Origin of the sequence: Sporosarcina sp. P17b (assembly GCF_002743115.1) — a bacterium.
Taxonomy (GTDB): domain Bacteria; phylum Bacillota; class Bacilli; order Bacillales_A; family Planococcaceae; genus Sporosarcina; species Sporosarcina ureae_C.
This window is the reverse complement of the sequence record NZ_PDYP01000001.1, coordinates 57,672-173,014: the sequence shown is the minus strand read 5'-3', so window position 1 is coordinate 173,014 and position 115,343 is coordinate 57,672. Positions and strand designations below refer to the sequence as shown.

General features: G+C 41.2%; 117 protein-coding genes, 1 pseudogene and 1 other annotated feature (2 of these 119 cut by a window edge). Of the genes and pseudogenes, 14 read left to right on the top strand and 104 right to left on the bottom strand.

What is annotated here, in order from left to right; all coding sequences use genetic code 11:
* The 22 genes from CSV76_RS00875 to CSV76_RS00770 all read right to left on the bottom strand — a co-directional run.
* Positions 1–1,947, bottom strand: partial view of a hypothetical protein gene (locus tag CSV76_RS00875; protein ID WP_099624491.1) — the 5' portion only. It extends 285 nt beyond the left edge of the window; the window shows 1,947 of its 2,232 coding nt (coding positions 1–1,947); its start codon is at positions 1,945–1,947; its stop codon lies off the left edge, out of view.
* Complete coding sequence (locus CSV76_RS00870) at positions 1,944–2,717, bottom strand: ribonuclease HII (protein ID WP_099624490.1); 774 nt, start codon at positions 2,715–2,717, stop codon at positions 1,944–1,946. The genes CSV76_RS00875 and CSV76_RS00870 overlap by 4 nt, the downstream gene beginning before the upstream one ends.
* 115 nt (positions 2,718–2,832) lie before the next feature.
* A complete protein-coding gene (gene ylqF, locus CSV76_RS00865; protein WP_099624489.1) occupies positions 2,833–3,687 on the bottom strand; it encodes a ribosome biogenesis GTPase YlqF in 855 nt (284 codons plus the stop codon).
* Positions 3,688–3,705: 18 nt separating this feature from the next.
* Entirely contained in the window at positions 3,706–4,269 is a 564-nt protein-coding gene (gene lepB / locus CSV76_RS00860) for a signal peptidase I (protein WP_085428621.1), read from the bottom strand.
* 106 nt (positions 4,270–4,375) lie between these two features.
* Positions 4,376–4,720, bottom strand: a complete 345-nt coding sequence (gene rplS / locus CSV76_RS00855) for a 50S ribosomal protein L19 (RefSeq protein WP_085133217.1) — start codon at positions 4,718–4,720, stop codon at positions 4,376–4,378.
* Positions 4,721–4,846: 126 nt separating this feature from the next.
* The gene (gene trmD, locus CSV76_RS00850; RefSeq protein ID WP_099624601.1) at positions 4,847–5,584 is read right to left on the bottom strand and encodes a tRNA (guanosine(37)-N1)-methyltransferase TrmD; all 738 of its coding nucleotides are present in this window, start codon (positions 5,582–5,584) and stop codon (positions 4,847–4,849) included.
* A complete protein-coding gene (gene rimM, locus CSV76_RS00845) occupies positions 5,584–6,099 on the bottom strand; it encodes a ribosome maturation factor RimM (protein ID WP_085428620.1) in 516 nt (171 codons plus the stop codon). Before rimM ends, trmD begins: the two co-directional genes overlap by 1 nt.
* Positions 6,100–6,175: 76 nt before the next feature.
* Positions 6,176–6,409 carry a KH domain-containing protein gene (locus CSV76_RS00840; protein ID WP_081244337.1) on the bottom strand — a complete coding sequence of 78 codons (234 nt, stop codon included), beginning with the start codon at positions 6,407–6,409 and terminating at the stop codon, positions 6,176–6,178.
* A gap of 15 nt (positions 6,410–6,424) precedes the next feature.
* On the bottom strand, positions 6,425–6,697 hold the full coding sequence (rpsP, locus tag CSV76_RS00835; protein ID WP_085428619.1) for a 30S ribosomal protein S16: 273 nt from the start codon (positions 6,695–6,697) through the stop codon (positions 6,425–6,427).
* Positions 6,698–6,789: 92 nt separating this feature from the next.
* Positions 6,790–8,145, bottom strand: coding sequence for a signal recognition particle protein (gene ffh, locus CSV76_RS00830; RefSeq protein WP_099624488.1), 1,356 nt, complete (start codon positions 8,143–8,145; stop codon positions 6,790–6,792).
* A gap of 12 nt (positions 8,146–8,157) precedes the next feature.
* On the bottom strand, positions 8,158–8,484 hold the full coding sequence (locus CSV76_RS00825) for a putative DNA-binding protein (RefSeq protein ID WP_085428617.1): 327 nt from the start codon (positions 8,482–8,484) through the stop codon (positions 8,158–8,160).
* 63 nt (positions 8,485–8,547) lie between these two features.
* Positions 8,548–9,570, bottom strand: a complete 1,023-nt coding sequence (ftsY, locus tag CSV76_RS00820; protein WP_085428616.1) for a signal recognition particle-docking protein FtsY — start codon at positions 9,568–9,570, stop codon at positions 8,548–8,550.
* Positions 9,571–9,581: 11 nt separating this feature from the next.
* Entirely contained in the window at positions 9,582–13,139 is a 3,558-nt protein-coding gene (gene smc, locus CSV76_RS00815; RefSeq protein ID WP_158232723.1) for a chromosome segregation protein SMC, read from the bottom strand.
* A gap of 2 nt (positions 13,140–13,141) precedes the next feature.
* The gene (rnc, locus tag CSV76_RS00810) at positions 13,142–13,909 is read right to left on the bottom strand and encodes a ribonuclease III (protein ID WP_085428614.1); all 768 of its coding nucleotides are present in this window, start codon (positions 13,907–13,909) and stop codon (positions 13,142–13,144) included.
* Between the two features lie 105 nt (positions 13,910–14,014).
* Positions 14,015–14,254 carry an acyl carrier protein gene (locus CSV76_RS00805; RefSeq protein WP_085133672.1) on the bottom strand — a complete coding sequence of 80 codons (240 nt, stop codon included), beginning with the start codon at positions 14,252–14,254 and terminating at the stop codon, positions 14,015–14,017.
* Between the two features lie 111 nt (positions 14,255–14,365).
* Entirely contained in the window at positions 14,366–15,112 is a 747-nt protein-coding gene (gene fabG, locus CSV76_RS00800) for a 3-oxoacyl-[acyl-carrier-protein] reductase (RefSeq protein ID WP_085428613.1), read from the bottom strand.
* Positions 15,112–16,056 (bottom strand): ACP S-malonyltransferase, encoded by a 945-nt coding sequence (gene fabD, locus CSV76_RS00795; protein ID WP_085428612.1) that lies wholly within the window; start codon positions 16,054–16,056, stop codon positions 15,112–15,114. The genes fabG and fabD overlap by 1 nt, the downstream gene beginning before the upstream one ends.
* Positions 16,053–17,045, bottom strand: a complete 993-nt coding sequence (gene plsX, locus CSV76_RS00790; protein WP_085428611.1) for a phosphate acyltransferase PlsX — start codon at positions 17,043–17,045, stop codon at positions 16,053–16,055. Before plsX ends, fabD begins: the two co-directional genes overlap by 4 nt.
* A 6-nt stretch (positions 17,046–17,051) precedes the next feature.
* The gene (fapR, locus tag CSV76_RS00785) at positions 17,052–17,624 is read right to left on the bottom strand and encodes a transcription factor FapR (RefSeq protein WP_085428610.1); all 573 of its coding nucleotides are present in this window, start codon (positions 17,622–17,624) and stop codon (positions 17,052–17,054) included.
* A 99-nt stretch (positions 17,625–17,723) separates the two neighbouring features.
* A complete protein-coding gene (gene recG, locus CSV76_RS00780) occupies positions 17,724–19,763 on the bottom strand; it encodes an ATP-dependent DNA helicase RecG (RefSeq protein WP_085428609.1) in 2,040 nt (679 codons plus the stop codon).
* Between the two features lie 116 nt (positions 19,764–19,879).
* Positions 19,880–21,535, bottom strand: a complete 1,656-nt coding sequence (locus CSV76_RS00775; RefSeq protein ID WP_085428608.1) for a DAK2 domain-containing protein — start codon at positions 21,533–21,535, stop codon at positions 19,880–19,882.
* 18 nt (positions 21,536–21,553) lie between these two features.
* Entirely contained in the window at positions 21,554–21,916 is a 363-nt protein-coding gene (locus CSV76_RS00770) for an Asp23/Gls24 family envelope stress response protein (protein ID WP_085428607.1), read from the bottom strand.
* Between the two features lie 214 nt (positions 21,917–22,130).
* Between CSV76_RS00770 and rpmB the strand changes: the two genes are divergently transcribed.
* Positions 22,131–22,319, top strand: coding sequence for a 50S ribosomal protein L28 (rpmB, locus tag CSV76_RS00765; RefSeq protein WP_085428606.1), 189 nt, complete (start codon positions 22,131–22,133; stop codon positions 22,317–22,319).
* A gap of 352 nt (positions 22,320–22,671) precedes the next feature.
* Here rpmB and spoVM read toward each other — a convergent pair whose 3' ends face one another.
* The 13 genes from spoVM to gmk form a co-directional block, all read right to left on the bottom strand.
* Positions 22,672–22,833 carry a stage V sporulation protein SpoVM gene (gene spoVM / locus CSV76_RS17105; RefSeq protein ID WP_099638033.1) on the bottom strand — a complete coding sequence of 54 codons (162 nt, stop codon included), beginning with the start codon at positions 22,831–22,833 and terminating at the stop codon, positions 22,672–22,674.
* Between the two features lie 14 nt (positions 22,834–22,847).
* Positions 22,848–23,501: a thiamine diphosphokinase gene (locus CSV76_RS00755; RefSeq protein WP_085428605.1), complete on the bottom strand. Its 654-nt coding sequence runs from the start codon at positions 23,499–23,501 to the stop codon at positions 22,848–22,850.
* Positions 23,498–24,166, bottom strand: coding sequence for a ribulose-phosphate 3-epimerase (gene rpe / locus CSV76_RS00750; protein ID WP_085428604.1), 669 nt, complete (start codon positions 24,164–24,166; stop codon positions 23,498–23,500). Before rpe ends, CSV76_RS00755 begins: the two co-directional genes overlap by 4 nt.
* 2 nt (positions 24,167–24,168) lie before the next feature.
* Positions 24,169–25,050, bottom strand: coding sequence for a ribosome small subunit-dependent GTPase A (gene rsgA, locus CSV76_RS00745; RefSeq protein WP_085428603.1), 882 nt, complete (start codon positions 25,048–25,050; stop codon positions 24,169–24,171).
* Between the two features lie 12 nt (positions 25,051–25,062).
* Positions 25,063–27,066, bottom strand: a complete 2,004-nt coding sequence (gene pknB, locus CSV76_RS00740; RefSeq protein ID WP_099624486.1) for a Stk1 family PASTA domain-containing Ser/Thr kinase — start codon at positions 27,064–27,066, stop codon at positions 25,063–25,065.
* Positions 27,063–27,821, bottom strand: a complete 759-nt coding sequence (locus tag CSV76_RS00735; RefSeq protein WP_099624485.1) for a Stp1/IreP family PP2C-type Ser/Thr phosphatase — start codon at positions 27,819–27,821, stop codon at positions 27,063–27,065. Before CSV76_RS00735 ends, pknB begins: the two co-directional genes overlap by 4 nt.
* Before the next feature lie 28 nt (positions 27,822–27,849).
* On the bottom strand, positions 27,850–29,190 hold the full coding sequence (gene rsmB, locus CSV76_RS00730; RefSeq protein WP_085428600.1) for a 16S rRNA (cytosine(967)-C(5))-methyltransferase RsmB: 1,341 nt from the start codon (positions 29,188–29,190) through the stop codon (positions 27,850–27,852).
* Positions 29,187–30,125, bottom strand: a complete 939-nt coding sequence (gene fmt, locus CSV76_RS00725; RefSeq protein ID WP_099624484.1) for a methionyl-tRNA formyltransferase — start codon at positions 30,123–30,125, stop codon at positions 29,187–29,189. The genes rsmB and fmt overlap by 4 nt, the downstream gene beginning before the upstream one ends.
* Positions 30,122–30,619, bottom strand: coding sequence for a peptide deformylase (gene def / locus CSV76_RS00720; RefSeq protein ID WP_099624483.1), 498 nt, complete (start codon positions 30,617–30,619; stop codon positions 30,122–30,124). The genes fmt and def overlap by 4 nt, the downstream gene beginning before the upstream one ends.
* 29 nt (positions 30,620–30,648) lie before the next feature.
* On the bottom strand, positions 30,649–33,057 hold the full coding sequence (gene priA / locus CSV76_RS00715) for a primosomal protein N' (RefSeq protein ID WP_099624482.1): 2,409 nt from the start codon (positions 33,055–33,057) through the stop codon (positions 30,649–30,651).
* Positions 33,047–34,267: a bifunctional phosphopantothenoylcysteine decarboxylase/phosphopantothenate--cysteine ligase CoaBC gene (gene coaBC / locus CSV76_RS00710; protein WP_099624481.1), complete on the bottom strand. Its 1,221-nt coding sequence runs from the start codon at positions 34,265–34,267 to the stop codon at positions 33,047–33,049. Before coaBC ends, priA begins: the two co-directional genes overlap by 11 nt.
* A gap of 77 nt (positions 34,268–34,344) precedes the next feature.
* A complete protein-coding gene (rpoZ, locus tag CSV76_RS00705; RefSeq protein ID WP_085428595.1) occupies positions 34,345–34,569 on the bottom strand; it encodes a DNA-directed RNA polymerase subunit omega in 225 nt (74 codons plus the stop codon).
* 3 nt (positions 34,570–34,572) lie between these two features.
* A complete protein-coding gene (gmk, locus tag CSV76_RS00700; protein WP_085428594.1) occupies positions 34,573–35,190 on the bottom strand; it encodes a guanylate kinase in 618 nt (205 codons plus the stop codon).
* 281 nt (positions 35,191–35,471) lie between these two features.
* Between gmk and CSV76_RS00695 the strand changes: the two genes are divergently transcribed.
* Complete coding sequence (locus CSV76_RS00695; protein WP_099624480.1) at positions 35,472–37,157, top strand: Rqc2 family fibronectin-binding protein; 1,686 nt, start codon at positions 35,472–35,474, stop codon at positions 37,155–37,157.
* 252 nt (positions 37,158–37,409) lie between these two features.
* Here the strand turns inward: CSV76_RS00695 and CSV76_RS17180 are convergent, their stop codons facing one another.
* The 45 genes from CSV76_RS17180 to CSV76_RS00475 all read right to left on the bottom strand — a co-directional run bounded on the left by CSV76_RS17180 (position 37,410) and on the right by CSV76_RS00475 (position 81,874).
* Positions 37,410–37,550 (bottom strand): hypothetical protein, encoded by a 141-nt coding sequence (locus CSV76_RS17180; protein WP_158232722.1) that lies wholly within the window; start codon positions 37,548–37,550, stop codon positions 37,410–37,412.
* On the bottom strand, positions 37,517–38,146 hold the full coding sequence (pyrE, locus tag CSV76_RS00690; RefSeq protein WP_085428592.1) for an orotate phosphoribosyltransferase: 630 nt from the start codon (positions 38,144–38,146) through the stop codon (positions 37,517–37,519). The genes CSV76_RS17180 and pyrE overlap by 34 nt, the downstream gene beginning before the upstream one ends.
* Positions 38,143–38,856, bottom strand: coding sequence for an orotidine-5'-phosphate decarboxylase (gene pyrF, locus CSV76_RS00685; protein ID WP_099624479.1), 714 nt, complete (start codon positions 38,854–38,856; stop codon positions 38,143–38,145). Before pyrF ends, pyrE begins: the two co-directional genes overlap by 4 nt.
* On the bottom strand, positions 38,853–39,767 hold the full coding sequence (locus CSV76_RS00680; protein WP_099624478.1) for a dihydroorotate dehydrogenase: 915 nt from the start codon (positions 39,765–39,767) through the stop codon (positions 38,853–38,855). Before CSV76_RS00680 ends, pyrF begins: the two co-directional genes overlap by 4 nt.
* The gene (locus CSV76_RS00675; protein ID WP_099624477.1) at positions 39,764–40,543 is read right to left on the bottom strand and encodes a dihydroorotate dehydrogenase electron transfer subunit; all 780 of its coding nucleotides are present in this window, start codon (positions 40,541–40,543) and stop codon (positions 39,764–39,766) included. The genes CSV76_RS00680 and CSV76_RS00675 overlap by 4 nt, the downstream gene beginning before the upstream one ends.
* A complete protein-coding gene (gene carB, locus CSV76_RS00670; protein ID WP_099624476.1) occupies positions 40,540–43,737 on the bottom strand; it encodes a carbamoyl-phosphate synthase large subunit in 3,198 nt (1,065 codons plus the stop codon). The genes CSV76_RS00675 and carB overlap by 4 nt, the downstream gene beginning before the upstream one ends.
* Positions 43,730–44,830 carry a carbamoyl phosphate synthase small subunit gene (locus CSV76_RS00665; protein ID WP_085428587.1) on the bottom strand — a complete coding sequence of 367 codons (1,101 nt, stop codon included), beginning with the start codon at positions 44,828–44,830 and terminating at the stop codon, positions 43,730–43,732. Before CSV76_RS00665 ends, carB begins: the two co-directional genes overlap by 8 nt.
* Entirely contained in the window at positions 44,830–46,107 is a 1,278-nt protein-coding gene (locus CSV76_RS00660) for a dihydroorotase (RefSeq protein ID WP_099624475.1), read from the bottom strand. Before CSV76_RS00660 ends, CSV76_RS00665 begins: the two co-directional genes overlap by 1 nt.
* Position 46,108: 1 nt before the next feature.
* Positions 46,109–46,987: an aspartate carbamoyltransferase catalytic subunit gene (locus tag CSV76_RS00655; RefSeq protein WP_085428585.1), complete on the bottom strand. Its 879-nt coding sequence runs from the start codon at positions 46,985–46,987 to the stop codon at positions 46,109–46,111.
* Positions 46,988–47,030: 43 nt separating this feature from the next.
* Positions 47,031–48,317, bottom strand: a complete 1,287-nt coding sequence (locus tag CSV76_RS00650; protein ID WP_099624474.1) for a uracil-xanthine permease family protein — start codon at positions 48,315–48,317, stop codon at positions 47,031–47,033.
* Between the two features lie 20 nt (positions 48,318–48,337).
* Complete coding sequence (gene pyrR / locus CSV76_RS00645; RefSeq protein WP_085428583.1) at positions 48,338–48,886, bottom strand: bifunctional pyr operon transcriptional regulator/uracil phosphoribosyltransferase PyrR; 549 nt, start codon at positions 48,884–48,886, stop codon at positions 48,338–48,340.
* A 227-nt stretch (positions 48,887–49,113) separates the two neighbouring features.
* Positions 49,114–50,019 carry an RluA family pseudouridine synthase gene (locus CSV76_RS00640; protein ID WP_099624473.1) on the bottom strand — a complete coding sequence of 302 codons (906 nt, stop codon included), beginning with the start codon at positions 50,017–50,019 and terminating at the stop codon, positions 49,114–49,116.
* Positions 50,019–50,501 carry a signal peptidase II gene (gene lspA, locus CSV76_RS00635; protein ID WP_085428581.1) on the bottom strand — a complete coding sequence of 161 codons (483 nt, stop codon included), beginning with the start codon at positions 50,499–50,501 and terminating at the stop codon, positions 50,019–50,021. The genes CSV76_RS00640 and lspA overlap by 1 nt, the downstream gene beginning before the upstream one ends.
* Before the next feature lie 138 nt (positions 50,502–50,639).
* Positions 50,640–53,399, bottom strand: a complete 2,760-nt coding sequence (gene ileS / locus CSV76_RS00630) for an isoleucine--tRNA ligase (protein WP_099624472.1) — start codon at positions 53,397–53,399, stop codon at positions 50,640–50,642.
* A gap of 227 nt (positions 53,400–53,626) precedes the next feature.
* Positions 53,627–53,847 (bottom strand) — a binding site (T-box leader).
* Positions 53,848–53,889: 42 nt separating this feature from the next.
* Positions 53,890–54,456 (bottom strand): DivIVA domain-containing protein, encoded by a 567-nt coding sequence (locus CSV76_RS00625; RefSeq protein ID WP_085428578.1) that lies wholly within the window; start codon positions 54,454–54,456, stop codon positions 53,890–53,892.
* Positions 54,457–54,555: 99 nt separating this feature from the next.
* A complete protein-coding gene (locus CSV76_RS00620; RefSeq protein ID WP_085428577.1) occupies positions 54,556–55,332 on the bottom strand; it encodes a YlmH family RNA-binding protein in 777 nt (258 codons plus the stop codon).
* Between the two features lie 69 nt (positions 55,333–55,401).
* Positions 55,402–55,692, bottom strand: coding sequence for a YggT family protein (locus tag CSV76_RS00615; protein WP_085428576.1), 291 nt, complete (start codon positions 55,690–55,692; stop codon positions 55,402–55,404).
* 65 nt (positions 55,693–55,757) lie between these two features.
* Positions 55,758–56,279: a cell division protein SepF gene (locus tag CSV76_RS00610; protein WP_143560339.1), complete on the bottom strand. Its 522-nt coding sequence runs from the start codon at positions 56,277–56,279 to the stop codon at positions 55,758–55,760.
* Positions 56,276–56,968, bottom strand: coding sequence for a YggS family pyridoxal phosphate-dependent enzyme (locus tag CSV76_RS00605; RefSeq protein WP_199173021.1), 693 nt, complete (start codon positions 56,966–56,968; stop codon positions 56,276–56,278). The genes CSV76_RS00610 and CSV76_RS00605 overlap by 4 nt, the downstream gene beginning before the upstream one ends.
* Before the next feature lie 66 nt (positions 56,969–57,034).
* Positions 57,035–57,280 carry a PRC-barrel domain-containing protein gene (locus CSV76_RS00600; protein ID WP_158232594.1) on the bottom strand — a complete coding sequence of 82 codons (246 nt, stop codon included), beginning with the start codon at positions 57,278–57,280 and terminating at the stop codon, positions 57,035–57,037.
* 238 nt (positions 57,281–57,518) lie between these two features.
* Entirely contained in the window at positions 57,519–58,304 is a 786-nt protein-coding gene (sigG, locus tag CSV76_RS00595) for an RNA polymerase sporulation sigma factor SigG (protein ID WP_085428573.1), read from the bottom strand.
* Positions 58,305–58,408: 104 nt separating this feature from the next.
* Complete coding sequence (sigE, locus tag CSV76_RS00590; RefSeq protein ID WP_099624470.1) at positions 58,409–59,119, bottom strand: RNA polymerase sporulation sigma factor SigE; 711 nt, start codon at positions 59,117–59,119, stop codon at positions 58,409–58,411.
* Positions 59,113–59,961 (bottom strand): sigma-E processing peptidase SpoIIGA, encoded by an 849-nt coding sequence (locus CSV76_RS00585; RefSeq protein ID WP_099624469.1) that lies wholly within the window; start codon positions 59,959–59,961, stop codon positions 59,113–59,115. Before CSV76_RS00585 ends, sigE begins: the two co-directional genes overlap by 7 nt.
* A 179-nt stretch (positions 59,962–60,140) precedes the next feature.
* The gene (gene ftsZ / locus CSV76_RS00580) at positions 60,141–61,313 is read right to left on the bottom strand and encodes a cell division protein FtsZ (RefSeq protein ID WP_085428570.1); all 1,173 of its coding nucleotides are present in this window, start codon (positions 61,311–61,313) and stop codon (positions 60,141–60,143) included.
* Between the two features lie 49 nt (positions 61,314–61,362).
* A complete protein-coding gene (gene ftsA, locus CSV76_RS00575; protein ID WP_085428569.1) occupies positions 61,363–62,649 on the bottom strand; it encodes a cell division protein FtsA in 1,287 nt (428 codons plus the stop codon).
* Between the two features lie 100 nt (positions 62,650–62,749).
* A complete protein-coding gene (locus CSV76_RS00570; RefSeq protein WP_085428568.1) occupies positions 62,750–63,115 on the bottom strand; it encodes a small basic family protein in 366 nt (121 codons plus the stop codon).
* A gap of 7 nt (positions 63,116–63,122) precedes the next feature.
* Positions 63,123–63,761, bottom strand: coding sequence for a DUF881 domain-containing protein (locus tag CSV76_RS00565; protein WP_143560792.1), 639 nt, complete (start codon positions 63,759–63,761; stop codon positions 63,123–63,125).
* A 97-nt stretch (positions 63,762–63,858) separates the two neighbouring features.
* Positions 63,859–64,584 carry a DUF881 domain-containing protein gene (locus CSV76_RS00560; protein ID WP_233204376.1) on the bottom strand — a complete coding sequence of 242 codons (726 nt, stop codon included), beginning with the start codon at positions 64,582–64,584 and terminating at the stop codon, positions 63,859–63,861.
* The gene (locus tag CSV76_RS00555) at positions 64,559–65,419 is read right to left on the bottom strand and encodes a cell division protein FtsQ/DivIB (RefSeq protein ID WP_158232721.1); all 861 of its coding nucleotides are present in this window, start codon (positions 65,417–65,419) and stop codon (positions 64,559–64,561) included. The genes CSV76_RS00560 and CSV76_RS00555 overlap by 26 nt, the downstream gene beginning before the upstream one ends.
* Before the next feature lie 14 nt (positions 65,420–65,433).
* Complete coding sequence (ftsW, locus tag CSV76_RS00550; RefSeq protein WP_335696112.1) at positions 65,434–66,486, bottom strand: putative lipid II flippase FtsW; 1,053 nt, start codon at positions 66,484–66,486, stop codon at positions 65,434–65,436.
* Positions 66,487–66,579: 93 nt separating this feature from the next.
* A complete protein-coding gene (gene murD / locus CSV76_RS00545; RefSeq protein ID WP_085428564.1) occupies positions 66,580–67,929 on the bottom strand; it encodes a UDP-N-acetylmuramoyl-L-alanine--D-glutamate ligase in 1,350 nt (449 codons plus the stop codon).
* Positions 67,930–68,901 (bottom strand): phospho-N-acetylmuramoyl-pentapeptide-transferase, encoded by a 972-nt coding sequence (gene mraY, locus CSV76_RS00540; protein ID WP_085428563.1) that lies wholly within the window; start codon positions 68,899–68,901, stop codon positions 67,930–67,932. It lies immediately after the preceding gene.
* A gap of 46 nt (positions 68,902–68,947) precedes the next feature.
* Entirely contained in the window at positions 68,948–70,843 is a 1,896-nt protein-coding gene (locus CSV76_RS00535; RefSeq protein WP_099624598.1) for a penicillin-binding transpeptidase domain-containing protein, read from the bottom strand.
* Between the two features lie 72 nt (positions 70,844–70,915).
* Entirely contained in the window at positions 70,916–73,105 is a 2,190-nt protein-coding gene (locus CSV76_RS00530; RefSeq protein ID WP_233204375.1) for a penicillin-binding protein, read from the bottom strand.
* A 32-nt stretch (positions 73,106–73,137) separates the two neighbouring features.
* Complete coding sequence (gene ftsL / locus CSV76_RS00525) at positions 73,138–73,509, bottom strand: cell division protein FtsL (protein WP_085428561.1); 372 nt, start codon at positions 73,507–73,509, stop codon at positions 73,138–73,140.
* 17 nt (positions 73,510–73,526) lie between these two features.
* Positions 73,527–74,459: a 16S rRNA (cytosine(1402)-N(4))-methyltransferase RsmH gene (rsmH, locus tag CSV76_RS00520; RefSeq protein ID WP_099624466.1), complete on the bottom strand. Its 933-nt coding sequence runs from the start codon at positions 74,457–74,459 to the stop codon at positions 73,527–73,529.
* 17 nt (positions 74,460–74,476) lie between these two features.
* A complete protein-coding gene (gene mraZ / locus CSV76_RS00515) occupies positions 74,477–74,908 on the bottom strand; it encodes a division/cell wall cluster transcriptional repressor MraZ (protein WP_085429104.1) in 432 nt (143 codons plus the stop codon).
* Positions 74,909–75,330: 422 nt separating this feature from the next.
* The gene (gene bshC, locus CSV76_RS00510; protein ID WP_158232592.1) at positions 75,331–76,947 is read right to left on the bottom strand and encodes a bacillithiol biosynthesis cysteine-adding enzyme BshC; all 1,617 of its coding nucleotides are present in this window, start codon (positions 76,945–76,947) and stop codon (positions 75,331–75,333) included.
* An 85-nt stretch (positions 76,948–77,032) separates the two neighbouring features.
* On the bottom strand, positions 77,033–77,413 hold the full coding sequence (locus CSV76_RS00505) for a DUF3397 family protein (protein WP_085428559.1): 381 nt from the start codon (positions 77,411–77,413) through the stop codon (positions 77,033–77,035).
* Complete coding sequence (locus CSV76_RS00500) at positions 77,407–78,300, bottom strand: ketopantoate reductase family protein (protein WP_158232720.1); 894 nt, start codon at positions 78,298–78,300, stop codon at positions 77,407–77,409. The genes CSV76_RS00505 and CSV76_RS00500 overlap by 7 nt, the downstream gene beginning before the upstream one ends.
* 55 nt (positions 78,301–78,355) lie before the next feature.
* The gene (locus CSV76_RS00495; RefSeq protein ID WP_099624597.1) at positions 78,356–79,843 is read right to left on the bottom strand and encodes an acyl-CoA carboxylase subunit beta; all 1,488 of its coding nucleotides are present in this window, start codon (positions 79,841–79,843) and stop codon (positions 78,356–78,358) included.
* An 81-nt stretch (positions 79,844–79,924) separates the two neighbouring features.
* Positions 79,925–80,140: an acetyl-CoA carboxylase biotin carboxyl carrier protein subunit gene (locus tag CSV76_RS00490; protein WP_085428557.1), complete on the bottom strand. Its 216-nt coding sequence runs from the start codon at positions 80,138–80,140 to the stop codon at positions 79,925–79,927.
* A 136-nt stretch (positions 80,141–80,276) separates the two neighbouring features.
* Positions 80,277–81,038, bottom strand: a complete 762-nt coding sequence (locus CSV76_RS00485) for an enoyl-CoA hydratase/isomerase family protein (protein WP_099624465.1) — start codon at positions 81,036–81,038, stop codon at positions 80,277–80,279.
* 107 nt (positions 81,039–81,145) lie between these two features.
* Complete coding sequence (gene rpmF, locus CSV76_RS00480; protein WP_085428555.1) at positions 81,146–81,319, bottom strand: 50S ribosomal protein L32; 174 nt, start codon at positions 81,317–81,319, stop codon at positions 81,146–81,148.
* Positions 81,320–81,343: 24 nt separating this feature from the next.
* On the bottom strand, positions 81,344–81,874 hold the full coding sequence (locus CSV76_RS00475; RefSeq protein WP_085428554.1) for a YceD family protein: 531 nt from the start codon (positions 81,872–81,874) through the stop codon (positions 81,344–81,346).
* 126 nt (positions 81,875–82,000) lie between these two features.
* Here CSV76_RS00475 and CSV76_RS00470 point away from each other — a divergent pair, with 126 nt between their 5' ends.
* Positions 82,001–83,179, top strand: coding sequence for a nucleotidyltransferase (locus CSV76_RS00470; RefSeq protein ID WP_099624464.1), 1,179 nt, complete (start codon positions 82,001–82,003; stop codon positions 83,177–83,179).
* A 4-nt stretch (positions 83,180–83,183) separates the two neighbouring features.
* Here CSV76_RS00470 and CSV76_RS00465 read toward each other — a convergent pair whose 3' ends face one another.
* Entirely contained in the window at positions 83,184–84,230 is a 1,047-nt protein-coding gene (locus CSV76_RS00465; RefSeq protein ID WP_085428552.1) for a SepM family pheromone-processing serine protease, read from the bottom strand.
* Between the two features lie 128 nt (positions 84,231–84,358).
* On the opposite strand from CSV76_RS00465, the gene CSV76_RS00460 reads away from it, so the two are divergent.
* Positions 84,359–85,240 (top strand): hypothetical protein, encoded by an 882-nt coding sequence (locus tag CSV76_RS00460; protein ID WP_099624463.1) that lies wholly within the window; start codon positions 84,359–84,361, stop codon positions 85,238–85,240.
* A gap of 588 nt (positions 85,241–85,828) precedes the next feature.
* On the opposite strand, the gene coaD is transcribed toward CSV76_RS00460, so the two are convergent.
* The 3 genes from coaD to CSV76_RS00445 are packed head-to-tail and all read right to left on the bottom strand — an operon-like array spanning position 85,829 to position 88,309.
* Positions 85,829–86,311, bottom strand: a complete 483-nt coding sequence (gene coaD / locus CSV76_RS00455; RefSeq protein WP_099624462.1) for a pantetheine-phosphate adenylyltransferase — start codon at positions 86,309–86,311, stop codon at positions 85,829–85,831.
* 4 nt (positions 86,312–86,315) lie between these two features.
* Positions 86,316–86,870 (bottom strand): 16S rRNA (guanine(966)-N(2))-methyltransferase RsmD, encoded by a 555-nt coding sequence (rsmD, locus tag CSV76_RS00450; protein ID WP_085428549.1) that lies wholly within the window; start codon positions 86,868–86,870, stop codon positions 86,316–86,318.
* A complete protein-coding gene (locus CSV76_RS00445; RefSeq protein ID WP_099624461.1) occupies positions 86,867–88,309 on the bottom strand; it encodes a hypothetical protein in 1,443 nt (480 codons plus the stop codon). Before CSV76_RS00445 ends, rsmD begins: the two co-directional genes overlap by 4 nt.
* Positions 88,310–88,380: 71 nt before the next feature.
* On the opposite strand from CSV76_RS00445, the gene CSV76_RS00440 reads away from it, so the two are divergent.
* A complete protein-coding gene (locus CSV76_RS00440; protein ID WP_085428547.1) occupies positions 88,381–88,776 on the top strand; it encodes a DUF7147 family protein in 396 nt (131 codons plus the stop codon).
* Positions 88,777–88,791: 15 nt separating this feature from the next.
* Here CSV76_RS00440 and CSV76_RS00435 read toward each other — a convergent pair whose 3' ends face one another.
* On the bottom strand, positions 88,792–89,064 hold the full coding sequence (locus CSV76_RS00435; RefSeq protein ID WP_085428546.1) for a YlbG family protein: 273 nt from the start codon (positions 89,062–89,064) through the stop codon (positions 88,792–88,794).
* Between the two features lie 282 nt (positions 89,065–89,346).
* Between CSV76_RS00435 and CSV76_RS00425 the strand changes: the two genes are divergently transcribed.
* Entirely contained in the window at positions 89,347–90,216 is an 870-nt protein-coding gene (locus tag CSV76_RS00425) for a glycerophosphodiester phosphodiesterase (protein ID WP_085428544.1), read from the top strand.
* A 160-nt stretch (positions 90,217–90,376) separates the two neighbouring features.
* Here the strand turns inward: CSV76_RS00425 and CSV76_RS00420 are convergent, their stop codons facing one another.
* Positions 90,377–90,817 carry a YlbF/YmcA family competence regulator gene (locus CSV76_RS00420; RefSeq protein ID WP_085429102.1) on the bottom strand — a complete coding sequence of 147 codons (441 nt, stop codon included), beginning with the start codon at positions 90,815–90,817 and terminating at the stop codon, positions 90,377–90,379.
* 77 nt (positions 90,818–90,894) lie between these two features.
* Positions 90,895–92,325, bottom strand: coding sequence for a UDP-N-acetylmuramoyl-L-alanyl-D-glutamate--2,6-diaminopimelate ligase (locus CSV76_RS00415; RefSeq protein WP_085428543.1), 1,431 nt, complete (start codon positions 92,323–92,325; stop codon positions 90,895–90,897).
* Positions 92,326–92,412: 87 nt separating this feature from the next.
* Between CSV76_RS00415 and CSV76_RS00410 the strand changes: the two genes are divergently transcribed.
* Entirely contained in the window at positions 92,413–93,144 is a 732-nt protein-coding gene (locus tag CSV76_RS00410; protein WP_085428542.1) for an amino acid kinase family protein, read from the top strand.
* On the opposite strand, the gene CSV76_RS00405 is transcribed toward CSV76_RS00410, so the two are convergent.
* Positions 93,141–94,157 (bottom strand): CAP domain-containing protein, encoded by a 1,017-nt coding sequence (locus CSV76_RS00405; protein ID WP_158232589.1) that lies wholly within the window; start codon positions 94,155–94,157, stop codon positions 93,141–93,143. The genes CSV76_RS00410 and CSV76_RS00405 overlap by 4 nt on opposite strands.
* Positions 94,158–94,468: 311 nt before the next feature.
* On the opposite strand from CSV76_RS00405, the gene CSV76_RS00400 reads away from it, so the two are divergent.
* Both CSV76_RS00400 and ytvI read left to right on the top strand, forming a co-directional pair.
* On the top strand, positions 94,469–94,828 hold the full coding sequence (locus CSV76_RS00400; protein WP_099624459.1) for a YugN family protein: 360 nt from the start codon (positions 94,469–94,471) through the stop codon (positions 94,826–94,828).
* Positions 94,829–94,932: 104 nt separating this feature from the next.
* On the top strand, positions 94,933–95,988 hold the full coding sequence (gene ytvI / locus CSV76_RS00395; protein WP_099624458.1) for a sporulation integral membrane protein YtvI: 1,056 nt from the start codon (positions 94,933–94,935) through the stop codon (positions 95,986–95,988).
* 122 nt (positions 95,989–96,110) lie between these two features.
* On the opposite strand, the gene CSV76_RS00390 is transcribed toward ytvI, so the two are convergent.
* The 7 genes from CSV76_RS00390 to cyoE all read right to left on the bottom strand — a co-directional run bounded on the left by CSV76_RS00390 (position 96,111) and on the right by cyoE (position 102,716).
* Entirely contained in the window at positions 96,111–96,572 is a 462-nt protein-coding gene (locus CSV76_RS00390; RefSeq protein WP_099624457.1) for a DUF420 domain-containing protein, read from the bottom strand.
* Between the two features lie 25 nt (positions 96,573–96,597).
* Positions 96,598–97,521 (bottom strand): cytochrome c oxidase assembly factor CtaG, encoded by a 924-nt coding sequence (gene ctaG / locus CSV76_RS00385; protein ID WP_085428538.1) that lies wholly within the window; start codon positions 97,519–97,521, stop codon positions 96,598–96,600.
* A 223-nt stretch (positions 97,522–97,744) separates the two neighbouring features.
* Positions 97,745–98,092: a cytochrome C oxidase subunit IV family protein gene (locus CSV76_RS00380; protein WP_085428536.1), complete on the bottom strand. Its 348-nt coding sequence runs from the start codon at positions 98,090–98,092 to the stop codon at positions 97,745–97,747.
* A complete protein-coding gene (locus CSV76_RS00375; RefSeq protein WP_085428535.1) occupies positions 98,092–98,718 on the bottom strand; it encodes a cytochrome (ubi)quinol oxidase subunit III in 627 nt (208 codons plus the stop codon). Before CSV76_RS00375 ends, CSV76_RS00380 begins: the two co-directional genes overlap by 1 nt.
* Entirely contained in the window at positions 98,718–100,595 is a 1,878-nt protein-coding gene (locus tag CSV76_RS00370; RefSeq protein ID WP_085428534.1) for a cytochrome c oxidase subunit I, read from the bottom strand. Before CSV76_RS00370 ends, CSV76_RS00375 begins: the two co-directional genes overlap by 1 nt.
* Positions 100,596–100,628: 33 nt before the next feature.
* Positions 100,629–101,696, bottom strand: a complete 1,068-nt coding sequence (coxB, locus tag CSV76_RS00365) for a cytochrome c oxidase subunit II (RefSeq protein WP_099624456.1) — start codon at positions 101,694–101,696, stop codon at positions 100,629–100,631.
* Positions 101,697–101,798: 102 nt separating this feature from the next.
* Positions 101,799–102,716, bottom strand: coding sequence for a heme o synthase (cyoE, locus tag CSV76_RS00360; RefSeq protein WP_099624455.1), 918 nt, complete (start codon positions 102,714–102,716; stop codon positions 101,799–101,801).
* Between the two features lie 375 nt (positions 102,717–103,091).
* Between cyoE and CSV76_RS00355 the strand changes: the two genes are divergently transcribed.
* A complete protein-coding gene (locus CSV76_RS00355) occupies positions 103,092–104,036 on the top strand; it encodes a COX15/CtaA family protein (RefSeq protein ID WP_085428531.1) in 945 nt (314 codons plus the stop codon).
* A 102-nt stretch (positions 104,037–104,138) separates the two neighbouring features.
* Here CSV76_RS00355 and CSV76_RS00350 read toward each other — a convergent pair.
* The 3 genes and pseudogenes from CSV76_RS00350 to CSV76_RS00340 all read right to left on the bottom strand — a co-directional run bounded on the left by CSV76_RS00350 (position 104,139) and on the right by CSV76_RS00340 (position 109,118).
* A pseudogene (locus CSV76_RS00350) lies at positions 104,139–107,586 on the bottom strand (pyruvate carboxylase).
* A 14-nt stretch (positions 107,587–107,600) separates the two neighbouring features.
* Positions 107,601–108,761 carry an FtsW/RodA/SpoVE family cell cycle protein gene (locus CSV76_RS00345; RefSeq protein WP_335696130.1) on the bottom strand — a complete coding sequence of 387 codons (1,161 nt, stop codon included), beginning with the start codon at positions 108,759–108,761 and terminating at the stop codon, positions 107,601–107,603.
* Between the two features lie 75 nt (positions 108,762–108,836).
* Complete coding sequence (locus CSV76_RS00340) at positions 108,837–109,118, bottom strand: Fpa/YlaN family protein (protein WP_085428528.1); 282 nt, start codon at positions 109,116–109,118, stop codon at positions 108,837–108,839.
* Between the two features lie 177 nt (positions 109,119–109,295).
* Here CSV76_RS00340 and CSV76_RS00335 point away from each other — a divergent pair, with 177 nt between their 5' ends.
* Together CSV76_RS00335 and CSV76_RS00330 are read left to right on the top strand one after the other, a co-directional pair.
* Positions 109,296–109,793 carry a hypothetical protein gene (locus CSV76_RS00335; protein ID WP_085428527.1) on the top strand — a complete coding sequence of 166 codons (498 nt, stop codon included), beginning with the start codon at positions 109,296–109,298 and terminating at the stop codon, positions 109,791–109,793.
* 13 nt (positions 109,794–109,806) lie between these two features.
* Positions 109,807–110,010 (top strand): YlaI family protein, encoded by a 204-nt coding sequence (locus CSV76_RS00330; protein ID WP_085428526.1) that lies wholly within the window; start codon positions 109,807–109,809, stop codon positions 110,008–110,010.
* Between the two features lie 18 nt (positions 110,011–110,028).
* On the opposite strand, the gene CSV76_RS00325 is transcribed toward CSV76_RS00330, so the two are convergent.
* Both CSV76_RS00325 and typA read right to left on the bottom strand, forming a co-directional pair.
* Entirely contained in the window at positions 110,029–110,364 is a 336-nt protein-coding gene (locus CSV76_RS00325) for a YlaH-like family protein (RefSeq protein WP_335696111.1), read from the bottom strand.
* A 24-nt stretch (positions 110,365–110,388) separates the two neighbouring features.
* Positions 110,389–112,230, bottom strand: coding sequence for a translational GTPase TypA (gene typA / locus CSV76_RS00320; RefSeq protein ID WP_085428524.1), 1,842 nt, complete (start codon positions 112,228–112,230; stop codon positions 110,389–110,391).
* A gap of 100 nt (positions 112,231–112,330) precedes the next feature.
* Between typA and CSV76_RS00315 the strand changes: the two genes are divergently transcribed.
* Positions 112,331–112,516, top strand: coding sequence for a YlaF family protein (locus tag CSV76_RS00315; protein ID WP_085428523.1), 186 nt, complete (start codon positions 112,331–112,333; stop codon positions 112,514–112,516).
* A 55-nt stretch (positions 112,517–112,571) separates the two neighbouring features.
* On the opposite strand, the gene CSV76_RS00310 is transcribed toward CSV76_RS00315, so the two are convergent.
* Both CSV76_RS00310 and CSV76_RS00305 read right to left on the bottom strand, forming a co-directional pair.
* Positions 112,572–113,363 (bottom strand): inositol monophosphatase family protein, encoded by a 792-nt coding sequence (locus tag CSV76_RS00310; RefSeq protein WP_085428522.1) that lies wholly within the window; start codon positions 113,361–113,363, stop codon positions 112,572–112,574.
* Between the two features lie 153 nt (positions 113,364–113,516).
* Positions 113,517–113,717, bottom strand: a complete 201-nt coding sequence (locus CSV76_RS00305) for a hypothetical protein (protein ID WP_085428521.1) — start codon at positions 113,715–113,717, stop codon at positions 113,517–113,519.
* Positions 113,718–113,877: 160 nt separating this feature from the next.
* Here CSV76_RS00305 and CSV76_RS00300 point away from each other — a divergent pair, with 160 nt between their 5' ends.
* A complete protein-coding gene (locus CSV76_RS00300; protein ID WP_099624596.1) occupies positions 113,878–114,507 on the top strand; it encodes a YktB family protein in 630 nt (209 codons plus the stop codon).
* 444 nt (positions 114,508–114,951) lie between these two features.
* Here CSV76_RS00300 and CSV76_RS00295 read toward each other — a convergent pair whose 3' ends face one another.
* Positions 114,952–115,230, bottom strand: coding sequence for a UPF0223 family protein (locus tag CSV76_RS00295; protein ID WP_085428520.1), 279 nt, complete (start codon positions 115,228–115,230; stop codon positions 114,952–114,954).
* A gap of 12 nt (positions 115,231–115,242) precedes the next feature.
* On the bottom strand, positions 115,243–115,343 hold the 3' portion of the coding sequence (locus CSV76_RS00290) for an NAD(P)H-dependent flavin oxidoreductase (RefSeq protein WP_085428519.1). It continues 859 nt past the right edge of the window; the window shows 101 of its 960 coding nt (coding positions 860–960); its start codon lies beyond the right edge, outside the window — the gene reads right to left on this strand; the stop codon is at positions 115,243–115,245.

The window sequence follows — 115,343 nt, the reverse complement described above, 5'->3', positions numbered from 1 at the left end:
AGGATCGATTTTGCCATTTTCTTTCATACGACCATTCCATTGCAGAGTGGCATCGATTTTTTTTCCGAACATTTCAAGTGGTACTTGCATAATTAGTTGTTGTTGTAAGCCTGTATCTCCTGATTGGAGTACTGTGCCGTTCATACGCAACACCATGGTCTCTGCTGCATCACGTAGCGGCGGTGATAACGTAGGATCTTGTAGCATGGCCAGTAATTGCGGTTTTAACGTACTTGCCAAATTAGCTAAGTCAGGTTCTTTACCACCAAGCACGGCTTCATAATTCATACCTAATGTACTCAATACATGTTGCAGGGCTTCTTTCATGATAGGTCCGTTCATCGTTTGCGATACGCGTACTTCAGCTGCTTGAATCATTTGTTTCACTTGAGCATTTTCCGACTTTTCAGCGGACTGCATTAATGCACGAATGGCTTCATCAACTTTTTCAGTGGGTACCATAAGCGATGGGATGGATTGTTGTACTTCCTTTATAGCAGCTTGTTGCTGTAGGGGCACAGCAGTTGTTTCTTGTTTGCTTGCTTGTTGTACTACTGTCTGGCTAAGCTGTTCGACTAATACTGTTTTAGCCCCTTCTGTCATCGGTTGTTGCGCAAATTGATCCAAGACGTTCTGCAATGCCGTTTTCATCGATTCCGGCATAACAGGATTAGAATGCAATTGTTGCGTTAAATTCTGTACAATTGCTTTGACCGCTTGGTGATCTGCTGCAGGTGCTTGGCTTAATTGCCCAATAGCCGCTTGTACAGTTTGTACGGTAGCGGGGGCATTTGTAGCTTGTTGCGCTACGTTATTTGTTGCTGCAAGTGGAGTGGTTGCCGATGTGTTAGCTTGAGTAAATACTTTATTAAATTGCTCCACGACAGCTGCTTTAGAACTGTCTGTCATCGGTTGTTGCGTTAACTGATTAATCACCGTCTGCAATGCATTTTTCACAGGTTCAGGAAGTACGGTAGTAGTTAATTGCTGCGTGATATTTTGCACAAGAGTTTTTACTGTTTGTTGATTTGATATAGGTGTTTGACTCAGCTGATTCATTAGGGACTGTATAGTTTTACCCGTTTCCATTTGATTCGCCATGGCGCTTGCTGAGTTGGGAGATTGCATACTCGCTTTCGTTACTAATTCAGCCAACACTTGTGGTAAGTTAGCCAATGAAGTTCGTGCTGGCAGTATGTCGGCATTTTTTAATAGTTGTAACGCAGCAAATCGATCTGTTTTCCCCGCTTGTGGATCCAGCAGCTGAGCTAAACTTTGATTAAGCAGTTCTTTTCCTACCGTTTGATTAAGAGGAGATGATAAAGCTTGCATCGTCGTTAAAAGCTCCTGACGCATCGCTGGAGGTAGATTAGGCTCGCTTTGGATAGCTGCAAGCAAAGTCGTGAGTTGTTGCGCAATCGTGCCTGTCTGCGTTTGTAGAAGTGATTGAAACACAGCGGGTGTGAAAGGCAGTCGCGCTTCAGCAATTTTCCCAAGCGTCGCGAGTGCGTTGGCTTTCATTTCAGCGGGTACGGATTTTAGAAGATTGACGGCTTCAAGCATATTCTCTTTCGTCATAGGAATTTTTTGCTTGATGATCGTAGCAAGAATATCTTTCATTTCTTGTGTTTTAGGTAAATTTAACGATTCCATTAATTGAGTCAGTTGAGCAGATTGACCTTCTCCACCGCGCATCGGCCCCGAAATAACCTGTAATTGTAATTCAGGTTCTGTACCGTTGACCTTGAAGTAATAATTGTCTCCTGCCTGCATAGGCACTTCCAGTTTTGCATACAACTGATGATTTCCTACTTGTACTTGTGCCATTTGACCAGGAAATAATTGTGTGATCTTTCCGTGTATCATTTGTCCTTCTTTCAGAGAAAGCGTTTGAGTTTCCGTAGCCGTGGCCCTGGCAGATGAGGCGGATAAAGAACTTAAATTCATTGTCGATTCCTCCACATCGTTTTGATCGGTTCAAATGTTTTACGATGATGTTCGCAATACCCATGTGTTTCAAGCCCTTGTAAATGTTTTGCTGTTCCATATCCTGCATTTTCATTAAATGCATACCAGGGAAACTCTTCGTGTAATTCATTCATCAGGGCATCACGGGTTGTTTTAGCTAATATAGAAGCGGCTGCGATAGTTAAGCTTTTTTCGTCACCTTTGACGACGGAGTAACATGGACACGCAGTGTGTAAATTCATTGCGTCAGCCACTACTGCGTGCGGAGCTATGTCTAGTTGACTTATAGCTGTCTCCATTGATTGTTTTGTTGCTTGATAAATATTCAAATCATCTATCGCTTTTGCCGATTGAACGTGTATGGAGTATGCTACAGCCTTTTCTTTAATTAGCTGAGCGAATTCCTGTCGCTTCTCTTTAGAAATCTTCTTCGAATCATCTACTCCAATGAGAGCAGAGCAATCTTCCGGTAGAATAACAGCTGCCGTGACTACCGGTCCTGCTAGAGGTCCCCTTCCGGCTTCATCAATTCCTGCCAATAACAATACTCGTGTAGATTTATACGAATCATCAAAGTCCTTTTTCTTTTGAAATTCTTGAATGAGCGCTTGCTTTTTATTATATCGAGCGCGCCATTGAATAATTGCTTGTTGGACACCTTTTCTAGTGTCGGTTTCTAGCTCTGTAAGCCACTCATTCGGTTCTTGTAATTCTATCAATTGATCTTTTATTTGCTGTATCGTTGTCATTTACTTCACCTGTCCATCTCAAATATGTTTGTCTATATAGTATATCGGTTTCTAAATGATTTTTTCGACAAAAAAGCAACGGTTCGGAAACAGAGTTCCTAGCCGTTGCTTCTAATTATTCGAATTCCTCAGGAAAATCGAATGTTAATTTGCCTACTTGCTGGTCGCGGATATCCTGTACGATCATTTCTGCTACTTTATCATAATCAATTTCTCCGCCAACCCCGTATACTTTTCTACGTTCACCAATTTTATCAAACAATGTTTGAATATTATCCCCCACTGTTGTCATTTCGTAGCGCTGTGCCAATCTATCAGGGTAATAGGATTCTAAAAACTTAAGTGCATAGACCGCTAGCTCTTCCATATTTAATACGGAATCCTTGATCGCACCTGTTAATGCCAGTTTATAACCTACTTGTTGATCTTCAAACTTCGGCCACAATACACCTGGTGTATCGAGAAGTTCTAATTCTTTTTCGAATTTAATCCATTGTTGCGCTTTTGTTACACCTGGTTTATTGCCAGTTTTTGCGATGTTTTTCTTCGCTAATCGATTAATTAAAGTAGATTTCCCAACGTTCGGTATACCGACAATCATTGCACGGATTGCGCCAGGACGTATGCCACGTTGCTTCATACGGTCATACTTCGGTTGCAAGATTTCTTTTGCCGCTTTTGTAACCGTTTGTAGGCCTTTGCCTTCAAATGAATTGATCGCGACTGTACGTAAGCCTTGCTTTTCAAAGTATGTAATCCAACGCTTCGTTTGCATTTCATCAGCCAAGTCCATTTTATTCAAAATAAGCAGTCTTGGTTTATGCTGAGTTACTTCGTCTATCATGGGATTACGTGAAGAAAGTGGCAGTCTCGCATCTATTAATTCAAATACTATATCGACTAACTTCAGTTTTTCTGTGACTTCCCGTCTCGCTTTCGCCATATGGCCTGGAAACCATTGAATAGTCATTCGAATCGTCCCCTTTCGTTATTTCACAAGACCGAAATCTTTAATCGGCCAGAACACTACACTCGTACTACCGATTACTTCATCGATTGATACGGCTCCAATATGTCTAGAGTCTTTACTCTTCCGACGGTTATCGCCCATTACAAATATGTGATCTTCAGGCACAGTTTGGGCATCGATTTGCGGCACGTCTTGCAGAGTGAAATCTTCCGTCAGCGTTCCATCTTGAACCTCTGATTTGTATTGATCCAGATATGGTTCTTCATATGCTTTATCATTTACATATAGTACATCATCTTTATACTCTACTGTATCTCCTGGCAGACCGATTACACGTTTAATATAATCCTTCTGCTCGGGTGCGTGGAATACTACGATATCAAAGCGATGTGGTTCACCAATCGTGTAACCGATTTTATTGACGATCATACGATCTCCATGTTCCAATGTCGGCATCATGGAAATACCGTCAACAACGATTGGTGTGAATAAAAAGATACGAATAATGGCGGCTAATCCAAACGCTATTAACAGTGCTTTAATCCATTCTAGTCCTTCACTTCTCGTTTTTTTCTCTTCCATTAATCTAGCCTCCTGCCTTGTCTGTTATTATTGTACAGTCAATTGTCTTTCTGAGCAAAAAGAAAGGAGGCCAAGTGCAAGGCCCCCTTCGTTTCTGTTTATCTTATTAGCGTAGTTCTTTGATACGAGCTGCTTTACCACGTAACTTACGTAGGTAGTACAACTTCGCACGACGAACTTTACCGCGACGAGTTACTTCAATTTGAGCTAGCTTAGGTGTGTGTAATGGGAATGTACGCTCCACTCCAACACCGTTTGAAATTTTACGTACTGTGAAAGTTTCGCTAATTCCGCCACCACGACGCTTAATAACGATTCCTTCGAATAACTGGATACGCTCACGAGTTCCCTCGATGATCTTCACGTGCAAGCGAAGTGTGTCGCCAGGACGGAATGAAGGGTGTTCAGTGCGTAACTGATCTTTTGTAATATCTGCAATTAGTTTTTGCATGTTTTTCTCTCCTTCTTTTCTGATGTTCTTGCACGTCTTGAATTGCAGCGGAACAACAGTAAAATAGGCGCTCTTAAAAAGCGCTTAGTAAATCATAGCATATGCCTGTTAACGAATCAAGCAAATTCAGCCTCTTTTATGCTTCCATTGTTGAAAGAGTTTTTGTTGATGTTTCGTTAACGGCGCTTCTTCAAGAAGTTCAGGACGACGCTCTGCAGTGCGGAGGAAAGCTTGCTCTTCTCTCCACTTCTCAATCTCTGCGTGATTGCCCGATAACAGCACAGTAGGCACTTCAAGGCCGTTGAATGTAGCAGGTCGAGTATATTGCGGATGTTCTAGCATCCCCGTCGAAAAAGAGTCGTGGACAGCCGACTGGTCGTTCCCAAGAACATCAGGGAGCAATCGTACTACACTATCAATGATTGCCATGGAGGCAACTTCTCCGCCTGTCAGTACAAAGTCACCAAGTGATATCTCATCAGTCACTAAATGTTCACGGATTCTCTCATCATATCCTTCATAGTGACCACAGATAAACACGAGATGCTGTTCTTTGGCAAGTTCTTCTGCCTTCTTTTGCGTAAACCGCTCACCTTGTGGACACATTAAGATCACACGTGGCTTACTGTCGCTTGTGCGAGTGACGGCTTCTACAGCAGCAAAGAGAGGTTCAGGTTTTAACACCATCCCCGCACCGCCACCATAAGGATAGTCATCCACTTTTCTATGTTTGTTTGTTGCGTAGTCACGAAAATCCGTCACTTGAAAGGATGCGGCCTGTTGTTCTTGCGCTTTTTTCATGATAGAGGAATGAAGTACACCTTCAAACATTTCAGGGAACAAAGACAGTACATCAATTTTCATCATGAAAGTAATCCGTCCATTAGTTCAATTTTGATGACCTGTTCATCGATATCGATGTCTTTTACAACATCTTCGATATACGGGATATAATGCGGCTTACCTTCAGCTGGTGTTACTTCCCACACATCGTTTGCACCCGTTTCAATAATTTCAGAAACCGTACCGATCTCTTCTCCTGTTTCTGTAATCACACGACATCCAATGATTTCATGATAGTAAAACTCGTTTTCCTCAAGTTCTGTTAATTCTTTCTCAGATACTTTAATTACGCCGTCACGAAACTTTTCGACGTCATTGATGTTCGGATAACCTTCGAACGTAAGCAAATCAAAGTTTTTATGCTTGCGGTGACTTGTTACCTTCACAAAAGTAGGTGCTTTTACTTTTGGCATAAAGATCGCGAGCTCACTTCCCACTTGATATCGCTCATCCGGAAAATCTGTTTTGGACATTACACGGACTTCACCTTTGATACCATGAGTATTAACGATCGTGCCTACATTAAACCATTCCATTATTTCGCCTCCAATGTATGAATAAAAGTATTTATACGTGCAAAAAAGGAAGGAACCGGGGCTCCTTCCTTTTGGATCAATCCAAGATATCCAAATACACTTTTTTGCCGTGGTGGCTGCCTGCTGCTGAGTAAACAATCGTACGGATCGCTTTTGCCACACGACCTTGCTTCCCGATCACTTTACCCATGTCTTCCGCATTCACTGATAACTGATAAACGACTCGTTGAGATTGTTCTTCAGATACCACTTTCACGTCATCTGGGTAATCGACTAACGGTTTTACAATTGTTTCAATCAGCTGCTTCATGTCCACCCCTCCAAATTACTTGCTGTATTTAGCGTTATGGAATTTTTCCATGATACCTTGTTCTGAGAACAAGTTACGAACTGTATCAGATGGTTTAGCACCATCTTGAAGCCATTTCAAAGCCAATTCCTCATCGATCTTAACTGTTGCTGGTTTTGTAAGTGGGTTGTATGTACCAACCTGATCGATTTGACGGCCGTCACGTGGTGCACGTGCATCAGCTACTACAATACGATAAAAAGGAGATCTCTTAGCTCCCATACGTTTTAGACGAATTTTAACTGCCATTATTATCTACACCTCCGAATAGTTTCACACAAGATAGTATATTACCAAGGTTTTATTTGTTTGTAAAGGTTTTTTTCTTAACACCCTCTATTTTATTTAAAAAACGCATCAAAACCAGGCATTTTACCCTTCTTCTTACCTTTTTGTTGCATATTGGTCATTTGCTTAACCATTTTTTTCATTTCTTCAAACTGCTTTAGCAAACGGTTCACTTCCTGAGTGGAAGTTCCAGATCCTACAGCAATTCTTTTTTTACGGCTCGCGTTGATAATTTCCGGGTTTTCCCGTTCTGCAAGTGTCATGGAATAAATGACCGCTTCTACGCGACCCATCTGACTCTCATCCACTTTGGCATTATCGAGGCCTTTGATTTTATTTGCACCCGGCATCATTTTTAAAATTTCGTCGAGTGGCCCCATTTTTTTCACTTGTTGCATCTGATCAAGAAAATCATCGAGCGTGAAGCTTTGCGTGCGCAACTTCTGCTCAAGCTCTTTCGCTTTATCTTCATCCACATTTTCTTGTGCTTTTTCAATCAATGACATGACATCGCCCATACCAAGGATTCGTGATGCCATACGCTCGGGATGAAATGCCTCAAGCGCGTCCATCTTCTCACCCATACCGACAAACTTAATTGGTTTTTCAGTGACAGTACGAATTGATAAAGCAGCACCACCACGTGTATCTCCATCAAGTTTTGTCAGGATGACGCCAGTGATTCCAATTGTATCGTCGAAACTTTTCGCAACATTGACTGCATCTTGACCTGTCATCGCATCCACTACAAGGAACACTTCATCTGGATTCGTTAACTCACGAATATCTTTCAATTCCTGCATTAACGCTTCATCTACATGAAGTCGACCCGCAGTATCAATAATTACCACGTCATTATGCTCACGTTCCGCCTCTTCCATTGCTTTACGTGCAATTTCAACAGGTGACTGGTCCGTTCCCATAGAGAATACAGGAACTGTGATTTGCTTGCCTAATGTTTCAAGTTGTTGGATCGCTGCCGGCCGATAAATGTCCGCTGCAACAAGCAAAGGTTTTTTATTATGCTTTTTGCGTAAAACCGTGGCCAACTTACCGGTCGTTGTGGTTTTACCGGCACCTTGCAACCCCACCATCATGATAACGGTAGGTGATTTACGTGCGAACTGGATGGGATTTTGTTCTCCGCCCATCAGATTCGTCAATTCATCTTTAACAATTTTTACAACTTGCTGGCCAGGTGTCAAACTCTTCATAACGTCCTGTCCCACTGAGCGTTCGCTGACCGTCTTGACAAACTGTTTAACGACTTTCAAGTTGACGTCTGCTTCAATTAGCGCAAAACGAACTTCACGCATCATTTCTTTTACGTCAGCTTCGTTGATTTTACCTTTGCCTGTGATTTTATTCATCGTTCCTTGCAGGCGTTCGGCTAGACCTTCAAATGCCATAGACAATCCCCCCTATTCAAAATCCTTTAAGGTATGTAGCAACTCCATGAAGCGATCTGGATTTACAGTAGGAACCATTTCCTCTAGCTTCTCTACGGTTTCCAGACGACCTTCATGCTTTTCGAACAGATTGAGTTTCTTCTCGTAATCCTCGAGCATAGCCTCAGTCCGCTTGACATTGTCATACACAGCCTGTCTCGATACGCCGTACTGCTCTGCGATTTCACCGAGAGAAAGATCATCTAAATAATATAATTGCATATATAAACGTTGTTTGTCAGTTAATAATGATTGATAAAAATCAAAGAGGAAGTTCACTCTTGTCGTTTTTTCAAGCATGATCACGACCTCCTTCAGTCACCATTATATATTATCTTGCACAGACACTACTGTCAAGTATATTTACTTGTCTTCTTTAATTTCCTCTTCATCTTCTTTAGATTCTTCCATTTCCAATCCATCCGCAAATAATCCATAGACATATTTCTCTGGATCGAAGGGTTGTAAATCATCAATACCTTCACCAAGACCGACAAATTTCACTGGTATGTCCAGCTTATTACGGATCGCTAACACGATACCGCCTTTTGCCGTGCCATCTAGTTTTGTCAATACAATACCTGTGACATTCGTTACTTCGTTAAATGTCTGGGCTTGAATCAATGCATTTTGTCCAGTCGTCGCATCCAATGCTAATAATACTTCATGAGGAGCACCTTCAATTTCACGACCAATGATACGATGGACTTTTTCCAATTCATTCATCAAGTTCACTTTATTTTGTAAGCGACCTGCGGTATCACAAATAAGAACATCGACATTGCGCTTCTTTGCTGCTTTAACTGCATCAAATATAACTGCAGCTGGATCTGAACCTTCAGCCTGGCGAACGACCTCTACACCCGTTCGCTCTCCCCAGACGACAAGCTGTTCTATCGCCCCTGCGCGGAACGTATCCCCAGCAGCGAGCATGACCGTTTTGCCTTCCTTTTTCAACCGTGAGGCCATTTTACCGATCGTTGTCGTTTTACCGACACCGTTCACTCCAACCATCAAAATTACATTCAGTCGACCTTCTTCCAAATTCAAATCATTGGAAACTTCTTCACCTGAATTGTAGATTTCTACAAGTTTTTCAGAAATCAGTGACTGCATACCAGTTGTATCTTTAATGTTCTTACGCTGTACTTCTTCTTTCAGTAAATCAATTAATTCCATAACTGTTTCAAATCCAACATCCGCTTGAAGCAATACTTCTTCGAGCTCTTCAAAGAATTCTTCATCAACCACACGGAATCGGAATACTAAATCATTCACTTTCGATGTAAATGAATCTCGAGTCTTTGTCAGACCATCTTTAAACTTCTCCGTTACTGCTTCGTTTGTACCTGAAATCTTATCTTTTATTTTCTTAAAGAAAGACATTCCTTCACTCCTTAGCTACTGATTTCTTCTGCTACTTCAGACAATTTCACGGAAAGTAATTTGGAGACGCCTGATTCCTGCATCGTGATGCCATAGAGGACGTCAGCGCCTTCCATCGTACCTTTTCGATGCGTAATTACAATGAACTGGGTTTGCTCCGAGACTTTCTTCAAATAATTACTATACCGCACTACGTTCGCTTCATCCAGCGCTGCTTCCACTTCATCTAGAATACAGAATGGCACAGGACGGACTTCCAATATGGAAAACAGCAAGGAAATCACAGTGAGCGCGCGTTCCCCACCAGATAATAGGCGTAAGTTCTGTAATTTCTTCCCTGGAGGTCGTGCTACGATATCAATTCCTGTTGTCAGTAAGTTAGTAGGATCTGTTAAGACTAGGTCCGCTTCTCCGCCACCAAACATGTCTTTAAACACACGCCGGAAATGACTTCGGATCGATTCAAATGTTGTTTCGAAGCGACTTTTCATTTCTTGATCCATTTCTGCCATTGCCTCTTGCAGCGTATTTTTCGCTTCGACCAAATCATTACGCTGTGACTGTAAAAATTCATGGCGCTCTGATACTTCCTCGAATTCCTGAATCGCATTGGGATTGACAGGCCCGATCTTTGCAAGTTGTTGCTTACAATCTTCTACCGTTTTGCGAAGTAATGGAATGTCCGACGACTCAATCTGCAACTCGTTTGGTCTTAAACCATATTCTTCTTCTAGGCGATCTTTGACTGTTTCATATTGCGTATCTAATCTGGACAACTGGATCTTCATCGTATTCAAGCGCTCAGAAATAGAGTCCACTTGTTGCCTAACTTGTTTCATATGCTGTTCGTGCTCCTGAACACGTTTAGCTTGCTGAAGACGTTTAGTTTTTTCTACCTCTATCGTTTTCAGCAATTTTTGTTTCGCTTCAGTTGCTTGATGACTTTGTTTTTCGATTTCCTTCGGTGTTAATTCTTTACCAATTACAAACTCTTGCACGTATTGCTGTTCTTCTTGCAGTCGGCTGATTGTCAGTTCCATTTCCTCTAATTGCGTGACGGTCTCCAACATACCCGTTGAATGATAGGCATCTTGTTCTTTCAATACAGCACTTTTTTGTTGCAAATCATGTAATCTCGTTTGCAAGGACTGCTGTTCTTCCCGTCTGTTCTCTACTAGTCTTTCCAAACTCTCCAACTTTTCTAGCATCTGTTGCAGTTCATTTTTTAATGCTTTATGACGAGTTTGCAAATCTTGTTTTTTGGTCGTTAATTGTTTTTCAGCAGAGACGGTATCAGTACGTCCAACTTCAATTGTAGATATTTCCATTTCTACAGAACGCATTTCCATTTCAGTTTCCTGAATAGACGAATGAATTGAGGACTTTTTCTGTTGCACATCTTCTAGCTTTACACGTAATTGATCACGCAAATGTAGACTATTACCGACCTGATTGCGAGTTTCAGACGTTTGGGCAGTAGCTTGCTGAATAGATTCATCCATTTGATGCAATTGATTGGAAAGCGTCTCCAGCTCTGCCTTTCGGGAAAATAGCGTGGATTGGCCTTTTGCACCACCACCTGTCAATGAGCCCCCTGCATTGATAATATCCCCGTCAAGCGTGACGATCCGATAGCGGTGTCCGATTATTTTTGCTAAACCTGACGCGGCTTGTAAATCACTGGCAATGATCGTTTGGCCTAATAAATTTTTAGCGACCGACTCATATTCCATAGAGGTTTGAATAAGTTCAAACGCTGTACCGATGAAACCTTGTTGTTGAGTGAGTACTTGTCTGCTATTCATTGGCAATTCACGCGGTTTCAAGATATCCAACGGAAGAAACGTAGCGCGACCGAAATTTCTTGATTTCAAGTATCCGATAGCCTGTCTGGCATCACGCTCAGTCGTAGTAATGATATGCTGCATGGCAGCGCCAAGAGCTGTTTCAATTGCCTTTGTATAAGCCGGTTCCGTTGTGATAAGTTCAACTACAGCGCCTTCGATTCCCTGTATACGTTGTTTCTGCTTTGCATGAAGTACTTCTTTGACACCTGAATAGAACCCCGAAAAATCTTTTTCAAGACTTTCTAGGGCGCGCAGTCTTCCTTGCATTTCAGACTGTTTGCGTAATGCTTTTTGAAGAAATTGCTGTTGAGTCGATAAACGTTGCTCTTCCTCTGACAATTGTTGCTGACAGGTTCTCGCTGACTTCTCCAAATCGTCCAACTGTTGCTGAACAGCCTCTTTTTGCTTGATCTTCTCCTGCTGTTCTTTGGTGAGTTGTTGTTTTCTCTCGGAAAGCAGGGCTGTCTGAACCGTAATCTTTTCTGTAGAGGACTTTTCACCTTGTAGCCGTTCTTCTACATGCTTAATTTCATTTCTCACAGTAGCTTCTTCATTGAGCCGCTCAATATAATTAGATTTCAACTGTTCAATTTGTTGTTCTGTTTCTTTTAGTGAACTGTTTAACAGAGCCATGACTTGTTTACTTTCTTTCGTCACTTCTTCAAGTTCATTTCGAATCACTTTCTGTTTATTCTGCATGGAACTCAGTTTTTCTTTTGCTATATGTTGCGTTTGTTCAGCAATTTGTAACTCTGACTTAATTCGTTTTACTTGTTGCTCTGTATTGCGGGTCTTTTCTAGGGACAATAATCTTCTACCATCCCACTTCTCCGCTTCTGCTGTTTTATTAATCAATTCGCTTTGAAATTCATCCAGTTGAAACTCTATTTTCTGAAGAACTTGTTTATCGTGATCTAGTTCCTCTTCACTTTGTGCAAGTTGAACCGAAAACTTTTGCCGTTCTGCTTCATCACTTTTCACAACTACCGTTTTTTCGGAAATCTGCTGTTGTAATGCAGACGCGTCATGATGAAGCAATTGAACGTCAGCCTCACGAAGAGTCGAACGCAAATCAGAAGATTTACGTGCCAAAACCGCTTCTTTTTCTAGCGGCACAAGTCGATCATCGATTTCCTTTAATATATCCAGTACACGATCCAAATTATCGGTCGTCTCAAATAGTTTATGTTCAGCCTGAAGTTTATGGGTTTTGTATTTCAATACACCCGCCGCTTCATCGAAAACATTGCGTCTCTCATCTGCACGACTGTTCAAGATCTCGTCTACACGACCTTGTGAAATAATAGAAAAGGCTTCTTTGCCTAATCCTGAATCCATAAACAGCGTCGTGATATCTTTTAACCTACAAGTCTGTCCGTTTAATAAATACGCACTGTCACCAGATCGAAAAACCCTTCTAGTTACACTGATTTCGGTGTAATCGAGCGGGAATAAGTTTTGTGCATTATCTAAAATAAGGGTGACTTCTGCAAAATTTACCGCCCTTCGCGAATCGCTGCCTGCAAAAATGACATCTTCCATTTTACTTCCGCGCAATGATTTTGCAGACTGTTCACCAAGTACCCAACGAATTGCATCGATAATATTACTTTTCCCGCTTCCGTTAGGTCCAACGATGGCCGTTACCCCTGGCACAAAATCTATATGGATTTTTTCCGCAAAAGATTTAAAGCCTGCAATTTCCAGCCTTTTCAAAAACACGATTAGTTCTCCCCTTCGTTTGTCTGCATCGATAAATGTTCAATCGCACGACGGGCAGCTTCCTGTTCCGCTTCTTTCTTGGATTTACCTATTCCTTTTCCAAGTTGTTGATCATTGAGATTGACTACGGTAACAAACTTTTTCGCATGTGCAGGACCTTTTTCTTCTATGACTTCGTACTGAAGAGGTCCGTTATTTTTTTGCTGCACTAACTCTTGCAGGCGACTTTTATAATCTGTCACATGCGAAAAAGCTCCGATACTAATTTTCGGAAAAATGATTCGTTTTAGAAACTCTTCAACGACTTCCATGCTCTGATCCAAGTAGAGCGCACCGATATATGCTTCAAATACATCCGCAAGTAATGCTGGACGCATTCTTCCGCCAGTCAATTCTTCCCCCTTGCCAAGAAGAATATAATCACCGAAGTTTAATTCATTCGAAAACTTAACAAGTGATGGCTCACATACAATCGCTGCACGAAGTTTCGTAAGTTCCCCTTCGCTTTTTGCAGGTTCTGTGCGGAATAAAAACTTTGATACTCCAAGCTCCAAAACAGCATCTCCAAGGAATTCCAATCGTTCATTATCGGAAAACTTCTTGCGACGGTGTTCATTGACATAGGATGAGTGGGTAAATGCATTGTACAATAGATTCTCATCTTCAAATTGAACGCCTAGTTCTTGCTGTAGCATGGTGAATTTTTCGCGTACAGCTTGTGGCAATGTAGGATGGGATGCTTGATCTTTCGATGTTCTTTTATTTTTCATAAACTACTCTGCCTCTCATCTATTAATTTTATATATGCGCTTTAAAGCGAAAAGAGACGCTTTCTTCTTTTCAGATGAAAGGAAGAAAGTGTCTCACCTAAAAGATCATTCGCCTACTTTTGCTGTAATGTACGTTACTGCATCTCCGACAGTTGCAATTTTCTCTGCATCATCATCAGAAATTTCAGTTTCAAACTCATCTTCAAATTCCATAACAAGTTCTACTACATCTAGTGAATCAGCTCCAAGATCCTCACGGAAAGAAGCTTCAGGTTTTACTTCGCTTTCATCGACACCTAGACGGTCGACAACTACTTTTGTTACGCGCTCAAGTACTGTTGACAACATAGTCACCTCCTCTCAAGGCCAAAGTCGGCACATTAGCTACTATTGAATTATAGGGGTTAGTCCCCTTGTTACGCAACCATAAATAGCGCTTTCAAAGAAGTAGGTCAATTACATCACCATACCGCCATCTACATTGATGGTCTGACCGGTAATATATTTTGCCTCATCGGATAGTAAGAAAGCGACAGTGCCCGCTACATCTTCAGCACTTCCAAGCTTACCTAAAGGAATCGTTGACAATAGTTGTTCTTTCATGTCATCGCCCAATTCATCTGTCATATCTGTTGTGATGAATCCTGGTGCTACGGCATTCACTAAAATATTACGTGCCGCCAATTCTCTTGCTGTCGTTTTGGTCAAACCAATGACGCCTGCTTTTGCCGCCACATAATTTGCTTGTCCTACATTTCCAACAACGCCTACAACAGAAGCGAGGTTGACGATTCTTCCTGAACGCTGACGCATCATTTGACGTGTGACAGCTTTAGTACATAAGAATACGCCTTTTAGATTAATGGATAACACATCATCCCACTCATCTTCCTTCATGCGCATTAATAAGTTATCTCGCGTAATGCCAGCATTATTGACAAGGATATCAATACTACCAAAGTGTTTGATCGTCTCGTCCATCATAGCTTTCACTTGATCAGCATCCGATACGTTTGCTTGAATGACTAGTGCTTCTCCACCTGCCGAACGTATTTCTGCCGCTACGGTTTCTGCTTTGTCTTGACTACCGCTATAATTGACAACTACTTTTGCGCCTTCAGAAGCCAAGCGTAAAGCAACAGTGCGTCCAATCCCTCTAGAAGCTCCTGTGACAACTGCTGTTTTCCCATCAAACCTTCCCATCATGACCACCCTTTCGCTTCTTCTAGCAACTTCTCAAGCGTTTCTTCATCATAAACCGGGTACACTTTAGCTGTACGATCTATTTTACGGATCAAGCCGCTCAATACTTTTCCTGGACCACACTCTACGAAACGAGTAACCCCAAGTTCAAGTAGTTTTTCAATAGACTCTTCCCAACGTACAGGAGAGTAAAGTTGCTCTACCAATAATTTTTTTATTTCATCCTGCTTCGTTACTTCGTCTGCAGTAACGTTTGCAATAACCGGAATTTCTGCATCCTTCATGTCAATATCTTCAAGCGTTTTTTGTAATTCCTCGGCAGCTGGTTCCATGAGTATGGAGTGGAATGGTCCACTGACATTCAATGGCAATGCACGTTTTGCACCAGCCTCTTTTAAAGCTGTACATGCTTTATCCACGCCAACTTTTGCACCTGAAATAACAATTTGTCCAGGGCAGTTTAAGTTTGCTGCTTGTACTGGATGTCCTGACTCTGTGATATTGGCCGTAATCGATTCCAAGACTTCACGATCCATTCCAAGAATGGCAGCCATTGCACCTTTGCCTGCAGGTACTGCTTCATTCATATATAGACCACGCTTATGCACAGCGACTACTGCATCTTCGAACGAAAGCACCTTGGATTCAACAAGCGCTGTATACTCACCTAGACTGTGGCCTGCTGAATAATCAGGTATAATGCCTTCTTGTTCCAAACGTGCCGCGATCATCGCACCCACAGTTAGTAAAGCGGGTTGCGCATTATAAGTCAACGTCAACTCGTCTTGTGGACCTTCAAGTATTAATTTACTCAGTTCGAAACCAAGGGCTTCATCCGCTTTCTGCATGAATTGCTTAGACGACTCGTTCTTCTCTATGAATTCTTTACCCATCCCCACGGCTTGAGAGCCTTGTCCTGGGAAAACAAATGCCAGTTTACTCAAGATTCCTCTTCCTCTCCGATTGTTTCTTTAATCTTTTCACATACTTGGTATTGTACCATGGTTCTCGCTTGGCGAACTGCATTGAAAAGTGCATTGGCGTTGGATGAACCATGCGCTTTGATGACGGGTTGATTCAGACCAAACAATCCTGCTCCACCGTATTCCGAGTAATCCATTTTCTTTTTTAATCCTTTGAGATCATCTTTAACCAATCCTGCCGCAAGCTTGGTTTTCAATGATGACATAAATACGTCTTTAATCATGGAAAACACATTCATTGCAGTTCCTTCAATCGTTTTCAGCACCATATTCCCTGTAAAGCCATCCGTGACTACGACATCAGCCACACCATTTAACAAGTCACGTGATTCCACGTTACCGATGAAGTTGACTGGTGCAGCTTGCAACTCGGCATAAGCAAGTTTCGTTAGCTCATTCCCTTTTCCAGCCTCTGTGCCGATATTTAATAATCCGACACGGGGTTTTTCAATACCCCGCACTTTTTCTGCATAGATGCTGCCCATAATCGCAAACTGCGCTAGCTGTGATGGTTTACTATCTGAATTCGCTCCTACATCTAGCAAAACAAAACCACTACCATCAATCGTAGGTAAGGTCGGTGCCAGTGCCGGTCTTTGGATTCCATCCAAGCGTCCCACGATAAATAGTCCTGCTGACATGAGTGCGCCAGTATTGCCCGCTGACACACACGCCTGTGCCTCACCATCTTTTACCGCCTGCGCCATACGTACCATGGAAGCATCTTTTTTCTTTCTAATTGCGCGCACAGGTTCATCATCCGGTTCAATGATTTCCGAGCAGTGCACAACTTGAAGGCGTGGATGCGGTTCGAGGAATGGTGCCATTTTTTGCTCATCACCAAATATATGTATCTTGATGTCATCAAATGCATGAAGGCTCTGTATTACTCCTTTGACAATCTCTCCAGGGGCATTATCTCCACCCATTGCGTCTACTGCAATAATCATCTGTAATTACCTGCCTTTTTTTGTCGTACGATACATCTGGAACTCTCCTGAGAAAACAGGCTCACTCTCTACAGTTGACAGAACATCGACGATCGTACTTTTATTTTTCAAGGTTTCCTTACGCACTATGGCACGAGATACCACACGATCTCCTGCTCTCACTGGTTTTTGGAAATGAAGCGAAGAACGGACAGTCAAAGCCAAATCATCATCCAAAACCGCAACAGCCAATGAATTCGCCTGTGCAAATAAATGATGTCCTCTCGCAATACCATTTCTCTTGAAGACATGTGCTTCCGTGACGTCAAAGATCGAAAGTGCTTTATTATCTAATTCCACATCGATAATTTCACCAAAGATTTCTTCTGTTTGCATGGATTTTACTGTACCTAATATTTGTTGTGACGCTACCGATTTCAGCCGCTCTCTCAACTCTGGAATACGGCATTCCATTCGATCCAGTCGGACGGTTTGGATACTCACGGAGAAATGCTGGGCAATGTCCTCATCCGTTAGAAATGGATCTTCTTCAAGTAGCGTTACGAGTAATTGTTGCCTCTCATGTTTAGGAACTTTCAATTACTACACCCCTCCAGATTAGCACTTGGTATTAACACTAAGTATATAAAGAGCTAAAACAGATTGCAAGAGGAATAGAATATAGTAGTTGCACAGCTATCAATCTATCCTCTTATCAGTGAGTGCACCTGACTGCTCAAGTCGTTTGCGTAAAGTAGCATACTCGTCGCCTGTCCAAAATGCATCCGAATTCAATAAACGTTCTGCATCATCACGTGCTATAGTGAGCACTTTAATATCATGGACCAAATCAGCCATTTTAAATTCTGGCATCCCGCTTTGTTTCTTGCCGAAAATATCGCCTGAACCCCGTAACTCCAAATCCTTCTCAGCCAGAATAAATCCATCGTTCGTTTCCGTCATCGACTGCATACGCATCTTGCCTTCTTCTGAAGATGGATTCGCAAGCAATACACAGTATGATTGATCAGAACCACGTCCTACACGTCCTCTAAGTTGATGTAGCTGGGCAAGACCGAATCTAGTCGCATCGTAAATTAGCATGAAGGTTGCGTTCGGCACATTGACGCCAACTTCTACAACAGTCGTTGAAACGAGTATGTTCAACTGTCCTTCACTGAACTCCCGCATGACTTGTTCTTTTTCAGTCGAAGGCAAACGACCATGCATTAAGCCTACCGTATAGCGACCACCAAAATAATTACTTAGTTCCGCGTGTACCTCAACTGCATTTTGGACATCCAATTTATCTGATTCCTCGATCAAAGGACAAATGACATAGGCTTGTCTTCCTGCCCTCAACTCTTTTTCCATCTTTTGTAGCACAGGTATTAAGGAATCTTCTTTCAGCCAATGTGTTTCAATTTCTTTCCGACCGGCCGGCAATTCATCTAAGATAGACACATCCATTTCACCGAATACCGTAATTGCCAGTGTTCTAGGAATAGGTGTGGCTGTCATGAATAGCACATCAGGATTTAGACCTTTATCACGCAAGACACGACGTTGTTGCACGCCAAAACGGTGCTGCTCGTCTGTCACAACAAAGCCTAGTTTATGAAACTGCACTTCAGGTTGGATGAGTGCGTGCGTTCCAATCAGCAAGTCAATCTCTCCGACCTCCAAACGTTCCAGCAACTCTTTTCTCGCTTTCGCTTTAGTAGATCCAGCTAGAAAAGCGACAGTAACACCGAAAGGTTCGAACCAATTGGCCAATAATTCGGCATGCTGCTCAGCCAAAATTTCTGTTGGTGCCATCAATGCCCCTTGAAAACCTGCCGTAACCGCTGCATACAAGGCTATAGCTGCTACAGCCGTCTTACCTGAGCCCACATCTCCTTGCAGTAAACGATTCATTCGGAGTGGTGATTTCAGTTCCGCACATAATTCATTCACTACACGTTTTTGTGCATTTGTAAGTTCAAATGGCAACGTACTGATGAACTTTTTCAGCAAATCTAGATCGTATTGAATAACAAGTCCTTTTTCCTGCTCTTTACGTAATTTTTTCATGCCTTGAATCTTTAATTGAAATAGTAATAGCTCTTCATAAACAAAGCGTCTACGAGCATGCTTGACGTCTTCAGGCGTAGTCGGGAAATGGACCATTTCTAAAGCTTGTGAAATAGAAGGTAATTTGTACGCACTGAGTATCTCTTGCGGCAACGTTTCTGTTACATATTGCGCTGTTAGATCGATTACAGTTCGCATGTAGCGCCTAAATGTTTTTTGGTGCATAATTCCTTTTAAACTATACACCGGCTCGAAGTCAGTTTGCTCACCAGTATGTAAACGATTGACCGTAATCACCTGACGTCCTCGGTCCCATGCTCCAGTTACATTAATTTGCATCCCTGGAAGTAGACGATCCTTTAAATAATGCTGATTGAAAAACACAGCTTTTATCAAATGATGACCGACTAATAAACGGACCTGCATTCTTGAACGGTTCTTTCCAGAATAAAAAACTGCTGGTTCGGACTCGATTCGTCCTTCCACAGTAACGCGTTCGCCATGCGGTGTTTCAGTCAAGTCTTTCATACGAAAATCTTCATGACGGTATGGGAATGTATACAGCAAGTCTTCGATCGTCAAAATCCCTAATTTTCCAAATTGCTCTGTCGTTGCTTTACCTATTCCTTTTACAGTTCCGACACTATTATTCAAAATATTTTCCATACGAAATCTACCCCCTCCCCATATCAAGTTAGAAAACGGATGTTCTTCTTTTAAGTTTACCATGAAAAGATAGGAAAATAAAAACGTTGCCCTACTTACAGGACAACGTGATGTGTTTATTCTACAGATATAATGTATGGATAAAGCGGTTGTTTTCCAGCATATAATTCTATATCGATATGATCAAATTGTTCTTCAATATAGCTACTGACTTTTTCCACTTCTTCAGTCGTCACGTCTTCACCATAAATAATCGTGACAATTTCATCTTCCTCATCAATCATGGAAGATATTAAGTTCTTCGCCACATCTTCCAATGAAGGATTAGAGCTAGTAATTTTCCCTTGAGCGAGTCCCATGAAATCATCTTTATGGATAGTTATGCCATCAATCGATGTGTCACGAACCGCGTAAGTAACTTGTCCGGTTTTAATAGAAGAAGATGCTTGTAACATCGTTTGAGCATTCTTTTCTACTGTCGCTTCCGGGTTGAATGCCAAAATAGCTGCTAGGCCTTCTGGTACGGATGTCGTCGGCACAACCGCCGCTTGAATATCCAATACTTCAGCCGCTTGTTCAGCCGCCATTATAATATTTTTATTGTTTGGCAAGATCAATACTTTCTCAGCACCAATTTCTTGAATGGCTTTGACTATATCCTCCGTAGAAGGATTCATCGTCTGACCACCTTCAATCACTGCAGATGCTCCGATACTCTTTAGAAGCTCAGCAATTCCTTTACCCATCGAAACCGTTACAATTGCATATTTGTGTTGAGCCGGTCTCTGTGTTGACACTTCATCTCGATCCATAATATCGCTATGTTGTTCACGCATATTATCGATTTTCATCTTCGTTAACGAACCATATTTCTGTCCGTAAGACAAAGCATCTCCTGGTTCCTCTGTGTGGATATGTACTTTTACTACTTCATCATCTGAAATAACAAGTAGTGAATCACCCAGTTCGCTTAAGTCTTGTCGGAATACAGCTTCGTCAAAAGGTTGATCTAGAAGCTTATCTGAATCCAGTTTGACCATGAATTCTGTACAATAGCCAAACTCGATGTCCTCTGAGTTCATAAAGCCCTGAATACTACGATGATGCTCGGTATTCACTAAGTCATCCATTGAATGCATAACTACCTTTTCAGGTAATTCTTCACCTTTTAGACATGCCAAAAATCCTTCATAAACATATACAAGACCTTGTCCACCACTGTCTACTACGCCAACTTCTTTCAAAACAGGCAATAGATCAGGTGTACGTTTCAAAGAAGCTTTTGCCTCTTCCACAATGATTTCCAGCAATGCAATTAAATCAGACGCATCTTCAATATGTTCCACTGCCGCATTGGCAGCATCTTTGGCAACCGTCAAAATAGTTCCTTCTACAGGCTTCATCACAGCTTTATAAGCTGTATCGACACCGTACTTCAGCGCCTCTGCAAATTGTTTAACGTTTACTTCCGCTTCTTTTTCAATTTGCTTACTAAATCCTCTGAATAACTGGGATAAAATCACACCTGAATTTCCGCGTGCACCCATAAGCAATCCTTTTGAGAATGCCTGTGCAGTCAAACCAATATGTTCTTGTGCATTTCTTTCTGTTTCTTTCGCGCCGGATGTCATGGATAAATTCATATTCGTTCCCGTATCACCATCTGGCACCGGGAATACATTTAAAGAATCCACATAATCCGCATTTTGATGAAGATGATGCGAACCCATTTCTACCATCTTCGCAAATTGCAATCCATTAATTGAAGTCATTGACTTGAAGGCCTCCTTTTACACGTTCGTTACACGAACACCCTGAACAAAAATATTTATAGAACTCACTGATAGTCCCAACGTCGTTTTCACTATATATTGCACTTTTGATTGTACTTGATAGGCTACTTCAGTAATTTTTGTGCCATAGCTCATAATGACGTAGATATCAATATGGAATGCATCACCTTCGTTACGCACAATCACGCCACGAGAAAAGTTTTCTTTGCGGAGGATTTCCGTAAGCCCATCGCGAATTTGGTGTTGGGAAGCCATTCCCACAATTCCATAACACTCGACCGCAGCCTCACCGACTACTTGTGCAATTACATCATTCGTAATATCTATCGTCCCATGCTCATTTTTAAGTTCGATTGACATTCCTCTTCTCCTCCCCATCCCTAGACACATCATACGTACATTATACGGTAATTCATCAAGAATGAAAGTATTGAAACCATTAAAAGATAGTGTAAAGGAAAAAACCTTGAAAGTATCAAAATAAATTGTTGCATCGATTCAACGCTTATGATAAAGTACTATGGTATGCGAATTGTAACGTGAATCGCTAAATAATTCACGAGGAGGAACTAAAATGGCTAAACAATGTGTTATAACTGGACGAAAAGCTCGTGCTGGTAACTCTCGTTCACACGCTCTGAACTCTAGCAAGCGCACTTGGGGCGCTAACCTTCAAAAAGTTAGAATCCTAATAGACGGCAAACCTAAACGCGTTTGGGTCTCTGCAAGAGCTCTTAAATCAGGCAAAGTACAACGAGTATAATTTAAAGCTGAAAGCGCCTTGGTAGCCTCGACAGATGTTGGAGGAATTGCCATAAAGGCGCTTTTTTGCCTTTATGGCAATTTCGAAACATTCCGAGAGGCTGGCGCTTGAAGCTGGATATAATTAAAAGCTGAAGACGGCGTTTAGCCGCGACAGGCACTGGAGGGCTAGAAAATAAAGGCGGGTTTTGCCTTTATCTTCTAGCCTGAAGTGTCCCGAGCGGTTGCCGTCTGAAGCTAGATATGATTTAAAGCTGAAAGCGCCTTGGTAGCCTCGACAGATGTTGGAGGAATTGCCATAAAGGCGCTTTTTTGCCTTTACAAAAAAAAAAAAAAAAAACACAAAGCACCACTTAGGCGCTTTGTGATTTTTCTTTTTTGCGTTTTTTTGTCTTGGCGGCTTTTGGATTGGCAGCAACGGTTGATTTAGTACGGCTGTCCTTTTGGAAAGCTACTGCGCACTTTCTCACAATGTTACTGACAAACTTCGGCAATGTGAATGTATATACTCGCAAATCCCCAACTCCTTTCAGGAATCTGAACTCCTTACCATTAAGCATATGCCCTCACGGAAAGAGATAGTACAAACATCCGCCACTGTTTCATTACTCGTAAAGCGAGTAACACCGATTTCCAATCGTTCATTCACCGTTTCATATTTGAATCCTGTCAACGTCAGCCCTGTCACGACGGGGCCGAACGAGAAAAAGGATGTATAAGGATAGCGTAAATCCTTCTTTACACGTCTCACGCCAGGAAGCATGACACGAATATCATTTGTGGTATTGTGTATTTTGAATTTCACTTTACGATTTTCCGATTGCATGCGATACAATAAATGCAATGCGGACTGTAAGTGATCCAAACGACCACCCGTCACGCCTGTTAAAATAATATAATCTGGTTCATATGAAAGCGCTCGTTGCACAGCAAGTTCCGTATCTGTCTCATCTTTATCTTCATTAGCACGATGGACAATTTCTACATTCGAATTGATCTTTTCAAACTGTTCTTCTGTTACAGAGTCAAAATCACCAACCGCTTCAGTGGGCTGAATCCCTTTTTCCAATAAATACAATGCACCACGGTCTACACCGATATATACCGTATCTTCTTGATCGTATTCAGCTAAGTCGACCACTTCTTCTATAGGACCTGCTGCACACACGATGGCGTATTTCATTTTGCCATCACACTCTCGCCTGCAGACTTAATAGCTTGAAGCGCTTTAGCACGATCTTCTTTACTATAAATTGCAGATCCCGCTACAAATATTGTTGCACCAGCCTCTACGCAAGGCTTAATAGTTTCTTCGTTAATTCCACCATCGATCTCAATTTCAATGGAGAGATTGCGCTCTTTAATGAGTTCAGCGAGTTGCTTCACTTTGGGTAGAACGGAATGGATAAACGACTGACCGCCAAAACCTGGATTAACCGTCATGAACAATACCATGTCAATATCTTCTAGGACATGCATGATTTGCTCAATTGGCGTATGCGGATTCAATACGACACCTGGTTTCACACCCGTCGATTTGATCAACTGCAAAGTTCTATGCAAGTGAGGGCAAGCTTCTACGTGTACCGTAATATAATCAGCACCTGCTTTCGCAAAATCCTCGATATAGGCGTCAGGATTCTCGATCATCAAATGGACATCAAGCGGTAATTCAGTCAATGGACGCAACGCTTCAACCACAATCGGTCCCATTGTAATATTCGGAACAAAATGTCCATCCATTACATCGATGTGAATCAGTTCTGCTCCTGCTTTCTCTACTTCCTTCACTTCTTCTCCAAGTTTTGCAAAGTTTGCTGCTAAAATAGACGGTGCAATTTTTATCATACTTAGTACCTCGGCTTTCTATCCATTATTTCTTGCAAAAATAACATGTAATTTTTATACCGACCTTCAGAAATTATTCCTTGCTCTACCTGCGCTTTCACTGCGCAGCCAGGTTCTTTCATATGAAGGCAGCCTCTGAATTTACAGCTTTCACCGGCTTCTGAAATCTCCACAAAATAGTCTCTCAGCTCTTCTTTTTCGATATGTTCAAAATCTAACGAACTGAATCCGGGCGTATCGGCGACCAACCCATCGGCTACTTCAAGTAACTCTACGTGGCGCGTAGTATGTTTACCACGGCCAAGCGCATCAGATATCACACCTGTTTTTAATTGCAATTCGGGTAAAATCGTATTTAATAATGTAGATTTCCCCACTCCTGACTGGCCGGCGAGTACAGTAGTTTTGCCACTAAAATACGGGCGAAGCGTTTCAAGTAAAGAATCTTCATGATCGATATTACGCAAGATGGTATACCCTATTTTTTGATAATAAGCTAGATTCACTTCATTGTCTTCCAGCTTTTTCGTGGTCGCGATATCTTCTTTGGAAATATACAAAATTGGTTCCAACTGATGAGATTCAATAACTGTCAAGAAACGATCAAGTAAACGGAGACTCATATCGGGTTCAACAACTGAAAAAACAAGAAGAGCTTGATCTACGTTCGCAATTGGTGGTCTGACTAATTCGCTTTTTCTCGGATGAACTTCCGTAATCGTCGCATCATTGTCTCCATCCGGTACATACGTAACAAAATCTCCTACCAACGGATTAATTTTCTTCAGTCGAAAAACTCCGCGACTTTTACATTGAATCAATTCACCATTATGCTCTACATAATAAAAACCACTGATAGCTTTTCGAATCTGGCCTTCTGCCATCGAACTCCTCCTCTATTCTAAATCTTTATAGTCATACTTATTTTCTTCAATAACTGTTTGATCTCGCATGATTTTATATCCACCACGATCACCTTCTTGAAGTTCAATGGTAACCTTGCGCGTTGTATCTTCCGTAATTTCAAATTCTTCTATTGGATCATTCATTGTGTGTGTACGATCTTGTATATATATTTGAATTTTTTGCGGAATTATTTCGGGCTCAGGTTTTGTTTGGGGATTGTTATCGGTATCTATTTCACCGTCTGTACTATCCTCTTCTATTGGTTCTTCAGGGGACTCATATGGGATGGTAATAGTTTTCACCAATAATTTGACAGGCTTAGAAGCAGGTCCTTTTGACACCACGACATCCACTCTTTGTCCCTTTTCCATTTTTTCACCTTTAGAAGGTTTTTGAGAAACTACATGTCCTTTTGGCACTTTTTCCGAGGATTCTTCACTAACGATATGAATTTTCAATCCAGTTCTCTTAGCATAATCCTCCAACTGTTTTGCAGACATGCCCGATAGATCGTCCAATGATTGGAGTTCTTTTCCTTTGCTTACTGTGAAGATTAATTCTGTTTCTTCAGGAATGACAGGTTGATCAGCTTCAGGTTGCTGACTAATGATTGTACCTTTTGGTTCATCAGCATAAACTTCGACTAATTCAATTGGCAAAAATCCATAACCTTCTAAAAAACGTTTAGTCGCTTCAAAGTTACGTCCTGTATAATCACTCAGAATCATCGTATCTTTTCCTGTACTGACAAATATTTTGACACCATCGCCCTCTTTGCGCTTCTTCCCCGCTTCAGGTACTGTTTTCGTTACTTGGCCTATAGTATATTCATCTGACGTCTCTTCGAAGCGTTCATCTATAACAAAGCCTTCTTTTTCAAGTATCTCTGTAGCTGCAAGTTCTTCTTCCCCTACTACTTTAGGTACGATAATTTCTTTAGGTTTCATCAACATAAACATTACGAATACTAGTAAAGAAATCAATAGAATACCACCGAGTAAAATAAATGGCCATTTCTTCTTTTTCTTTTTAACAGGACTTACTGGCTCAGGTTGTACTGGATTGATTTTCATAGTATCTTCTGCAACGACAGATTTCGGGATGTCTTTAATTACAGGAATAGCCATGGTTTTATCATCATCAAAAGGCAAGGCGAATTTACTTTCATCCAATCGATCAGCAGATAAAACGGTTAGTAAGTCATCATACATATCATCTGCGGTAGCGTATCGATAGATTGCATCTTTAGCAGTAGCTTTTAAAATAACGTTTTCTACGCTCTGAGGGATGTCAGGAAATTGATCACGAACAGATGGCGTTTCTTCCTGTAAATGCTTCAATGCAATTGCCACCGCAGTCTCTGCAGAAAAAGGTAGCTCCCCTGTAAGTAATTCATAAAATACGATACCGAGTGAATATATATCAGATCGTTTCGTAGCCATACCGCCTCTGGCTTGTTCAGGAGACAAATAATGGACCGTTCCAATTACAGAGTTCGTCTTCGTATGAGCTGTGGAATTTAAAGCCATCGCAATTCCGAAATCTGTTATTTTTACATCGTCCTCACCATTCATTAACACGTTTTGAGGTTTAATATCACGATGCACAATGCCATTATGGTGCGCATGTGATATGGCGGAGACAAGCTGTTGCATAATTGACACTGCATGTTCTGCCGACAATGCACCGTGAGTATGAATATAGTCTTTCAGTGTTTTGCCGGCTATGTATTCCATCACCAAGTAATGGAGTTCATCTTCTTGGCCGACATCAAAGATATTTACAATATGTGAATGTGTCAGGCTCGTCGCGGATAGCGCTTCCCGCTGAAATCGTTTTTTCAACTCTTCTTCATTGGCAAAATCATAATGCAGTACTTTGATCGCTACATCGCGGTCCAGTATTACATCATGCGCCAAATACACTCTGGACATTCCCCCATCACCGATGACCCGAATAATTTCGTAACGTTTACCAATTCGTTTTCCAATCATACGTGAGTCACCTCGATTTCAGGAATTGCCAGTAGTATAACTGTAATATTATCTTCACCACCGCGATGATTCGCTAGCTCTATAAATTTATCTGCTTTTTCTGCCAACGAACTTTCGTGCAACATAATATCAAGCATTGTTTCCTTTTCGATTTTATTGCTTAAACCGTCTGTGCAAAGTAGCAAAAAGGAGTGGGCTAGTAATGGAAACGAATAACGGTCAGGTACGATAGACTTCTCAGAGCCCACAGCTTTCATAATCCAATTCCGTTGCGGATGTACTTCAGCTTCCTGTTCCGTAATTTCTCCACTATCAATCAGCACATTAACAAAAGAATGATCCTTTGTTATTTGACGAATCGCTTTACCCGTTACTTGATAAATCCGGCTGTCTCCTACGTGAAAGACGATGCATTGATTGTCCAAGATCAATGCAAGATCTAGTGTAGTTCCCATGCCTTTATAGGTGACATCTTCTTGAGCAGTTGTGAATAAAAATTGATTAATATCCACCACTGTGTCATACAGCAAGTCAACCCAGTCCTGCTCCGATACTACGTCTCTATCAGCGGACATGAATTGCTCGCCTATCATCCGTACAGCTGTGGCACTGGCGTAATCTCCACCTTTGTGACCACCCATTCCGTCTGCAACCACTGCGAGTATCGTCTGTTTTTCAGAATGAACGAATACCGCAGCTTCATCTTCATTTACTGTTCGTTTCCGTCCTGTATCAGAGCGTATTTCATACTCCATGGGCTACCCTCCATTCCAATTGGTCTGGTTAGTTGATTCTTTGTAACGTCGCGACAAAGAAACCGTCACTTTGATGATCGTGAGGTAAAATCTGTAAGTAGCCATTCTTCGTTTCATTCTCTAGAATATGAAGTGGAACTAGTACAAAGTCTGGTTGCTCTTTCAAGAACCATTTTACAATCTCTTCGTTTTCGGACTTATCGATTGTGCATGTACTATAAACTAAAAGACCATCCTTCTTCACTAGTTGACTAGCAACTTCAAGTAGTTCTTTTTGAATGACTGTAAGATTTTCAATATCTTTAATGGTTTTTTTGTATTTGATTTCAGGCTTTCTACGAATAACCCCTAATCCACTACATGGCGCATCTACTAATACGCGGTCAAAAGATTGAGGTTCGTATGTTTTCAATAATTCCCTGCTATCTCCACTATTTGTATGAATGGAACTCAACCCAAGTCGTTCTGCATTTTGCTCAATTAAACGTAATTTATGTGCATGCAGATCATGTGCCTGAATTTCCCCTTCATCTTTCATACGCTCTGCTATATGAGTAGTTTTACCTCCTGGAGCAGCACACATATCCAATACGCGCATACCCGGTTCTACTTGCAATGCAATGGCAGGAAGCATAGAGCTCTCATCTTGAATCGTCAACAACCCTTGTTTGAATACTTCTGTAGAAGCCAAATTTCCTGACTCCACTTGGATACTACTATCTGAAAGAGTACCCGCTATTGCAGTAATGCCTTCTTTTTTTAGTAGGCCGATGACTTCACCAATATTCGTTTTGGTTCTATTGATTCGAGCTGTTGTAATAGGTGGTTGATTATTGACTACTGCCGCTGCGGTAGCTTCTTCCATACCGTATTGCTCAATCCATCTTCGGATCAACCACTCCGGGTGACTAGTCTCGATTGACAAACGAGTAATAGGATCTTCAATTTCATCTAATGAAGGTACACCTTCACGGTAGATTGAGCGAAGAATACCGTTCACCATGGACGAAACTCCTTTATGGCCTCGCTTATTGGCAATTTTTACTGCCTCGTTAACAATCGCGTGCTCAGGTATTTTGGAGAGATAAATGATTTGATAGACAGACAGACGAAGTAACTGCCGAACCCATGGCTGTAATTTCCCTCTCACAAACGGTGCTAAATAATAATCAAGCGTCATTTGCTGCTGTAACGTACCATATGTTAACTCTGTCAATAATGCACGGTCTTTTGATTGAAGATCATAGATTTCAATCGTTTTATGGAGCAATAAATTACTGTAAGCTTGCTCTTCTTCAATTTGCATTAACATCGATAATGCTGCATCGCGTACATTGCCTCGCCAAATCTTCTTTTTATAATTTGTCATTCAAATTTGTCTCCCACTTGCCATTTTGATCCGATTCCATTTAAGAACACGGTGGCTGTCATTCGTTTTTTACCTGCTGGTTGTAAGTCTGTAATGGCTATAGTGCCTTCACCTGTTTGTACTATAATACGATCTTTTTCCAGACCGACGATTTCTCCAGGCGTTGCATCAGATAATTGTTCCTCCAGCTGAGTCCACCAAATCTTCACTTGATCACCGGCAAACTTTGTATAAGCGACTGGCCACGGATGTAACCCGCGTACTTGGTTATATATCGAACGTGCTGAACTTGTCCAATCAATTCGCTCTTGTTCTCTTGAGATATTTCTTGCAAATGTCACTTGCGTCTCATCCTGTACTATACGCTCATTTGTACCAGCAAGGATGGAAGGTAATGTTTCTTTTAATAATGAAGTACCTGCTTTAGAAAGCTTTGTAAACATCGTCCCTGTATCGTCGGTCTCTTCAATTGGTGTAATGACTTGCGAAATGATATCCCCCGCATCCAATTTCTCCGCCATATACATGATCGTAACGCCTGTTTCTTTCTGACCATCCATGACTGCCTGATGAATGGGTGCACCACCACGATAGTTAGGTAATAAAGAAGCATGAACATTTATACAACCAAGTTTTGGTGCTTCGAGCAGTTCAATCGGAAGCAATTGACCGAATGCAGCCGTCACAATCAAATCTGGTTGGAGTTCGAGAATTTCCTGTAACTCCGCAGAACCTTTTAGCTTTTCTGGCTGAATAACAGGCAATCCTAAGCGTACTGCTTCTTCCTTTACGGGAGGTGGTGTCAATACGCGCTTGCGACCTACTGGACGATCTGGTTGTGTCACGACAGCGAGAATTTCATATTCTTCATTATGTAGCATCGTCAACACACCTACAGAAAATTCAGGAGTTCCCATGAAAATGATTTTCGTCATTCGTCACCCTCCTCTTCATCTTCGTCTTCAAATTCAGATGGATCCACTACGCGTGTAATCTTTTTATCGAATAGAATGCCATTCAAATGGTCGATTTCATGTAAGATTGCTCGCGCTTCGTAGCCTTCTGCTTCTAATTCATATAAACTGCCGTCCCGTTCTTGTGCTTCAATTTTCACATGGAAAGGACGCTCTACTTCTCCGAATAGTCCTGGGAAACTTAAGCACCCCTCGACTTCTACTTCAGATCCTCCAATTGCCGTAACGACAGGATTGATCATTTCGATAATTTCTTGTTCTTCATCGAAGTCTACAATGGCTACACGAATAGACTTACCCACTTGTGGAGCTGCTATTCCCACACCGTCATGCTCTACCATTGTTTCATACATATCATCTAGTAAAACACCCAGTTTTTCATCAAATACAGTAACTTCCTCGCATGGAGTCGTCAGGATAGGTGATGGATGCCTAACGATTTCTAATATAGTCAAAATAATTTCCTCATTTCTTCATCGAAAGGTTAAAAGATCGATGTTGGTTCACGGTTAATCGACATAACCAAGCCGTCTTTTGCCCAACTTGTTTTGTAGTGTTTCAAAAGTTGTTGCAGAACCGGAATTAAAGCAGGTTCTTGTTTGTATTTTATCAAACTTTGGTAACGATATCTATTGTTGAGGCGACTGATCGCCGCAGCTGTCGGTCCAATGATGACCGTTCCTTGTGATAGACGCTCCGCCATAAATGCAGTGCCTTTATGTGCATAGTCTGCAGCTTTTAATACATCTTCATGACTGAACTGTACAACCGTCACATAATAGTAGGGTGGATAGCCAAGCAATCGTCTTCTATCCATCTCCATATCATAAAAAGGCACGTAATTCTGTGTCTTAGATAACTCAATCGCATAATGCTCAGGGTCATATGTCTGAATGACCACTTCACCCGGTAACTGATCACGTCCTGCCCTACCACTCACTTGTGTTAAAAGCTGGAATGTCTTCTCAGCAGCCCGAAAGTCGGCTAAATGGAGAGATGTATCCGCAGCCAATACACCTACAAGAGTGATGCGTGGAAAATCAAGCCCTTTGGCAATCATTTGAGTACCAAGTAAAATGTCTGCTTTTCCTTCACCAAAATCATGCAACAAACGCTCATGAGCACCTTTAGTATTTGTCGTATCAATATCCATCCGAATAACGCGTGCTTCAGGTACTAATTTATATAGTTCCTCTTGTGCTTTTTGCGTTCCCGTCCCAAAGAATCGAATATGCTCGCTTGTGCATTCAGGACATTCAAGAGGTACCCGTTCTTCATGACCACAATAGTGACATTTCAGACTTTCACTTGCACGATGGTAGGTTAATGAAATGTCGCAGTTTGGGCATTCAACAACCGTTCCGCAATCACGACAGAGAACAAAACTCGAAAAGCCACGTTTATTTAACAGCAGAACAATTTGTTCTTTGCGTGCCAATCGTTCGCGAATGCCTTCAGCGAGTGCAATAGAAAACATAGAGCGATTTCCTGTTTTAAGCTCTTCACGCATATCTACCACTTCAACACTCGGCAACGCTTGATTCTTCGCACGTTTTGAAAGGGTCAATAATGAATACACCCCTTTGGAAGCCCGGGCATAAGACTCCAGTGAAGGTGTCGCACTACCTAAGATAACAGGACATTGATAATATTCTGCTCGCCAAATAGCTACATCTCGTGCATGATACCTTGGCGATTCTTCTTGTTTGTACGTAGACTCATGTTCTTCATCCAGAATCAACAATCCCAAATTCGTGAAAGGAGCAAATACCGCTGAACGTGCGCCAATCGCAACTTTTACTTCGCCGCGATGAATCCGACGCCATTCATCATACTTTTCACCAGCGGATAAACCACTGTGTAAGACAGCTACTAGTTCTCCAAATCGTCCTTTAAACCGGGCCGTCATTTGAGGAGTTAATGCAATTTCAGGTACTAACACAATCGCTTCTTTACCTTGTTTTAACACATGGTCGATGGCCTGCAAATACACTTCCGTCTTTCCACTTCCTGTAATACCATGAAGTAAAAACGTCTCTTGAATATGCTTATCACTCGAAAGTTCAATAGCAGAAAGCGCAACTTGTTGCTCATCTGTTAGCTGTTCCGGTTTACCGCTATCCTTCATTTTTGGTGATTCTAACTCACGATACACCTCGACCTGTGATTGCTCGACTATCTCTTTGTCTACAAGTGATTTCAGTACACTCGATGCTACACCGGATTCATTGAGGAGCTTACTCGCCTCTACTGATTCTGTCGGATGAAGCAATAACCAACTGAGTAGTTCACGTTGTTTTTTAGCATTTGGATGCGTTTCTTCCAATGCAATTTCTAGTCGAGTGGCATCCGGTATATGAATCATACGTACTTTTTTCATCTTAGTTTTCTGTTGGATCGCTGTATCGATTTCAACAATTCCCTGTTCGTTATACTTCTTTACTTCATTTAATAAATTAGCATCTTGAATTGCTTTTAACGTCACTTGCTGGCGGTTACCTAAAAATGTGCGAAATGATTCGTTGAGTTCATCCGGTTTGATGACGGTCATAATCTTTTCATATTTAGCACGCATAGCAGCGGGTAACATTACTTGCAGTGCATCGATTTCATAAGCGATCGTTTCCGTTGCCATCCACTTCGACAGTGCCAATAACTCTGCAGATAACACCGGTTCTAAATCTATAATTTCGGCTAGTGGTTTTATCTTGTTACTATCCAGCTCGCTTTCTTCTTTGATCGCTGTAACATAGCCCGCAACTTTCCGCGGACCAAAAGGAACTTTAACCCGTAAGCCTGGTTCCATCACATGTTCCCACTCAACAGGAACTGCGTAATCAAATGGACGGTCGATTGGATAGGCTGCTACATCCACAATGACTTCAGCGATCATGCAGCTTACTACTTTCTTGCTGAATAATCGTTTCAAATAACCGTTCGGCTAATTGATCTTTTGGCATGGCTGAAAAAGGGATTGCTTCTCCTTCTCTAGAAAGTAATGTCACAACATTCGTGTCACTACCGAAACCGCCGTCTGGGTCAGTCACATCATTGACAATAATGTAATCCAGATTTTTAGACTCCAATTTCTTTTGACCGTAGGCTACCACATCTGTAGTTTCAGCAGCAAAGCCGACTAATAATTGATTTTCTTTCCGCTGTCCTAACGTTTTCAGAATATCGGTTGTCCGCTCCAATTCGAGTACATCATCGCCATCTTTTTTCTTCATTTTCTGACCATGTATATTTTTCGGACGATAATCTGCAACGGCTGCCGACTTCACTACAATGGAAGCATCATCATACTGACTCATTACAGCATCAAACATTTCTGCAGCACTTTCTACATATATCACTTGAACGCCAGTCGGAACCGGTAGCTCGACTGGTCCTGAAATCAGCACAGTCGTAGCACCTAGTTTTTGTGCAGCTTCCGCCATTGCGTAGCCCATCTTGCCACTTGAAAAATTGGATACATAGCGGACGGGATCTATACGTTCACGAGTCGGTCCAGCTGTAATGACCACTTTTTTGCCGTGCAAAGGCTGATAAGTAACTCCATTAAAGTGATTGCGAATTAATTCAGTAATTTTTTCAGGTTCTTCTAAGCGACCCTTGCCTACATAACCGCAAGCTAAAAAACCTTCTGAAGGTTCGATAAATTGATAGCCATCCGCATGTAATTGGTCAATATTACGCATAACAGCAGGGTGGGCATACATATGTACATTCATAGCAGGTGCAATCCACACGTCTGCTTCTGTTGCTAGTAAAATAGTCGTTACCATATCGTCTGCAATTCCGTTTGCAAGCTTACCAATTACGTTAGCGGTGGCAGGTGCTACAACTACTAAATCGGCCCAGTCCGCTAAATCGATATGTGCAATGACACGAGAGTCTTTTTCATCAAATGTATCAAAATATACATCATTGCGTGACATCACTTGAAAGGATAATGGTTGAACAAATTCTTTTGCTGAATCCGTCATGACGACTTTTACATTAGCTCCAGCTTGGGATAATTTACTGACTAGCGCAACGGCTTTATATACTGCAATACCACCTGTTACGCAGAGTAAAATATTTTTATTATCTATCTTCATGAAACTCATTTCCTTTCCGAAAATAATAAACTCCCTGAGAACGATTGAATTCTTAGGGAGTTGTTTTTTATTTCAAATCAAACTTCATCTTCATAAATGATTGATTCATCTGCTGCTTCATTGATCAAAACGCCTGCGGCTACTTCTTCAAGTGCTCTGCCCACACTTTTCACCGAACGGTATGAGTGAAGTAATTCATTTTCTTTTTCCTGTAGTTCACGTGCTCGCTTAGCTGCAAGTGTGACTAGCGTGTATTTAGAATCTACTTTTCCCTTTAGTGAATCAACTGATGGATATAACATAGTTTATTCTCCCTCCAACATCTGTAAGTATCTCTGTTCCACACGTTCTCTTCTACAATGCTCTGCCGTAACAATCGCATTGACCCGATCACATGCTTTGGAGACCTCGTCGTTCTCTACTACATAATCGTACAGGTGCATCATTTCGAGTTCTTCCCTTGCTTTTAATACACGGTCTGCAATAATATCGGATGCTTCTGTACCTCTACCAATCAAACGACTTTCTAGGTCACTTAAACTTGGAGGTGCCAAGAAAATAAACAGACCGTTCGGTACTTTTTCACGTACTTGTGCTGCGCCGACTACTTCAATTTCTAGGAAAACGTCACGACCAGCGTCTAATGTTGCGTTGACATAGTCGAGTGGTGTTCCGTAGTAGTTCCCTACATATTCTGCGTATTCGAGAAGTTTTCCTTCTTCAATCATTTTTTCAAAGACTTCTTTTGAACGGAAGAAGTAGTCGACACCGTCGACCTCCCCTTCACGCGGGTTTCTTGTGGTCATGGAGATGGAATATTCGTAATTGGTGTCCGGGCTTGAGAATAGTTCTTTCCGAACAGTTCCTTTTCCGACGCCGGATGGACCAGAAAGGACAATTAGTAGTCCACGATGTTTGTACATGTAATCCCTCTTTGTTATGTATTCATTAGCACGCCATTCCTAATTATAACCTATACATACGATAATTAAAGTAGATAGCCCCGTTGATTTCCCTTCCAGGTGGGACGCTTTCCACTACAATCAACTAGATATCATATACATACATTTAGAATCGAAAGAACAATTCATAAAGATTTGTCTAGTTAGACTACGTAGGCCCATGTGTGCAATCTGTTCATATTATACCATAATCATACGATGAGTGCTAAAATGGAACAAAACGAAATGAAAGAGGAATCCGTATGGCATTTGATGGTTTATTTACGAAAGCAATAGTAAGCGAACTGCAACAACTGAAAACTGGTCGGATTTCGAAGATTCATCAGCCGAATTCGCAGGAGATTATTTTTCAAATCCGAGCCAATAATAAAAATCATAAATTATTAGTATCTTTGCATCCTTCTTTCTCACGGTTGCAGTTGACTGAAGAAGTGTTGACGAATCCCCCTGAGCCACCGTTATTTTGTATGGTGTTGCGAAAGCAGCTTGAAGGCGGGATGATTACGTCAATTGAACAACATGAGAATGACCGAATTGTGAATATAAGTGTGCAAGCGAGAAATGAATTAGGTGACCAGATCGAGCGAAAGTTAGTTATTGAGATTATGGGGCGACATAGTAATCTAATTTTACTTGATGCTTCACGCGATATGATTATCGACAGTATGAAGCACTTGCCGCCTTCTGTTAATAGTTATCGTACAGTTTTACCTGGACAGCCCTATATTCCTGCACCTCCACAAGATAAACTAGATCCGTTTGAAGTAACAGAAACAGAATTTAATACACTTGTTGGAGCGTTTCACGAACCAAAAGACATCGTGAAACAATTTGCGGGCTTCTCTCCTTTAACTGCGGCTGAATTATTGTACCGCGTAAAGCAAAACGAGCCTTCCTTTACCATTTGGCGCGAGTTTCTCAATAGCTTCCATGTAGATACTATGAAGCCGACAGTCGTGGAAAACGACAAAAAAACTTTATTCTCAGCCATTGAATTAACACATACAGAAGGAACAACGCAAACATTCTCTACACTGGGCGATTTGCTGGATAAAGTATATTTTGCCAGAGCCGAACGCGAACGTGTGAAGTCACAAGCTATTGACCTCGAACGCTGGTTATCGAATGAAATTGCAAAGCTAGAAAACAAAACAAAGAAGCTTCAAAAAGAGCAAGAAACGGCACAAGATTTGGACACGTTAAAACTATACGGTGAGTTGTTAACTGCAAACAGCTATAAGTTGCATAAAGGTGATAAAGAAGTGACGGTAGAAAATTACTACGAACAAGGTACAACTGTCACAATTCCGCTAGATCCAAGAAAATCACCAATCGATAACGCACAACGCTTTTTCTCCCGTTATGCCAAAGCAAAAACTGCACTAATTCGGATTGCGGAACAACTTGAAAAGACTAAAGACGATATTGAATACTTTGAAATGGTAAAACAGCAAGTTTACCAAGCTTCCCCAATCGATATAGAAGAAATACGTCAAGAACTAATAGAACTCGGATTTATGCGTGCCCGTAGAAGCAAAAAGAAAGCAAAACTGAAAAAACCAAAACCAGAAGCTTTCATTTCTTCCACAGGCATTCCAATCTCAGTCGGAAAAAACAATAAACAAAATGACTACCTAACATTTAAACTAGCAGCACGCGATCACATATGGCTACACACAAAAGACATACCTGGCTCTCACGTCGTCATACACGACACCGACCCAGATGCTCAAACAATCGAAGAAGCAGCCGCACTATCCGCTTACTTCAGTAAAGCACGCGAGTCGTCATCTGTTCCAGTAGACTACACAGGAATCCGGCACGTCAAAAAACCATCCGGCGCAAAACCCGGATTCGTCATCTACTTCGAACAAAAAACCGTATTCGTTACACCGGATGAAGACTTGGTCCGTAAACTAAGAAAATAAAGTATTGTCTAGATATAAATTTCAAACTAATTAAGATAGAAGAGAATTCCTGCTATTACAGGTTTCTTTTCTATCTTTTTTCAAAAAATAATGCATCATAGTTCTACGTTTTGAAAAAGACACCAGTTGATCGTAAGTGGAAGGCGGCGACTCCCGGAGGATCAGCGTGCGCCTTGAGACCCTGTCAGGTGCCTTAATTTCTGCAAAGTACACAGAAATACAGCAAAGCGAACCCTTCGCTGTTCGCCTGGCTCAAGCCACGCCCTCGGGAAAGCGTCCGCCTGGAACGTCGATCAACGTTGCCTCCCCGTACCCTTCTCTAAATGAAAAACGGCTCCCATTACGGGAACCGTCTTTCATTACAGCGTACCAAGCTTCAACTTCGAATGCCATTCCATCAATTCATTCATAGACTCTTCCTTAACCGCGCCCTCTTCTTTCGCAACTTCAGCAAGCGCTGCAAAATTCGTCAAGCTGTGATATGAAAGATTCGCCTCAGCGAACTTCTCATCCGCCTTCTGTAATTCATATGTAAAGATCGAAACAATTCCGCATACTTCCACGTCCTCTGCAATCAATGCATTCGCTGCATTCAAGCTGCTTCCACCTGTCGAAATCAAATCTTCAATAATAACGGCTTTCGCATTCGGCTCGATTCTTCCTTCAATTTGACGACTCTTACCATGTGCTTTTGCAGTAGAGCGTATATATACCATCGGCAACTTTAGAATATCCGCAACCCATGCTGCGTGAGGAATACCCGCAGTTGCTGTCCCTGCAATGACTGTCGTTTCAGGGTAATGAACACGAATCAATGCCGCAAGCCCTTCTGCGATTTCTTTACGTCCTACCGGATCTGCCATCGTTAGGCGGTTGTCACAATAGATAGGTGACTTAATACCTGAAGCCCATGTAAATGGCTCTTCAGGATTGATCGCCACAGCTCCTACATTTAACAGGATTTGCGCAACTTCTTTTTCTCTAGTCATGATGTAATCCCCTCCCACAATGTTTTCACTTCCAGATATGCTTCTAGCGGATCATTGGCACCTGTAATGGCACGCCCTACTACGATATGTGTTGAGCCTTCCTGCCTAGCTTTTGCTGGTGTCGCCACACGCTTTTGATCGTGAACATCGCCTTCTGCTAAGCGAATGCCAGGTGTCACTTTGAAGAAATCCTTGCCGCATACTTCTTCAATAATTTTTGCTTCCTGCACTGAACAAACTACGCCATCTAAATGTGCCGATGAAGCTAGTTTCGCGTAATGCTCCACTGATTCACGAAGTGGTACACTGGTCAGTTGTTCTTCTTTTACTTGACGTTCGTCCGTTGAGGTCAGTTGAGTCACTGCAAGTAACGCAGGACGCTGAACACCGGAAGCTGTACCCGCATCAAGACCTTCTAACGCCGCTTCCATCATCGACTTACCGCCAGCCGCATGCACATTGACCATATCGACTTCCAGCGAAGCCAATACTTTCATTGCGGATTTAACCGTATTGGGGATATCATGTAATTTCAAATCTAAAAAGATAGAGTATCCCTCTTCCTTTAGTTTTGCAATCAGGGCCGGTCCTTCTTTATAATACAATTCCATTCCTACTTTGACATTGACCGACTGGTCGAATGCTTTCAGGAAATCGAATGTTCTTTCAGCTGAATCAAAGTCTAGTGCAATTATTGGAGAACGATTCATACACGATGACTCCTTCCCACTAATTCTGAAATATGATCTATTCCTAGTTCATCTAACTTTGCAGGTAACTGCTCGATAATCGTAGGACAGACGAATGGATCGACAAAGTTTGCTGTACCAACTGCTACGGCACTTGCACCGGCAGACAAAAAGTCCACCACATCTTGTACACATGTAACGCCACCCATTCCAATGATTGGAATATTAACAACTTGACTTACTTCATAGACCATGCGAATCGCGACTGGTTTAATTGCTGGGCCTGATAATCCGCCTGTTTTATTCGCAATAACCGGTTTACCTGTCTTTTCATCCAAGCGCATACCGACTAAAGTATTGATCATCGTAATACCATCTGCACCACCTGCTTCTACCGCCAATGCCATCGCTCTAATATCCGTGACATTTGGTGACAGCTTTACATACACAGGCACAGAAGATACAGCTTTTACTGCTGCTGTTAGTTCTTTCGCAATTTCAGGATCTGTTCCAAAAAGAATCCCGCCACATTTAACGTTTGGGCAAGAAATATTTAGTTCAAGTGCATGAACATTTGGCGCTTTTGAAATTTGTTTTGCCACTTCTACATAGTCCGCAGTCTCAGATCCTGCAACGTTCGCAATGATCGGAACATCAAATTTCTCTAACCATGGTAATTCATTTTTCAAAACACCTTGCAGTCCCGGATTTTGAAGTCCGATAGCGTTCAACATACCTGAAGATGTTTCCGCCACACGTGGTGTCGGGTTACCATAACGCATTTCTTCTGTTGTCGCTTTGATCATGATGGCCCCGAGCTTTGACAAATCGTACAGATTACCATACTCCTTACCAAAACCAAAACAGCCGGATGCAGGCATGATTGGATTTTTTAATTCGAGTCCTGGCAATGTAACCATTAATCTATTCATATCTGCACCACCCCTGCTGGAAATACTGGACCGTCTGAGCATACTTTGACATACGGTTGATCTGTTGCATTTTCATTCGTATGGCAAACACAAGCGAAACAAGCCCCTATACCGCAACCCATTCGTTGTTCAAAAGATAAGAATCCTTTTTTATTCACATACGCTTTTTGAACTGCATCAAGCATCGGCATAGGTCCACAGCTGTAATACGTTTCGAATTCATTGGATAACTCACTCATAACGTTCGTAACGAAACCTTGTGTACCATTACTTCCATCCACTGTCGCGATATGCGTTTCGCCTAAGGCGGCAAATTCTTCTTCATAGAACACTACTTGATCTGATTCAAAGCCAAGTATATGGATACAGTTAACACCTTTAGCCGTAAGTTGTTTAGACAACTCATACAATGGCGGCACACCAATTCCCCCACCAATTAAAACAGCCGTTTGGCCAGTCGCTGTTTCTTCAACTGGAAAGCCGTTTCCTAAAGGTCCGAGTACATTCACTGTATCTCCCTCACGTTTTTCAGACAACAGCGATGTGCCTCGTCCTTCTGCACGGTAGATGATTGTCATTTCATTTTTCTCAGGATTGATTTCAGCAATGGAAATCGGGCGCCGTAATAATGGTTCAAATGAATCCGATACACGGATATGGACAAACTGGCCCGGAGAAGTAATTTCTCCGACCAATTTGCCTGTTAATTTCATTTCGAAAATATCTTTCGCGATTTCCTGTTGCGATCCGACGGTCATCAAATCTTGGATGATCATTTAACCACCTGCGGTTTTGGCATGGCATCCGTCTGGAATGTCATGGATTCAATGACGGATAACATAGCTGCCGCTGTATCAATTGAAGTTAAGCAAGGAATGCCATTTTCGACAGTTTCACGACGGATTCTAAAGCCATCACGTGCCGGTTGTTTTCCTTTAGTCAAAGTATTGATGACCAATTGCGCTTGTCCTTTTTGTATCACGTCGATCAAAGTCGGACCTTCCGTGCCAATCTTTCCTACTGTTTTCACTTCGATATTTTCTGCTTCAAGAGCTTTTGCCGTTCCTTCTGTTGCTACAATACGATATCCAGTTTCAATGAAACGTTTCGCGATATCGACAATTTCTTCTTTATCTTTATCAGATACTGTCATCAAGACTGTTCCGTATTCTTTTACTTCCATTCCAGCCGCTACTAAGCCTTTGTACAATGCTTTTTCCAGTGTAACGTCTTTACCCATAACTTCGCCCGTCGATTTCATTTCTGGTCCGAGTGTAATGTCTACACGACGAAGCTTTGCGAAAGAGAAGACTGGCACTTTGACGTAGACGCCTGCTGGAGCTTCTGCAAGACCGTCAGTATAGCCTTGTTCTAGAATTGATCTACCCAAGATCGCCTGTGTTGCCACATTTGCCATCGGTATATTCGTGATTTTACTCAAGAACGGTACTGTACGGCTTGAACGTGGGTTCACTTCGATTACATAAACTTGTCCTTCTGAAATAACGAACTGGATGTTCATTAATCCACGGATCTTGAGACCGAGTGCTAAACGTTTCGTATAATCAGCGATCGTTTCGATCATGGACTGAGAAAGGTTTTGTGGCGGATAGACTGCAATCGAGTCACCCGAGTGAACACCTGCACGCTCGATATGCTCCATGATTCCCGGTATTAATACCGTTTCACCATCACAAATTGCATCCACTTCGATTTCCGTTCCTGTTAAGTAGCGGTCGATCAATACCGGATGTTCTGGGCTAGCTTTTACCGCATTCTCCATGTATTGAAGTAATTCTTCTTCGTAGTAAACGATTTCCATTGCGCGTCCACCTAATACATACGAAGGTCGTACTAATACTGGATAGCCAATTTCTGATGCGATAACAACTGCTTCAGGTACTGATAAAGCTGTCTTACCAAGTGGTTGTGGTACCCCAATGTCATGTAATGAACTTTCAAACTTATCACGGTTTTCTGCACGGTCGATATCTTCAAGTGATGTACCAAGAATCTTCACTCCGCGCGCTTCCAATTCATCTGCCAAGTTGATCGCTGTCTGACCACCGAACTGTACGATGACACCTTCTGGTTGCTCGAGATCTACGATATGCATAACATCTTCAATTGTTAACGGTTCGAAGTACAACTTATCAGAGATAGAGAAATCAGTCGAAACGGTTTCAGGATTATTGTTGACGATAATCGCTTCGTAACCCGATTCTTGGATCGCCCATACACAGTGTACTGTCGCATAATCGAATTCCACACCCTGCCCAATACGGATTGGACCTGACCCTAATACGATTACACTTTTCTTATCTGTTCTTACAGACTCATTTTCATCTTCATACGTACCGTAGAAGTACGGTGTATCAGACTCATATTCTCCTGCACATGTATCAACTTTCTTATAAACCGGAACCAACCCTTGTTCTTGTCTCCAGTCGTATACTTCACGTTCTGTTGTCTTCCATAATTGTGCAATCGTCACGTCAGGGAACCCAAGACGTTTTGCTTTATAACCAATTGCTTTATCGTATGGATTGTCTTTTAATATTTCTTCATAACGAACGATGTTTTCGAATTTACGCAAGAAGAATAAATCGATTGCGCTCCATTCATGTATGGTTTCAATTGTTACACCGCGACGCAATGCTTCTCCGATGAAGAATAAACGCTCATCGCCCGCTTTGCGAATACGTTGTTCGATCCATTCGTCGGACATTTCACTACCACCCGGAAGTGACAAATCAAATTGGCCAGTTTCCAATGAACGAACAGCTTTCATGATGGATTCTTCGAATGTACGGCCCATCGCCATTACTTCGCCCGTTGCTTTCATCTGTGTTCCTAAATTACGCTTTGCTGATTCGAACTTATCAAAAGGCCAACGTGGAATCTTCGTTACTACATAGTCTAATGTCGGCTCGAAGCAAGCATACGTGTTGCCTGTTACCGGATTCATCATTTCATCTAGCGTTAAACCGACAGCAATTTTCGCCGCAAGTTTTGCGATTGGATAACCTGTCGCTTTAGATGCTAATGCAGACGAACGGCTGACGCGTGGGTTAACCTCGATAATGTAGTAATCAAAGCTATGCGGATCCAGAGCAAGCTGAACGTTACAGCCACCTTCGATTTTCAACTCGCGAATGATGTTCAATGAAACATTACGAAGCATCTGGTTCTCACGGTCGGTCAATGTCTGACATGGCGCCGCTACGATAGAATCTCCTGTATGGATTCCAACTGCGTCGACGTTCTCCATGTTACATACGACAATTGCATTATCTGCGGAGTCACGCATGACTTCATATTCTATTTCTTTAAATCCTGCGATGGATTTCTCAAGCAGACACTGTGTAACTGGGCTATATTTCAAACCGCTTGCTACGATTTCTTCTAAGTCTTCGTCGTCATGACAAATCCCGCCACCTGTTCCACCTAGCGTGAACGCAGGGCGAACGATAACTGGATAACCGATTTCATTTACAAATGCATAAGCTTCATCAATGTTATGGATGATTTCACTGTCTGGAACAGGTTCGCCCATTTCATTCATTAATGTCCGGAACAAATCGCGGTCTTCAGCTTTATGGATCGCATCAAGCTTTGTACCCAAAATCTCAATTCCTAGTTCATCTAAGATGCCTGATTCATGTAATTCAATTGCCATGTTCAAACCAGTTTGTCCGCCTAGAGTTGCCAGTAGTGCATCCGGACGTTCTTTACGAATAATGCGACTAACGAATTCAAGTGTGATCGGCTCGATATACACTTTATCTGCCATTTCAGTATCCGTCATTATAGTTGCAGGGTTTGAGTTGATCAGAATAACTCGATAACCTTCTTCTTTAAGAGATAAACAGGCTTGTGTACCTGCATAGTCAAATTCTGCTGCTTGTCCAATTACAATAGGACCTGAACCAATCACGAGGATGGATTTTATGTCAGTACGTTTAGGCATTAGTATTCTCCTTTCGGTTGCTTGCAGTCATCAATTGAATGAAACGTTCGAATATATAGTTAGAATCTTGTGGTCCTGGTGATGCTTCTGGGTGGAACTGAACAGTGAATGCTTCCAACTTTTCACTTCGAAGCCCTTCAATACAATTGTCGTTCAACGCTCTATGTGTTATTTCAAGACCTGTTCCTGCTAAAGATTCTTCAAGCACTTCATAGCCGTGACTTTGTGATGTCAGATCAGTACGATTCGTATTCAAGTCTTTAACTGGATAGTTCCCTCCAATATGGCTGTTCTTCATCTTCGCCGTTTTAGCACCGCATGCGAGTGCGAATAATTGATGACCCAATCCGATACCGAAGATAGGCTTTTTACCAATTAATTCTTTTATTGTTTCAACTGCACCTTCTACGTCCTCAGGATTTCCTGGTCCGTTTGACAGCAAAATGCCGTCTGGGAATAGCGCTAAAATTTCTTTTGCTGATGTATCATGAGGAACGACTATTACGTCGCAGTCCTTTTTATTTAATTCACGCAAAATGCCATGTTTAATGCCGTAGTCGATGACGACGACACGCTTGCCTAAGCCTGGACTTGGATATGGGCGCTTAGTAGATACTTTCGCTACTAAATCGGTTGGCAATTCATATTGTTGAAGTTCTGCAACTGTTGCATCCGGATCGATCTCTTCCCCAGCAGCCGTTAATTTACCTCGCAGTGAACCTTTATCACGTAAAAGACGTGTTAGTTTACGTGTATCTATTTCTTGAATACCTGGGATCCCTTTTAAAATTAGCAAGTCTCCTAGTGACATGCCGCTACGGAAATTTGAAGGTTCTTCTGTTAGCTCTCTAACGACTAAACCGTTAATTGCTAAATCGATGGACTCATAATCGTCTCGGTTAATACCGTAGTTACCGATTAGCGGATAGGTCATAACGACAATTTGTCCACAACCTGATGGATTTGAAATCGTCTCCTGATATCCTGTCATGCCTGTTGCAAATACAGCTTCTCCTACTGAAGCGCTGTCTGCTCCAAATGCTTTCCCTTCAAAAATAGAGCCGTCTTCTAATACTAAGTATCTTTTTGTCATCATTGACCATCCTTCCATACGATGTTTCCACCGAAAATTGTCATTACAGGCCATCCAGCACATTCTACGCCGTCAAATGGTGTGTTCTTTCCTTTTGATACAAATGTCGTACGGTCAATCTTTTGTTGTTTTTCCAGATCAAGTAACACTAAATCTGCTTCAGCACCTACTTCAAGTTTGCCGTATGGCAAGTTGAACACTTCCGCTGGTTTCACTGTCATCCAGTCAAGAAGCTGTTTGAGTGTCCAGTGTCCTGGCTTAACGAAGTTTGTGTACAGTAAAGGAAATGCCGTTTCAAATCCTGTAATTCCAAATGGTGCTTTTGCGAATCCAACTGCTTTTTCATCTGCCGTATGTGGTGCGTGATCTGTTGCGATACAATCCAATGTGCCATCCATCAAACCTTCACGTAATGCATCTCGATCTTCCGTTGAACGAAGTGGCGGATTCATTTTCCAATCTGCATCATCGTTAGGTATATCATCTTCAGTCAACAACAAGTGGTGCGGGCTAACTTCTCCTGTGACATGAATACCGGCTTTTTTTGCGTCTCGGATAATGCGAACAGATTCTTTTGTGCTGACGTGACATACGTGGTAATGTGCACCAGCTGCTTCCGCGAGTAAAACATCCCGCGCGATATGTACAGATTCTGCAATAGAAGGAATTCCTGGCAAGCCCAGTTCTTTATTACGTTTTCCTTCGTGCATTGCGCCACCATAGATCAATGTGTTGTCTTCGCAGTGCGCAACAATCGCCATATCGATCTTCGCCGCATCCTGCATCGCTTCGTACATCATCCCTGCTTCTTGTACACCTACACCGTCGTCCGTAAACGCGAAGGCGCCGTGTTCTTTTAATTCAGATAGATTAGTGCGTTCTTTTCCCGCTTCTCTGATCGTGATCGACGCATAAGGAAGTACACGAATTTTTGCATTGTCTTTAATTAATGTATTGATTTTTTCAAGATTTTCTTTCGTGTCGGGTACTGGGCGTGTATTTGGCATTGGACAAATGGTTGTATATCCGCCTTTAGCTGCTGAATATGTACCTGTTTTAATTGTTTCTTTATGTTCGCCACCCGGTTCACGTAAATGGACGTGCACGTCGATGAAACCAGGAGATACAAGTAATCCTTCCCCTTCAACAATTTCACATCCGTCTACTGCTAATTGATTGCCAATTTCCGCAATCTTTCCATCTACAATTTTGATGTCTGTTACGATGATCTTGCCCTCTTCGTTTACCATTTGTACTTGTTGAATTAACGTGTTCATATTACTTCCGCCCCTTCAATATAAGTTCTAGAACAGCAGCCCGAATATAGACGCCGTTTTCTACCTGTTTAAAAATTCTCGACTGTGGACTTTCTATTAAACAGTCTGCTATTTCTACATCTCGGTTCACTGGAGCAGGATGCATGATGATCGCACCTTTTTTCATTCTGGCCGCCCGTTCGATCGTAAGACCATATTGTTCATGATAAGCGGCTTTCGTATAAGCCATCTCTGTATTATGACGTTCGTGCTGTACTCGGAGAAGCATGACCACATCACTTGTTTCAATAACCTCATCCCAGTTGTCGACGCTATCGAATTCTCCTGCCCATTCCGGCGGGCAAAGGAACGTGACGTCGGCTCCTAACTTGCGCAAAGCTTCTGCGTTCGAACGTGCTACTCGACTATGGGCGATGTCTCCTGCAATCAATACTTTTAACCCTTCAAATTGACCGAACTCTTCTTGAATCGTGAAGATGTCGAGCAAGGATTGTGTGGGATGTTGACCGGATCCATCTCCTGCATTAATGATTGCGACATTCGTTCGTTTTATTAGCTCTTCATAGAAACCATCGGCTGGATGTCGTATAACTAGTGCATCCAAACCTATTGCTTCCAACGTCCTAATCGTATCATATAGTGTTTCTCCCTTTAACGTACTAGAGAAACTCGTCTCAAAGGGGATAATTTGCGCGCCTACTTTACGCTCTGCCATTTCAAAACTCGTTTTTGTTCTTGTACTAGGTTCAAAAAACAAGTTGCAGACGGTATAAGTTCCAGGCAATTCCCGGAAGCCCAGCCGCTTGAAAATCGCTGCCCTATCGAGTATGAGCATGATTTCTTCCACTGTCAGGTCTTTCATTGAAACTAAATGTTCCATCACATATTCCCCCTTCACGAAGTGCACGTACTACTTTTGTTTTCTATTCTTCTTCATCCATCAAGGTATCATTCATTTTACCTGGCAATACTAGATTCAGCAGCACTCCGACAATTGCTGCCAGTGCCATACCTCCGACTTGGAATGTCTCGCTTATATTGATAGTCGCTCCACCTATTCCGATGACCAAAATGATGGATGCGATGACTAGATTTCGTTGATTATCAAAGTCGATTTTGTGGTCGATGAGCATCCGCATCCCTGATGAAGCGATGATACCGAACAATAGAATCGATATACCACCAAGTACCGCTGTAGGAATCGTAGCAATTAACGCCATTATTTTACCTATGAAAGAGAAGAGTATCGCAAATACGGCGGCTCCCATGATGACATACACACTGTAAACGCGTGTAATGGCTAGTACACCGATATTCTCTCCGTATGTAGTTTTAGGTGGTCCTCCGACCAATCCACTCAGTAAAGTACCTAGTCCATCACCAAGCAATGACCTATGCAATCCTGGACTTTCGATGTAATTCCGATCTACTACTTTGCCGAGTACAAGCTGGTGACCAATATGCTCAGAGATCGTTACAATCGCGATTGGCACCATGATGATCAGTAGCGTTGGCGTTACGACAAATTCATAGTCAATACCTGGAATGAGCATCTCCGGTACCGCAAACCATTTTGCTTCTACTACTTTGCTGAAATCCAGTATGCCGATGAAGGCAGAGTAGATATACCCGACCATAATACCGATTAGTACTGGCATCAAGCTGATAATTCCTTTAAAGAACATCAGGCAGAACACTGCAGAAGCAAGTGTGACTAGAGCTGCTGAAAAGTGCAAACCACTATAAACGTCTACTCCATCCACATTAATCGTGCTTGCCATACTAATAGCTGTTGGTGCAATTGCCAATCCAATTACCATGATGACTGGACCAACTACGATTGGCGGTAATAACTTCATAATCCAGTTATAACCTGTCTTGTAAATCAGTAACGATATAATGGCATAGACTAGCGCAACGAACATGCTACCAATCATCGCACTGCCTATACCGCCTGATTGAGTCGCCATCTGTATCGGAACAATAAAGGCAAATGAAGAGCCTAGATATGCGGGCACTTGAAACTTCGTTACGATAATAAATACGATAGTTGCAATTCCACTAGTTAATAGTGCAATAGCAGGACTTAAACCTACTAGTTGCGGTACTAAGATTGTCGCGCCAAACATTGCGAACATATGCTGTAAACTTAATGCAAGCCAGCGCACCGGTTGCGGCTTTTCATGTACATCCAATACTTTTACGCTCATCCGTCATTTCCCCCAGCTGCTTATAATGTACGTGTGTGAATAGTGACTCCATCCGTTGCATCTGTTTCGATCATACTGACTACGACTCGTTCTTCATTTGAAGTTGGAATGTTTTTTCCGACAAAGTCCGGTCGAATCGGTAGTTCCCGATGACCACGGTCTACTAGTACCGCCAGCTGTATGGAAGAAGGTCTTCCTAAGTCCATTATCGCATCTAATGCTGCTCGGACTGTTCTTCCTGTGTAGAGAACATCATCAACTAGGATGACTTTTTGATTGGCCACATCGTGCTCTATATTTACTTGTTGAACAAATGCTTCTCCTTGGGCATTCTTCAATTGAAGATCATCTCTATACAATGTGATATCCAATTCACCCTTTTTAATTGGTTTTCCTTCAATTAATTCAATTTTATCGGCTAAGCGCTTAGCCAAGATGGCACCTCTTGTCTTAATGCCTACTAATATACATTGATCAATGCCACGGTTCTTTTCAATAATTTCATGTGCAATACGTGTGATCGCCCGAGTCATGGCTTGCTCATCGAGTATTGCTGCTTTTTCCGCCATATCATAAATCCCCTTCCTTTTTTACCTATAGTCTACAAAAAAAGCCCTCCAGTCAGAGTAGACTGGAGGGCGGACGTGCAGAAAAAAGCATACATCGATACTTACCGCAGTAAGCTATCATGTAATTCCGTGCAACCTTCCCAGCCTCACAGGACTGACATTAAAGGTATCGCTATTCAATTGCTTAATAGAGTATACATCTCACCACAAGCGTTTGTCAACGACTATCAAGGACGTAATTCATTGAGTAATTGTTTATAATTTTCAGGCAATGGAGCGGTGAATTCCATATATTCACCCGTTTCGGGATGATCAAATCCTACCGTTCCAGCATGGAGTACTTGTCCTCCAAAATCGATTGTTTTTCTTTGGCCATATTTCGGATCTCCTACAAGTGGATAGCCGATATATTTCATATGCACGCGGATTTGATGAGTTCTTCCTGTTTCCAAACGGCATTCAACCAATGTATAGTCTCCAAAACGTTCAAGAACCTTAAAATGTGTAACAGCATGTTTTCCATCATCCACAACGGCCATTCTTTGACGATCTCGTTTATCTCGTCCAATTGGTGCATCGATCGTACCGTTATCATGTGGAATATGTCCGTGAACTAATGCTGTATAAACACGATTTACTGATTTATCCACTAGCTGATTCACTAATGAAACATGCGCTTTATCATTTTTAGCTACCATCAATAACCCTGAAGTATCTTTATCGATACGGTGCACGATACCCGGTCTCATAATACCGTTAATACCTGACAAGTCTTTCACTTGGTACATCAACCCGTTAACTAATGTCCCACTTACATGGCCAGCTGATGGATGGACAACCATCCCAACTGGTTTGTTGACAACCAACACGTCTTGATCTTCATAGACGATTTCTAGGTTTAAGTTTTCTGCTTCTACATCATATTCTTCCACGTCTGGTTGCTCTAAAGCGATTTTATCATCTGTTTTGACCTTATAGTTTGGTTTAACTGAACTATCATTTACTTTAACATGCTCATCTTTCACCCATTGCTGGATTTGCGTACGTGACCAGTCTGGCTGAAGAGTCGCCAATGCTTTATCTATTCTATTACCTGTAAGTTCTTCTGTTATTACATATTCAAATCTTTCCATTACGACACCTTTTTCTTTTTCTTTTTCTTTTTCTCATCAAGTAGCACATGTAACAAAATCAGTATGACAGCAATTGTCAGTGCAGCATCCGCCACATTAAATATCGGAAAATCATAGTTAATCACAGGAATCAGGACGCTAATAAAATCTACTACTTCTCCCCTTACTAGTCGATCGATGAAGTTGCCGATCGCACCGCCGAGCAATAGCATCAGACTCACACCTAGTAGTCGATCCTTTTTACCTTCTGTATGGAAGAAATAAATTATAGCCACCACTACTACAATAGTTACAATGAAAAACAGCCACATTTTCCCTTCTAGCATTCCCCACGCAGCACCACGATTACGGTGGGACAGCAATGCGATATAAGGATCCAGAACAGATATATGTTCACCTAGTTCCATATTTTTTACGATTAGCCACTTCGTCAGCTGATCCAAGCCGATGACCAGTACAGCAATAGCATAATAAACGATCACTTCATTACCCTCCGTCCAGCTAATTTCTTCTTTAGTTTACCACAAATTTTGTCTTGCAATATGATTGTCGGTCCTACTGTGTAAAAAAAGCCATCATCATCCACGAATGAATGATGATGGCTGAGACATCAAGATTGCTTACGCATAGTTTTCTTTCACAACAGTTGCGCATCGTGTACATAGTGTCGGATGGTCAGTGTCTTCTCCAACTGTCTTGGAGATAGTCCAGCATCGTTCACATTTTTCACCTTCTGCAGGTTCAACCAAGACCGTTGCGTGATCTAGTTTCATTGCATTTGGCAGTTCTGCATTTGTACTTTCTTCAAATGCGGATACGATAAAGAATTGCGCAAAATCAATATCCTCTGCTTGCAGAATACCACGTTGATCTTCAGGCAATACAACTGTCACTTTAGCTTCCAAAGATTTACCGATTACTTTCGCGTTACGGGCTTCTTCTAGTGCCTTCAAGACATCATCACGGATATCCATCAAGTCATCGAAGCGCTCACGTAGCTTGTCCGCTTCTTCGCCTTTATGATCCGCTTTCGGCATATCCGTCAATTGGACACTGTCTTCTTCAACATGCTGAATATATTTCCACATTTCATCTGCTGTGTGTGGCAAGATCGGTGTGATGAGCTTGACTAGTGTAATCAATGTATCATGCATCACCGACTGCATTGCACGTCGATCTGGATGATTCGCAGCTTCAATATAGACTACATCTTTCGCAATATCCAAGTAGAGCGAGCTGAGCACGCCTGTACAGAAATTATTGATTGCGTGGTAGACGGTAGGGAACGCATACTGCTCGTAAGCTGTAAGCACTTCCTCAGTCAAATCTTGCAACTTCACATAGACATACTGATCAACTGCACGCATATCATCAAATGCTACGCGATCTGTAGCTGGATTAAAGTCGGCTACGTTACCATGCAAGAAACGGATCGTATTACGGATCTTACGGTAAACTTCTGAAACTTGCTTAAAGTTCGAATCAGATACACGAACATCAGCTGTATAATCTACAGATGATACCCATAGACGCACGATGTCTGCGCCAAGTTGATTGATGACTTTTGAAGGGACGATTACATTCCCTAGAGATTTACTCATCTTACGACCATTTTTGTCCAATGTGAAACCATGGCTCAAGATACCTTTATACGGTGCAATACCATTGATCGCTACGCTAGTTGTCAATGATGAGTTAAACCAACCGCGGTATTGATCCGAACCTTCAAGGTATAAATCTGCCGGATAACGAAGATCATCACGCTCATCAAGTACACCTTGATGTGTTGTTCCTGAGTCGAACCAGACATCCATAATGTCCGTTTCTTTCGTGAACTCGCCATTCGGACTTCCTTCGTGGGTGTAGCCTTCTGGCAATAGTTCTTTTGCAGAACGCTCGAACCAAATATTCGATCCGTTCTCACGGAATAAATCTGCTACATGACTGACCGTTTCGTCTGTCAGAATTACTTCTCCATTTTCCGCATAAAATACTGGAATCGGAACACCCCATACACGCTGACGAGAAATACACCAGTCTCCACGGTCACGGACCATATTGAATAAACGTGTTTCACCCCAAGATGGCGTGAATGTAGTAGTACGGATCGCTTCGAGTAAATCACTTCTGAACGATTCAATAGAAGCGAACCATTGTGAAGTCGCACGGTAGATGACCGGCTTCTTCGTACGCCAATCATGCGGATACGAGTGAGTGAAAAATGACAACTTTTGAAGTGCGCCGACTTCTTCCAACTTTTCAGTTACGGCTTTATTCGCATCCTCATAGAACATACCAGCGAAAAATGGTGCTTCTTCCGTCATGACACCGCGGTCATCAATTGGAGATAATGCATCGATTCCGTATTGCTTACTCACGTAGAAGTCGTCTTCACCATGACCTGGTGCTGTATGAACACAGCCTGTACCAGCATCTGCTGTAACATGCTCACCTAGCATAACTAATGAATCACGATCATAGAATGGATGTCTGGCAACAATCCGGTCAAGGTCTGAACCTTGAACTTCTTTTTCGATCGAGTACTCTTCCCATTCCAGTTCTTTCGCCAAATACTCCACTAAATCTTTTGCTACTACAAATTTCTCATTCTGCACTTTTACTACTGCATACGTAAATTTAGGATGAACGGAAATTCCTAAGTTTGCAGGAATTGTCCATGGTGTCGTTGTCCAGATCAGGAACTTCACATCTTCATCTAGTACACCTTTTCCATCTTGGATCGGGAAGCTTACATAAATAGACGCAGACTTTTTATCTTGATATTCAATTTCTGCTTCCGCCAATGCCGTTTCACTTGAAGGTGACCAGTAAACAGGCTTTAATCCTTTATAGATATATCCTTTTTTAGCCATTTCACCGAATACTTGAATTTGACGAGATTCAAATTCAGGCTTCAGCGTGATATATGGATTGTCCCAATCTCCGCGAACACCGAGACGCTTAAATTGCGTACGCTGATTGTCGATTTGTTGAAGTGCATACTCCTCACACATTTTGCGGAATTCAGCCGTGCTCATTTTCTTGCGATCGACTTTTTTATTTACAAGTGCTTGCTCAATTGGCAAACCATGTGTATCCCATCCCGGTACATACGGAGCGCGGAAGCCAGACATTGATTTATAACGAATGATAAAATCTTTTAGTACTTTGTTAAGTGCGTGGCCCATGTGTAAGTCACCGTTCGCATAGGGAGGTCCATCATGCAATATGAAGGACGGACGATCTGCAGTACGTTCCTGCACTTGCTGATAGATATTCTTTTCATTCCATTCTTCCTGCATTTTCGGCTCATTATTTGGCAGATTGCCACGCATAGGGAAATCGGTTTTCGGCATAAGCAATGTATCTTTATATTCCATTATAATTCCTCCTTAAAATATGTGTGAATCATTTTTTTGATTGGTATGAACGTTTTTCGAGCCTAAACGGCGCTTTCCACTTTTGATTTCGGCTAGTTGCAAGCGCCAGGCTCTCGGGTCGTTTCAGATCATCCAGAAAGGCAAAGAACGCCTTTTTGGATGATCTTCCAACGCCTGTCGAGCCTAAACGGCGCTTTCCACTTTTGAATATAAAAAACCCCATCCCAAAAAGGGACGAGGTTCATTCTCGCGGTACCACCCTACTTGCAATTGCATAAAGCAATTGCCGCTTAGACACTAATAACGGCAGTGTGATACCGAGAACCCAGATCTATATAAAGGTTCTAGCTCAGGAGTGATTTTCGTTTCTAATGTACCGCCGGGCTTACACCGCCCCCGGCTCGCTATGGGTATAATTAGAAAGTACTCTTTCCGTCAACGCTTCTTCATTTTAATTTACATTTCATTATAAAAATGTGTTCGGAAGTTGTCAAGCTTCTTCCGTCTTCTTAACTAGTTCTTCGCCTAGACTGTCTACATTTGGAAGATCTAGCTCTTGCTCTGCTACACTTTCTACGCTCGTTGTATCCAATTCATACTTCAACAAGTCGTCCCAGTCTTCCGTATTGATCATATCAAGCTGCGCTTCTACCATCATTTTGAAGCGGCTTTTGAATACTTTTGACTGTTTCTTCAACACTTCCACTTCGAGTGCAATTTTTCTTGCTTGCGCGAGTGCGTCATTCACAAGACGATCTGCATTTTTTTCGGCTTCAGAGATAATTAATTTTGATTCTTGAATCGCATTTTTTCGTACATCTTCTGCAGCCTCTTGTGCAATCAAAATAGATTTCTGCATTGTTTCTTCAATTAAATTAAAATGAGTAATCTTTACCTCATTATCAGAAACCGTTTTTTCAAGATCTTCATTTTTCTTTAAGACGTTTTCATAGTCTTTCATAAGTTGTTCTAAAAACCCATTAACTTCATCTTCATCATAGCCACGAAATTTCGTATTAAACGTTTTGTTATGTATATCCGTAGGGGTTAAAGCCATAATACGCTTTCTCCTTTCAGTATGCTTACATAGTTTACAATGTGATTGTGTTTACTACTTGATTAAACACTACTTTTCTTAATTTATCAAGGATTCTCTCTATACTAGCGATCCAATCATTACACGGATTTTGTCTTTTTTCGTGCGTCCTTCGATACTCATGATTCTAAACCGTCCATATCCTCTAATTGAAAGAACATCGTATTCTTCTATTTCAAATGCCTGTTGATCAATCATAGCCCAATTTACTTTTACTTTTTCTCCTTTAATTAAAGAGGAAGCTTTGGCTCTTGAACTGTTCGTTAATGCGGCTACGACAGTATCTAGACGCAATGAGCTTATAATATATAGATCTTCTGTCCATTCTTCTTTTATATCAATAAAATCTTCAGCATTTAGTACCGGCTCTACGGATACTTTCACTTTACCAACTTGTGTGAAATTGACATGAATATACTCTGAGACTTCTTGTGCAACTGCGAATTGGACCGCTTCTTCTGTTAGTTGAATATCACCAAATCGGGAACGTTCAATACCTATAGACATTAGGGATCCGAGCAATTGAGAATGTTTCATTGTAACAAATTTTTGTGGGTAGTTCACTTGATAAATACTGATTTGAAAATCATCTTTAGTCGGCATATAGTAATCTGGATAAATGAGTACTCTCTGGCGCTCTGCATCTAAAAAACCACCGTCAGCTGTCAGTGTAAGATCTGAGTTCCTGACGATCGACTCAGTAATAAAGCGCTGTCGAGGATCTAGAAATTCTGTTAACTTGGGTGCGTATGTGTCTTCTACTTCCTTCACCCAACTATTTACTTTCTCAATAAAAGGTTGTTCATCTTTACGAAAATGTTGAAATATCGAATCCATTTTATTTCTTCTCCTTATATAAAAAAATCCTCACCTTGTGAGGATTTCCATTTTCAATTAAGGTTATACTTAATATACCAATGCTTGGAAGATCATTAAGTAAATTTGGCCGATTCCTCTACTGATTAATTGTAATGCCAACAGTGCGACAATCGGTGAAAAATCAATCATTCCGAATGGTGGAATGAATTTACGGAAAAATCCTAAATACGGTTCCGCTATTTTCCCTATAAGTTTACCGAATTTTGTTTCTCTAGTGGAGGGAACCCATGACATCAAGATATAAATGACTAACAGGATTGAAAATAATTGTAACGCTCCAGAGATCAAAAGATATGAATTATTTAATAATGCGATCATAATAACATGTACACCTCATTCAAATTGTTCAACCTTCATTTAATGAAAGTCCTAAGTTGTGTAGCCTATCGATCTTGTTGCTCTGATAGAAATTCTGTGATTTTACCGGCTACTTCTACGTTGTCAGGTGCACACAGAAAAATATCTGCGCCAATCCGCTGAATATCGCCACCGAGTGCATATACTGTCCCACTCAAGAAATCAATGATACGAAACCCTTGATCTCGTTCTATCTGTTGCAAGTTAACTACGACGGAACGACGATTCTTTAAATGTTCTGCAATGTCTTCTACTTCTGCATAAGAACGTGGTTCGAGCAAAATAACTTTTGATGATTTTTGAAGACTTTGTAAGCTAATCACTGGAGCTTGAGCAGGCGAAGACTGTTGTTGTCCACTTTGAAGACGGCTATTGACAGCTCTTTTCTTACCTCCAAGTTTCTTCATCTCTTTGCGAGCAATAGCCTGTTCACTTTTTGAAGGCTTGCTTTGAGGTTTAGGTTGAGGTTGAGGTTGAGGTTGAGGTTGTTGAACTAAGTCTTCTTCTTGTACCCAAAACATTTTTTCTAATCGTTTTTTGAGGCTCATTCAGTTTCCTCGCTTTCTGATCCGGCCAATGCAGTGCCGATGCGTATATGGGTTGCACCTTCTTCTATTGCGATTGTAAAGTCATTGGACATCCCCATAGACAGCTTTGTACAGGGAGCGTAGGAGTACTTTTTCGCTGCAATTCGGTCACGCAGTTCACGTAAAGAACGGAATGTATTGCGAATTATAGATTCATCTTCCGTATTTTGCGCCATCGTCATGAGTCCAATAACATGAACATTCTCATAAGTTGCTAATTGCTCAAAAAATTCATCTACTTCATCAGGAGTAATACCCGATTTAGATTCTTCACCCGAAACATTGACTTGTACAAAACAATCCAGCGGCTGACTTGCCCGCTTATTCACTTCTTTCGCAAGACTCATACGGTCTAGCGAATGAAGACAGTCAATTGTATGGACTAATTCTTTTACTTTTCGTGTCTGTAAGTTACCAATGAAATGCCAATGTACCGAATCCTTAATCGCTTCTTGCTTTTCAAGCAAGCCTTCAAGACGATTTTCTCCTAAGTCCTGTATACCAACATCCAAAAGAGACTGTGCCCGAGCTGAAGAAACTTGCTTCGTGACAGCTATCAACGTGATGTCTTCAACTGAACGATTTGACGTTTCACATGCTTCATTTATTTGTTTTTGTATAGTTGCTAGTCGTTGTTCTACTTGTTCCATATTATCACTACTTTTCATCATCTTTATTTCATTGTATCAATTAGAGCACTATATATCAACGATAAGTCACTTATTAAGCTGTTTATTATCTATCAAGATAATATCTTTTCCAATCGTCATGACATCTTTATAATCGATTTTCTGCACACCTTTTGACTTGCTATCCGTGAAGAATGAGCGTTCAAGTTCCCCAATGTGAAGTTGTGCTATTTCACCTTTTTCGATGTCTATTGTGGCGTCTTGAACAAAACCGAGGAATGATCCTTTTTTTAATTCAATCACTTCTTTTTTCTGCAAGCTGGAAAAACGCATAGTTTCCCCTCCTTCTTTCATACTATGCATAGTGAGTTTTAATGAGAACGTGAAAAACTGCTTCTCAAATCAGGAAGTGTATAGAGAACTAAGACATTGGATAGTGGTTTGGGATCTCCGTTGCAGAAATGGACGCTTTCCACGGGGCATGATTTTGGGCGCTTCGCTATCCAAAAACAAAAACTGCCCTAACCACACTTAAGTGGCAAGGACAGTCTCTGTATATTAATAGCTATTACTATTTCTTCTGCTCAATTCCAAGCCGAATCTGCTCCATCGCATGCTTTTCAATTCTAGAAATTTGCGCTTGCGATATTCCAAGTTCCTTGGCAATTTCAGTTTGCGTCTGACCGAGGTAAAATCGTTTGGAGACGATAAGCTGTTGACGTTCATCTAAATCGCCCATTTTATCTTTTATGGACACATAGTTCATCCAGCGGTCTTCAGACACTCTCTGATCATGCAGCTGATCCATCATATAAATCGGATCGCCGCCATCACTGTTCATCGGCTCATGCAACGACATGGGATCTTGTATAGCATCTAAAGCAAAGAGTATATCTTCTTCCGGTATTCCCGTAATCTTCTCCAGATCAGAGATTCTTGGTTCGTGTTGATGCTCGTTGACATATTGTTCTTTTGCCCTAATGGCTTTATAAGCTATATCACGTAACGATCTGGATACACGGACAGCATGATGATCACGAAGATGCCGTTTAATTTCTCCAATAATCATCGGCACGGCATAGGTGGAAAACCTGACATTATGTTTTAAATCAAAATTGTCTATGGCTTTCAACAACCCAATACAACCAACTTGGAATAAATCATCAGCCTGTTCTCCACGATAGTTAAAGCGTTGAACTAGGCTGAGTACTAGACGCAAATTCGCAAACACCAATTCATCTCTGGCAAATTCGTCACCGCTTTGCAAACGAATGAATGTTTCTTTCATCACAGTTGGCGTCAATAATGGCAGCTCGGACGTATTGATTCCACAAATTTCTACTCTTGTACGTACCATTGGCTTTTCCTCCGCATTCTATAGGTGAGTGTACAGAGTAGTCTGTCCTCAACTCTTTAGAATATGCGAATTCAGGAATCGCCAATTTCTGCCGATAAGTCCATTTAGGAAATTGTTTGATTTAGTCGATCACGGAGTTCGGAAATGATTTTCTTTTCCAATCTCGATATATAGGATTGTGAAATGCCTAGTAGATCCGCTACTTCTTTTTGTGTCATTTCGTTTGTACCCATCAAGCCGAATCGCTGTTCCATAATGTAACGTTCTCTTTCATCTAAAATGGAAATGGCATCAATCATATATTGACGCTCCAACTTTTTCTCTACATCGTCTGTAATAATATCTTCATCTGTACCTAAAATATCTGATAGTAGCAACTCATTGCCATCTGCATCTGAATTTAAAGGTTCATCAAATGAAATCTCTGAGCGAATACGATTAGTTTTACGCAAGTGCATTAAAATTTCATTTTCAATGCAACGTGAAGCGTATGTTGCAAGCTTAATATTCTTATCCGCTTTAAATGTTTCGATTGCTTTAATCAATCCTATCGTCCCTATGCTGATAAGATCTTCAATATTCGTATTGGTATTATCAAAACGTCTTGCGATATAGACGACTAGACGTAAATTCTTTTCAATTAATGTGTCACGTGCAGCAGGATCTCCATTCATTAATGCTGCAATGGTTTTTGCTTCTTGTTCTTTATTGAGGGGTTTTGGAAGAGATTCATGACCCCCGATATAAAATATGCCACCTTTTCGTCTGAAGAATCCTGCAATATATGAAACCCACTTTTTTACTTCTATCAACATGTAGCTGTTCTCCCTTCTTCTTTTAGTACATCCATTGCGCTCACTTGCAAAATAGCTGCAGCACCTTGTGGATATTTACGCTGTTCTTTCGTCAAGACAATATATCCAGTAGGTAATAACTCTCCATCGAGAAGCCAACTATCATACTTGATTCCTACAGCCCACGAAGCACCTTGAACAGTTTGCAATCGTATCAATCGAAGACTTCTTTGATAAGGGGCGGGGAAACAGGCCAAGTCTGGAGATTCTGCAGGATTCCAGGACTCCAGTGCTAAAGCAAAATCTACGGGTAGTTGTTCTTTAACTGCCCGATAGCCAATAAAATGTACAGGATCCCCTGATAACGGTTCTACGCAATGATTACCCGTATCGATGAATACTTTAAGTGGAATGGATTGTCCCCATAACATCAATTCCGAATCGAGCGTAAAGCTCATTAACTTATTCATCATGCGTGTGTCAATCCATTTATGCTTCACAATATACAAAGATAGATACGTGAGGCCAATGGCTACGAATAAAAAGCTCTGATTTGCGCTGATACTGATTTGTGCATAGATGAGTGTCAGCAATCCTCCTGCAAAAAATGTTGCAATTAATACAGCAAGGATAGAACTTTTCCAACTACCAAATGTTTGTCCAAATGCAATATACGTCATTCCTAAGAAAGTGAAGATCATCGCTGGCACAGAATACGGGAACAATGTAACAAAGAAGGCACCGATAAATGCTGCGCTCCATAACCTCCTTCTGCTCGTGTGATGATTTCCAACTTTATTAGTAAATGATAGGATGGCGTAGTTAAAGAGCATGTTGATCCCTATCATCAGTTCACCATACATATGCCGGCCTCCTTACAAACAGATTATCATGGCTGTAATGAAAAACCTGTCAGGCTTTGGATGCTTTAAGATAAAAGCTTCGACATATTTTTAAATATGACGGAACGAGCGATTATTATGAAAGCAAAAAAGCTCCCCACTTGAGAATTTCTTCTCAAGTGGGGAGCTCGTTCTATTTATTATTTACGACGCGTACGATTACGTAAGAACGTTGGAATATCCAGTTGTTCATCGTGCTGATGCTGATTAGCTTGTGGCTGTCTCGGCTCAGATTGTTGCTCGTAACGTGGTTGCTCTTCATATCTGCTTTGTTGTGTTGGTGGCTGCTGTTGTACAGGACGTTGTGGACGAATGCCCCCTGTTACACCAGGACCTCTTTGTCTTGAAGGAGCTAGTTGTTCTTCGTTAAATCCTGTAGCGATAACCGTTACGATGATTTCATCTTTCAAGTCGTCGTTGATCACAGAACCGAAGATCATATTGACGTTTTCGTCTGATGCAGTTGCAACAATGTCCGCTGCTTCCTGTACTTCAAACAAGCTTAAGTTCGAACCGCCTGTAATGTTCATCAAGACACCTTTTGCTCCATCGATTGATGTTTCAAGCAATGGACTAGAAATCGCTTTTTTCGCAGCTTCTGCAGCACGATTTTCACCAGTGGACATACCGATACCCATCAATGCAGAACCTTTGTTGTACATGATTGTTTTCACGTCAGCAAAGTCGAGGTTAATCAATCCAGGTACTGCGATCAAATCAGAGATACCTTGGACACCTTGGCGCAATACATTGTCAGCTTCTCTAAATGCTTCAAGCATTGGCGTGTTTTTGTCTACAATCTCAAGCAGTTTATCATTTGGAATAACGATTAGTGTATCAATTGCTTCTTTCATGCTTGCGATACCGCCAGCTGCTGAAGTAGATCTCTTTCTACCTTCGAATGTAAATGGACGTGTAACTACACCTACAGTCAATGCGCCAATATCTTTAGCGATTTGAGCAATAACTGGTGCTGCACCCGTACCTGTTCCGCCGCCCATTCCAGCTGTAACGAACACCATATCTGCTCCACGTAGTGCTTCTTCGATCTGTTCTTTACTTTCTTCAGCCGCTTTTTTGCCTACTTCAGGGTTAGCGCCTGCGCCTAGTCCTCTAGTAAGCTTCTCACCAATTTGTAGTTTGATTTCAGCTGATGATAATTGCAATGCTTGTGCATCTGTGTTGACCGCGATAAACTCTACGCCCTGCACCCCATGTTCGATCATACGATTGACCGCATTGTTTCCGCCGCCGCCTACTCCAATAACCTTAATTACTGCTAATGCATCTATGTTCGTCTCAAATTCAAGCATTGATTTTCCTCCTCTAAATTATCTGCAATTCCCCATCTAAAGCAATATATTACTCAAAGAAATTGTCGAATACTTTTTTAGCGCGTTTCATGAATCCTTGACTTTTTTCTTTTTTCGGTTTAACCGGTTTAGCTGAAGGTTCCGCGACTTCATATATGGAGTCTGGTGATTGAGGTGAACCAACTGGCTCTTCTTCATAACCAAAGAATACATCTTCCATGTACGCATAGCGAATCAAGCCAACCGCTGTGGAATACATCGGCTCACGGACACCAATATACTCTGGTGTGTATAATCTTGCTCTAGTTTTAAAGACATCACGAGCTAACTGTAAAATACCGTCCAATTTAGCTGTTCCGCCTGTGATGACGATACCACCAGGCAAATCACGGATACCTGTTGCATATAAATCTTCAAGAATCAATTCGAACAATTCTTCTAGACGTGAACCGATAACATCAGAGATATAACGCTGACTGTATTGATCTTTAGCATCTGAACCTACTACCGGCACTTCAAATAATTCTTCATCGGAAGCGTCATCATAATAGGCATGTCCATACTGATGCTTAATCATTCTTGCTTGTTCTGTAGGTGTTTTTAAGACAATTGATAAGTCTTTTGTAATATGATCCCCACCGACTGGTAATACAGACGTACTGATCAAACGATTTTCAGCAAATACCGATACCGTAGTTGACCCTCCGCCAATATCGATGAAGGCAGTTCCATGATACATTTCATCTTCAGATAATGCGAATGTACCTGCCGCCAATGGTTGCAAATAAATTTCACGAATCTGTAAACCTGCTTTTTCTACACAGCGTAAAATGTTATGTAGTTGAGTTTTGGACGTCGTAATCAACGTTGCGTCCATTTCCAATCTTACTCCCATCATACCACGGGGATCTGTTATTTCATCATAATCATCGACAATAAATTGCTTAGGCACTAAATTGACGAATTCTCTTTCAGGTGGAACATTCATTACTTGTGATGATTTCATAACTCTTTCCAAATCATCATCTGTAATTTCACGATTTTCAGAGTTTACTGCTACTACACCTTTAACGTTTTGGAACTGGACACCATTTGCAGGTATACCAAGAACCACCTCTTCAATTTTCAAGCCTGTCATTCGTTCAGCCTGCTCAATCGCTTTACGGATTGACTGGACAGTGGCATCAATATCAATAATTGTTCCTTTTCGAATTCCAGCAGATTGCACATTCCCCACGCCAATTACATGCAGGGCATTTTGATCCATCTCCCCAATTAAGACTTTAATTGTGGATGATCCTATATCAAGTGATACGTAATGATTTGATTTACTCAATTATTGACACCTCCTTAATGTAACTAGTAACTTCCATTCTATTGTATTATGACTGCTTTGTCTAAATATTTTCAACACCCTCTTCTAAAAACATTTAATATCACGCATTTGTATTGGGATTTTTGTTTCTTCCTGTCCATTTTGCAAGCAGGATTCTTCGGATGACCGCGATGTTTTGAAACAATCTCACACCAAACGCAAAGACCGCTGCCAAGTACAGATCTACACCAAGGTGCACACCGATAAAAGCAAGTGCTGCTGCTAAAAGAATATTGAAGAAAAATCCGCTGACGAATATTTTGTCGTCATACACTTGCTGAAGATAGGCTCTGATTCCACCAAATAGTGTATCAAATGCAGCGAGAATCGCAATAGTTAAATAGTTATTATATACTTGCGGGATCTGTATATCCGAGAGCAAACCTAGTGAAACGCCAAGGAGGAGCCCAAGTAAGGGTAGCCACATATTGTCATTACTCCTTTGTTTGTTCTTTTAAAAACCGATTTTCAAAACCACCCGTCCAGCCTTGTAAAGTAATGCGGTTCGCTGGTTCACTAATTGTTAAAACTAAGTCGTCTAAATAAAATTCATCCTGTATGGTAGTCGTCAATAATTGATTATACAATTTTTCACTGGCTTCCTTTGTAGGAGAAACGACTTTAATATCGAACGGTGGTGTGGAAACTACTTCCCCACTAACAGTCAGGTTACCGTTAATATCCCGGATCCAACTTAACGTGGTGAAGCGCTTTCCATCAATCTCCAACTCATTACCTTGTTGTTGATTAACCACATTAATAAACCAAGCCAGTAGTTCAGATGATACTGGCACTACTTCATAACCGAACGCAATACTTTCTGGGGATGGAGCAACCTCTATTACAAATCCTGGACCAGTGGTCGGCATGAATCCCGCTTGTTTGTACAGTTTGTCCAATGTGTCTTGTAGTACGCCAGTTGCATTTGCTTCAGGTGATGCATTGTATGAAGCAAGGGTCTGGTCAATTTCCCTAAGTTCTTCTAAAAGTTCAGAGTGTATTTTCTTTTCATTCGACAACTCTTTACGAATAGCCCATAAATCTCGTGTATCACGTGGAGATGTAGTATTCATTGAGTTATATTGTAAAGCTAATACAAATCCTACTATACCCAGAATCAATGTGAACTTCCAGTGTATTTTTTGCTTCACTCTACCCCCCCACAATCCATCATACTTCGTCACGAATCGCAGGCAGTTGAACTTCCTTCATGTCTTCTAATGTGACGACAATATTATCTCGCAACAATCCATCAATGACACTGCCCTTTAAATGCAGAGCTGGAGACAGCACTTTCGGGTCCCCTACTGCTTCTATAATAAAAGGTGCCGGAAACGTTCTACCATCAACCATAATAACAGGGCCTGTACATTTAATATACGAATTCGAATTAATTCGTTGCCCGTTTATAGTCATTCCTTGCGCACCTGCGATTTTCAATTCATTAATTACACGTAAGACATGACTTTCATGAACAATGTAATCATTGGGATTCTGTACTGAGGGATCATAATCCGCGTCTTCCAGTGTCACTTTAATCCCCGGACCTTTCGACGGAATATCACCTAGTAATAATCTTAAATCCCGCGCTTTTTCTACAAGAACTGCATGGTTTTTTTCTTTATCGGAGAAATCTTGTTCAAACGAATGCACTTCTTTTTGTTTCTCCAGCAATTCATTTGTCAATTCTTTGTTTCTTTCTTGCTGTTCAATTAGATCTGCACGGTACTGTTCTTCCTGCTGAAATAAATTGGTTTGCTCCGGACTCAATGCTTGTTGCTTACTGCCAATTGTTCGATAGGAAAATGCAAGCATGAAGCCCAGTACTAAAAAGACAATTGACAACACAAGTTGTTTGCCGCGCTTCTCTCTAGTTTTCTTCAGTTTCTTGCTCACTTTCTTCCTCCTTTTCAATTTCTACATCCACCGGTTTTCCTTTTGTTACGTCCGGCTTTCCATCTAGTAGTGGGATTTCCACATCTACCGGTACCGGTTCTTTGTAGAAATCTGTATATGTTTTAAAGTACACGCCAATTTCAATATCAAGTACACCTTTTTCTTCTTTAGGCAATTGTGCAATTATATCTGGATAGTAGGACATTTTTTCAGCAAAACCTGAAATTACAGCATGAACTTCATATCCATCACTCATATATACGTCGACTTTGTCTTCCCCTTCATAACGAAGCTCCGAGAGAAGTTCAAAGACTGAACTATCCAGCTCTTGTAGTTGTTCAATCATTCGATCTGTCGCTTCGGGTTCGTTAAAACCAGAAAGTATCGGTGCGTGTGAGAGGATGTCAGGATCTGCTGTTACCAACCGTTCACCATTTTCTAATAGAAGATCATATTGAGATTGATTTTCTACATAGGCAATAGGTTCCCATTCCGTCACGTTGATGGAAACATCATTATAAAAATCTCTTTTAACGTTCGCATCTTTTACGCCAGGAATTTTCTCAATGTTTTTTTCTATATCTTTAGCACGGAATCCCCATAGTGATTGTCCCTTGTACAACCCGCTTTGATCTATATACTCCTCGCTTTCGTGTAAAACAGTCTCATTAATAGATATTTTCGAAACATCACTTAATGAAGATTGGAAATACAACAAGGCAAGAAGAACAAGGACGAATATTACGACGAGCAGAAGAAAGCTCATATTAGCTCTTCTTCTGCGTTTTTTACGCATGGATGGAATTCGATCTTCAATATCTATTATTTTCTCCACATCCTGTTCTCCTTTCATCCTGCCCTTTTATTCGCAGAGTAATGTAGAATCGTTCCGATAGCCAGCCACGTAGTCAACAACGAGGACCCTCCATAACTAATGAAAGGCAATGTCACGCCTGTTACAGGCAGCAAACCGGAGACGACTCCCATATTTAAAAACGTTTGGAAAGTGATCATGGACACCATACCGGTGACAATTAAAAAAGAATTCCAGTTATTTAATCGAATTGCTATACCGAATGCAGAAGCGAATAACAAGATAAACAGCAACACGATAGATGCTGCACCGATAAACCCAATTTCTTCTGCAATAATGGAAAAGATAAAATCATTTTGAGGTTCAGGCAAGTACAAAAACTTTTGACGACTATTCCCGAAACCATGGCCGAATAAACCACCAGGGGCAATCGCGAATAACGATTGAATACTTTGAAACCCCGTACCGAGAGGATCGTTCCATGGATCAATATAGGATTTAATTCGATCCAGACGATAGGGTGCAGCTAGGATAAGTGCGATAAAAGCACCGAGACCTGAGACGAAAAGAAAGATAAAGAATGACAATGGATAGCCCGCTAAGAAAAGAATGACAAAAGCAGATACTATCATGATGACGGCAGAGCCAAGGTCAGGTTGCAACATGATCAACGTTGCGGGTAATAAAATCCAAGCGAAATGTTGCCATTGCCAAGACTTGTCTTTATGTTTCTTCATACCGCTTGCTAATTTTCCAAGCAAAGCTACCTTTACGAATTCTGCCGGTTGCAAACTGATTGGACCAAACGCGATCCAGCTTTGAGAACCGTTTCGCACAGCTCCAATACCCGGTATTAATACCGCAACCAACATGAGAATTGATCCAATATAACAATACGTCCAGAATTTAGGATGTGATGTCAACGGGCTTTTGACCAGCACATAAGCGACAGCCAAGGAAATAATCATATAGATGCCTTGCTTGACGATAAATGGAGAAGAATCTTGATAATGAACTTCTCCCCAATAAGATCCTGCCGATTGCACAAATACTAATCCAATCAGCGACAATAGTAAGGCGGTTGTCAAAAAGATTATTCGGTAGGTTCTCTCCAGCGTTCGCATCCTTCCTCAAATTAATCAGTCAGTTTTTCATTTTACTCTCCAACTATTACAAAGGATTTACAACTTCATTACTGCATCAATAAATTCGTTGCCCCGAATTTCAAAGCTCTTGTATTGATCCCAACTTGCACAGCTCGGCGACAATAGAATCACATCATCTTCACAGCTACACTTATATGCCTTCTGGACTGCGTCCTGCATAGTTGTTGCCTGAACTGTCTCAGTGATGCCACAAGACATAGCAAAGTCTGCAAAACGCTTTGCCGTCTCCCCTATCGTGACGACAGCACGAACATTTTTCATATAAGGTCGTAATTCTTCAAATGAATGGCCTCTGTCTAGTCCCCCAGCAATCAAAACGATTGGCTTTTTAAATGAGGAAAGTGCACTTTTTGTTGCCAATGTATTCGTCGCTTTTGAGTCATTGTATATTGTACGGCTATTTGCTTCACGTACAAATTGCATGCGATGGCGAACACCGGTGAAAGAACTCAAAACATTTTCTATCGCTGTTTTTTCACACCCTGACAATATGGCTGCCGCCGTTGCGGATAAAACATTTTCTAAATTGTGACGACCCGGTAATTTAATATGCTTAATTTCTATGAAAGGTTCACCAAGCCAATAAATCCATTCTTCATCTGCTGAAATACCTTCTCTAGTTTTTCCAAGTACTGAAAAGGGTACTTTGTGAGATTCGAATGATTCTATTGCTTCTTTTATTAACTGTTGATCCGCATTAAAAATTAAGTATTCTTCCGAAGTTTGGTTGCGGGCTACTTGCAACTTCGCATCGAGATATTCATTCATCGATCCATGATAATCCAAATGCGCTTCATACAAATTCGTAAAAATTGCAATGCGTGGAGTAAAGCTTTCTGTCCCAGCTAACTGAAACGACGAAGCTTCAAGTACAATTACTTCATTCGCTTTCGCCTTTTCAGCGACCGTACAAGAGACCGTTCCAATATTACCCGCTATTAGTGGATGTTTCTTACCCAAATTTAGCATGTGATACAACAATGTAGTGGTTGTCGTTTTACCGTTCGATCCAGTAATCGCAATAATTGGTGCCTCGCTGAGAATACTAGCCAATTCAACTTCAGTCCAAATCGGAATATTCTGCTCAACTGCCTTCGCTAGTAGCGAATTAGTGTAAGGGATACCCGGATTTTTTACGATGAAGTCGAAATTTCGCTCTAGTAAATCACTCGGGTGCCCCCCTCCAATAACTTCAATTCCTCGCGCTTGAAGTTCCATTGCTTCTTCATTACCTTCTACAGGCTTTGAATCATTGACTACAACTTCCGCACCAAGACGCTGAAGCAAACCTGCCGTTGCCACTCCGCTCTTCGCAAGTCCGACTACAAGTACCCGTTTCCCTATGAATTGTTCTGTATTCTTCATTTACATAACCTCCAAGAAGACCGGTACGAGGGCAGCAAGCAATGCCACACCCCAGAACACAATCACTACTTTCCATTCTGACCAGCCAGATAATTCAAAGTGATGATGAATGGGACTCATTTTAAATACGCGTTTTCCAGTCATTTTAAAACTGATAACTTGAATAATGACAGAAAGCGTTTCTACTACGAATACAATTCCGATGACCAACAGCAACAACTCCTGTTTGATCAATACTGAAATCATAGCGAGTGCCCCTCCTAATGCCAGTGAACCTGTGTCACCCATAAATACTTTCGCTGGTTTGATGTTGAATAATAAAAATCCAAGCATTGCACCCGCTACTACAAATGCAAATAACGCAATATCATTTTGCTCATACGCTAACGCAAATACACCGAAGGCAGAGAATGCAATAGTCGATGTTCCGCCTACTAGACCATCTAAGCCATCCGTTAAATTGACTGCGTTAGAAAAACCTACAAGCCAAAACACTAAAAACGCCACATAAAACACACCGAGATCTATCCCAAGATCCGTGAAAGGAATCGTTACGGTCGTTTCGAATGGTCCGAGTTTCAGTAAGAAAAAGGCAACGATCGCAATAATGATCTGACCGATTAATTTCTGAAGTGATGTCAATCCTAAGTTGCGCTTCGCTACGATAATAATAAAATCATCGAGGAAGCCGATGATTCCGAAACCGATCAGCACGATCAATAACACAATCGTATGAGTAGTTAGTGTGTCGTTTATGTAAGATAAAGTTAGTGTTGAAATCAATATAGAAAGAAGGAAGATGAGCCCTCCCATAGTGGGAGTACCCGCTTTTTTCATATGCGCTTGTGGGCCCTCTTCTCGTATACTTTGACCAAATTTCAACCTTCTAAGTAATGGGATGATGATCACCCCGATAATCGCTGATACAAAAAATGAAACAGCGATTATCGTGACTGTGGTGCCGAGTGTCATGTTAAGTTCTCCTTCTACTATCAATTGCGTGTCAGTGAAGCACTGCTTATTCTGTGTACAAATGAATTGTGTCTTCCACGGTCATCAAAGTATTAGGAGCTGGTAACTGTCGAATAACCTTCTTACCTTTTCCATGCCACTTAACTTTGAATGTGTAATTTTGAGACAACAATTCTTTTTCATTCATTCCAAGTAAATCAGGTGAACGGAATGTGATCGCGTCTCCCCATCGGTACTCTTTTTCTAACTGTTCTTTCCTTCGTTCTATGTTAGCGATTGGAGCAATTTCTTCAATGATTCGTCCGACGATCGGTGCAGCGATAACTCCTCCGAATTGAATCGAGTTTTTCGGACTATCGATCGCTAGATATACGAGTAGTTCAGGATCATCTGCAGGCGCGAAACCAATGAAGGAGACAATATAATCACCATCTTTATAGCGACCATTCTCTACTTTCTGTGCCGTCCCTGTTTTACCACCTATTCGAAGACCATCTGCAAAAGCATTACGACCTGATCCATTCGCTACAACTGATTCAAGAGCGTGACGCACTTTAGCTGATGTTTCTTCGCTGATTACTTGTCTTTTCAATTCAGGTTTGAATTCTTTAATCGTCTTACCGTCAGAGTCTTTTATGGATTTAACAATATAGGGCTTATAAAGTTTACCACCATTAATAGCTGCGGCAACAGCTTGCACTTGTTGAATCGGGGTGACAGAGATTCCTTGCCCGAACGAAGTGGTTGCCTGTTCAACAGGTCCAAATGCTTCCTTGGAAAACAAAATACCTTTCGATTCTCCAGCGATGCCTGATTCTGTTGAGCTACCGAAGCCAAATTCACGTATATAGCGATCTAACCTTTCACTACCGAGTCGCTGCCCCATCGTAATGAAACCCGGGTTACATGAATTCTCTACTACTTCCAAAAATGTTTGATCTTTATGACCTTCTCGTTTCCAGCATCGTAATCTGGCATTTGCAACGATTTTGTAACCAGGATCATAAAAGTTTTCATTTTCCAAATCGATGACGTCTTCTTCCAAGCTGGCTGCCAAGGTAAGAATTTTGAATGTGGAGCCTGGCTCGTATGTCATCCATACAGGCAAGTTGCGGTTATAGATAGTGGAATCCGCTGATTGATATTCGCGTGGATCAAAACCTGGCACGGATGCTAGTGACAATAATTCACCCGTTTTCGGATTCATAATGATAGCTAACGCCTGTGTTGCATCATACTTCTCCATCGCTTGAAACAGTTCGCGTTCCACGATTTGATGCATTTTAAGATCAATCGTCAGTTCCAAAGTCGAGCCATCTTTGCCATGTTCGAAGCTATCCTCTACATGAGGCAAGGCAATTCCTTTGGCATCAGTGAACAGTCGTACTTTGTCCCCTGTTCCGTTCAGAATTTCATCGTACGCATACTCAATTCCCGCTAAGCCATTGCCATCATATCCAGTAAAACCAAGCAAACGAGCTAACAGATCATCATATGGATAGTAACGGATAAAATCTACACCTACATACAAGCCGGCGACTTGCAGTTTCGAGATCTCATCCCCTTGCTCTTTGGTGATGTTTTTTCCTTCGGGAGCTAGTTTCACCATATAGGTTTTTTTCTTCAGTTTCTCCTCCAATGTTTTTGGAGGCATTTGAAGAATTTTTGCAATCGCAGGTATATCACTGGAAATGTCAGGATTTTGTGCTGGCATGAAATATAACGTGGGCGCTAGTTTGTTTCCAACAATTAACTTCCCACTTCGATCCGTAATATTCCCACGCATAGCTCCAAAAGGTACTTCAATATCCCAGTTTTCTTCCGCTTTTTCTTTCAGCCACTCATGTTTAATGATCTGCACATGAAATAGTTTCCCTATAACGAGTAGTAGACCGAGGAGAAAACAAATGAAGGCTACACGTAAACGTTTTTTTGACTGCATATCAATAAATGACCGCAAAGACTCACTACCTTTTTTTCTATTAAGGTATGCTGTGAAATTGCGTGCTATACATTAGCCACCCATGATTTGCTCCTCTTCGCTCTCTTCTTTATTATCATTACTTTTCTTTTTATTATATTGTTGCTCCGGCGTTCGAAGTTCTACGACAATTGGATCTTTCTTGTTTACTGACGTCCCTTCTGTGATGCTTTGTCCAACAACATAACCTTCGCCATTGATTCGAATATCCAACTTTGAAAGATGCGTAAATGAAAGTACCATCTTTTTAGACCAACCTGTCATATCAGGGAATGTCGTGTCTCCTTTTGTTTCCAACAAGACTATCGAATCCTCCGTTAACTTCGTGTCTGCTTTTGGTATTTGTTTGGATACCTTGCCACCCTCTCCGATCAACACGGTTTGGAAGCCATCCTCAACAGCCAAAGAAGCTGCCGTTTCTGCATCTTCTCCTTCGTAATCCCCAACCTTTTTCACTGGAACTACTTGTTCATCATCAGGTGCGATGTTCAAATACTTTAAGCTGTTTTCCATAATTGGATTAAACACTTTCGATACAGGATCTGAACCTAGCTCTCCCGCTTTTAATTTCGGTTGCTGAACTGTTACATAAATCAGGAGTTGAGGGTCATCTATCGGTGCCATTCCAAGGAATGAGTACAAATAGTTCCCAGCCCCCGTCATATAATCCTTACTACCTTTTTGGGGGAGTTGGGCAGTACCAGTTTTACCACCTACTGCGTAATTTTCTAAATGATATTTTTTTGCAGTACCATTTTCTGAAGTAACAGTTGTCGCTAAAATTTCCCGCACTTCTTTAGCGGTCGCTGCAGAGATTGGTGATCCGCTCTCTTCAGGCTCATGATTCTCCAATACTTCTTCCGTATTCGGATCAATAATTTGATCAATTACATACGGCTTCATCATTACCCCGTTATTTGCAATTGCAGAAGCCGCCTGAATCATCTGTAATGGCGTGACCGTTGACCCTTGTCCGTAAGAAGTCGTCAATCTTTCAGATGGATAATTATCTAGTACAACACCGGGCGCTTCATTTGGCAAATCTATCCCAGTTCGTTTTCCAAAACCGAACTTATGAACGTACTCGATAAATTTCTGATCTCCGATTCTTTCCAGCAAGTACGCCATCCCTACGTTAGAGGAACGTTGCAATCCTTCAAGGAAGGTGATCGTGCCCCAGCCATCTACATTGACATCACGAATTGTTTGATCGTAGATTTGATAAGATCCAGATCGGAAATATTCGTCCGGTTCCCATTTACCCTCTTCCACGGCAGTTGCCAACGTGAACATCTTCATTGGAGAACCTGGTTCAATCGTCTGCTCAACTGCATCATTCAGCCAGTTTTCTGTCAGACCTTCCCTAGTCATAGGATTAAACGTTGGCCGCTGGCTCATCGCTAAAATTTCTCCTGTTTTAGGATTAGATACGAGCACTAGCATTTTTTTAGGCGAGTATTCCTCTTCTACTTTATCCATCGCTTCTTCCACGAAATTACTGATTGTCTTATCCAATGTCAGTTTAATCGTCTGACCGTCTTGTGGTTCTTCAATTTGTTTGCTAGCAGTAGGTAATAAAGTACCCCAGACATCCGCTTGGTAATTTACTTTTCCATCGACACCGGTTAGTTGCTTGTCATACGTTTTTTCAAGCCCCATTTTTCCTTTGGTGACTGTTTGGTTATTTTCCGTTTCTTCTTTTTGAGCAAAGCCCACTAAGTACGAAGCGAATCGACCATTAGGATAGAATCGTTTTTTACCCTCTACAAACAAAATACCCGATAATTTTTTTCTATCGAGTTCTTCTTTCATTTTCAATACCGTTTCTCGGTTTAGATCTTTACCGGCACGACCAAACTCAATTTGCCATGCGCCCTCTCTAGCATTTTTCATTTTATCGTAAATTTCACGTTCTTTTAGCGGTAAGTACTTGGCCAGTACTTTAGCTGTTTCTTTATAATCAATCACATGATATTTTCTCTTACTATTTTTACTTGCAGCTTCATTAAGTACAGCGACTACATGATAACTTAATGTATCCGATGCAATTGCCACGTCGTTTCGGTCTACGATAGCGCCGCGGCTAGCTTGTAAGACTGCATTTCTTTCATATTGGTTAGAAGCGATCTTCGCTAATTCTTTACCGTCTACTTGGCCCGTCATCTGAATAAAAAGAATTCTGCCGAATAATATGAAAAAGAGCCCTCCGAATACTACAAACATTAGAAAGGCTCCCCATTGAAAGCGAAACTTCTTCATCGTCCTGGTACGACCTTTACGTTACTTTCGTTAAGGTTCAAACCATTCTCTTGTGCTTTTTTCCAAATACGTTCGTAGGTGGATTTGTCACTCACTTGAATGGACAATTCATTATTCTGTTTTGTAGTATTTTCAATTTCCGTATTCATCAACTGCACTTCTTTATTGACAGCGTTTATATCTGAATGTGTCTGTAAAAGCATAGATGAAGTACCGATTGTAAATGCTGCAAATAAAGTGAACAATACCTTTTCGCCCTTAGAAAAACGTTTTTTTACACGGCGGACAACCTGTTGCTGATTTTGATCAGTATGTTGTTCTACCTCCGGTGTCTGTGGCGTATTAAGGTTCCGTTGTTCTAGTCCCATGGCTTGATTCCCCTTTTCTATTTTTTCTCAATGATTCGTAATTTTGCTGATCTAGCACGTTTGTTATGCTCTATTTCTTCATCTGTCGGAATGATCGGCTTGCGAGTAATTAGTCGGAAGTCCGGATCCATTCCCTCAGGTATAATAGGTAAGTTCGGCGGCAACTCTGGCATAGAAGATGCTTCCTTAAATATGGTTTTACATAAGCGATCTTCAAGTGAATGGAAAGTAATGACGCTGATTCGACCTCCTTCACGTAATAACGTGAGGGCGTCAGTTAAAGATTGCTCAGCTGCTCCCAACTCATCATTTACCGCAATTCGGATAGCCTGGAAAACACGTTTCGCAGGATGGCCACCGGTTCTTCTGGCAGCTGCTGGAATACCCGTTTTAATAAGTTCGGCGAGTTCCCCTGTTGTACGTATAGGCGCATCAGCGCGTGCTTCTTCAATTTTACGGACGATTTGCTTTGAGAACTTCTCTTCACCGTAGCGGAAAAATATCCTAACCAAGTCGGAATACGACCATTCATTGACTACTTCGTAAGCTGTCAATGGCGCAGACGTATCCATGCGCATATCCAATGGTGCATCAAGATGGTAACTGAATCCTCGCTCGGCTGTATCCAATTGTGGAGAAGAAACTCCTAGGTCATATAAAATGCCATCTACATGAGATATTCCCAATTTCGCTAATTCATTTTTCAAGTCCTTAAAGTTTGCATGGACAAATTGTACTTGTGCTGTATAGTGCGCTAGTTTTTGTTGTGCTGCTTCAATGGCCGTCATATCTTGGTCAAAGCAGATTAGTTGTCCTTTAGATGAAAGAAGTTTGACTATTTCTTCACTGTGACCTGCACCACCAAGTGTGCAATCCACGTAAATGCCATCTTCTTTTACATGCAAGCCATCGACGGCTTCATGCAGTAATACTGTTGTGTGGTTAAACATGTTTATTCCGCCTGCTTTCAAAATTCAAAATCAATAAGGTTTTCTGCAATGTCATTAAATGATTCCTCAGATTCCTCGTAGTACGCTTCCCAAAGTTCTGCAGACCAAATTTCAATACGGCTGGATACACCGATAATCATACAGTCCTTTTCAATCTTTGCGAACTCTCGCAAATTGGCAGGTATATTGACTCTCCCCTGCTTATCAAGACTTGCTTCGCATGCTCCCGAGAAGAAGAAGCGAGTGAATGCACGAGCATCTTTTTTTGTGACCGGCAACGCTTTCAACTTTTCTTCAAGCTTTTGCCATTCGTCCAGTGGGTATCCAAACAAGCAATTATCAAGTCCGCGGGTTAAAATAAAGCCATCTTCCAACAGTTCCCGAAATTTCGAAGGAACAATCAGACGACCTTTCATATCAATTGAATGTTGATACTCTCCCATGAACATATAATTCACCCCACTGTATGAAATAATGTACCACATCCCCCCACTTTCCTCCACCCACTTGGCTATTTTTCTTCTCATATTTATTAAAATGTGTCAATAGTACTTCTTTCTGATTTGTTTTCCTGCTCATATCGCGAAAAAACCACTGTTTTCGCTAGTAACACTAGGAATTGTCGTAAGATGAAATCCCAGTGAAAATTAAACAATTAGTGAGTACGAGTGGATTGAAGCTCTAGTTGGGGACGCTTTCCGGTGGGCCCGCGGGAAGAGCCGTAACGAAGGACTGCTTTTGCGAGTAAAAGTGGGGCGTTGAGAGCACAGCTTTGCCCGCAAAATCCCTACCCAGCATCCTTGCTAGTCGATCCATTCAACGCAAATTAAACCCGCCATTCATAGAACGAATGACGGGTTTAAGGGGTTTCTTATAAATACACGAGCTGATGAGATCCATCGAAGGTATACGACTGTTTTAGTAACTCGTCTATCAAGTCTTCGCCAAATTGATTCATGTAGAAGTAAGGCGAATAGAGACGCTCTTGCAAGGAGCCTTCTGGAAATAGCTGTTCAGAAATGACATGGTAACGCTCGTACTGTACATGATGTTTCACTAAGATTGATTGTTCTTTTTTCTTCTGTAAATAATCAAACTGACTCTTATGGAACTGCAAATTCTTTTGAAGTAATTGAAGTAAGCTTGGATCTGTCGTTTCTAAATGTGTATGCAACTTTTCATACTGTGCTTCTAGTTGACTCTTCGTCTCGTCAAGCAAACGATCAAATGGCTCATCCCTTTGTTGCTCTAGCCATTGTTCCTGATGTTCCGGTAATTGATAATCCATTACTTGAGCCATCGTAATATCTGTCAGTTCCAGTGCTTCTTGGACTTGTCTGTTGACCAGTGTGATAGAAAGCCTTGGAACGATGACTGGCATATGGATACCCATAATATGAAATGCATCTTTCAACAAAGACCAATACGCAATTTCACCCGGTCCGCCAACGAATGCTAATACAGGAAATACCAAATCTTGCATAATGGGTCTAGTTGCTACGTTATTACTTAGCAACCAAGGTTCATTCTTGGCAAGCTCATACATCTTCTGCTCCGTGAAGGAAATACCTGATTGTTCATTAACGAACTTTCCGTCTTTTCTTCGGAGCAAAATTCTCCCTGTATCATGAACATAAAAGATGTTGGCATCCGACTCTTCGGATTCGATCGGCTTCGAGTAACCATGTGACTGAAGCTGTTGTTCTGTTGTGTAGATACTTCTTGCCATCGCTTCAGAGCTTTCAATCATTTGCGAAAAATATGGTGATTCCAATTGGCGTAGTGGTTTATAGGCTGCATCCATAAACAACAACCCGTGCTTTGTAAACAAGTCGTTCATCAACGAGGTAAAAAAACCTGTGAACGTTTGCTGTTGTTTCACGGTTTGCAATACATGATCTAGCAACCCGCGTGTATAAGTTGTTTCTCCATAGCTTTTGAAAACTTTTCTGATGAAAGCAGCCATTTCCTTTTGATCGTATGGCGTATCCGAAGCCATCGTTTTCAGAATGGTAGGCTGTTTAAATTGTCGCTTTGCCGCCTTTCCTGCTTTGGCAGTATATGTATGATTAATTTCATTGATGTCATGATCTTCTCCTGCAATCCAAAAAACAGGTATTACGGGTTTCTTTAGTGCTTTGCGTTGTTCTTTTGCCAATAAAATAACAGAAATAGCCTTATGAACAGAATATAAAGGCCCCGTCAAAATTCCCGCTTGTTGTCCTCCAATAACGACAAGTGCATCATTAGAAAGTTCTTGAATATGTTGAGCGGCCAAATCCGATATGCCAAACGGCTCCATATAGTGTTCTATGGCAAGCGCTAGTTGTTCCCGTTGAAATGAACGCCCTTGCAACTCTTCTGCTCTATTCTCATATCCTGCCTGTGTTACTTCATAATCAAAAAATGTATGAAAAAATTGTGGATCATGCCGATACGCTTCCATCAATTTATTCTTTTTTGGCAATTCCATTGTGTCCAAATACATGTCACAAACTCCTTTATGTCGCATACTTATCGCAAGTATATCATTTCATCCGAATAGGATGAATTGATACGCTTATGAGCGCAAATTAGTTCACATAGCGAATAATTTGCAATGTGATTCCGATAACGAACAGCAAGAAGTAAGTTACAGTCAACAACAAGAAATAAGCCCGCCACGTTCTACGTAGTACCCAAGAAGTCCGGAATTCCTTTTCCCTTGAACGTTCCATGATAGAGAAACCTATCGCAATTATGCACAATACACCAATCAATAAAATAGGAAGCCAAACATCCCAAATAGCCCGTATTAAGATTAGCACGGTTAGAACCATGAATGGGGTTGTCCAGTCAATAGCCCAGCCAATTCTTTTTTTCTTCGTAATTCCAATCTTCTTTGCCACAATAATTAATACAATTAAAATAATAAACGGAAACAATAATAATGCCCCAAGTATATTCGTCAACATCCGCTAGATTCACTCCTGTTTATTCCAAGCAACATCGTCTCAAGCATTTGTAAAAAAGGAGCACTTTCACCTTTTCTTTCAATCTCCTTCAAGACTGCCGTTAGAATCGTTTCAATTTCCATCTTTCTTCCTTTTTCTCTGTCTACTAGCATAGAAGATTGATTATGAGCTGTTTTACGGCACACTTCTTCTATATCCTTATAGTTCAATAGATCACTATACTCTTCGAAATTACTTAACAACTCATCACATAACTGATGGAACAATGAATAAAAATGGGGATTCTCCAACAATTGTCCGTTCTTCACTTGCAACAGTGCTGTGAGAGGATTAATTGCACAATTTATCAGTACTTTACGGAAAAGTAAGCGTTCCGAACTTTTTTGTGTAGCGATTGGAAAATTCAGCGGATCGATTTCAGCCATCCACTGAATCGTTGATAGAATCCGCTCATTTTCCGCAATGGTTATAGGCCCAACACCGTTATGTGAAACTGTTCGATCATTTATTCTTCCTGCACCATGCTCAACTGTCGCGAATGACACATGCCCTAGCGAATATTGTTTTACCAACGACAGATGACCTATCCCATTTTGAACAAATAACAAATCCGGTTGTACAGATAATGTACTAATTTCAGACAAGATAACTGGCAATGCATCATACTTCACCGCAATAATCCATAACGCGTCTGTCGGCAATTCCTCAATATGTATGGTTGAACGTACTTCATATGTATTCTTTTCAGGCTCTCTTACTAGACCACTACGTAAGCGCTTTGCTTGTTCCTCGCGCCTTACCCAGAAGGTAACCTCTGCCTGATGTTGAGCTAAATAGGAGCCAATTAACAAACCTATTGATCCTGCTCCCACCACTACAAATTGCATAGCTTTCCTCCTTAAAAAAGAGACCCAGTAAAGGCGTCTCTGTTGGTACATTTTATTATACAGGATAGACAGGATGTTTTCTCGAAGAATTCATAATTTTTTTCGTTTCATAGAATCCAAATCTTTCAGCTAGTACTGAGCGAAGATTATGTGGTGCAACTACTTCGTCAATAATGAGTTCTGATGCCATTCTATAAATATCAATTTCCTCTTTATACTCTTGTTGCTTCTCTTTAATAAATGCGATTTTTTCTTTTGGATCTGTAATGGCTTCGATTTTATTCGAGTACACTGCATTGACAGCTGCTTCAGGGCCCATTACGGCGATTTGCGCAGTTGGCAAGGCAATACAGACATCGGGCTCAAATGCGGGTCCTGCCATCGCATATAGGCCTGCTCCGTAAGCTTTGCGCACAACAACCGAAATTTTCGGGACAGTAGCGGAACTCATCGCCATAATTAACTTTGCACCATGACGGATAATTCCTTGTCGTTCCACTTTCGTCCCAATCATGAATCCTGGCACATCTGCAAGGAACAACAACGGAATAGAGAAAGCATCGCACAGTGTAATGAACTTCGTTACTTTATCTGCGGAGTCCACAAACAGTACGCCACCTTTTACTTTTGGCTGATTGGCAATGATCCCTACAGGCCGGCCGTCAATACGCGCAAGTGTAGTGATGACCTCCCCAGCAAACAACTTCTTGATTTCAAACAAACTATCTTCATCTACCAATTGATCAATTGCCTCATGCATATCGAATGGAGCGTTTTGATTTTCTGGTATGATCTCTTCCAACGTGCGTCCTATCTTCGCCTCACGAGGTGCAGCCATTTTGGCAGGCGCTTCATAGTTTTCAGGGAAGTAGGACAAGTATCTGCGGGCTTCTACAATTGCTTGCTCCTCGCTGTCTACCAACACATCACCACAACCACTTATGGAACAATGCATGCGCGCTCCGCCCATTTCTTCCAACGTCACTTTCTCACCTATAACTTTTTCAGCCATCCGAGGTGACCCTAGATACATCGAAGCATTGCCTTCTACCATAATGACAATGTCACAGAAGGCCGGAATATAAGCCCCACCTGCTGCGGAAGGTCCGAATAAAAGACAAACTTGCGGAATGACACCAGATAAACGTACTTGATTGTGGAATATCCTACCGGCACCACGGCGATTCGGGAACATATCCAACTGATCTGTAATTCGTGCTCCTGCAGAGTCCACTAAATAAAGTAGAGGTACGCGAAGTTTTTCAGCTGTTTCCTGAATACGAATAATTTTCTCTACTGTTCGTGCACCCCACGAACCTGCTTTGACTGTTGAATCATTGGCCATCACACAAACGGTTTGACCATCGATTTTCCCAGTAGCCGTTACAACCCCGTCTGAAGGAAGATCTTTTGCTTCACAATTCGCAAATTTACCATCCTCAGCATACTTACCATCATCAAATAATAAGCGAAGCCGTTCTCTTACAAACAACTTTCCTTGTTCTTCCGATTTAGCATGATATTTTTCTGCACCGCCTGCCATAATGCGAGTAGTGATTTCTTGAAGCTTTTCATTATAAGCCGTCTTTGTCGATTCGTTTTTCAAAGGATTTCCCGCCTTCCATTACGATTGAATAGTCACCAATACGTCATCTTCATCTACGAAATCGCCCTCAGCTCCGTGGATTTTACTTACTGTTCCATCAATTTCCGCTTCAAGCGGAATCTCCATTTTCATCGATTCCAAAATGACGACAACTTGTCCCTTCGTCACTGCGTCTCCTTCTTTCACTTCAATCTGAAAGATCGTCCCTGCCATCGCTGCTTTTACTTCTTGCATACAATCACTCCTCGTATTCTTAGTACTTACATTTGTTGAAAACTATTTCTTTATAGTTAGTGTATCTTATTTATGAAACCGTTTACAAGTAAATGTTAAACAGTCCCGACAGTCTATGCCTATCAGGACCGTAACTTTACTTGCTTTTCGTTAAAAATCGTTGTACTGCTTCATGATGTGCATCGCTTTCCCACAGAACAGAACAAATGCGAGCCTCTTCTTGCATCGCTTGCTCAAGCCCACTCGCTTCCCACTTTCTCGTCGCGATAGATTTATATGCACGGTGTACATTTCTATGCACTTTCAGCTTAGGAGCTAAGAATTGATCAAGTGCAGTTTGGGAATCCCCCTCATACACTTCAGTCGCCCATCCAAGCTCAAGTAATTCTTCGGGCGAATGAACGCTCGCTCTACTCGTAAACTGCAGCATACGATCATGTGGACCGTTTTTCTCGAATAACAATGTTGCGCCACCCCAACCTGACGTGATGGCTAACGTACCCTGAATGAAACCTGCTTTTGCGTGAGACGCAACTAGACGGTAATCACAAGCTGTTGCTAGTTCACAACCGCCACCAACAGCTGTCCCATTCACAAGCGCTATTGTAGGCATCGGCAACGTGGCAATACGGTGCAATATACTTGCTCCCCTACTAAGCATTGGAATAGCATCCTCCGCTGTTTGAAAGCCGTGAAAATCACTTAGGTCTCCCCCTGAACAAAATGCAAGGCTCCCTTCTCCTGTTATGACAGCGAAAGAAATTTCAGGATCATCCTCAATTTTATCTAAGAAAAGTTCAAGCCCCTCCATGACGTCATAATTTATTGCATTTCGCATAGCAGGACGATTAATTGTGAAGCTAGCTATGGACTGATCTATATTTATAGAATAAGACAAAAAAATTCCCCCTTTTTATTCAGCATACCATTTTTGTGTAAAACAAAAAAGACTACCTTGAGCCATGGTCTCAAGGTAGTCTTCTATTTCGTTGTGCAGAATCTAAATTATTCGCCTACAACGTCTTTTCCTTTGTAGTGTCCGCATGATTTGCAAACGTGGTGTGCCAACTTCATTTCTCCACAGTTGCTACAAGTAGTCATACCTGGCGCTTCAATTTTGTAATGAGTTCGACGCATATTTTTCTTCGTTTTAGAAGTTCTTCTCTTTGGTACTGCCATTGGGGGGCACCTCCTTATAAGGGTTTACTCTTTATCGGTTTCAAAAAAATTAGCCAATCCTGCTAAGCGAGGATCCACTGTTTCTCCTGCTTCTTGTCGTTGCGCTTCCAATTCTTCATCGGTTGTATAGGACCAACCTTTGCCTTCAACCTGCTGCATTTCATCTGCGTTATCACAGAATACTTGCATCGGGATCTCTAGCAAAATGAGTTCTTCCAATACAGGAATAAAATCAATTACTTCTCCTTCAACCGGATGAATTTCATCATCCATCTGAAGTGTTTCATCGTCCCAGCTGAATTGCTCAAACGATTCAATAGAGAAAGGATAATCGACGTCTTCCCACGTACGTGCACAAGGCAAAGTCATTGAACCTTCTAACTTAAGCCGGCATGTTAACTTTTTCTCACCAATTGTACATGTTCCACTTACTCGAACAGGCTGAATTGCCCTAATTTCTTGATTCCGATTTTTCACAGAATCCAAATTTACTGCTTCGTCAAACAGTAGCGGGCCTTGCCTATGTTTCCGTAATTGATGAATGGACCATTTCATGTCTATCACCTCAAGACAACAATGTTGATTATAGTATTTAAAATATGGGATGTCAAGATATTTTCTTGTCACCCTAATAAGTTTAACGTTATAATTCATTATACGCAAGTACAGAGGAGGATTTCATTGATAGCTACTGGTATTGTCGTCGAATATAATCCCTTCCATAACGGTCATTTATTTCATCTGAATGAAGCAAAAAGGCTTACGAACGCGAATGTAATCATCGCTGTGATGAGTGGGCATTTTCTTCAACGTGGTGAACCCGCGATTGTCGATAAATGGACACGGACGCGAATGGCTCTCGCTGGCGGGGCTGATCTCGTCATTGAGTTACCCTATGCTTTTTCTACAGCACATGCCCCGAAATTTGCGAAAGGTTCCGTACAAATCCTTGACGCCCTTCAATGCAAATACATTTGCTTCGGCAGTGAAGAAGGGAGTATCGCACCGTTTACGAATAGTTTAGACACAATGGACACAAATAAAGAACTTTACGAAAAAACAATAATGTCTTCCGTGCAAGAAGGTATTAGTTATCCAAATGCATTGCGGATCGCCTATGAAGAAATTTCCCGCACTACTGATGAGCCTTTAGCTGACTTGTCAGAACCAAATAATATTTTAGGTTTTCATTATATGCAGTCTGCAAGAGAAATTAGGTCGGATATGACGCCTGTCACGATCGCGAGAAAAGGTACACATTTTCATGATGAAGCATTACCTGAGAACTCTATTGCTAGTGCTACAGGAATACGCAAAGAGCTGTTTGCAACCGATACGGAGCACGTGCAAACATTCATGCCACCAGCTTCCTTTAAACTTCTCAAACAACTGCCACATCAGAGCTGGGACCATCTCTACCCGTTTCTTCGGTACACGATTCTTCGGGAAGGACCTGAACAATTGGCTCTCATTGAAGATATCACGGAAGGCATCGAGTTTTCTATTTGGCGCGCCGCAAAACAATATTCTACATTTCAACTGTTCATGCAGGCCGTCAAATCAAAACGCTATACGTGGACACGCATACAACGCATGTTAGTGCACATATTGACAGGTTACCGTAAAACGACACGCGCACAAATTAGTAGTCCGTCTTACTTAAGACTTCTCGGCATATCGGAAAATGGAAGAAGTTATTTACGGTCTGTAAAAAAAGAATTACCGTTGCCGCTCATAAGCCGTGCCGGTTCTCACAAAGACCCATCACTGTTGATGGATATCAAAAGTACAGATATTTATATGTGTGGTATCCAAAGAGAGCCAGGACTTGATTTTAAAACACCGCCAATTTTACTGTGAGTGGTTACTTCTCGTCCAATTTTTCCAGATAACTCAGTGCATCATCAATCGTTTTTACAGGTACGACTTTCATTTTCGTACCGATTTTATCCGCAGTTTCTTTCGCTTCTTCATAGTTGGAGCGAAGCTGCGGGTTTTTCTTTTTCACTTCATCCGGTAATTCATCGTCAGGCGCGAAAAATATTTCGATATCTTGACGATCGGCAGCCATAACTTTAAAATCAATTCCACCGATTCTTCCTACAGAACCATCTTCGAGCATCTCACCGGTTCCTGCGATATTATAGCCTTTTGTCAAATCGACATCCACTAAACGATTCATCAATTCCAGCGTAAACATCAAGCCAGCTGAAGGCCCACCAATGTCTTCTGTGCGAATGTCGACCTTTGGCTCTGTTTCTAGTTTGATCTGTTCTTCAAACTCTATACCAAGCCCTGCACGACCATTTGAATCAGGTAATTCTTTTAATTCTATTGGTACATCTAGTTCCTGTTTCCTTCGTTTCACTCGCAATTGTACCTTCTGACCTTCCGACTTATCACCAATCTCTTGCATAAATTCTTTTGCTGAAGCAAGCTCTTGCTGATCGATTGATTGAATGATGTCCCCAACTTCTAGCTTACCCGCAGAAGCACCTGCAGGTAATACGCCTGCCACAAAAACACCGGTAAACTTCCGATTGATTGGCAAACCTGCCTTGTCAAATGCGACGGATATGGCATGTGTTTTGGAATCATTCATCAATTTCTTCTGTCGCACTCCGTACTCTTCGTCACTTTCACCATGCCTTCTCACTTGGGTAGCTGGTAGTAGTTTCATTTTATCGGAAAACTTTGACCACGCATAAGTGATGGGAGTCGCTTTGCCGATTGCAATCGTCATCAAACTAAATGTTCCTGCATCATCTGTATCTCCGCCTGCTACTTCTACAAGCGGTGCTAAATCATACGCTCCACCTGGCCGAGAAATATACATATCTAACGGATAAAGTGCTATAACAGCGATTACTATTAGGATTACTGCCGCTATTCCCCATTTCCGCATTTTCATAAAAGTTCACCTCCATTAATAGCCTGTACGAATACTACATATATATTACGGTAGATTTTATTGTAATTCAAAAATAAGGAAGGAGTGCGACAGATGCTTATTAAATTGCGATTCTGCCGTATCGAACAATGAGTAACGTACTCGTCATCTGGGCACTGATTATTTTATTTATTTTGCAACCAGATGTCGCACATGAAGGAGCCGTCACTGGTGCTCAATTATTCACTACTGCGTTACTTCCCTATTTGCTACCTTATATAATTTTAACGCAGTGGTTATTGAAAATGCCGAGCAAACGGGTCACCAGTCAATGGAGTCGATACATAAAAGCTTATGTGCTTGGTTCGTTTGGCGGCTTTCCTGTAGGTGCCGTGACTGTTAGTGAAATGAAGAAGAACGGCGAGATTTCTGCAGCTGAAAGTAGTTTGCTCGTTGCCTCCTGTCATGCACCAGGACCCATGTTTATTATCGGCTTTGTTGGTAACGAATTATTCGGCAGCACAACGAGTGGCTGGAAGTTGTTGATTGCCATTCATTTAGCTAATATCATATTTTTCATATTGGCGATGTCAATTATAGGCAGGCGGCATCAAGAGAGCATTGTGCCAATTGTTCCTGAACAACACAGCACGTCTCCTTTACTTCGCTCTATCAAGGACAGTTCCTCAGTTATTTTATTGGTGGCAACAACGGTTATATTCTTTTCTTCACTCAGCAATGTGCTTTCGTATTCTATTTCTTCTGTCATCACGGTTGATATGGGCGTGACAAAAACTTTATTACTCGCTGTGTTCGAAATGACTTCCGGAGTCCAGTCTGCCACTGAACATTTTGCCGGGGAAGCAATTTATCCGATGCTCATCGCGGCTATTCTCTCGATCAACGGCCTGAGCATCCATATGCAAGTCATGACGATCGCTAAGGGCGCCGGCATACGAATATTCCCCTATGTCATCGCAAGAGTCTGGAACACGTTGCTCGTGCCTGTACTGTTCATTTGGATTTATTGAGTTAGTGTAAATGTGTTTAAAGGTAGTAGGTGGCAGGGGTTTAGGGGTGGGGATCTGCGCTCTAGGCGGACGCGTTCGGGAGGGTGGGCGGTGAACCACTGATCCTCCCCGAGTCGCCGCCTGCCGCTCCAATCCCTTGCAATGTGAGTGGAAGATACTTTTTGTTGTACATTAAAGTAAGTGTTGTAAACCATTCTGAACTTCTTTATTTGAACTTAAAACAAGTTAAAAAACAAGAATTAACACACTAGCTACAGTGAGTTATCTAAGTGTCTCCACTATAAATGTAAGATGGAAGCGGAAGTTGGGGGCGAAGTGCAAAGATGTGCTCCTAACGCTGCGCTTTTACTCGCAAAAGCCGTTCTTCGTTACGGCCCTTCCCGCAGGATCAGCTCGAAAGGCGAGACAACTAAAGGAACGCAGTGACTAGTTTGCTCACCGCAGGCCCATAGGAAAGCGTCCGCCAGCTTGAGCTTCCATCCCTTCGCACTTACTCTTAACTCACATGTCGAAAGGTATTCGTTTCTGCACTCTACACAAAAAAGGATGCCCATAATGGACATCCTTTTTCATTCTCGAAAAACATTTTTATTTTCTGAACTTTTCCTTCAGTGCCGCATTGACATGTGGCGGGACGAGGGAAGAGACATCTCCACCGTAACGTGCGACTTCTTTGACGATGCTTGAGCTAAGGAATGAATACTGGCTCTTCGTCATAACGAAGAACGTTTCAATGCTTTCATCCAACACTCGGTTCATCGATGTGATTTGCATCTCATACTCAAAATCCGAAATCGCACGCAAGCCACGAACGATGACCGATGCGTTAATTTCCTGCGCGTAATCAATCAATAATCCCGAAGATGTGTCAATCTTGACATTGTCATATTTCGACGTTACTTCTTGAATAAGCGCTATACGCTCCTCTACCGTGAATAACGGCTTTTTAGAAGAGTTATTCATTACTGCTACGTGAACTTCCCCAAATGTTTTTGCTGCTCTTGCTATGATATCTAAATGTCCATTCGTTACCGGGTCAAAACTTCCTGGCACGATTGCGATTTGTGTCATGCTGTTAGCCTCTTTTCTCGTAAATCGTAATAGCAGTGTTTCCATAGTTGGCAGAACTGACTTGAATATATGTATCGTACTTTTCGGGCAAATCTATATGTTTATCGTGTTCACAAATGATTGTTGCATCTTCCGCCACTAGTCCTTGTGCTATTACGTCTTTAATAACATCATAGTATTCTACCGTTGCATAGGGAGGATCTACAAACAGTAGATCTATGACAACTTCTTTTTGCTTAAGAATTGCCGCAGCTTGTCGGGCATCTTTTTTCTCAATCTGCAAAGCCCCCTCCATACGGCACTTCTCTGCATTCGCTTTAATTATAGCGCATGCTTTGGGATTCTTTTCAAACACAATGGCTTTTTCCATCCCTCGTGATAGTGCCTCAATGGCGATGGAGCCACTGCCGCCAAACAATTCGACAACAGTGCCTCCATCGAAATATGGGCCAATCTTGTTAAATATGGATTCCTTTACTTTGTCTGATGTAGGTCTAGTAGACGTACCTGGTAGAGATTTTAAAGGTGTTCCTTTTCTCGAACCGGAAATGACTCTCACTCATTTTCCATCTCCTTTATCAACTTTTCAATTTGTTCGATCGTTATGGTTTCATCGGACTTATCAATTAATACTAAAAAGATACGCCGTAGCCAATTTTCATCAAAATACATTTTTTTATTAATTGAAGTATAAGGCTTTTCTTTGTAATCATATTTGCGGTTATTCATGACGTAGAATGGCCCTACTTTAGAAAATCGATAGGTGCGGCTTGGACTATCGATATAAATCGACTGCTCGTTTGAACGGATAGTATAGCCCATCTTCGATAATAACTCTTCTGCCGGATAAAAACTTTTCCCATTCTGCACTACTACTTTGACTTCAGGAACTTCCTCTCCATCGAGCATCACCAGACGTGGATCCAGTAATAGGAATGGATAGTTATATCGTTCCTCTTTCATTGTTTTTTGGAAATACTGTGTATCGAATGCCAGTATATTTGACAATGATTGATCTAAATCGGATGACGAAATTTCTTTACCTATTTTCTCATGGATGTTTTGACGGAATGACTGATACTGCTCTTCAGAGATCGAATCTTTCAAACGAAGAAATGCTCCTTGTTCCGCTTTCGTTCCCACTGGCTCGTCTCCAAGTATAGAAGCAAGCATACTATTCATGGATGGCTCGTCCGTTGGTAAAACGAAACGTGACTGCACACTCATTCTAGCTACTTGTTTAATCACTTGAGACATATTGCCGGTTTTCTCCACAATAAATCGCTCAGCATACAGTGGTTGATTACGTGGAGCTAACACTACACTCACATGGTTTCCACCGACACTTTCAAGCATTTTCACTAAACGATCATTATGTTTTTTGTCAATACCTTCACCGAACAGAGTCAGCTTGTTTGAAGAGTATGCCAGCGGAACGTCCTCAGGCTGCCAATACAGCTCATTAACAAATCCTACTCCGCGGTATAATCGATACGTTATACGCTCTTTATCGGCCTTCCCTACACGTTCAAGACCTGTTACCCACATACCGCCAATATTTTGTTCGTCTGTCATATGAAGAACAGTCGTCAATGGTTTGGCATCCTTCAATAATACAAATGGCTTTTTAAATAACTTTCTACTTGTTAGCGGCTGTTTTTTTGGCATTTTATACATAATGGACTGCTGATCACGTTCTCCCTCTTCAAACGCTACACTGGAATCATTCAGACGGGCACATGACGAAGAATCCTCCACTTCACAACCTCGCTCGACACTTCCTTCTGGCCAAATAATTTCGTGTCTGCTTTCGGATAAGTTATAAAAGTGATGACGGATATACAATCCATCTGCTCGATTAACGACTTCGATTTCTTGACGATACGTTCCTGAATTCGCGCCTTCTCCATCTGCATTTGCTGACTGGCTGTAGTGTAAATAAACGAGTCCACCGTTTACTGCCGCCAAAAGAAATAAAATCCTGACAATAGCTTTCAACGTACAACACCTCATCACATGGTATGATGGATACGAACCATTACTAATCGCCTGAAAGGAAGCGCTTGATTATGATCCAACAACGTTTTATCGAACTAGGAGAAGGCTATAGTGACATCTATGAATTGCTTGAATTAATGTCCACAAACTCCCATCGAATTCATAAGTCTTATATTTTTTCATCCAAACACAACTCTAATGAACAGTTGTCATTCGCTGTTTCTTTTTCCCCTGCTACTGAGAACAATCATTTCATGCCGATCTATATTTGCAGGGAAGGAATTCGTTATTCTGCAGACAAGCCATCTAAACGCTATGACATGTTTGTTGAACATGCAGAATCACTGAATAAAAAACCCGTTAGAGTAGAGATAAAGCATTCATCTCAATTTGCTGAGAAAGAGCTATTTTATCAGTATATCACTGGGATCTTACGCTTAAACCACTTGTTGCCGCCGCTAAATTAATAAAGCGGCAACAAGTTACAAACCTGTTTTATAATCGTATTCTTTTGCTTTATCTGGCTTTGCATTTTCATATACTGTGCTGACAAAGGGACGCTGCGAAGGCAATACTTTCCGTACAGCCGATAAACGCTCCAACTTAGTGATTGTTGTTTCCACGTCTTCCATATCACAGTAAAGCACAACGTATTTCATTCGTTTTGAAATATAATGAACATGCCCAAATTTGCGCAATGATTTTGCTTGTTTTAAATGATGGAGATAGACAATTATTCCTTGTCGATCAATCATGATTCTCCCCCTCTTTCTTACTCCATACAATACCATAGGTGAGAAAAGTCCTGCAACCTTGCATATGAAATGTTTGTGTGAAGGTACGTGCTCTCGGACCGAACCTCAATCTTTGTTTGCACACCTTCTCTTAGATAGGTTACACTTAATAAGACATTTATTTGAATCCTCACTGTCTATTTTACACATGATGAGGGTTACAAATATTTTATATTCGGTTGCAACACAAACTTCTGCTATACAAGAAAGAGAAGAGATACTATTTATTGAGGAGGTTCTAAATTGGGTAGAAAAACAAATGTTGCAATAACTGTGGGGGCGGCGAGTGTAGCTGCATGGGCTGCTTCAAAAGTAATAGCAAAACAAGAACCTCGTGCCGAAAAGAAAGCGCTTCGTTTTTCGGAAATAGCTGTTTTGACTGACCCACAAATGCGCCAGGACGCAGAAGTTGATCCACTTTCCGCTTATACGAAAGTAGCTGATTTAGGTGTTCACGGATTCGCGATAGATGTACAGCTAACAAAAGATGAAGAAATTCTTTTAGTGCCAAGTCAGGAAGTTATACTTTCCGACGAAATCTCCGACTATACACTAAAAGAAATCCAAACTGAATATAGCAGTGCCGATGAACTTGATACTTTGCAGGATGGTTTATCTGTTGTATCGCTTCGTGAACTGTTGGAGAAGTTCCCCCAACTATTGCTGGTCATCTCTATGAGTGATTCACCTACTACGTACGAAGGTAGTTTAATCCCTTCGAAGTTGTGGCGTTTACTAAAAGAAATGGATGCTACTGAACGAGTTGTCGTAACAAGTCTATACGATGAACAAATTGATCGGTTTAATCTATATGCGCAGAATTCTGTTGCATTAGGTGCCGGAAGTGAGGAAATCAAAAAAGCATACGTTGCGTATTCGAGCAAGTTCGGTCATTTGTACCGTCCAAATGCAGACCTCTTCTGCTTGCCCGAAAAACTTGGCATGTTCCCACTAGCTTCAGAAGGTTTCGTCCACTTTTTACAAGACCTGAATATTACCGTATTTTATGAGATGAATGAAACAAGTGAACTTTCGAAGTTAGCTAAATTGAATGTAGACGGCTTTATAACAAGTCACCCAAAACAGTTACTAACCTTTTTTAACGAGAACTAAACTCTGCTGACTTTTGCAGGGTTTTATTTATGGATAAAGTGATTGAATACGGCACTGTGGATCGATATTTTCAGCTGTTCTGTTACATGTACAACAAATAAAAATAACCCCTTGCAGAGAAACTTCTCTGCAAAGGGGTTATTTGTAGTTATAAAGTTCATTATGCTGAACAAGAACAGCTGCCGCCTGAGCCGCATCCGCCGCCACAAGAACTGTTGGAGAATGTCCCGTCTCCTGCAGGTACTTTCACTGCATCGGAAACCGACTGGCCAATCAGAATACCTATTTCATCTAGCAAATCCTGAACGTCATTTTCAGCTAGACGCAAGGCCGCCACCTCGTCTTGTAAATCCAGTTCACGCTTTTGAAGACGAATACTCTTCATAATTACTTTATAATCTGGATGATAGCGTCCAAAGCGCTGTACATCCTCATATTGTTCTTTCATTTTAGTGAAATCCATGATCTGCTTTCGTAGATCAGCGTTTGAATATACACGGTCGTGTGCGTCTTGATAGGTTTTCACCACTTCAGAACGCAGCAGCATATCGGAAAGATCTTCCGCCATATCGATGACTCGCATCCACTCATCTGTCATCATTACCAATTGCCGCACCTCCTATCACAACCATCATATCAAAAAACGGGTTGCTCGACTATTCATTAAGATTTTTATTTTTACGTATTTCGGCTACTAAATGATTTTTTTACTTCTTCCATATCGCAAAAGTGAGTAGTTTGATTTCCTATTTGCTGAATCTGTTCATGTCCTTTACCTGCAATGAGTACAATTTCCCCTGGTTGCGCTTGGCTGATAGCATATTGAATTGCAAGATGACGATCGATCAAGATATCGATCGGTGTTGAAAAACCTGCCATGCCTGCCAATATGTCTATGATAATTTGTGACGGATCCTCTTTCCTTGGATTATCTGATGTTAAAATTACATGAGAACTATAGTGAGCAGCTACTGCACCCATTTGTGGGCGTTTCTCACGGTCCCTTTCACCTCCACATCCAAATACAGTGATCAATCGTCTAGAGCGATCTGACAACGCCTGCAGAACGGCTTGCAACGCATCCGGTGTATGTGCATAGTCCACATAAACTTCGACTCCCACTTCTTCGTATTTCTCTAGACGTCCGGTAGGTAAACGTAAGCCGCTCACATGTGGTCTAATCGCCCGTAAAGAATAGCCTAGCGCTATAAGTGCACATATAGCAGCCCTAGCATTCATTTCATTATGTTGACCTTGATTTGGAAATAATGGTGCTTGCTGTTGCTTTCCATTGATATGTTGACTACTGAAATAAATAGGTGTATCAGACATTCCCTCGCCTATTGCGCGACAAATTTCGTCATCTTCATTTATCACAAGCTGATCAGCCAGTGAGGTCAATAACTTTTTCGCCTCTATATACGGCTGTCTACCCCCATGTTCTGCATAATGATCCATTCCGATATTCAAGAAAACACCTACAGTTAACGGACAATGCGCCAATCGATTAGTTGATAATCCAATCGAAGAAGCCTCAAGAACGATATGCGTCACTTGCTGATTAATACATCTACGTAAAATCGGATGAAATTGTTCCGCTGGCATCGTTGTCATAGAGTCTTGAATCGTCTCCATCAACTTCCCGTCTATATAAAGTCCTGTTGTTCCTATAACAGCAGTTTTATGCCCAAGTTTATTTAACAATTGTCCTATAAAGTGACTGACTGTAGTTTTACCATTCGTTCCTGTAACGCCAATGATTAGTAGTTCTTCAGCCGGATCACCGGAAAGTTTTGCACTTCCATACGAAATAAATAGCGAACTATCAGGAACAAGAACCACCGTAATATTAGATGGTATATGCGTAAGATCTATGTTCGTTCGATCGATTACGAGTGTCTTGGCTCCATTAGATATTGCTTCTTCAATAAATGACGTTCCATCTGCCATAACCCCTTTCTTTGCAACAAATACATACTTCTCCTTTACCCTCTTTGAAGATTCCGTGATTCCATTGATATTTAACCGTATGGATCCCTGTAAAATAGTGCATGGCCAATCCTTTAGTAATTCAGATAAAAGCAAGGTATCCCGCCCCTTCCCGAACATTTTATTCGTCAGAGAATATAATGAAACGAAGCATAAAGTATTCTATGAAAGGCGTAAGAAGAATGTCACGAAGAAAGTTGGGATTCTATGATTATCCAGAAGTTTGGCGGGATTGCCATGCAGAATCAACAACAACGGGCAAAGTGTATTCAGCATATTCGACAGGCTTTGTCGAAGCATCGTGCTGTCATCGTTGTAGTATCTGCAATGGGTAGAGGAGGCGACGCCTATTCCACAGACGATTTACTTACTCTTACGGACTCCTTCTCGAAATCCGGCGAAGCCAGAGATTTGGCGGCTGCATGCGGGGAATTGATTGCTTCGGCAGTCTTATCTGCAGAATTATCTACTGAAGGTATAAACAACACGATAATCTATGGACAAAATACAGGCATTCGGACATCAGGCGAATTCTGCAATGCAACAATTGACAAAATAAACAGCACACATATCGTCAATACACTACAAAAGCACTCATGCATCATCGTCCCTGGATTTCAAGGGATGAATATACAGGGGCAGTTTATGACTCTTGGTAGAGGTGGCAGTGATCTGACTGCGATCGCATTAGCATCTGCATTACAAGCCAGTCATGTAGAATTTTTTAAGGATGTACCAGGCGTTATGTCAGCAGATCCTCACAAAACGTCTGACTATAAGCGGTTTGACAAGCTCCTATTTGATGAATTCCTTCCGTTATTAAAATGTGATCGACCTGTTATACAAGAGAAAGCAGCCATTTATGCACAACAAAAAGCGATGCCTCTTCATATACGAGGCATCGGCTCAAATGAGGAAGGTACATGGATTCTTCCTTAGTCTTCATCTATTGATTGTTCAGTTTCAGTTTGCGCTATGAATGCCTGTGTATAGTATTTATTATAAACGCCAATGCCGGTATCGGTGAAGTCGGGATTTAATAAGACATCTCGATGTTTTTGAGAATTCAACCAACCATGCACAGTTTCAATCGCATCAATATAATTGAACGCTATGTTTTCCCCTGCTTTGCTAGGGGTTAGTCCAACCGATTTTAAACGCTCAGTATAAACTTGAACAGGCTCTTCCTCATGGGAGCTATATTTACGAAATATCATTTCCTGGCTATGCTTTCTTGAAAGTATAGCCAGCTTATCATTATAAGATAATAGTGGCAGCTCATGTTCTTCGCGCAACTGATTAGTCAATTCAAACGTCTGTCGTTCCATGGCACGATCTACCTCTGTCTGTACAGTTGACGAAGGTTTAGGTGCTTCCATCATTTCCCCTAAGTACGTCATATCATAAGGTTGATGTTTTACCAAAGTACCTGGGCTAATAAAGCGAACACCTTCAATACCACCATCTATCTGATCAATATATAATTGCACAAATAAATTTTCATATGGAATCAGTATGCGATTTTTTATATCTTCACTATTTAATGAAAATGTATAAATATTTTCTTGAATCTTTACGTCAATCTCGGATTCGATAGGTGTAAACCGATGAATTTCTTGCACATTTTGACCGATTTTAAAAGGAACTATATCCGACGTACTATCAGCAGTATAAATCTGATTCACTTTCCCTTTTAGAACCCCCGCCATAAAACGCGGTCCTTCCGTATAGATCCACCACTCATATTGAAAACTTGAAGGTTCAATCCTAGAAGGCTCACCATATTGTTCTTCCATCTTCTCGACTTTCTGTCCAACAAGTACTGACATACCTTCTGTTGGCCGCGGCATTCCTTCCCCGCCTATCGATGGACCTTTTTCAGGAACGGCTATTGGTGAACCGTGCTGCACTGGTGATTCCAGTAGCTCATTCTCACTTACTTTATCACTCATGAAATAAAAGACTCCCATTACGATAAAAAGCAAAAGAAGAATCTTCCATCCTACTCTCCACATGTAATCTCCCTTTCCACACGTATCTGTTGTTACTTTGTTAGTTTAGCGTACTGCAAAAATCATGTTGTGATGAACATTTATCCTATAATGCAACTTTCCTTTATTGTACAGAAGACACTCGCTCTAGTCACTTATATAAATCAGAAAGAAAGCGTTGACACAATGTTGTCATTGCAAGTAAAATCAATTTGTTTTATGATATAATAGTATACGTATTCGTCAGGATGAACATAGAGGGGGATATACTGATGTATGTTGAAAATATTGGTCTTAAAGGCCTTGTAGCAGATTTACGAGTGATGGAAGAAATTATGAATAAGAATAATCTTGAAATTGATGGACAATGGGATTATGAGCGTGTAACTTTCGACAAGAAGTATATGATCAAGGAAGGTACATACTACTTGCGAGTTTTCGGTGAACTAGTTGAAGGCGATATAGATGGTAGAAAAGCTACAGTACGTCTAAAACAACCAGTTCTAGGAAAGCACTACTATCCACACGGTGTGGAGTATGGCGAAGAAGAAAACTTCCCAGCTAGCTTAGTTAAGGACTGCGAGCTTACGCTAAAGAAAGTATATGATGAGTTAAAGCAATATAGTTTGTAATGATACGAAAAAGCCGAAGAGCTAAATGTTCTTCGGCTTTTTCTACTATTACTCCACTAATTTGGTTATAATAAAAACAGTATCTATGTGGAGGACGATCACTTTTGAAATTGCTGACAAAACGAAATATCATGATTGTGTTCAGTATTATCGTATTATTAGTTATCATATTCTTTATTTTACCCGTTTCCATCCCTATCATTTTAGCGTTGTTGACCGCTATATTTTTAGATCCTCTCGTTAAATGGGTGGAAATGCGATTTAAGTGGAAACGTAAAGTTTCTGTGATTGTGAATTTTATTGTATTTGTTGGAATCAGTGTTTTTCTACTTTACTATACGGTTACCACGCTCATCGGTAAAATAGTTTATTTCACAAAAGAGATTCCAAATTATTTAAATTCCCTCTCAAGTGTATGGATTAACACGCAAAGCAAATTGTTTCAGTACACCGTCGGCATGCCGGAAGATATACTGGCGATGCTGGAAAATGAATTTAATGAAATAATTGAATCGATACGTATTTCAATTATTACACTTTTGAGCTATGACCGGATTTTGGCTTTGATTTCCGATATCCCTAATTTCCTTGTTAGTTTTATCGTGTTTATGATTGCCCTATTCTTATTCATGTTGGAATTACCTAACTTGAAAAAGACTTTCTATTTTCACTTAACAGATGCTACCGCAGAAAAGGTCCACTATATGATGAACAGATTACAATATGTCATATTAGGCTTTGTTAAAGCGCAATTACTAGTTAGTGTAATCATTCTAGTCGTTTCCTTTATCGGATTGTTGCTAATTATTCCCAAATATGCAGTAGTTATGGCTTTAGTTATTTGGATTATCGATATCATTCCGATACTCGGTTCCATTATTATTCTCGCCCCTTGGTCGATCTATCAATATGTTTCAGGCGATATTGCAATGGGTACAAAATTGGCGATATTAGCTGTTATTCTCTTAGTCATCAGACGAACAATCGAACCGAAAGTAATGGGTTCACAAATCGGATTGTCTCCATTACCTACTTTGATTGCGATGTTTATCGGTTTAAAGCTTATCGGATTTCTTGGCTTCTTCATTGGACCATTGCTTGTCATTCTCTTCAATACAGCAAGAGAAGCAGGTATTATCAAACTGAATTTCAAAATTTAATCCCAAAAAGGGATATCTCAATCGAGATATCCCTTTTTGGGTTGTACAGCTATAATGTTCCTAGATAAAAGACTGAAGTCAAACACATTTATATGTAATTCGACTTCAGCCTTAGAACTTTATTAAAATCCGAGAATTGCTTTAAACATCGAAGTAGTTTCTCCGCCTTTGTAAAAGACATACAGCAACAAGTACACAGCGACTCCTGTAATGGCCGTGAAGAACCAGATGATACTTGTAACAGGACCGATTTTACGATGGCGTGCAAGATTGTTCTTCAAGCCTGCATTGATCGTAATAACTCCAAAGACGGCCCCTGTCGTTGCTAGTACGATGTGGAATATTAAAAACACTGTGTAATAAATTTTCAACTCTTCAGGTCCACCAAAAGCAGTGTTGCCTATAAATACAGTTCTAGAGATATAAATAATAAAGAACAGAACTGCAGACACAGCGGCTGCGATCATCGTTTTTTGATGCGCTTCTATCTTTCTTTGTCGGATCAAATTCCAACCAAACGCAACCAAAATAGCAGATAAGATGATGAAAAATGTGCTGATCGTCGGTAATAGTGGTAGTCCCATCCTACACTAACTCCTTTTTGCTCAATCAGCCATGCATCGTCAAATTCTGGCGTTTGAGTAAATCTTGTCTAGTAATTTCTTCCGCATTATCTCTTTCATACTGTGACCAGCTTAAGAAAATGCGGCCGATAACAACTACATAAACGAGTTCCTGGATGACTTTCATCAGGATACCGCCTAATTGCTGATCGTATAACGTAGGCATATTTGTGAACAGCTCAGGTCCCGAGATGCCAAGGCCTGATAGTCCAGCTAGAGTTCCACTTGGCACACATAATGCCATAGCTTGAAGCCACGCTTCACCACTGCTGTATGTTTCGTAAACGGGTACGTCGACAAAGATGATCAACGAACAGGCAGGTGTAATGAGCAAAGCACTCAATATGACATAACCAATTTTTTTCAAGCCGTGTAATTGTGGCTGTCCTTTTACCGTATTGACTACAGGCCACCAGAGACAAATAGCAGAGAAGAAAAGTGTGATGGTGAAAATAGTGTGTAACGGCAAACTTAACTTCACTTGGTCCAAGATCAGTGGATAGTGATACATCGAGAACATAAATGTAAATACTAACAAACTAATAAGCGGTTTAGTCAATAGCATGAATACTTTTCTGAAAAACTTGAAGGATAGAAGCTTTTCCCATATCCAGTTCGGTATACCGATAATGAAGAACGGTGCTACGACTAAAAGCAATAAAGCCATTTGAGCCATATGGACCGAAAATAAAATATGACCAATTAAATCCATTGGAGAACCTTTGACAATATAGAGCAACACCATGGAAGATAAAAAATAAACAGCTTGGTGTTTCTTTAACGGCTGTGACCCTTCGAAACGATCGCGCCATTTAACGGTTATCAGATAATATAAAACGATTCCAAGTGCAATGGCTATTAAGAAATAAGGACTCCACAAAGCCCTAAAACCAAAAATACTTAACGGCAAAACAATCACTCTCCTTTTATAATCAATTCGCTGAATCTACTCTGTATGTAGTGCTGGGATATTCGCAACACACTCAGCATCAAAGCACAAAGTTGACGAAGTTCTTTCCTATGCCTATTATACGAGCTTATAAACGATAACTCAATGTACGAACTTTGACAATTTCATCTAAAAGCGAATGAAAAAAGAGCTTATGGAAGAATCCATAAGCTCTTTCTATTGCTTACCACCAAACGATAGTTACAAATGTAAGTGGGATTAAGAATCCTAGCAAAGCACCTGTAAACATAAACATTTGTGGAATGCCATGTCCTTTTTCATTCATATGCATGAAGTAGTAAAGTTGAAGACCAACTTGTACAGCTGCAAAGAGGAATAATGTTGGAATGATAAAGAATTTTGAGAAACCAGCAACGTCATTTAGATGAGCAAACACCATGGAAAATGATACAAGTGTTAAGAAAATCATCAGAGCAAACATCGCAACTTGACTGCGCATTGATTCTTTTGCACGACGTTGAGACAGTGACTGTTCAGCAGGAGATCTTTTAATCATTTGAACTTCTGACATCAACCGACCACTCCCATCAAGTAGACTACAGTAAAGATGAATACCCAAACTACGTCAATGAAGTGCCAGTAAAGTGAAAATGTATAATATTTAGTTGCATTATACAAGTTCAATCCACGCTTAGAGTTACGGAAGATCAACAATGTGATCCATACTAAACCAACTGCAACGTGGAAGCCGTGTGTTCCTACTAAAGTATAGAACGCAGAACTGAATGCACTATTACTGAACGTAAATCCTTCTTGAACGTAATGAGAGAACTCATACACTTCCAACATTAAGAATCCTAGTCCTAATAATGCTGTAATACCTAACCATAGCTGCATTTTTTTGAAGTTGAAACTCTTCAAATGATACATTGCATACACACTTGTTAGTGATGATGTCAAAAGCAACATCGTCATAACAAATACTAAAGGTAATGTGTATAGCTCTTGTGTTGTGAAACCAAAGCCACTAGGACCTTTGTTTTTCAGTGCCATATATGTTGCGAACAACGTAGCGAAAAGGATTGTCTCTCCACCAAGGAAAAGCCAAAAACCAACAAATTTATTCTTTGCTTCCAAAGTAGCTCTCTCAGGATGAGCGGGCCACGTTTCAGGGGTGAATTTTGTATTCAAATCCATTAGTTACGCCCCCTTTTCATATTCTCTTGATCCTGAAGGATTTGCTCTTTTGTTACATAGTAACCAAGATCATCTTTCAATGAACGAGTTGCCATTGCAACAAATGTAAATGCAAGACCAAAGATTAACACTGGAAGTCCCCAAGATGTTTCTTGGTGGAACATTGCACCGAATCCAGCAATGAAGAGTCCTAGAGACATCAACATTGGAATAATTGAACCATGCGGCATGTGAATATCCGTAATAGGTTCAGCCGGTGTAATCATTTCCTTACTACCTTCCATTTTCTCAATCCATAGAGTATCCAAACCACGAACTAATGGAGTTGCAGGGAAGTTATAGAAAGGTGGTGGAGATGGGATCGCCCACTCAAGTGTACGTCCGTCACCCCAAGGGTCATTTCCAACGCGCTCATTTTTAACAGTTGTCATAATGATATTTATTACCATTACTGTGAATCCAATTGCCATCAAGAGCGCACCGATTGTACTTACCATGTTTGCAATATTCCAGCCTTGTCCGTCCATAAATGTCCACACTCGACGTGGCATTCCCCAGAAACCTAACCAATGTTGAATTAGGAATGTCATGTGGAATCCGACAAAGAAGAATACAAATGTAATTTTACCTAAGAATTCACTTAGCATTGTACCGAACATTTTTGGCCACCAATAGTGAAGTGCCGCAAAAATAGCTAGTACTACTCCACCAACGATAACGTAGTGGAAGTGAGCTACGATGAAATAAGAATCGTGTAACTGATAGTCAAGTGGTGCTGCCCCTTGCATAACGCCTGTTACTCCACCCATTACGAATGAAGGAATAAACGCTAAAGAGTAAAGCATTGGTACTGTAACTTTAATGCTACCGCCCCAAATGGTGAGCAACCAGTTAAAGATTTTAACACCTGTAGGTACAGCAATTGCCATCGTCGCAACTGCGAAGATTGCGTTCGCTGTTGGCCCAAGACCAACTGTAAACATGTGGTGAGCCCATACCATGAATCCTAGGAAACCGATTAATACTGTAGCGAATACCATCGCTGTATAACCGAAAAGACGCTTCCGTGAGAATACAGAGAATATTTCTGAGAAAATACCGAATGCCGGTAAAATCAAGATATATACTTCAGGGTGACCGAATATCCAGAAAATATGCTCCCAGATAATTGTGTTTCCGCCCATTGTATGGTCGAAGAAATTACCACTAAACATTCGATCGAATGTTAAGAAGAACAATCCAACTGTCAATGGAGGGAATGCGAACAAGATCATTGCAGATGCAACAAATGTTGTCCAAGTGAATAGTGGCATACGCATGTACGTCATACCTGGCGCACGCATGTTGATGATCGTAACAAGGAAGTTAATCCCCGCCATCAACGTACCACCACCCGCGATTTGTAAACCAATGGCATAGAAGTCCACACCATGTCCTGGCGAGTGAAGTGATAACGATGCATAAGATGTCCATCCAGCATCTGGAACCTCACCAAACAACCAAGAAATATTTAGGAATAAACCACCAAATACGAACATCCAAAAACCTAATGAGTTAATGAATGGGAACGCTACGTCACGTGCCCCAATCTGAAGCGGCATAATAGCGTTCATAAAACCAAAGAGAATCGGCATGGCTGCCAAGAAAATCATGGTCGTTCCGTGCATTGTAATCAAGTCATTAAAAAGCCCTGCGCTTACGAGATCGTTGTTTGGTGTCATCAACTGAAGACGAATGATCATCGCTTCAATACCACCAAGAACGAAGAAGAATAATCCCCCGAGGAGATACAGAATTCCGATCTTCTTATGGTCGACTGTTGTCAGCCAATCCCATAGCGTTGCGCCAAAGCCACTTTTTTGAGCAACTGAACTCACTGTGTTACCTCCTATTCAATTTCCGTTTGAAAATTATTTTGCGACTTTTAAGCCCATTAAGTATTCAGCTAATGCATCCAATTCTTCATCAGAAATTTGATCTTTACTGAATGAAGGCATTGTGTTGCCTGGCTTGTATTTCTGTGTATCTCGAATCCACTCTTTTAATTCTTTTTCATCGTGTTTAAGGTATCCTGCTACACGATTGCGATCACCAAATGATGTCAAGTTAGGTCCTTGTGCACCAGACTCACCTACACCGGAAACTGCGTGACACCCGATACAGCTTTGAGAGAAGACTTCTTCGCCGTCAGCATTTGCAACAACAGGTTTCTCTGCTGTTTCTTGCATAGCTGCAACCCAACTATCAAATTGGTCTCTCGGTAATGTTTTTACTTTAAAGTCCATCAACGCGTGAGAAGGTCCACATAGCTCAGCACATTTCCCGTAGAAAACGCCGTCTTTCAAGCCTTCAGATTCTTTCTCAAATGATAGATAGAATTTATTCACGTTCTCAACGTTCGTGTCTAACTTACCGCCAACTGACGGTATCCAGAATGAGTGCTTTACGTCTGCTGCAATCAAGTTGAAATAAACTTTTTCATCAGTAGGTACTACTAGTTCCTGAGCCGTAACAATTCCTAGATCAGGATACTCAAACTCCCACCAATATAATTTCGCTGTAACGTCTACTACCAAGTTTTCCGCATTACCATCATCATCAACTGCTCCCATTGCTTGCACATCACCTAATTTATACGTGTAGTGAACAGTAGGAATTGCAAGGATAAGAAGTAATACGATTGGAATGAATGTCCAAATCAGTTCAAGTGTGTGACTTCCTTCTACTTGCTCTGGTATATGATCTTCACCCAATTTGGAACGTCTGAAGCGGAATAATGCAACAGTGTAAATAATTACTACTACAATGATAACCAGTAACATGATGCCTGATGCTAATAGCAACAATTTGAACTGGTCATTAGCGACTTGTCCAGCCGGTTGGAAGGTTGAAATTTCTTCATTACCACAACCTGCCATGAACACAGCAAAAACCGCTAGTAAAGAAAAGAGACGCCACTTTTTGAGTCCTTTAATCATCGCTAACTAATACCTCTCTTTCTAAAAAAATGTTTTTCTACTATGGAGGACTGAATGCCTCTTTATGATGAATTCCTGTTTTAAAGAAAGAATTCCGATACGTTAGATGAATATTGAGAAGATAATCATAGATACAAACAAGATTGTCATGTAATTCAAAGAATAAACAAACATCCCGGTTGCCCACTTCAAATCTTCTTTGGCTTTAAATCCTTTCAGCGCTAGATAAAGCCACCCGACATTCAACAGTGTTGCAAAAACTATAAACGCAGTACCGAGCTCCGATAACAAGAAAGGCAATGGGAACAACAGTAGTACCCACATAAGCATGGACTTTTTCGTCCGCTCAAATCCTTTTACTACAGGTAGCATCGGAATGTTAGCTGCCCGATACTCTTCTGTTCTGCGCATAGCCAACGCATAGAAATGCGGTGGTTGCCATATGAACATGATTAAAAACAATGCCCACGCTCCCATTGGCAGTGTAGGATCAACAGCTGCCCATCCGATAAGGGGTGGTATTGCTCCTGAAAGACTTCCTACTACAGTATTGCTTACATGCCTACGTTTCGACCACATGGAGTACAAAACAACGTAAGCGAATACACCCAGGATGCCTAGCCAACCAGCCATAGATGATGCAGAGAATAATAACACTTCTCCTACCACTAGAAATGTAACGGCTAACGTCATCACAGCGGGAGCTTTAAATCTACCTGTTACTGTCGGTCTCGACTTCGTTCTCGACATAACGGGATCAATATCGCGATCAATCAAGTTATTCATAGCACCTGACGATGCGATGATCAATCCAGTACCTAAAATCGCAAATACCAGTAGATCAAAATTGTGGAGAAAACTTTTACCGGTGAATTGAAATGCCAAAAAAAGACCGGTGAACGTGGTGATCAAATTCGAATTGACAATACCAATTTTGATCAGCGCCAAAAAGTCTTTCCATAAGGTGATTGTCTCTACTTTTGGATCTGCAACTGTCGAAAGCGTTCGACCGTTTGACATAATAACCCTCCTTTCAAAGTTTTCAGCAAAGACCCTATCACCTACTATATCGAAAAACGTCCGCAATTTCTAGACCATTTCTCAATTTATAGCGGTTTCGTGCAACCTTTGTGTCTTTGACCTTCACCTCCTATATAGTAAAGCATTTCTGACTCCCATTTGTGAAGTTAAAGAGACTATTTTATGAACAATTTGTGAAAAGCCTTATACATCAGTGGTTTATTACGTACATGCATTGTGTTTCCAAGAGTTTTTCGTTATCATAAAGCTTGCAATAGCTGCCCTGATTCAACAGAATTCCACGAGATTCACTCATATGTTTCCAGATAATTATTTCTGTTTACCGGGCAAAATTTACTGTAAATCGACCTTTTTATGGTCAATTCAATAGAAGAAGGTGTTTCATACTTGCGATACAACAGATTTTTAAAGTGGTTTGGAGTAGCTTCCACGATCGGAATGCTTGCGATTTTACTTGGTGGAGCTCTCGTTACGAAAACCGACAGCGGCATGGGGTGCGGAAGACATTGGCCGGGATGTAATGGACAACTTATTCCGGATGACATCACAGCAGAAGTATTAATCGAGTTCTCGCACCGTTTAGTAACTGGTGCAGTAGGTATTTTCATCGTCATCTTAGCTGTATGGTCGTGGAAAGCACTTGGTCATGTCCGTGAAACAAAGTTCTTGGCATTCATGGCAATATTTTTCTTGGTTTTACAAGCATTGATAGGAGCAGCACAAGTTTTATGGGGTCAAGGTGACTTTATACTTGCGCTTCACTTCGGTATATCGCTTATCTCATTTGCAGCAGTATTCCTGCTGACATTATTGGTATTTGAAGTGGATCAAAAATTTGATTCAGATAAATTACGTATAGATAATTCAATGCGCTTCCACACAATTGGCGTAACGATTTATTCATACATTGTAATTTACACTGGCGCACTTGTTCGTCATACGGATTCTGGTCTGATCTGTTCTGATTGGCCACTATGCCGCAATAACGAATTTAGCTTACCTAACAACATGTACGAATGGATTCAGATGGGCCATCGTTTGGCTGCCGCCATGATAGTTATATGGATTGGTTTTATCGCTATTCAAGCAATAAAGCATTACAAGAATCAGCGTGTTCTATACTGGGGATGGATCTCAGCATTCGCCTTAGTACTTGCACAAGCCACAACTGGAATGATAGTTGTACTGACGAAGTTGAATCTCTATTTTGCTTTACTACACTCCTTGTTCGTCACTTTATTATTCGGTTTGTTAACTTATCTAGTCCTACTCGTTTCACGAAGTCGTTTGAAGAAGTAACAAGAGGTGTGCAACAGCTGTTTGGCGGCCGTTGCACGCTTTTTGTATACTTATGACAGAAAACAGCTTCCACTGCCCTGAAGGCGTGTGGAAGCTGTTTTTTTAGTGTTCTAATTCAATTAGCAAGTCTCCTGTTGATATAGAATCTCCGGGGCCTGCATATATGGCTTTAACAACACCTGCAAAAGGAGCTTGAATTGTTGTTTCCATTTTCATAGCCTCTGTAATCAGTAAGTGTTCCCCACGTTTTACTCTCGCACCTAACGAAACCGCAACTTGCAAAACAGTTCCAGGCATCGTAGCTGCAATATGGGACTCATTTGTAGGATCAGCCTTTTGTTTCGCCTCATCTTTTGTTTCCACTTGGAAATCTTGAATGATAATTTCACGTGACTGACCGTTCAACTCAAAGTATAGCACCCGTGTTCCGTCCGGATTTGGCTCACCAATTGATACTAGTTTGACGATAAGGGTTTTCCCGAACTCAATCTCGATTTCGATTTCTTCACCTAAACGTAAACCGTATAAGAATTCAGGAGTATTGATGACGGAAACATCACCAAACTGTTTTCTCGTTTCGATGTACTCATCAAACACTTTCGGATACAAGACGTAAGCTAGCGCATCATGCATAGTAGCTGGTTTGCCCATTTTCTCCGTTAGCTTCTTAAGTACGTCTTGGAAGTTCACCGGCGCCAATAACTCACCGGGACGAACAGTGATGGCTTTGCGACCTTTCAATATTACTTCCTGCAACTCTTTAGGGAAGCCGCCATACGGTTGACCGATTGAACCTTCGAAGAACTCAATAACAGATTCAGGGAAATCAATTGTTTGTCCCTTTTCAATAACCGTATGCTCATCCAATTCATTTTGCACCATGAACAACGCCATATCCCCTACTACTTTGGATGAAGGTGTTACTTTGACAATGTCTCCAAAGAGGAAGTTCACGCGGGAGTACATTTTCTTCACTTCTTCCCAGCGTTCTCCCAGTCCAACGGCTTTAGACTGTTGTTGTAGATTTGAATATTGTCCCCCTGGCATTTCATGTACATAGATCTCTGAATGCGGACTGTTCATACCACTCTCAAACGGTTTGTAGTATTTTCGTACATCTTCCCAGTAGTGCGACAGTTTTTCTAATGACTCTGTATTTGCACGAACATGTCGTTTATTATTTTGCATGGCGTAAGCAAGTGAATTGGCAGATGGTTGTGACGTCATACCCGCCATGGACCCAATTGCTGTATCGACAATGTCGACACCAGCATCAATTGCTTTAGCATACATATAAATACCGTTACCGCTCGTATCATGCGTATGCAAATGAATTGGCAGACTTGTTGACGCTTTCAATTCTGACACTAGACGATAAGCCGCTTCAGGCTTCAACAATCCTGCCATGTCTTTGATTGCCAATATATGAGCACCGACTGCTTCGAGCTCTTTGGCCATCTCTTTGTAGTAGTTGACCGTATATTTGGCACGGTTGTCGTCCAGAATATCACCTGTATAACAAATCGTTGCTTCTGCAATCTTTCCTGTCGAACGTGCTTCATCAATTGCGACTTCCATGCCTTTGATCCAATTCAAGCTGTCGAATATTCGGAATACATCAATACCTGATGAAGCCGATTCTTTTATGAATTCACGAATGACGTTATCGGGGGTAGTTTGTATAACCAACGGCATTGGCCCCTCTGAATAGCATCTGGAACAACACATTAGGAACTTGCTCACGTAATTTCTCCAGTCGATCCCACGGGCTTTCTTTTAAGAAACGGTACGCTACATCGAATGTCGCGCCACCCCACATCTCAAATGAGAAGAGATCAGGTAATAGATGCGCACTTTCCGTTGCAATTTGTGTTAACTCTTTCGTTCTCATACGCGTAGCCAACAAAGACTGATGCGCATCGCGGAACGTAGTATCTGTCAATAGTACATCGTCTTGCTCCAACACCCATTTGACTAATCCATCTGCACCTTGCTCATCTAAAATTTGTTTCGTTCCCTTTTGTACTGGCGCACTGTAATCGATTTTAGGGATACGTACTGGATGGAGAACTGGACGTGTCGCATCATCAATACCAGGGAATCCATTAATAGTGACATTTCCAAGATAAGATAACATTTTCGTTCCTCTATCTTGTTTCTTGGCAAATGCAAATAACTCAGGCGTTTCATCGATAAAGCTTGTGTTGTACTCGCCTGATAGGAAGTTTTCATGGCACACTACATTTTCCAGGAAAGGAATATTTGTTTTAATTCCACGTATTCTGAATTCCTTCAAATTTCTGTGCATTTTGCTTGCAGCATCCCCAAATGTCTGTCCCCAAGTTGAAACTTTTACTAACAGCGAATCATAGTAAGGACTGATAACAGATCCTTGGTACGCATTACCCGTATCCAAGCGAACACCGAATCCGCCACTTGAACGATAGACCATTACTTTGCCTGTATCCGGCATGAAATCATTTAACGGATCTTCCGTCGTGACACGGGACTGTATTGCGTAACCAAATAACGGAATATCCTGTTGTACTGGAATGTTAACCTTTTCAGAATGAAGAGACTCTCCTGCAGCAATCATAATCTGTGATTGAACGATATCAATTCCCGTAATCATTTCAGTAATTGTATGCTCCACTTGAATCCGTGGATTGACTTCGATGAAATAGAAGGAATCATCAGCTACTAAAAATTCTACTGTACCCGCGTTAATATACGATATATTTTTTGATAGTTTAACAGCTGCATCGCAAATTGCATGCCGTAATTCTTCCGTAAGTGAAATGGAAGGAGCAATTTCCACTACCTTTTGGTGGCGGCGCTGAATTGAACAGTCACGTTCGTACAAATGGACAATTTCCCCATATGTATCACCTAGTATTTGTACTTCTATGTGTTTAGGTTTCGTAATATATTTCTCTACATACACCTCATCCGAGCCAAACGCAGATTTCGCTTCGGATTTCGCGCGATTAAACGCTTCTTGTACTTCTTCTGGTGATTGGACGATACGCATACCGCGTCCCCCGCCGCCTAAAGAAGCTTTAATAATAATAGGATAGCCATGCTGCTCACCAAAACTAGCAACCTCTTCAACTGAAGTAACTGGTCCATCACTACCTGGGATAACCGGGATGTCAGCTAATATTGCTTGCTCTCTAGCTTTTACTTTATCGCCAAACATTTCTAAATGTCTGGATGTCGGGCCAATAAAGATAATCCCTTCTTCTTCTAGACGTGCAGCGAACTGGGCATTCTCTGCTAAAAAACCATAGCCTGGATGAATTGCATCGACATTTGCTTTCTTGGCGATGTCGATAATCCCTTCAATATCCAAGTATGCATCGATAGGTTTCTTACCCTCACCTATTAAAAATGACTGATCGGACTTGTAACGATGTAGAGATGCACGGTCTTCTGCTGAATAAATACCTACTGTAGCAATGCCTAATTCTGTACATGCTCGAAATACACGAATTGCAATCTCGCCGCGATTCGCGACTAGTACTTTCTTGATCTCTCTTCTCTCCACCAACAAATCCATCCCCTCTATTCTGATCTCTCATACTTCACAAACATCGAAACGTTCATCAGTATGCCAAGCGCAATCGACAAGAATACAACCGATGTACCACCATAACTAATAAATGGCAACGTAACACCTGTTAACGGAATCAATCCTGTCAATCCTCCTAAGTTCACTAGTGTTTGAATAGCAATTAAACTACCAACACCAGCTGCGAGCATTCTTGCATGTGCGTCTTTTGTACGCAGTGCAACAGAAAACGCTCTCATCACAATGAAAAAGAGTCCCCCTAGAACAAGTGTCGTTCCAAGTATTCCAGTTTCTTCAGAGATTACTGCCATGATAACATCAGTATGTGGCTCAGGTAAATAGCCAAGTTTCTGAATACTGTTTCCTAAGCCTACTCCTTTAAGCCCTCCAGCACCGATTGCAATGTATCCATTGACTATTTGTAAGCCTGAACCTTGTATGTATTCAAAGGGATCTGTAAAGGCTAAAAAACGCCCCATGCGTGAAGCAGTCATGACTGTTTCCCACTTAATCCACAACACAATACCGATCAACACACCTAATAATGCAAAGAAACGACTGATGATCAAGTAATTTTTTACTTTCATGCCGCTTGCCATAATTACGGATATAGCTACCAAGAACAAAATCATAGTCGCACCAAAGTCTGGTTCTAGCAACACTAATAGCAAAGATGCGGTTAAAACAGAGAATGTCGGAAAAATTGTAGTTCTGATTTCATCCAATGTGCCTGCGTAGTATTTATTTGCAAATACTCCAGAAAAATAAACGATAAAAGCAATTTTCGCTATTTCTGTCGGCTGTAAGTTACCAAGTCCAAATGGCATAGTAATCCAGCTCTTTGCACCTACTGTGTCACCGCCGAAGCCGATGAACTTTACTAGGATCAATAAGCTAAACATCAATATTAGCGTGCCGTAAAGGAACTTTTTATTCCTATAATGTCGGTACGGTATAATTGAGACCATAAGGAACGCTGGAATTGCTAAGGCCAGGTTCTTCAACTGTTTTATAAAGAAGTGCGATGGTTCATAATTATAGATATTTACCGCCCAGACTATACTTGCACTGTAAATCATAATCAATCCAAATACACAGAGCAGCAAGTATACGATAAATAATGGATAGTCAAAATTGCGTAAAATTCGATTCATATAAGTCTTCATTTGTTAGTACCTCATCGTCCTAAATAAAAAACTCAAACCGTTGGAGTAGTTTGAGTCTTCCATTTATTTATTTGTATACAGTTCATGTAAGATATTTAACTCTTTTTCCAGTACAGAGATTATTTCACGGCCTTTGTCTTGTTCGACTAAACCAAGCTTTACAGCAAAATCAATCTCACGGGATAACCCGTACATTTGCGTATCAAGCACTTCCTCATATAGTGGGCATTGCGGCATCGTTAAATTATCCATTTGAACTTTGATCAGTTTTGCAATTTTATCCGCATCAATTTGCAATTGTTTCATGGCTTGTTCTTTATACGTATCTTGAACTTCTATATCCATGGAGACGCCCCCATTATTCATTATTCCCGCAAGGTGTTAATGATTAAATTGTATCTTTTGCTCTTGCAAAATGCAAGTGTTACCCAATGAAAAATATGAACTGAAATGAAATCCTTTTCACTTCTTCTATGAAAAGGTATACTTACTCTAGTGACTATGGAATGAGGGGGAAGTATTTTGGAACTTATTATACCGATTACCGGAAATGTAAAACATGCAATCACACTGGATCCAACTGTTTGGATATTTGATGATCGACGTATCGATCTGGATGAATTCTTCACTGAGGAATTTGTCGAGAAAGATGAAATGGAAGAGTATAAAGAGAAAATGGGTAAACACTGGTCTAGAGAGATTATGGAAGGTGCCATTCAACCACCTACATTAAAAAGTGAAAAGCGTTATGAAAAAGATAAAATGTTATCTAGTAGCTTTGGTATTATATTAAAACCATTCATACACAATGCGGTTCCATCAGCAAACGCTACAACATTTACGCTTATTACGGAAGATGATAAATACACGTATCCACTTGAGGAAGCAGCCAACATTATATTCAAATTCAGTCATAAAGGTAAACCTCTTCGAGAAGATGGTCCTGTACATGTACTGTTTAAAGACGGTTCGAATGAAGATTCTCCGATCCGTCATGTTCAAGCGATCCAAGTGGATTGAAGGAGAGGATCGAATGCGCGTTAAATGTGTCCTTTGTGACGAAATCGATCATTTAGAAGATGATAATCCACTTGCTAAGAAACTGAGAAATCGGCCTATTCATACGTATATGTGCCCTACTTGCAGGGAGCGGATTAGCGATTTGACAGAGAAACGAATTGCAACCGGTAACTTTGTTTTTTATCGCAGCTCACATCTTACAGAAAAAGATTTTTAATCATATAAAAAGACTCCGTTACTGAGTAACGGAGTCTTTTTTGTGTTCATTCATGCGACGAACTCGATAGATAATGAGAATGGCAGCAGCTACGAACAGTCCTTCCACGATAGGAAGGAAGAAGGCTAAAAATGTCAATATTAAGCATCCTATAAATAGGAATGCATATATGATAAAGTTCTGCCAAAAACTGATCTTTCTCGCAAATCCAAGCTTATACACAATAGCAGACATGATGAAAACGAGGGCGAACAGAATATAGCCGGCAGCCGAGAAACTCGGCGCAAATTCATAGATCATGCGCGCAGTGCCCGACATTCGATTATAGACCATTTCTGAATCCTCTACTCTCATTTCATACATCCCCTTCTATTTATATTATTCGCCAAGTTTTTTCTTTTTGTTTACACGTTCGCGTTCACTCTTATCGAGAACTTTCTTGCGCAAACGAATTGTTTGTGGTGTAACTTCACAGTACTCGTCATCACCAATGTATTGTAGTGCTTCTTCAAGCGATAAAATACGTGGTTTTTTCGTTGTAACTGTTTGGTCTTTCGTAGCAGAACGAACGTTAGTAGCGTGCTTGATTTTCGTTAAGTTGATTGTCAAGTCGCTATCACGATTACTTTCTCCAACTACCATACCTGCATAGATTTCCGCTCCTGTTTCTACAAACATAGTTCCGCGGTCTTCTAATTGCATTACACCGTAACCCGTTACAGTACCGTTCTCCATTGAAACTAGAACACCGTGACGTCTGCCACCGATTTTACCTGTAGTGACTGGCTTATAGCTATCAAACGTGTGGTTCAGGATTCCATATCCACGTGTTAACGTAAGGAAATCTGTAGTGTAACCAATCAATCCACGAGCCGGTACCAAGAAGATTAAACGCACTTGTCCGTTACCGTTATTGATCATATCCAACATTTCACCTTTACGCTCACCGATAGATTCGATGATAGATCCAGTGTGTTCTTCCGGTACATCAATTTGAACGCGCTCATAAGGCTCGCTACGCTTACCATCGATTTCACGGATGATTACTTGAGGTTTGGACACTTGAAGTTCGAATCCTTCACGACGCATGTTTTCAATGAGAATAGACAAGTGAAGTTCTCCACGTCCAGATACAATCCATTCGTCCGGAGAATCTGTTGGTTCTACTCGCAATGAAACATCAGTCTCAAGCTGTTGATCCAAACGTTCTTGAATCTTACGTGCCGTTACCCATTTACCTTCGCGGCCTGCGAATGGACTGTTGTTCACTAGGAAACGCATTTGCAGTGTCGGCTCATCAATATGAAGCTCAGGAAGTGCTTCTTGATGATCAGTTGGACATACTGTCTCGCCGACATCAATATCGCCCATTCCAGAAACAGCTACCAAGTCACCAGAATATGCTTCTTGTACTTCGACTCTTTTCAAGCCCATGAATCCGTATAATTTTGTTACACGCAAAGTCTTTACAGAACCATCACGCTTAAGAACAGCAACTGACTCTCCAACTTTCATCGTTCCACGGAAAATACGACCGATTCCGATACGACCAACATAGTCGTTGTAATCAAGTAGTGATACTTGGAACTGAAGTGGTTCGTCACGATTGTCGATTGGTGATGGAATGTTTTTAAGAATTGACTCATAAAGAACACGTAATGTGTCTTCTTGTGTTTCAGGATCAGGAGAAAGACTTGCTGTACCGTTGAATCCTGAAGCATAAACAACTGGGAATTCCAATTGCTCATCATTTGCATCAAGCTCAATGAATAATTCAAGTACTTCGTCTACTACTTCTTCTGGTCTTGCAAACTCACGGTCAATTTTATTTACAACAACAATTGGCTTCAAGTTTGTTTCCAAAGCTTTTTTCAATACGAAACGAGTTTGTGGCATACAGCCTTCGAATGCGTCAACAACTAAAATTACGCCATCAACCATGCGCAAGATTCGTTCTACTTCGCCACCAAAGTCAGCGTGACCTGGTGTATCCAAGATGTTGATTTTTGTGTCATTATATTCAATAGCCGTGTTTTTAGCTAGAATCGTAATTCCTCGCTCACGCTCTAATTCGTTTGAGTCCATTGCGCGGTCATCAACGTGCTCGTTCGAACGGAAAATACCGGATTGTTTAAGTAATTGATCGACTAATGTCGTTTTACCATGGTCTACGTGGGCAATAATTGCAATATTTCTAAGATCAGTACGTTCGTTTGTCATTTTTTCACTCCGTTTATCTTTATTTCAGATGTTCAACTGTGTTATTATAGCACAAGATAGTTCAATTAAATAACATTTTAAATTATATGGAGGGATTTTTTTGAAAGACATTAAGTGGATTTTCGTAATTTATTCACTGGGCGCCGTACTTTCCATGTCTGCAATAGGTGTCGGAGTAGGTATGCGTAGCATACTAGTTGTCATTCTGGCCATTGTCGCTCTAATTTTAATAATGGGTAACGGATTCAAAACAAAAGCACGTATGCGTAGGGAAGGCACGCTTTAAACAGCTTAAAGGGACTGTACATTAAACCACTTAGGTTTAACAAACAGCCCCTTTTTTATTTTAGTCGGATGTATTTCGATAAAATCTCCTCATGCAATCCTGGACGTGTGACAATAAATGTGTCAGATCCAAGAAGATGTGGGTTTTCGCCCTCTAAATTCGTCGCCACAGCTCCTACTTCTTGTGCAATGACGATCCCTCCAGCAATATCCCAAGGCGCTAGTCGCATAGATATATACGCGTCAATTCTTCCAGATGATACATATGCTAGCTCAATCGCCGCTGAACCGTATGATCGCGTTCCACGACAACGAGTGATAAGTTCGATTATTTTTTCATTTTCCACTCGTTCATTTGGCGCAACCCAACTAGCATTGATACCAATAATTGCTTCTTCAAGTGGTGTGATTTCCAGCTGCGGAAGTCGCTCATCATTAAAATAAGCCCCCTCATCTTTCGCCGCATGGTATAACTCATCCCGCATTACATCATATATGTAGCCCAGCATCCCCACGCCGTCTACATAAATCCCCAATGAAATCGCAAAGTTTCTTCTTTGATGGATAAAATTCATCGTTCCGTCAATTGGATCCAAGAACCAGACTACTCCGTCAAGCGAAGAAATCTTATCTCCAAATCCCTCTTCTGAAACCATTTTATGCTCCGGAAAATCTTGTCTTACCCGTTCAATAAAAAAGCTTTCCACTTCCCTATCGATATTGGTAACCAAATCATTAGCGTCTGCCTTTGAATCGATGTCAATTGTACTAAAAAAAGACACTCGTATTTTGTGGCCAGCCTCTTTGATTAACGATTTTGCATATCGATCTATCGCATTAAGATTCATTCTGCCACCTCTTCCCATTCCGACTAGTGCTAGTATAACACAGAGGTAACGGAACAAAAGAGATAACGGTTACAGGGTATTAAGTAAAAAGACACCCCGTCACATTTTCTTCAAATCTGAAGTAAATGGGGATGTCTTTTGCATAAGTCATACTTACATCGAGAAAACATTCAGCGTCTCCAATTCGTTGTGAATTTCACTTAACCTTAGTTTACTTTTATCAACTTGAACCGTGTCTTGATCTTGCAGGGCATCGTATAGAGTAGCTAATTCATAATCCAATTCCAATTGTAAAGTTCTCACATATTCTCTCTCAACATCTTCTTTTCGGATAAAATGAACGACCTGTTTCATAAGTAGCACCCCTTTTAAGTTAATATTTGACTCTAACCGTCTTATAATAAGATATGCGAAAATTCCGACTCCTATTGGTTAGAAGCCTTGTTATTTTAAATTATTCCCCGTTTACTGATAAGATAAACGTAGTCACTACAAACTGGAGGAGATTTTCTTGATTCAGTCTTATTGGTCATCAAATGATTTCGATGTTTTTACCATTGATGGCTTGGATAATCGCATGAAAGCTTTGCAAGAAAAGATACAACCTAAGTTCAAAGATTTAGGAAATCATTTTGCACACCGCCTTTCCGCACACGGTACGGGTGAGTTTTTTCCACATGTTGCAAAACACGCAAGACGAACTGTAAATCCGCCACGAGATAGCTGGGTGGCATTCGCTCCTGCTAAGAGAGGTTATAAAGCGTTACCTCACTTTCAGATTGGCTTATGGGGCACTCATTTATTCATCGTGCTTGCAATTATTTATGAAAATCCTGATAAAAAAGGGATTGCTGAACGTTTAGAAAAGAACTTGAACGTACTAACTTCTTTACCTGATGATTTTGTGGTATCAGGAGATCACATGAAACCTGATGCCGAGCGTATTAGCGAAGTAGGTAAAGAAGGCCTTGAGAAGTTATTGGATCGTCTGCAAACGGTGAAAAAGGCAGAGTTTTTAGTTGGTCGCCATCTACCACAAGAAGAAGCGGCAAAGCTAAATGAGGAGCAATTTTACGAGTATGCAGAAGATACGTTCACGAAGTTATTGCCTGTTTATGATGTAGTTATTCATTCTTTTGATTGAAAAAATATTACAGTAAATTAGAGATGCCCCTGAAGTTATAGTGGGCATCTTTTTTATATGAGTGAAAGTTCAAAGTCAAAGACTTCGAAGTAGTAAGTGAGTTTGTGAGTAGGAGGGATGGAAGCTCCAGTTGGGGGGACGCTTTTCCATGGGTCCGCGGGAAGAGCCGTTACGGAGAACGGCTTTTGCGAGTAAAAGCGAAGCGTTAGGAGCACAAATCCCTACTCAACACTCTTAGCCGTCACTTTTCTATCGTCATCCTTTATCTACCCACTGAAACCCAAAAAAGAAGCTGTCCTAGATAGCCATTTAAAATAATGACTTCTAAAACAACTCCAAGACTAGTGACTATTCAAAATGTACTTTTTTACGTTTCTCTCATTTTCAATCCATCGTGTACATAGTAATTACTCGTGAGGACTGCTCACTATAAGTGCGATTTTGTTATTTTTTCACCTTGAGTAGTTCCCCTGGCTGACTTTCTTTTGCTGCTTTTACTACGCGGAATGCTACATAGCTACTACTTTCCTCGAATTCTTTGCACAGCGTTTTTTCTTCTGCCATGGATGGCACTACACTTTTAAAGCCACGGTAATACCTCATGAATTCGTCTCGCTCGATTGTTGATTCGTATGCTTGCTCTACTTTGGTGAAAAAGTCGATCACCTTTACAATTTCTTCTGTCGACCATTCCGCGCGTAGCGGATATTGATAACCTGCCATCTATTTCTCTCCTTATCTGATACTCCATTTTTCTCGTATGGATGTCGCTTCGTTTTTCATTCGTTCAAACAATTCAGCTACGCTAGGTACATCATCGATCATACCGGTTACTT

Excerpts from the sequence above, each read along its gene's own strand:
- CSV76_RS00870 (WP_099624490.1), bottom strand. The coding sequence starts at position 2,717 with ATGACAACGATACAGCAAATAAAAGATCAATTGATAGAATTACAAGAA.
- ylqF (WP_099624489.1), bottom strand. The coding sequence starts at position 3,687 with ATGACTATTCAATGGTTTCCAGGCCATATGGCGAAAGCGAGACGGGAA.
- lepB (WP_085428621.1), bottom strand. The coding sequence starts at position 4,269 with ATGGAAGAGAAAAAAACGAGAAGTGAAGGACTAGAATGGATTAAAGCA.
- rplS (WP_085133217.1), bottom strand. The coding sequence starts at position 4,720 with ATGCAAAAACTAATTGCAGATATTACAAAAGATCAGTTACGCACTGAA.
- trmD (WP_099624601.1), bottom strand. The coding sequence starts at position 5,584 with ATGAAAATTGATGTACTGTCTTTGTTCCCTGAAATGTTTGAAGGTGTA.
- rimM (WP_085428620.1), bottom strand. The coding sequence starts at position 6,099 with ATGGAATGGTTTAATGTAGGCACGATCGTTAATACTCATGGTATCAAA.
- CSV76_RS00840 (WP_081244337.1), bottom strand. The coding sequence starts at position 6,409 with ATGAAGCAGCTGATTGAAACAATTGTAAAACCGTTAGTCGATTACCCA.
- rpsP (WP_085428619.1), bottom strand. The coding sequence starts at position 6,697 with ATGGCAGTTAAAATTCGTCTAAAACGTATGGGAGCTAAGAGATCTCCT.
- ffh (WP_099624488.1), bottom strand. The coding sequence starts at position 8,145 with ATGGCATTTGAAGGTCTAGCCGAACGCCTGCAAGGAACGATGAATAAA.
- CSV76_RS00825 (WP_085428617.1), bottom strand. The coding sequence starts at position 8,484 with ATGCTTGAAAAAACGACAAGAGTGAACTTCCTCTTTGATTTTTATCAA.
- ftsY (WP_085428616.1), bottom strand. The coding sequence starts at position 9,570 with ATGTCTTTCTTTAAGAAAATAAAAGATAAGATTTCAGGTACAAACGAA.
- rnc (WP_085428614.1), bottom strand. The coding sequence starts at position 13,909 with ATGAAAAATAAAAGAACATCGAAAGATCAAGCATCCCATCCTACATTG.
- fabG (WP_085428613.1), bottom strand. The coding sequence starts at position 15,112 with ATGGGAAGGTTTGATGGGAAAACAGCAGTTGTCACAGGAGCTTCTAGA.
- plsX (WP_085428611.1), bottom strand. The coding sequence starts at position 17,045 with ATGATTATTGCAGTAGACGCAATGGGTGGAGATAATGCCCCTGGAGAG.
- recG (WP_085428609.1), bottom strand. The coding sequence starts at position 19,763 with ATGGAAAATATTTTGAATAATAGTGTCGGAACTGTAAAAGGAATAGGT.
- CSV76_RS00775 (WP_085428608.1), bottom strand. The coding sequence starts at position 21,535 with ATGACTTCAATTAATGGATTGCAATTTGCGAAGATGGTAGAAATGGGT.
- CSV76_RS00770 (WP_085428607.1), bottom strand. The coding sequence starts at position 21,916 with ATGTCAATCGAACTTAAAAATGAGCATGGGACGATAGATATTACGAAT.
- rpmB (WP_085428606.1), top strand. The coding sequence starts at position 22,131 with ATGGCTAAACAATGTGTTATAACTGGACGAAAAGCTCGTGCTGGTAAC.
- CSV76_RS00755 (WP_085428605.1), bottom strand. The coding sequence starts at position 23,501 with ATGAAATACGCCATCGTGTGTGCAGCAGGTCCTATAGAAGAAGTGGTC.
- rpe (WP_085428604.1), bottom strand. The coding sequence starts at position 24,166 with ATGATAAAAATTGCACCGTCTATTTTAGCAGCAAACTTTGCAAAACTT.
- rsgA (WP_085428603.1), bottom strand. The coding sequence starts at position 25,050 with ATGGCAGAAGGCCAGATTCGAAAAGCTATCAGTGGTTTTTATTATGTA.
- pknB (WP_099624486.1), bottom strand. The coding sequence starts at position 27,066 with ATGATTGGAAAACGAATTGGTAAACGTTACGAAATTATTCGGGTCATC.
- CSV76_RS00735 (WP_099624485.1), bottom strand. The coding sequence starts at position 27,821 with ATGGAGTATGAAATACGCTCTGATACAGGACGGAAACGAACAGTAAAT.
- rsmB (WP_085428600.1), bottom strand. The coding sequence starts at position 29,190 with ATGACAAATTATAAAAAGAAGATTTGGCGAGGCAATGTACGCGATGCA.
- fmt (WP_099624484.1), bottom strand. The coding sequence starts at position 30,125 with ATGACGAAAATCATTTTCATGGGAACTCCTGAATTTTCTGTAGGTGTG.
- priA (WP_099624482.1), bottom strand. The coding sequence starts at position 33,057 with ATGATCGCTGAAGTCATTGTGGATGTAGCAGCCTATCCAATCGACCGT.
- coaBC (WP_099624481.1), bottom strand. The coding sequence starts at position 34,267 with ATGAAGATAGATAATAAAAATATTTTACTCTGCGTAACAGGTGGTATT.
- rpoZ (WP_085428595.1), bottom strand. The coding sequence starts at position 34,569 with ATGTTATATCCATCAGTTGATTCACTAAAGGGAAAAGTAGATTCTAAA.
- gmk (WP_085428594.1), bottom strand. The coding sequence starts at position 35,190 with ATGTACAAACATCGTGGACTACTAATTGTCCTTTCTGGTCCATCCGGC.
- CSV76_RS00695 (WP_099624480.1), top strand. The coding sequence starts at position 35,472 with ATGGCATTTGATGGTTTATTTACGAAAGCAATAGTAAGCGAACTGCAA.
- CSV76_RS17180 (WP_158232722.1), bottom strand. The coding sequence starts at position 37,550 with ATGGCATTCGAAGTTGAAGCTTGGTACGCTGTAATGAAAGACGGTTCC.
- pyrE (WP_085428592.1), bottom strand. The coding sequence starts at position 38,146 with ATGACTAGAGAAAAAGAAGTTGCGCAAATCCTGTTAAATGTAGGAGCT.
- pyrF (WP_099624479.1), bottom strand. The coding sequence starts at position 38,856 with ATGAATCGTTCTCCAATAATTGCACTAGACTTTGATTCAGCTGAAAGA.
- CSV76_RS00680 (WP_099624478.1), bottom strand. The coding sequence starts at position 39,767 with ATGAATAGATTAATGGTTACATTGCCAGGACTCGAATTAAAAAATCCA.
- CSV76_RS00675 (WP_099624477.1), bottom strand. The coding sequence starts at position 40,543 with ATGATCATCCAAGATTTGATGACCGTCGGATCGCAACAGGAAATCGCG.
- carB (WP_099624476.1), bottom strand. The coding sequence starts at position 43,737 with ATGCCTAAACGTACTGACATAAAATCCATCCTCGTGATTGGTTCAGGT.
- CSV76_RS00665 (WP_085428587.1), bottom strand. The coding sequence starts at position 44,830 with ATGACAAAAAGATACTTAGTATTAGAAGACGGCTCTATTTTTGAAGGG.
- CSV76_RS00660 (WP_099624475.1), bottom strand. The coding sequence starts at position 46,107 with ATGAACACGTTAATTCAACAAGTACAAATGGTAAACGAAGAGGGCAAG.
- CSV76_RS00655 (WP_085428585.1), bottom strand. The coding sequence starts at position 46,987 with ATGGAACATTTAGTTTCAATGAAAGACCTGACAGTGGAAGAAATCATG.
- CSV76_RS00650 (WP_099624474.1), bottom strand. The coding sequence starts at position 48,317 with ATGAGCGTAAAAGTATTGGATGTACATGAAAAGCCGCAACCGGTGCGC.
- pyrR (WP_085428583.1), bottom strand. The coding sequence starts at position 48,886 with ATGGCGGAAAAAGCAGCAATACTCGATGAGCAAGCCATGACTCGGGCG.
- CSV76_RS00640 (WP_099624473.1), bottom strand. The coding sequence starts at position 50,019 with ATGGAAAGATTTGAATATGTAATAACAGAAGAACTTACAGGTAATAGA.
- ileS (WP_099624472.1), bottom strand. The coding sequence starts at position 53,399 with ATGGAATATAAAGATACATTGCTTATGCCGAAAACCGATTTCCCTATG.
- CSV76_RS00625 (WP_085428578.1), bottom strand. The coding sequence starts at position 54,456 with ATGGCTTTAACCCCTACGGATATACATAACAAAACGTTTAATACGAAA.
- CSV76_RS00620 (WP_085428577.1), bottom strand. The coding sequence starts at position 55,332 with ATGGATTCGATATTTCAACATTTTCGTAAAGATGAACAACCTTTTATT.
- CSV76_RS00615 (WP_085428576.1), bottom strand. The coding sequence starts at position 55,692 with ATGATCGCATTATTAAATAATTCATATCTTTTGATCTCTGGAGCGTTA.
- CSV76_RS00610 (WP_143560339.1), bottom strand. The coding sequence starts at position 56,279 with ATGAGCCTCAAAAAACGATTAGAAAAAATGTTTTGGGTACAAGAAGAA.
- CSV76_RS00605 (WP_199173021.1), bottom strand. The coding sequence starts at position 56,968 with ATGGAACAAGTAGAACAACGACTAGCAACTATACAAAAACAAATAAAT.
- CSV76_RS00600 (WP_158232594.1), bottom strand. The coding sequence starts at position 57,280 with ATGCGTTTTTCCAGCTTGCAGAAAAAAGAAGTGATTGAATTAAAAAAA.
- sigG (WP_085428573.1), bottom strand. The coding sequence starts at position 58,304 with ATGGTACGTACAAGAGTAGAAATTTGTGGAATCAATACGTCCGAGCTG.
- sigE (WP_099624470.1), bottom strand. The coding sequence starts at position 59,119 with ATGTTGATAGAAGTAAAAAAGTGGGTTTCATATATTGCAGGATTCTTC.
- CSV76_RS00585 (WP_099624469.1), bottom strand. The coding sequence starts at position 59,961 with ATGTATGGTGAACTGATGATAGGGATCAACATGCTCTTTAACTACGCC.
- ftsZ (WP_085428570.1), bottom strand. The coding sequence starts at position 61,313 with ATGCTTGAATTTGAGACGAACATAGATGCATTAGCAGTAATTAAGGTT.
- CSV76_RS00570 (WP_085428568.1), bottom strand. The coding sequence starts at position 63,115 with ATGTGGCTACCCTTACTTGGGCTCCTCCTTGGCGTTTCACTAGGTTTG.
- CSV76_RS00565 (WP_143560792.1), bottom strand. The coding sequence starts at position 63,761 with ATGAATACTACATCTCCACGTGATACACGAGATTTATGGGCTATTCGT.
- murD (WP_085428564.1), bottom strand. The coding sequence starts at position 67,929 with ATGAAGAATACAGAACAATTCATAGGGAAACGGGTACTTGTAGTCGGA.
- mraY (WP_085428563.1), bottom strand. The coding sequence starts at position 68,901 with ATGACACTCGGCACCACAGTCACGATAATCGCTGTTTCATTTTTTGTA.
- CSV76_RS00535 (WP_099624598.1), bottom strand. The coding sequence starts at position 70,843 with ATGCAGTCAAAAAAACGTTTACGTGTAGCCTTCATTTGTTTTCTCCTC.
- CSV76_RS00530 (WP_233204375.1), bottom strand. The coding sequence starts at position 73,105 with ATGTTTGTAGTATTCGGAGGGCTCTTTTTCATATTATTCGGCAGAATT.
- ftsL (WP_085428561.1), bottom strand. The coding sequence starts at position 73,509 with ATGGGACTAGAACAACGGAACCTTAATACGCCACAGACACCGGAGGTA.
- rsmH (WP_099624466.1), bottom strand. The coding sequence starts at position 74,459 with ATGTTTAACCACACAACAGTATTACTGCATGAAGCCGTCGATGGCTTG.
- mraZ (WP_085429104.1), bottom strand. The coding sequence starts at position 74,908 with ATGTTCATGGGAGAGTATCAACATTCAATTGATATGAAAGGTCGTCTG.
- bshC (WP_158232592.1), bottom strand. The coding sequence starts at position 76,947 with ATGTATTTGGACACAATGGAATTGCCAAAAAAGAATAAATTGATGGAA.
- CSV76_RS00505 (WP_085428559.1), bottom strand. The coding sequence starts at position 77,413 with ATGTTGACGAATATACTTGGGGCATTATTATTGTTTCCGTTTATTATT.
- CSV76_RS00500 (WP_158232720.1), bottom strand. The coding sequence starts at position 78,300 with ATGCAATTTGTAGTGGTGGGAGCAGGATCAATAGGTTTGTTAATTGGC.
- CSV76_RS00495 (WP_099624597.1), bottom strand. The coding sequence starts at position 79,843 with ATGGCAGGCGGTGCAGAAAAATATCATGCTAAATCGGAAGAACAAGGA.
- CSV76_RS00490 (WP_085428557.1), bottom strand. The coding sequence starts at position 80,140 with ATGCAAGAAGTAAAAGCAGCGATGGCAGGGACGATCTTTCAGATTGAA.
- rpmF (WP_085428555.1), bottom strand. The coding sequence starts at position 81,319 with ATGGCAGTACCAAAGAGAAGAACTTCTAAAACGAAGAAAAATATGCGT.
- CSV76_RS00475 (WP_085428554.1), bottom strand. The coding sequence starts at position 81,874 with ATGAAATGGTCCATTCATCAATTACGGAAACATAGGCAAGGCCCGCTA.
- CSV76_RS00465 (WP_085428552.1), bottom strand. The coding sequence starts at position 84,230 with ATGAAAATGCGGAAATGGGGAATAGCGGCAGTAATCCTAATAGTAATC.
- CSV76_RS00460 (WP_099624463.1), top strand. The coding sequence starts at position 84,359 with ATGAGTAACGTACTCGTCATCTGGGCACTGATTATTTTATTTATTTTG.
- coaD (WP_099624462.1), bottom strand. The coding sequence starts at position 86,311 with ATGACACAAATCGCAATCGTGCCAGGAAGTTTTGACCCGGTAACGAAT.
- CSV76_RS00440 (WP_085428547.1), top strand. The coding sequence starts at position 88,381 with ATGATCCAACAACGTTTTATCGAACTAGGAGAAGGCTATAGTGACATC.
- CSV76_RS00435 (WP_085428546.1), bottom strand. The coding sequence starts at position 89,064 with ATGATTGATCGACAAGGAATAATTGTCTATCTCCATCATTTAAAACAA.
- CSV76_RS00420 (WP_085429102.1), bottom strand. The coding sequence starts at position 90,817 with ATGATGACAGATGAGTGGATGCGAGTCATCGATATGGCGGAAGATCTT.
- CSV76_RS00415 (WP_085428543.1), bottom strand. The coding sequence starts at position 92,325 with ATGTTCGGGAAGGGGCGGGATACCTTGCTTTTATCTGAATTACTAAAG.
- CSV76_RS00410 (WP_085428542.1), top strand. The coding sequence starts at position 92,413 with ATGATTATCCAGAAGTTTGGCGGGATTGCCATGCAGAATCAACAACAA.
- CSV76_RS00405 (WP_158232589.1), bottom strand. The coding sequence starts at position 94,157 with ATGAGTGATAAAGTAAGTGAGAATGAGCTACTGGAATCACCAGTGCAG.
- CSV76_RS00400 (WP_099624459.1), top strand. The coding sequence starts at position 94,469 with ATGTATGTTGAAAATATTGGTCTTAAAGGCCTTGTAGCAGATTTACGA.
- CSV76_RS00390 (WP_099624457.1), bottom strand. The coding sequence starts at position 96,572 with ATGGGACTACCACTATTACCGACGATCAGCACATTTTTCATCATCTTA.
- CSV76_RS00380 (WP_085428536.1), bottom strand. The coding sequence starts at position 98,092 with ATGTCAGAAGTTCAAATGATTAAAAGATCTCCTGCTGAACAGTCACTG.
- CSV76_RS00375 (WP_085428535.1), bottom strand. The coding sequence starts at position 98,718 with ATGGATTTGAATACAAAATTCACCCCTGAAACGTGGCCCGCTCATCCT.
- coxB (WP_099624456.1), bottom strand. The coding sequence starts at position 101,696 with ATGATTAAAGGACTCAAAAAGTGGCGTCTCTTTTCTTTACTAGCGGTT.
- cyoE (WP_099624455.1), bottom strand. The coding sequence starts at position 102,716 with ATGTCAAACGGTCGAACGCTTTCGACAGTTGCAGATCCAAAAGTAGAG.
- CSV76_RS00355 (WP_085428531.1), top strand. The coding sequence starts at position 103,092 with ATGGTCAATTCAATAGAAGAAGGTGTTTCATACTTGCGATACAACAGA.
- CSV76_RS00345 (WP_335696130.1), bottom strand. The coding sequence starts at position 108,761 with ATGAATCGAATTTTACGCAATTTTGACTATCCATTATTTATCGTATAC.
- CSV76_RS00340 (WP_085428528.1), bottom strand. The coding sequence starts at position 109,118 with ATGGATATAGAAGTTCAAGATACGTATAAAGAACAAGCCATGAAACAA.
- CSV76_RS00330 (WP_085428526.1), top strand. The coding sequence starts at position 109,807 with ATGCGCGTTAAATGTGTCCTTTGTGACGAAATCGATCATTTAGAAGAT.
- CSV76_RS00325 (WP_335696111.1), bottom strand. The coding sequence starts at position 110,364 with ATGAGAGTAGAGGATTCAGAAATGGTCTATAATCGAATGTCGGGCACT.
- typA (WP_085428524.1), bottom strand. The coding sequence starts at position 112,230 with ATGACAAACGAACGTACTGATCTTAGAAATATTGCAATTATTGCCCAC.
- CSV76_RS00310 (WP_085428522.1), bottom strand. The coding sequence starts at position 113,363 with ATGAATCTTAATGCGATAGATCGATATGCAAAATCGTTAATCAAAGAG.
- CSV76_RS00305 (WP_085428521.1), bottom strand. The coding sequence starts at position 113,717 with ATGAAACAGGTCGTTCATTTTATCCGAAAAGAAGATGTTGAGAGAGAA.
- CSV76_RS00295 (WP_085428520.1), bottom strand. The coding sequence starts at position 115,230 with ATGGCAGGTTATCAATATCCGCTACGCGCGGAATGGTCGACAGAAGAA.